The 112,196-nt window shown below is 69.0% G+C and carries 113 protein-coding genes and 3 pseudogenes (2 of these 116 cut by a window edge); 48 read left to right on the top strand and 68 right to left on the bottom strand.

Annotation, left to right across the window (positions count from 1 at the left end):
• The 9 genes from OG883_RS41675 to OG883_RS41635 all read right to left on the bottom strand — a co-directional run.
• Positions 1-1,033 carry the 5' portion of a C40 family peptidase gene (locus tag OG883_RS41675; protein ID WP_323181066.1) on the bottom strand. Its footprint begins 119 nt before the window's first position, so only the first 1,033 of its 1,152 coding nucleotides appear in the window; its start codon is at positions 1,031-1,033; its stop codon lies beyond the left edge, outside the window.
• Positions 1,030-3,324: a hypothetical protein gene (locus tag OG883_RS41670; RefSeq protein WP_266552744.1), complete on the bottom strand. Its 2,295-nt coding sequence runs from the start codon at positions 3,322-3,324 to the stop codon at positions 1,030-1,032. The genes OG883_RS41675 and OG883_RS41670 overlap by 4 nt, the downstream gene beginning before the upstream one ends.
• On the bottom strand, positions 3,321-5,867 hold the full coding sequence (locus OG883_RS41665) for an ATP-binding protein (RefSeq protein WP_266552741.1): 2,547 nt from the start codon (positions 5,865-5,867) through the stop codon (positions 3,321-3,323). Before OG883_RS41665 ends, OG883_RS41670 begins: the two co-directional genes overlap by 4 nt.
• Complete coding sequence (locus tag OG883_RS41660; protein WP_266552739.1) at positions 5,864-6,475, bottom strand: hypothetical protein; 612 nt, start codon at positions 6,473-6,475, stop codon at positions 5,864-5,866. Before OG883_RS41660 ends, OG883_RS41665 begins: the two co-directional genes overlap by 4 nt.
• Entirely contained in the window at positions 6,472-6,765 is a 294-nt protein-coding gene (locus tag OG883_RS41655; RefSeq protein WP_266552737.1) for a hypothetical protein, read from the bottom strand. The genes OG883_RS41660 and OG883_RS41655 overlap by 4 nt, the downstream gene beginning before the upstream one ends.
• A gap of 14 nt (positions 6,766-6,779) precedes the next feature.
• Complete coding sequence (locus OG883_RS41650; protein ID WP_266552734.1) at positions 6,780-7,889, bottom strand: conjugal transfer protein; 1,110 nt, start codon at positions 7,887-7,889, stop codon at positions 6,780-6,782.
• Positions 7,886-8,152: a hypothetical protein gene (locus tag OG883_RS41645; RefSeq protein WP_266552732.1), complete on the bottom strand. Its 267-nt coding sequence runs from the start codon at positions 8,150-8,152 to the stop codon at positions 7,886-7,888. Before OG883_RS41645 ends, OG883_RS41650 begins: the two co-directional genes overlap by 4 nt.
• Before the next feature lie 54 nt (positions 8,153-8,206).
• Positions 8,207-9,106 (bottom strand): hypothetical protein, encoded by a 900-nt coding sequence (locus tag OG883_RS41640; protein ID WP_266552726.1) that lies wholly within the window; start codon positions 9,104-9,106, stop codon positions 8,207-8,209.
• Between the two features lie 474 nt (positions 9,107-9,580).
• Positions 9,581-11,284, bottom strand: coding sequence for a DUF2637 domain-containing protein (locus tag OG883_RS41635; RefSeq protein WP_266553285.1), 1,704 nt, complete (start codon positions 11,282-11,284; stop codon positions 9,581-9,583).
• 262 nt (positions 11,285-11,546) lie between these two features.
• Here OG883_RS41635 and OG883_RS41630 point away from each other — a divergent pair, with 262 nt between their 5' ends.
• The gene (locus tag OG883_RS41630; RefSeq protein WP_266552723.1) at positions 11,547-11,858 is read left to right on the top strand and encodes a hypothetical protein; all 312 of its coding nucleotides are present in this window, start codon (positions 11,547-11,549) and stop codon (positions 11,856-11,858) included.
• A gap of 962 nt (positions 11,859-12,820) precedes the next feature.
• Positions 12,821-14,584: an immunity 49 family protein gene (locus OG883_RS41625; protein WP_266552721.1), complete on the top strand. Its 1,764-nt coding sequence runs from the start codon at positions 12,821-12,823 to the stop codon at positions 14,582-14,584.
• Here OG883_RS41625 and OG883_RS41620 read toward each other — a convergent pair.
• The 4 genes and pseudogenes from OG883_RS41620 to OG883_RS41605 all read right to left on the bottom strand — a co-directional run.
• Positions 14,581-14,748: pseudogene (locus OG883_RS41620) on the bottom strand (IS5/IS1182 family transposase); the annotation flags it as partial. The gene OG883_RS41625 and the pseudogene OG883_RS41620 overlap by 4 nt on opposite strands.
• Positions 14,749-14,767: 19 nt before the next feature.
• A pseudogene (locus tag OG883_RS41615) lies at positions 14,768-15,773 on the bottom strand (hypothetical protein).
• Positions 15,773-19,219 carry a DNA polymerase III subunit alpha gene (locus tag OG883_RS41610; RefSeq protein WP_266552718.1) on the bottom strand — a complete coding sequence of 1,149 codons (3,447 nt, stop codon included), beginning with the start codon at positions 19,217-19,219 and terminating at the stop codon, positions 15,773-15,775. The pseudogene OG883_RS41615 and the gene OG883_RS41610 overlap by 1 nt, the downstream one beginning before the upstream one ends.
• Before the next feature lie 175 nt (positions 19,220-19,394).
• Positions 19,395-19,958, bottom strand: a complete 564-nt coding sequence (locus OG883_RS41605) for a hypothetical protein (protein ID WP_266552715.1) — start codon at positions 19,956-19,958, stop codon at positions 19,395-19,397.
• Between the two features lie 313 nt (positions 19,959-20,271).
• Between OG883_RS41605 and OG883_RS41600 the strand changes: the two genes are divergently transcribed.
• The 4 genes from OG883_RS41600 to OG883_RS41585 all read left to right on the top strand — a co-directional run bounded on the left by OG883_RS41600 (position 20,272) and on the right by OG883_RS41585 (position 23,573).
• Positions 20,272-21,201 carry a Ku protein gene (locus OG883_RS41600; RefSeq protein ID WP_266552712.1) on the top strand — a complete coding sequence of 310 codons (930 nt, stop codon included), beginning with the start codon at positions 20,272-20,274 and terminating at the stop codon, positions 21,199-21,201.
• A 229-nt stretch (positions 21,202-21,430) separates the two neighbouring features.
• Entirely contained in the window at positions 21,431-21,562 is a 132-nt protein-coding gene (locus OG883_RS41595; RefSeq protein ID WP_266552709.1) for a hypothetical protein, read from the top strand.
• 197 nt (positions 21,563-21,759) lie between these two features.
• Entirely contained in the window at positions 21,760-22,149 is a 390-nt protein-coding gene (locus OG883_RS41590; protein ID WP_266552706.1) for a hypothetical protein, read from the top strand.
• A gap of 701 nt (positions 22,150-22,850) precedes the next feature.
• Positions 22,851-23,573: an A24 family peptidase gene (locus OG883_RS41585; RefSeq protein ID WP_266552703.1), complete on the top strand. Its 723-nt coding sequence runs from the start codon at positions 22,851-22,853 to the stop codon at positions 23,571-23,573.
• An 89-nt stretch (positions 23,574-23,662) separates the two neighbouring features.
• Here OG883_RS41585 and OG883_RS41580 read toward each other — a convergent pair whose 3' ends face one another.
• The 6 genes from OG883_RS41580 to OG883_RS41555 form a co-directional block, all read right to left on the bottom strand.
• Positions 23,663-24,388 (bottom strand): restriction endonuclease, encoded by a 726-nt coding sequence (locus tag OG883_RS41580; protein WP_266552701.1) that lies wholly within the window; start codon positions 24,386-24,388, stop codon positions 23,663-23,665.
• A 35-nt stretch (positions 24,389-24,423) separates the two neighbouring features.
• Positions 24,424-25,104 (bottom strand): restriction endonuclease, encoded by a 681-nt coding sequence (locus OG883_RS41575; protein ID WP_266552699.1) that lies wholly within the window; start codon positions 25,102-25,104, stop codon positions 24,424-24,426.
• On the bottom strand, positions 25,104-25,319 hold the full coding sequence (locus tag OG883_RS41570) for a hypothetical protein (protein WP_266552696.1): 216 nt from the start codon (positions 25,317-25,319) through the stop codon (positions 25,104-25,106). The genes OG883_RS41575 and OG883_RS41570 overlap by 1 nt, the downstream gene beginning before the upstream one ends.
• A 408-nt stretch (positions 25,320-25,727) precedes the next feature.
• Positions 25,728-25,955 carry a hypothetical protein gene (locus OG883_RS41565; protein ID WP_266552694.1) on the bottom strand — a complete coding sequence of 76 codons (228 nt, stop codon included), beginning with the start codon at positions 25,953-25,955 and terminating at the stop codon, positions 25,728-25,730.
• Positions 25,956-26,037: 82 nt separating this feature from the next.
• Complete coding sequence (locus OG883_RS41560) at positions 26,038-26,820, bottom strand: hypothetical protein (protein ID WP_266552691.1); 783 nt, start codon at positions 26,818-26,820, stop codon at positions 26,038-26,040.
• 37 nt (positions 26,821-26,857) lie between these two features.
• On the bottom strand, positions 26,858-27,016 hold the full coding sequence (locus OG883_RS41555) for a hypothetical protein (RefSeq protein WP_266552688.1): 159 nt from the start codon (positions 27,014-27,016) through the stop codon (positions 26,858-26,860).
• A gap of 539 nt (positions 27,017-27,555) precedes the next feature.
• Here OG883_RS41555 and OG883_RS41550 point away from each other — a divergent pair.
• A complete protein-coding gene (locus OG883_RS41550; RefSeq protein ID WP_266552685.1) occupies positions 27,556-28,104 on the top strand; it encodes a GNAT family N-acetyltransferase in 549 nt (182 codons plus the stop codon).
• A gap of 210 nt (positions 28,105-28,314) precedes the next feature.
• Here OG883_RS41550 and OG883_RS41545 read toward each other — a convergent pair whose 3' ends face one another.
• Positions 28,315-29,220 (bottom strand): phosphotransferase, encoded by a 906-nt coding sequence (locus OG883_RS41545; RefSeq protein WP_266552683.1) that lies wholly within the window; start codon positions 29,218-29,220, stop codon positions 28,315-28,317.
• Between the two features lie 33 nt (positions 29,221-29,253).
• Positions 29,254-30,645, bottom strand: a complete 1,392-nt coding sequence (locus tag OG883_RS41540; RefSeq protein WP_266552681.1) for a helix-turn-helix transcriptional regulator — start codon at positions 30,643-30,645, stop codon at positions 29,254-29,256.
• Between the two features lie 318 nt (positions 30,646-30,963).
• Here OG883_RS41540 and OG883_RS41535 point away from each other — a divergent pair, with 318 nt between their 5' ends.
• The 14 genes from OG883_RS41535 to OG883_RS41470 all read left to right on the top strand — a co-directional run bounded on the left by OG883_RS41535 (position 30,964) and on the right by OG883_RS41470 (position 42,352).
• Positions 30,964-31,479 (top strand): ATP-binding protein, encoded by a 516-nt coding sequence (locus tag OG883_RS41535; protein ID WP_266552678.1) that lies wholly within the window; start codon positions 30,964-30,966, stop codon positions 31,477-31,479.
• A 40-nt stretch (positions 31,480-31,519) separates the two neighbouring features.
• Positions 31,520-32,074 carry an AAA family ATPase gene (locus OG883_RS41530; protein WP_266552675.1) on the top strand — a complete coding sequence of 185 codons (555 nt, stop codon included), beginning with the start codon at positions 31,520-31,522 and terminating at the stop codon, positions 32,072-32,074.
• Positions 32,075-32,212: 138 nt separating this feature from the next.
• Positions 32,213-32,404, top strand: coding sequence for a hypothetical protein (locus OG883_RS41525; protein WP_266552672.1), 192 nt, complete (start codon positions 32,213-32,215; stop codon positions 32,402-32,404).
• Between the two features lie 134 nt (positions 32,405-32,538).
• On the top strand, positions 32,539-33,021 hold the full coding sequence (locus OG883_RS41520; protein WP_266552669.1) for a hypothetical protein: 483 nt from the start codon (positions 32,539-32,541) through the stop codon (positions 33,019-33,021).
• Entirely contained in the window at positions 33,021-34,349 is a 1,329-nt protein-coding gene (locus tag OG883_RS41515; protein WP_266552666.1) for a histidine kinase, read from the top strand. Before OG883_RS41520 ends, OG883_RS41515 begins: the two co-directional genes overlap by 1 nt.
• Positions 34,342-34,779, top strand: a complete 438-nt coding sequence (locus OG883_RS41510; protein ID WP_266552664.1) for a roadblock/LC7 domain-containing protein — start codon at positions 34,342-34,344, stop codon at positions 34,777-34,779. Before OG883_RS41515 ends, OG883_RS41510 begins: the two co-directional genes overlap by 8 nt.
• Before the next feature lie 26 nt (positions 34,780-34,805).
• Positions 34,806-35,132 carry a DUF742 domain-containing protein gene (locus OG883_RS41505; protein WP_266552661.1) on the top strand — a complete coding sequence of 109 codons (327 nt, stop codon included), beginning with the start codon at positions 34,806-34,808 and terminating at the stop codon, positions 35,130-35,132.
• Positions 35,113-35,712, top strand: a complete 600-nt coding sequence (locus tag OG883_RS41500) for an ATP/GTP-binding protein (RefSeq protein ID WP_266552658.1) — start codon at positions 35,113-35,115, stop codon at positions 35,710-35,712. Before OG883_RS41505 ends, OG883_RS41500 begins: the two co-directional genes overlap by 20 nt.
• Positions 35,709-36,959 (top strand): cytochrome P450, encoded by a 1,251-nt coding sequence (locus OG883_RS41495; protein ID WP_266552655.1) that lies wholly within the window; start codon positions 35,709-35,711, stop codon positions 36,957-36,959. The genes OG883_RS41500 and OG883_RS41495 overlap by 4 nt, the downstream gene beginning before the upstream one ends.
• Positions 36,956-38,191 (top strand): cytochrome P450, encoded by a 1,236-nt coding sequence (locus tag OG883_RS41490; protein WP_266552653.1) that lies wholly within the window; start codon positions 36,956-36,958, stop codon positions 38,189-38,191. The genes OG883_RS41495 and OG883_RS41490 overlap by 4 nt, the downstream gene beginning before the upstream one ends.
• A 105-nt stretch (positions 38,192-38,296) precedes the next feature.
• Entirely contained in the window at positions 38,297-38,791 is a 495-nt protein-coding gene (locus OG883_RS41485) for a sigma-70 family RNA polymerase sigma factor (RefSeq protein WP_266552650.1), read from the top strand.
• Positions 38,788-39,423: a hypothetical protein gene (locus OG883_RS41480; RefSeq protein WP_266552647.1), complete on the top strand. Its 636-nt coding sequence runs from the start codon at positions 38,788-38,790 to the stop codon at positions 39,421-39,423. Before OG883_RS41485 ends, OG883_RS41480 begins: the two co-directional genes overlap by 4 nt.
• A gap of 676 nt (positions 39,424-40,099) precedes the next feature.
• Positions 40,100-40,987, top strand: a complete 888-nt coding sequence (locus OG883_RS41475) for an endonuclease/exonuclease/phosphatase family protein (RefSeq protein WP_266552644.1) — start codon at positions 40,100-40,102, stop codon at positions 40,985-40,987.
• Positions 40,988-41,032: 45 nt separating this feature from the next.
• On the top strand, positions 41,033-42,352 hold the full coding sequence (locus OG883_RS41470; protein ID WP_266552641.1) for a helix-turn-helix transcriptional regulator: 1,320 nt from the start codon (positions 41,033-41,035) through the stop codon (positions 42,350-42,352).
• Between the two features lie 88 nt (positions 42,353-42,440).
• Here the strand turns inward: OG883_RS41470 and OG883_RS41465 are convergent, their stop codons facing one another.
• From OG883_RS41465 to OG883_RS41420, 10 genes are all read right to left on the bottom strand, one after another.
• The gene (locus tag OG883_RS41465; RefSeq protein ID WP_266552638.1) at positions 42,441-43,547 is read right to left on the bottom strand and encodes a class I SAM-dependent methyltransferase; all 1,107 of its coding nucleotides are present in this window, start codon (positions 43,545-43,547) and stop codon (positions 42,441-42,443) included.
• Positions 43,548-43,624: 77 nt separating this feature from the next.
• Positions 43,625-44,203, bottom strand: coding sequence for a nitroreductase (locus OG883_RS41460; RefSeq protein WP_266552636.1), 579 nt, complete (start codon positions 44,201-44,203; stop codon positions 43,625-43,627).
• A complete protein-coding gene (locus OG883_RS41455) occupies positions 44,200-45,477 on the bottom strand; it encodes a cation:proton antiporter (RefSeq protein WP_266552633.1) in 1,278 nt (425 codons plus the stop codon). The genes OG883_RS41460 and OG883_RS41455 overlap by 4 nt, the downstream gene beginning before the upstream one ends.
• Before the next feature lie 68 nt (positions 45,478-45,545).
• The gene (locus tag OG883_RS41450) at positions 45,546-46,412 is read right to left on the bottom strand and encodes a dimethylarginine dimethylaminohydrolase family protein (RefSeq protein ID WP_266552631.1); all 867 of its coding nucleotides are present in this window, start codon (positions 46,410-46,412) and stop codon (positions 45,546-45,548) included.
• A 130-nt stretch (positions 46,413-46,542) separates the two neighbouring features.
• Positions 46,543-46,974 (bottom strand): GFA family protein, encoded by a 432-nt coding sequence (locus OG883_RS41445; protein ID WP_266552629.1) that lies wholly within the window; start codon positions 46,972-46,974, stop codon positions 46,543-46,545.
• Entirely contained in the window at positions 46,974-47,804 is an 831-nt protein-coding gene (locus OG883_RS41440; protein ID WP_266552627.1) for a DUF3865 domain-containing protein, read from the bottom strand. Before OG883_RS41440 ends, OG883_RS41445 begins: the two co-directional genes overlap by 1 nt.
• Positions 47,801-49,123: a cupin domain-containing protein gene (locus OG883_RS41435; RefSeq protein ID WP_266552625.1), complete on the bottom strand. Its 1,323-nt coding sequence runs from the start codon at positions 49,121-49,123 to the stop codon at positions 47,801-47,803. Before OG883_RS41435 ends, OG883_RS41440 begins: the two co-directional genes overlap by 4 nt.
• 70 nt (positions 49,124-49,193) lie before the next feature.
• Positions 49,194-50,336: an inosamine-phosphate amidinotransferase 1 gene (locus tag OG883_RS41430; RefSeq protein ID WP_266552623.1), complete on the bottom strand. Its 1,143-nt coding sequence runs from the start codon at positions 50,334-50,336 to the stop codon at positions 49,194-49,196.
• A 112-nt stretch (positions 50,337-50,448) separates the two neighbouring features.
• On the bottom strand, positions 50,449-51,492 hold the full coding sequence (locus OG883_RS41425; RefSeq protein ID WP_266552621.1) for a fatty acid desaturase: 1,044 nt from the start codon (positions 51,490-51,492) through the stop codon (positions 50,449-50,451).
• Between the two features lie 134 nt (positions 51,493-51,626).
• Positions 51,627-51,839: a hypothetical protein gene (locus OG883_RS41420; RefSeq protein ID WP_266552619.1), complete on the bottom strand. Its 213-nt coding sequence runs from the start codon at positions 51,837-51,839 to the stop codon at positions 51,627-51,629.
• Positions 51,840-52,344: 505 nt separating this feature from the next.
• Here OG883_RS41420 and OG883_RS41415 point away from each other — a divergent pair.
• The 5 genes from OG883_RS41415 (at position 52,345) to OG883_RS41395 (ending at position 58,553) form a co-directional block, all read left to right on the top strand.
• Complete coding sequence (locus OG883_RS41415; protein ID WP_266552617.1) at positions 52,345-53,223, top strand: amino acid--tRNA ligase-related protein; 879 nt, start codon at positions 52,345-52,347, stop codon at positions 53,221-53,223.
• A gap of 33 nt (positions 53,224-53,256) precedes the next feature.
• Positions 53,257-54,129, top strand: coding sequence for a TauD/TfdA family dioxygenase (locus OG883_RS41410; RefSeq protein WP_266552614.1), 873 nt, complete (start codon positions 53,257-53,259; stop codon positions 54,127-54,129).
• Positions 54,130-54,181: 52 nt separating this feature from the next.
• Positions 54,182-55,309, top strand: a complete 1,128-nt coding sequence (locus tag OG883_RS41405) for a hypothetical protein (RefSeq protein ID WP_266552611.1) — start codon at positions 54,182-54,184, stop codon at positions 55,307-55,309.
• Positions 55,310-55,535: 226 nt separating this feature from the next.
• Complete coding sequence (locus tag OG883_RS41400) at positions 55,536-56,375, top strand: endonuclease/exonuclease/phosphatase (RefSeq protein ID WP_266552609.1); 840 nt, start codon at positions 55,536-55,538, stop codon at positions 56,373-56,375.
• 243 nt (positions 56,376-56,618) lie between these two features.
• Positions 56,619-58,553 (top strand): ABC transporter ATP-binding protein, encoded by a 1,935-nt coding sequence (locus OG883_RS41395; RefSeq protein WP_266552606.1) that lies wholly within the window; start codon positions 56,619-56,621, stop codon positions 58,551-58,553.
• Positions 58,554-59,222: 669 nt separating this feature from the next.
• Here OG883_RS41395 and OG883_RS41390 read toward each other — a convergent pair.
• A complete protein-coding gene (locus OG883_RS41390) occupies positions 59,223-61,418 on the bottom strand; it encodes an NACHT domain-containing protein (RefSeq protein WP_266552605.1) in 2,196 nt (731 codons plus the stop codon).
• 701 nt (positions 61,419-62,119) lie between these two features.
• Here OG883_RS41390 and OG883_RS41385 point away from each other — a divergent pair.
• Together OG883_RS41385 and OG883_RS41380 are read left to right on the top strand one after the other, a co-directional pair.
• On the top strand, positions 62,120-62,539 hold the full coding sequence (locus tag OG883_RS41385) for a hypothetical protein (protein ID WP_266552603.1): 420 nt from the start codon (positions 62,120-62,122) through the stop codon (positions 62,537-62,539).
• A gap of 2 nt (positions 62,540-62,541) precedes the next feature.
• Positions 62,542-63,492, top strand: coding sequence for a hypothetical protein (locus tag OG883_RS41380; protein WP_266552601.1), 951 nt, complete (start codon positions 62,542-62,544; stop codon positions 63,490-63,492).
• Between the two features lie 81 nt (positions 63,493-63,573).
• On the opposite strand, the gene OG883_RS41375 is transcribed toward OG883_RS41380, so the two are convergent.
• From OG883_RS41375 to OG883_RS41335, 9 genes are all read right to left on the bottom strand, one after another.
• Complete coding sequence (locus OG883_RS41375; RefSeq protein WP_266552599.1) at positions 63,574-66,045, bottom strand: DUF6262 family protein; 2,472 nt, start codon at positions 66,043-66,045, stop codon at positions 63,574-63,576.
• Positions 66,042-67,169: a TniB family NTP-binding protein gene (locus tag OG883_RS41370; RefSeq protein ID WP_266552596.1), complete on the bottom strand. Its 1,128-nt coding sequence runs from the start codon at positions 67,167-67,169 to the stop codon at positions 66,042-66,044. The genes OG883_RS41375 and OG883_RS41370 overlap by 4 nt, the downstream gene beginning before the upstream one ends.
• Positions 67,166-69,211, bottom strand: a complete 2,046-nt coding sequence (locus OG883_RS41365; RefSeq protein ID WP_266552593.1) for a transposase — start codon at positions 69,209-69,211, stop codon at positions 67,166-67,168. Before OG883_RS41365 ends, OG883_RS41370 begins: the two co-directional genes overlap by 4 nt.
• Before the next feature lie 35 nt (positions 69,212-69,246).
• Complete coding sequence (locus OG883_RS41360) at positions 69,247-69,885, bottom strand: TnsA-like heteromeric transposase endonuclease subunit (RefSeq protein ID WP_266553283.1); 639 nt, start codon at positions 69,883-69,885, stop codon at positions 69,247-69,249.
• 495 nt (positions 69,886-70,380) lie between these two features.
• Complete coding sequence (locus OG883_RS41355; protein ID WP_266552591.1) at positions 70,381-71,088, bottom strand: hypothetical protein; 708 nt, start codon at positions 71,086-71,088, stop codon at positions 70,381-70,383.
• Between the two features lie 803 nt (positions 71,089-71,891).
• Positions 71,892-72,299: a four-helix bundle copper-binding protein gene (locus OG883_RS41350; RefSeq protein ID WP_266552589.1), complete on the bottom strand. Its 408-nt coding sequence runs from the start codon at positions 72,297-72,299 to the stop codon at positions 71,892-71,894.
• Positions 72,300-72,439: 140 nt separating this feature from the next.
• On the bottom strand, positions 72,440-72,961 hold the full coding sequence (locus OG883_RS41345; RefSeq protein WP_266552586.1) for a DUF4396 domain-containing protein: 522 nt from the start codon (positions 72,959-72,961) through the stop codon (positions 72,440-72,442).
• A gap of 160 nt (positions 72,962-73,121) precedes the next feature.
• A complete protein-coding gene (locus OG883_RS41340) occupies positions 73,122-73,748 on the bottom strand; it encodes a DUF305 domain-containing protein (protein ID WP_266552583.1) in 627 nt (208 codons plus the stop codon).
• Between the two features lie 120 nt (positions 73,749-73,868).
• Positions 73,869-74,288 (bottom strand): DUF6153 family protein, encoded by a 420-nt coding sequence (locus OG883_RS41335; protein ID WP_266552580.1) that lies wholly within the window; start codon positions 74,286-74,288, stop codon positions 73,869-73,871.
• A 182-nt stretch (positions 74,289-74,470) separates the two neighbouring features.
• Here OG883_RS41335 and OG883_RS41330 point away from each other — a divergent pair, with 182 nt between their 5' ends.
• The 3 genes from OG883_RS41330 to OG883_RS41320 all read left to right on the top strand — a co-directional run bounded on the left by OG883_RS41330 (position 74,471) and on the right by OG883_RS41320 (position 76,069).
• The gene (locus OG883_RS41330; protein ID WP_266552577.1) at positions 74,471-75,004 is read left to right on the top strand and encodes a hypothetical protein; all 534 of its coding nucleotides are present in this window, start codon (positions 74,471-74,473) and stop codon (positions 75,002-75,004) included.
• 460 nt (positions 75,005-75,464) lie between these two features.
• Complete coding sequence (locus tag OG883_RS41325; RefSeq protein ID WP_266552574.1) at positions 75,465-75,689, top strand: hypothetical protein; 225 nt, start codon at positions 75,465-75,467, stop codon at positions 75,687-75,689.
• Positions 75,686-76,069: a hypothetical protein gene (locus OG883_RS41320; RefSeq protein ID WP_266552571.1), complete on the top strand. Its 384-nt coding sequence runs from the start codon at positions 75,686-75,688 to the stop codon at positions 76,067-76,069. The genes OG883_RS41325 and OG883_RS41320 overlap by 4 nt, the downstream gene beginning before the upstream one ends.
• Before the next feature lie 236 nt (positions 76,070-76,305).
• Here OG883_RS41320 and OG883_RS41315 read toward each other — a convergent pair whose 3' ends face one another.
• From OG883_RS41315 to OG883_RS41305, 3 genes are all read right to left on the bottom strand, one after another.
• Entirely contained in the window at positions 76,306-76,524 is a 219-nt protein-coding gene (locus tag OG883_RS41315) for a hypothetical protein (protein ID WP_266552568.1), read from the bottom strand.
• A 93-nt stretch (positions 76,525-76,617) separates the two neighbouring features.
• Positions 76,618-76,965 carry a hypothetical protein gene (locus OG883_RS41310; protein ID WP_266552565.1) on the bottom strand — a complete coding sequence of 116 codons (348 nt, stop codon included), beginning with the start codon at positions 76,963-76,965 and terminating at the stop codon, positions 76,618-76,620.
• A gap of 16 nt (positions 76,966-76,981) precedes the next feature.
• Positions 76,982-77,110 (bottom strand): hypothetical protein, encoded by a 129-nt coding sequence (locus OG883_RS41305; protein WP_266552562.1) that lies wholly within the window; start codon positions 77,108-77,110, stop codon positions 76,982-76,984.
• Between OG883_RS41305 and OG883_RS41300 the strand changes: the two genes are divergently transcribed.
• The 4 genes from OG883_RS41300 (at position 77,105) to OG883_RS41285 (ending at position 82,065) form a co-directional block, all read left to right on the top strand.
• Positions 77,105-78,316, top strand: a complete 1,212-nt coding sequence (locus OG883_RS41300) for a tyrosine-type recombinase/integrase (protein WP_323181064.1) — start codon at positions 77,105-77,107, stop codon at positions 78,314-78,316. The two genes, OG883_RS41305 and OG883_RS41300, sit on opposite strands and share 6 nt — an antisense overlap.
• Complete coding sequence (locus tag OG883_RS41295; protein WP_266552559.1) at positions 78,303-80,750, top strand: site-specific integrase; 2,448 nt, start codon at positions 78,303-78,305, stop codon at positions 80,748-80,750. Before OG883_RS41300 ends, OG883_RS41295 begins: the two co-directional genes overlap by 14 nt.
• Positions 80,751-81,049: 299 nt before the next feature.
• Complete coding sequence (locus OG883_RS41290; protein ID WP_266552556.1) at positions 81,050-81,418, top strand: hypothetical protein; 369 nt, start codon at positions 81,050-81,052, stop codon at positions 81,416-81,418.
• Between the two features lie 251 nt (positions 81,419-81,669).
• Complete coding sequence (locus OG883_RS41285; protein WP_266552553.1) at positions 81,670-82,065, top strand: DUF6193 family natural product biosynthesis protein; 396 nt, start codon at positions 81,670-81,672, stop codon at positions 82,063-82,065.
• A 110-nt stretch (positions 82,066-82,175) separates the two neighbouring features.
• On the opposite strand, the gene istB is transcribed toward OG883_RS41285, so the two are convergent.
• Both istB and istA read right to left on the bottom strand, forming a co-directional pair.
• Positions 82,176-82,925, bottom strand: coding sequence for an IS21-like element helper ATPase IstB (istB, locus tag OG883_RS41280; protein ID WP_266552550.1), 750 nt, complete (start codon positions 82,923-82,925; stop codon positions 82,176-82,178).
• Positions 82,922-84,520, bottom strand: a complete 1,599-nt coding sequence (gene istA / locus OG883_RS41275; protein ID WP_266553279.1) for an IS21 family transposase — start codon at positions 84,518-84,520, stop codon at positions 82,922-82,924. Before istA ends, istB begins: the two co-directional genes overlap by 4 nt.
• Before the next feature lie 268 nt (positions 84,521-84,788).
• Between istA and OG883_RS41270 the strand changes: the two genes are divergently transcribed.
• From OG883_RS41270 to OG883_RS41260, 3 genes are all read left to right on the top strand, one after another.
• Positions 84,789-85,571 (top strand): class I SAM-dependent methyltransferase, encoded by a 783-nt coding sequence (locus tag OG883_RS41270; RefSeq protein WP_266552547.1) that lies wholly within the window; start codon positions 84,789-84,791, stop codon positions 85,569-85,571.
• 454 nt (positions 85,572-86,025) lie between these two features.
• Entirely contained in the window at positions 86,026-86,760 is a 735-nt protein-coding gene (locus OG883_RS41265) for a hypothetical protein (RefSeq protein ID WP_266552544.1), read from the top strand.
• 417 nt (positions 86,761-87,177) lie between these two features.
• Entirely contained in the window at positions 87,178-87,603 is a 426-nt protein-coding gene (locus OG883_RS41260; protein WP_266552541.1) for a hypothetical protein, read from the top strand.
• A 237-nt stretch (positions 87,604-87,840) separates the two neighbouring features.
• Here OG883_RS41260 and OG883_RS41255 read toward each other — a convergent pair whose 3' ends face one another.
• From OG883_RS41255 to OG883_RS41245, 3 genes are all read right to left on the bottom strand, one after another.
• Positions 87,841-88,500 carry a hypothetical protein gene (locus OG883_RS41255; protein WP_266552539.1) on the bottom strand — a complete coding sequence of 220 codons (660 nt, stop codon included), beginning with the start codon at positions 88,498-88,500 and terminating at the stop codon, positions 87,841-87,843.
• Positions 88,501-88,523: 23 nt separating this feature from the next.
• Entirely contained in the window at positions 88,524-88,883 is a 360-nt protein-coding gene (locus OG883_RS41250) for a hypothetical protein (RefSeq protein ID WP_266552536.1), read from the bottom strand.
• 114 nt (positions 88,884-88,997) lie between these two features.
• Complete coding sequence (locus tag OG883_RS41245) at positions 88,998-89,195, bottom strand: hypothetical protein (RefSeq protein ID WP_266552533.1); 198 nt, start codon at positions 89,193-89,195, stop codon at positions 88,998-89,000.
• A gap of 115 nt (positions 89,196-89,310) precedes the next feature.
• On the opposite strand from OG883_RS41245, the gene OG883_RS41240 reads away from it, so the two are divergent.
• The 3 genes from OG883_RS41240 to OG883_RS41230 are packed head-to-tail and all read left to right on the top strand — an operon-like array spanning position 89,311 to position 91,220.
• Positions 89,311-89,577: a hypothetical protein gene (locus tag OG883_RS41240; RefSeq protein ID WP_266552531.1), complete on the top strand. Its 267-nt coding sequence runs from the start codon at positions 89,311-89,313 to the stop codon at positions 89,575-89,577.
• Between the two features lie 54 nt (positions 89,578-89,631).
• Positions 89,632-90,879 (top strand): ISL3 family transposase, encoded by a 1,248-nt coding sequence (locus OG883_RS41235; RefSeq protein ID WP_266552529.1) that lies wholly within the window; start codon positions 89,632-89,634, stop codon positions 90,877-90,879.
• A complete protein-coding gene (locus OG883_RS41230) occupies positions 90,876-91,220 on the top strand; it encodes a transposase (protein WP_266552526.1) in 345 nt (114 codons plus the stop codon). The genes OG883_RS41235 and OG883_RS41230 overlap by 4 nt, the downstream gene beginning before the upstream one ends.
• Before the next feature lie 1,342 nt (positions 91,221-92,562).
• Here the strand turns inward: OG883_RS41230 and OG883_RS41225 are convergent.
• A complete protein-coding gene (locus OG883_RS41225) occupies positions 92,563-92,685 on the bottom strand; it encodes a hypothetical protein (protein ID WP_266552524.1) in 123 nt (40 codons plus the stop codon).
• A gap of 195 nt (positions 92,686-92,880) precedes the next feature.
• Between OG883_RS41225 and OG883_RS41220 the strand changes: the two genes are divergently transcribed.
• Positions 92,881-96,303: a tetratricopeptide repeat protein gene (locus OG883_RS41220; protein ID WP_266552521.1), complete on the top strand. Its 3,423-nt coding sequence runs from the start codon at positions 92,881-92,883 to the stop codon at positions 96,301-96,303.
• Positions 96,285-96,434, top strand: a complete 150-nt coding sequence (locus OG883_RS41215) for a hypothetical protein (RefSeq protein ID WP_266552519.1) — start codon at positions 96,285-96,287, stop codon at positions 96,432-96,434. Before OG883_RS41220 ends, OG883_RS41215 begins: the two co-directional genes overlap by 19 nt.
• A gap of 303 nt (positions 96,435-96,737) precedes the next feature.
• Here the strand turns inward: OG883_RS41215 and OG883_RS41210 are convergent, their stop codons facing one another.
• The 9 genes and pseudogenes from OG883_RS41210 to OG883_RS41180 all read right to left on the bottom strand — a co-directional run bounded on the left by OG883_RS41210 (position 96,738) and on the right by OG883_RS41180 (position 103,318).
• On the bottom strand, positions 96,738-97,202 hold the full coding sequence (locus OG883_RS41210; RefSeq protein ID WP_266552516.1) for a hypothetical protein: 465 nt from the start codon (positions 97,200-97,202) through the stop codon (positions 96,738-96,740).
• A 77-nt stretch (positions 97,203-97,279) separates the two neighbouring features.
• The gene (locus OG883_RS41205; RefSeq protein ID WP_266553276.1) at positions 97,280-97,735 is read right to left on the bottom strand and encodes a transposase; all 456 of its coding nucleotides are present in this window, start codon (positions 97,733-97,735) and stop codon (positions 97,280-97,282) included.
• A gap of 187 nt (positions 97,736-97,922) precedes the next feature.
• A complete protein-coding gene (locus OG883_RS41200; RefSeq protein ID WP_266552504.1) occupies positions 97,923-99,167 on the bottom strand; it encodes an IS110 family transposase in 1,245 nt (414 codons plus the stop codon).
• 403 nt (positions 99,168-99,570) lie between these two features.
• Positions 99,571-100,158 (bottom strand): hypothetical protein, encoded by a 588-nt coding sequence (locus OG883_RS41195; RefSeq protein WP_266552501.1) that lies wholly within the window; start codon positions 100,156-100,158, stop codon positions 99,571-99,573.
• Between the two features lie 78 nt (positions 100,159-100,236).
• Entirely contained in the window at positions 100,237-100,632 is a 396-nt protein-coding gene (locus OG883_RS47135) for an alpha/beta hydrolase (protein ID WP_353963152.1), read from the bottom strand.
• A gap of 327 nt (positions 100,633-100,959) precedes the next feature.
• On the bottom strand, positions 100,960-101,604 hold the full coding sequence (locus OG883_RS41190; RefSeq protein ID WP_266552498.1) for a hypothetical protein: 645 nt from the start codon (positions 101,602-101,604) through the stop codon (positions 100,960-100,962).
• Positions 101,605-101,824: 220 nt separating this feature from the next.
• Positions 101,825-102,841: a hypothetical protein gene (locus OG883_RS46965; protein ID WP_323181063.1), complete on the bottom strand. Its 1,017-nt coding sequence runs from the start codon at positions 102,839-102,841 to the stop codon at positions 101,825-101,827.
• Positions 102,838-103,041 (bottom strand): annotated as a pseudogene (locus tag OG883_RS47130) (WhiB family transcriptional regulator); the annotation flags it as partial. The gene OG883_RS46965 and the pseudogene OG883_RS47130, both read right to left, overlap by 4 nt.
• Positions 103,042-103,108: 67 nt before the next feature.
• Positions 103,109-103,318, bottom strand: a complete 210-nt coding sequence (locus OG883_RS41180) for a hypothetical protein (RefSeq protein WP_266552495.1) — start codon at positions 103,316-103,318, stop codon at positions 103,109-103,111.
• On the opposite strand from OG883_RS41180, the gene OG883_RS41175 reads away from it, so the two are divergent.
• Positions 103,317-103,745, top strand: coding sequence for a hypothetical protein (locus tag OG883_RS41175; RefSeq protein ID WP_266552492.1), 429 nt, complete (start codon positions 103,317-103,319; stop codon positions 103,743-103,745). The two genes, OG883_RS41180 and OG883_RS41175, sit on opposite strands and share 2 nt — an antisense overlap.
• 56 nt (positions 103,746-103,801) lie before the next feature.
• Here OG883_RS41175 and OG883_RS41170 read toward each other — a convergent pair whose 3' ends face one another.
• The 9 genes from OG883_RS41170 to OG883_RS41130 form a co-directional block, all read right to left on the bottom strand.
• Positions 103,802-104,071 carry a hypothetical protein gene (locus OG883_RS41170; protein WP_266552490.1) on the bottom strand — a complete coding sequence of 90 codons (270 nt, stop codon included), beginning with the start codon at positions 104,069-104,071 and terminating at the stop codon, positions 103,802-103,804.
• Positions 104,072-104,162: 91 nt separating this feature from the next.
• Positions 104,163-104,435, bottom strand: a complete 273-nt coding sequence (locus OG883_RS41165; RefSeq protein ID WP_266552488.1) for a hypothetical protein — start codon at positions 104,433-104,435, stop codon at positions 104,163-104,165.
• A complete protein-coding gene (locus tag OG883_RS41160) occupies positions 104,435-105,148 on the bottom strand; it encodes a hypothetical protein (RefSeq protein WP_266552485.1) in 714 nt (237 codons plus the stop codon). The genes OG883_RS41165 and OG883_RS41160 overlap by 1 nt, the downstream gene beginning before the upstream one ends.
• 141 nt (positions 105,149-105,289) lie before the next feature.
• On the bottom strand, positions 105,290-105,982 hold the full coding sequence (locus OG883_RS41155) for a hypothetical protein (protein ID WP_266552482.1): 693 nt from the start codon (positions 105,980-105,982) through the stop codon (positions 105,290-105,292).
• 102 nt (positions 105,983-106,084) lie between these two features.
• The gene (locus OG883_RS41150) at positions 106,085-106,336 is read right to left on the bottom strand and encodes a hypothetical protein (RefSeq protein WP_266552479.1); all 252 of its coding nucleotides are present in this window, start codon (positions 106,334-106,336) and stop codon (positions 106,085-106,087) included.
• Positions 106,337-106,459: 123 nt separating this feature from the next.
• A complete protein-coding gene (locus OG883_RS41145) occupies positions 106,460-106,912 on the bottom strand; it encodes a hypothetical protein (RefSeq protein ID WP_266552476.1) in 453 nt (150 codons plus the stop codon).
• Between the two features lie 45 nt (positions 106,913-106,957).
• Positions 106,958-107,137 carry a hypothetical protein gene (locus OG883_RS41140; protein ID WP_266552473.1) on the bottom strand — a complete coding sequence of 60 codons (180 nt, stop codon included), beginning with the start codon at positions 107,135-107,137 and terminating at the stop codon, positions 106,958-106,960.
• Positions 107,138-107,228: 91 nt separating this feature from the next.
• Positions 107,229-107,927 (bottom strand): hypothetical protein, encoded by a 699-nt coding sequence (locus OG883_RS41135; protein WP_266552470.1) that lies wholly within the window; start codon positions 107,925-107,927, stop codon positions 107,229-107,231.
• 57 nt (positions 107,928-107,984) lie between these two features.
• Entirely contained in the window at positions 107,985-108,914 is a 930-nt protein-coding gene (locus OG883_RS41130; RefSeq protein WP_266552457.1) for a Ku protein, read from the bottom strand.
• A gap of 126 nt (positions 108,915-109,040) precedes the next feature.
• Between OG883_RS41130 and OG883_RS41125 the strand changes: the two genes are divergently transcribed.
• The 4 genes from OG883_RS41125 to OG883_RS41110 all read left to right on the top strand — a co-directional run.
• Positions 109,041-109,442, top strand: coding sequence for a hypothetical protein (locus OG883_RS41125; RefSeq protein ID WP_266552454.1), 402 nt, complete (start codon positions 109,041-109,043; stop codon positions 109,440-109,442).
• A gap of 3 nt (positions 109,443-109,445) precedes the next feature.
• A complete protein-coding gene (locus OG883_RS41120; RefSeq protein ID WP_266552451.1) occupies positions 109,446-110,051 on the top strand; it encodes a DUF6233 domain-containing protein in 606 nt (201 codons plus the stop codon).
• Between the two features lie 283 nt (positions 110,052-110,334).
• The gene (locus OG883_RS41115; RefSeq protein WP_266552448.1) at positions 110,335-112,134 is read left to right on the top strand and encodes a pentapeptide repeat-containing protein; all 1,800 of its coding nucleotides are present in this window, start codon (positions 110,335-110,337) and stop codon (positions 112,132-112,134) included.
• A 13-nt stretch (positions 112,135-112,147) separates the two neighbouring features.
• Positions 112,148-112,196 carry the 5' end (the start) of a transposase gene (locus OG883_RS41110; RefSeq protein ID WP_266552026.1) on the top strand. The gene runs 1,445 nt beyond the window's last position, so the window shows 49 of its 1,494 coding nt (coding positions 1-49); it begins with the start codon at positions 112,148-112,150; its stop codon lies off the right edge, out of view.

Raw genomic sequence — 112,196 nt, 5'->3', positions numbered from 1 at the left:
CGTGCTCGGGGCGGGACGCGGTGCCCTCGGTGAACACCAGGTCGCCCGGCTGGAGTGCGTTGGTGGACACCGGCCGCCCGTCGTTGATCTGCGTGTACGTCGTGCGGGAGATCTCGATGCCGGCCACTCCGTACGCACGCTGCATCAGGGACGAGCAGTCGCACCGGTCACGCGCGACGTTGCCGTGCGGGTTGGTACACGTGCCGCCCCACTGGTACGGCGTGCCGAGCTGACCGAGCGCCCAGCGGATCGCGTTGCGGGCCTGCATGGGGGCGTTGATGGGGATCTGGTAGCCGTCCGGCAGCTTGCCCGGGGCAATGTCGCCGTAGTCGGCGCCGGCCTGCGTGACACAGCCGCCCGTACCGAAGCCGCCAGTGAGCGCGGGGCTGGCACCGGCGGCGCCGAGCGTCGGCGCGATGGCCCGCTGCAGTGCGGTGGCCAGCGGCTCGTGCTTGGCGTACGCGTCGGGCAGCCCCGACTTCTGCACCTTCTGGGCGGCGACGGTGAGCGGCATGTGCTCCCAGTCCTTCAGGGACCTCAGCGCTTTGTAGAACTTGGTCGACGCGTAGACCGGATCGAGGACTTGCTGACGGGTGCCCCAGCCCTGGGAGGGCCGCTGCTGGAACAGGCCGAGGCTGTCGCGGTCGCCGTGGTCGATATTGCGCAGGGTTGATTCCTGCAGGGCGGTAGCGAGCGCGATGACCTGCCCGCGGGCTGGGATCTTCATCTGCACGCCGGTGGCCACGATCACCTTCGCGTTCGGGATCTGCTCCTTGGGCAGCGACAGGCCCGACACCTGGACGTCGCCGGTGTTTCCGGCGAGCACGGCCTTCACCTGCTGCGCAACCTGGGCGGTGTCGACGTCCATGCCCGGGGCCCCGCCGACGGAGCAGCGGGCCCGGGTGCGGGCGGCGGCCTCGGCGTCGCCTTGGGCGACACCGGTGACGTGCGCAGCGATCGCCCCCATGAGGATGATCGCCAGCGCGATCAGGCTGCTGCCGCCCGCCAGCCACTTCTTACGTTGCTTGGTCACGACTCGCCTCTCGGCGGGGTGCGGCGGGTGCCGCGGTCCAGTCGCTGCCGCAACTGCTGCTGGCGCGGGGACGCTGCGGGCTGGGTCGGGGCCGAGTGCCGAGGCGTGGCCCGCTGTCCCCCGCCCCGCTGCACGGCGGCCGGGCGGGGCCCGTTAGCCGGAGTCGGAGCGTTGCCGGCAGGCTGTGCAGGGTGGGCAGTCGGCCGGCGGCGGGCAGGCTGAGTTCCGGGGCGGTGGGTAGGTCGCGGCGGAGCACCCAGGCGACCGTTGCCTGGGCTGGTGGAGGGCTCGGAAAAGTCGAAGTCCCATTCGGTGCGTGGGCTCACTTCGCCTCTGGGTGACGGGCGGGGACGGCCGGGAGGCTGACCGCCTGGGCGCGGCGAGGGGCGGCCAGCAGGCCGGGCCGGCGGGCGCCGACGGCCGCCCCGGCCGCCAGTGTTGATCCGGCTCATCAGGGCGGTGGCGCCGACGGTCCGGGGCAGGGCGTAGCCGACAGCGGCGAGCGGGTTGCCCTGGGCGAGGGACACTCCGACCATCGCGCCGCGCACCAGGCCGCGGGCGGTCTTCCTGCCGATGTGGCGGTTCTTGGGGACGGTGTCGGAGGCGGGTGGGCCGAAGGCGGAGCCGTTTGTGCCGCCGATGCGGCCAGCCGACATCTTCGCGCGGAAGTTCGCCGCGACCTGCTTGGAGCGGGCAGCAAGCTGCTTGCGCTTCTTGACCGCGCCGATGCACACGATGTCCACGACCAGGAACCGCAGCGTCAGTTCTCTGCCCCAGTCCACCTGTACGGGATCGAGGACGGCCTGGACCACAACGATGAAGACGGCGAGCGCCACCACCGAAGTGAGCATCAGTCCCAGGTTGCGCAGCACCGAGGCAGCCCAGTCCCACAGGAAGGCGCGGCCGGCGCCGGGGATGGTGCCCGCTACCAGGACGGGCTCGCCGCGGATGGCATCCCAGGCGATGCGGCACTGGGCGACCAGGAAAGACCCGGCCAGGCCGGAGATGAGGACGGTGACGATGAGGGCGGCGATGAGGAGGAAGACGCTGCCGCCGACCTTGTCGAACGAGGCCTTCTTCGCCGCGTCAGCATCGCCGGGAACGCACTTCTCTTCGAAGCGCTGCATGGGCGGGTTGCCGAAGTGATCGACCGCCCACTGCTGGGACATGTCGATCTGCATGTTGTACCAGCCCGAGATGGCGCCGCCGGTGGGGTCGACGTAGTCGGCCAGGCCGGTGACCTTCTTGAGCATGCCGGTGCGGGAGCTGACACTCCGGTCGAAGGCCAGCTGCGCGAGCTTGGTGTCGGAATACTCGGCCGCGCACTCCCCTTCAAAGACGCGCCCGTACTGCAGGAGCATGGCCGGCTTGACGATGAAGGCGTCGGTCAGCGCGTCGGTCAGGGGCCGCGAGATGGTGTTGCTGGTGGCCGGGGTGGTCACTCCGTCATTGGCCTGCGGTGTGGCCGGGTTGGCGTCCAGGATGACGTCAGCAACTTCCAGGGCCAGGCCGCGGGTTACGGCGATCGCTCCGTCTTCCTCACCCAGCAGCGTCTGCGGTGTGGAGACCAGCAGTGTGGTCGTCAGTGCAGCCAGAAAGACGGACAGGGCGGCGTCGCCCCAGCCCTTGGCCTTGTCGCCGAAGAAGATTCTCGCGACGCAGATGACCGCGCACACCGACAGGAACAGCGCCGATAGGCCCATCTCCAGAATTACGCGGGTGTGCAGCGAGTTGGCGACTGACAGCACTGGAACGAGCAGCAGCTTGGCCAGGCCGAAGGACAGCGCCCAGACCATGAGCCAGGAGCAGAACGCGATGAGCCACTTGGTGGCCATGAAGCACAGCTCGGTGAGCAGGTTCTGGATGCCGAGGTCCCAGTCGAGCATGTTGCCGGTGTCGGACCTGACGGTGTAGGCGCTGATGGGCATGCCGTTGGCGTCGGTGACGTTGAAGACACCCAATACGCCGCCCTCGTCGGGCAGCAGCTTGCGCAGCCGTTCCTTCTCGCCTTTGAGCATGCCCTCCTGCGCGGCCTTCGACAGGCGCTCCCCCTGCTCGCGCAGGACGTTCTCGATCGCCTCAACTTCTTCCGGCGTGGGAGTGCGCTGCCCCGGCGCCGTCTGCGCAGTCGGCGCGCTCGGAGACGGGGCCGGCAGGGGCTCCGAGTGGGCGGGCAGCGTGGTGAGCAAGGTGAACGTGGTGGCGGCGACTGCGGCGACGAGCAGCGCCAGGCGCAGCCGTGCGGAGCCCAACGCCCGCAGCCGCATCCGCCAGTTCGTGAGCGAGCTCATGCCGCGGCCCGGTAGTCGCTGGGTGTGGTGTGGATGACGCGCATGACGGCCGGGTCGACCGGAATGAGGACCCGCATCATTCCGATGCGGCCGGCGAGATCGCGGTAGAGGCACTCTCCCGCACGGGCCAGCTTCTCCTCGTCCGGCAGATCCAGCGGAGACAGGCCGGCGGTGACCAGGTCCAGCAGGTCGGCATCGGTGGCGTCCACACCGAGGAACTCCAGCCCGCGCGACGCCAGCGACCGGGTGGTCTGGCGGAACAGGAGCCGGTGCGGGATCAGGCCGCGGATGATGGCGCCCTTCTCGCTGTCGGCCGGCCCGATGTCGTGCGGGTCGTGCGACCCCACGTAGGCGGCGGCGTTGTGCTTACGGCCGTCACGCATCAGCTCGAGCAGCAGCTCCAGGCCCTCCTCCGAGCTGGTGAGCCACCAGCACTCGTCGAAGACCGCGACCCCGAACTCTTCCTTGGCCTTCATGACGGTCTCGCGCGCGACGGCAGCGATCAGGTACATCAGGGACCGGCCCAGCACCTTCTCGAACTCGAGGCGCTCGATGCGGTGTTCGGAGGCGAGCTCGCTCTTCTTGGGCAGGGCGAGGGAGTTGACGAGAAAGACGACGCTGTCGGCTCGCGCCGTGTCGACGACCGGGAGTGTGTCATCGAAGACGACGGCGGCGAGGTCCTTGCGGGCTACGGCCTTGAGCTTGCGGGCCAGGTTGCGGGCAGAAGTGTCCTCAGCTCCGCGGGCGGTGAGTTCGTCGACCAGGGCGCGCATGGAGGGCTCGGGGCGTTCCAGAACGGCCTGGACCGCCTCGGACAGTGCGACGCCTTCCAGGTCCATCGGCTTCACGCCGAGCAGCAGGGTCAGGAAGGACTCGCAGAAGCGTGCCGCGACCTTCGGGCTGTCCTGTACGTACAGGCGCAGGGGGTCGAGAGACACTTCGGCGGTCTGGTCGATCCTGATGACCTGGGTGGTGCCTGGGCAAGCGCTGGCGAACCGTGCCCACTCCTCTTCCTTGGTGCGGTCCACGATGACGGCGCGGCCGCGGGAGTCGGGCCGGCCCGGCTGATGGCCGCGGGCGAGCACGTTGTAGACCGCCGTTTTCAGACCGACGGACTTGCCGGCGCCGAGCTCGCCGATGAAGGCCATGGAGGCGGAGGCGTTCTGGCGGGGCCCTCGGGCGGGGTCGACCATGACGGGGCGGGCGCCGCCGGAGGCGAGCTGCAGGCCGAACAGGCCGCCGCGCTCGTCGCCGAGCTGGGAGCCGCACCAGGGCATGGCCATCGCGAAGTCGCGGGCGAGCAGGTACTGGGCGTACCCGGTCATCACCCGCGGGGTGCGGCAGCCGGGCAGCATCGCGTGCCACAGGTTGGACTGCTCCCCCACCGGGCGGGAGAAGGTGTAGTCCGTCGCCCCGAAATCCGATGCGAGGGCAGCGGCACGATCCTGGGCGTCGTCCGGGCTGGCCCCCCACACAGCCAGGGTGACCATGGCGCGGATCTCGACCTCGCGCGCGGACGAGGTGAGCCGGTCGCGGTATTCGTCGTTGTCCATCTCGTTCTTCGCGATCGAGGTGGGCGGCCCTGCCGGGTCGCCGACGTACTCGGCGGCCTGCGCCTTCAGGTGGCGGGCCCGCTTACGGGTCTTGGCCTCGGCCTTGGCACCGGGGGTGATGACCAGGCGGGCCGTCCAGTCGACCGGGTAGGCCAGATCGTCGAGCTGCTGCAGGTACGCCGCCCCCGGCAGCGCGAAGGCCTCCGGCATCTCGGAGAGGGCGAGCATCGCCTGGTAGGAGTCGCCCCACTCGCTGGATACCTGCAGATAGCGCCGCTCGAAGGGGTTGCCCGGTGCGGCCCGGCGCTCTTTGAAGTCGGCGCCGCCCTCGGCGAGCAGCACCTCCCCCAGGGCCGCGACCGTGCGGCCGCGGCCGCGCAGGCCCTGCTCGGTGCCGTCGGGCAGGAACGGCTCGGCAAGGCCGCGGCGGGCACTGTGCCCGTAGATCCACAGAATCTCGACCTCGGTGGCCGGCCGCATGGTGACCCCGGACGGCCACTGCGCGTGCATCCGCATCGCCTGCTCGGTACGCCGCTCGATCTCGCCGGCGGTGATGGGGGCGGGCATCAGGCCGAGCTGCAGCTCGACTTCGGCCTTGGCGGCCTGGAAGGCGGACAGTGCGGCGTCCTTGCGGGACAGCGCGGGCAGAGGGATTGCGAGCCAGTCGGTGCGGCCCGTCAGCTCCATCTCCTCGAGCTGGTCCAGGACCGCGTGGCCGAGCAGCTCGTAGCGCGGCGACTTCTTCAGGTCGACGTCGGCGACCATGGCGCGGACGACGGCGATCGGGTCGACCTGCGGGCACAGCGACATGAGCATCGGCTCGCCGGTGAGCGACTTGAACAGCGACTCAAGTGACTTCAGCCGGCGCTTCTTCGCGGTGGCCGGCGCGTGGCTGTAGTTGGCGGCCGCCACCCGCCAGAGGGCCCAGGTGGTGCCGTGGGTGGTGAAGACGAGGTTGTTGGCGACATGCCGGATCGGCAGATGCATCATTCCTCCAGGTCATCTCGAGCGGATGCAGAGCGGCGGGCGAGCAGGGCCTGCACGCCGGACGCCACAGGGGAGTTGGCAGCTGCGGAGGATGCGGGTGCTGCCGGTATGGGCCGGCGCGCGGCCCGGGTCGGCGCAGTGCGTGCCGGGGCAGCCGAAGCGGCGGACGGCTCTGCGGCGTCGGCAGCGGCGACGGTGATGCGGGTCGCACCGCGGGCGGGGCGGGCCGGCCGGAACGGCCGGCCGTGAAGGCGGCCCCAGCGCGGGCCGGTCATCATCACCGCAACGCTGGCCGCGGCTGCCGCCGGGTTGCGGCCGTCGATGTGCAGGTGCCGCAGCAGGAAGGCAACGCCGAACGGGCAGCCGAGCAACACCACCACGTCCATCAGCCCGCGCCCGCCCCACAGAGGCCGGGACAGGATCAGCACGACGAACGTGGCGACGATCGCGGCGAGCTGGGTGAGCGTGTACGGGCCGCCCGGGAGGCGCAGGCTGCGGCCGCCGCCTCCCGGAACGGACCCGACGACCAGCGGAGTGCGGCGGGCCTTGGTGTAGCAGCGTCCGATCAGCTCGTCTTCGCTCTCAGCCGGCTCGACCAGGACAGCGGTCACTGGTCACCCTGGTTCCACAGCTGCTGGCCGGCGCCGCCGTCGTCGTACTGGTTGATGTCCTCGGTCGTCTTGTCCTTGAGGGTGTCCATGTTCGCCGAGCCGCCCCAGACGATCGCGGCGAAGATGACGGCCATGATCGTCGGGCCGGGCGCCTTCGTCTTCCAGCCGACAACGACGACGAACAACCCGCACAGCACAGGGATGGCGACGTTGAAGATGAGGTCCTTGATGTCGTTACCGAGGCCGGTTCCGGTGGTGATCCAGCCGGCAGCGAGCGTGATTTCGTGCATGACGACTCTCCTTGTCAGGGCGTGGGGGTGGGGCTGGCAGAGGGGGCAGCCGGACGGACGGGCGCAGGAGCCGGAGCCCCGTCCAGGGAGGCGATCTCCCAGCGGCCGGCGCGGGCCTTGAGGGTCAGGGCGTAGGTGAGCGGGACGCGGACCTCGTCGTGTCCCGTGGCGCGCAGGGCGACCAGCAGCCGCAGCGTGGTGCCGTCGCCGGACACTGTGGTCACGGGCTCGGAGCTCTTCTCGCCCTCTATGGCGAGCTGGTCGACGGCGATGCCGGTGTAGGGCGCGGGGGTGATGGCGGCGAGCTTGGTTCCGGGCGCGAGGTAGCGGTCGAGCTCACCGGCGCCGGCGCGGGTGAGATAGGCGGTCAGGAACTCGGTGACGGCCTGGGTCCGCGGGTCGGTGGGAAGGGCCGGCCGCAGCGGTCCGTAGACCAGCTCCGGCGCCTCGATCCGCTCGGGGGAGGCAACTTCGGCCGGCATGGCCAGAGCCACGTAACCGTTCGCCCCGCCTGCGGCGGGAGCGGTGGCGACCGGGACCTGGAAGTAGTGGACGGCCTCGGCAGCAGCTTTCTTGGCGTCGGCCTTGGCGTCGCGGCGGTCGTTGTCCGAGGGCTTGGCGGTGGGCTCGGCTTCGGTGATGCGGGCGGCCACCGTCACCGACCAGAGGCCGTGGTCGGCCTGGCGCAGCCGTACGACGGTGAGCTGCTCGCCGGTACGCCGGCCCGAAGCCCCTTCGAGGCGGAGGCTGGTGGCGGCCGGGTAGTAGGCGGCGAGCTTGGCCTGGTCGCCCTCCCCCGCGGCAATGTAGGCGGCGACGAAGAGCTGGGCGAAGCCGCCGGCGCCCTGGGCGCCGACGGCGGCCGGTGCGGCGGGCGCCGCCTTCGGCTTCGATGGTCCGGCCTGGGCCGGCACCGACAGGTACGCGGCCGCGCCGAGCAGCGGTCCCAGGACGAGCAGCCCCCAGACTGTCCAGCGGATCATCGTGGAGGTGTTCGCCTGGGCGCCGGTCGACCAGCCGCCGACATCCCGGGGGCCTTCGTCGATGGCCCAGTCCTGCGGCTCGGCTTTGGCCGGTGCGGTGGCCGCGGCCTTGGCAGGGCGGCGCGTCAGCACAGATTTCATGCCGCACCCTCAGCGGGGAAGAGGCAGTGTCCGGCCAGCTCGCCGATCCGCTGGCGCAGTTCGGTCTCGGGGCGCTGCTCCAGGATCTCCAGGGAGGCAAGGACGTCCTTGGCGTCGTCGGTGAGGAAGGTCCGGAGCCGGTCGTGGGTGGTGGTGTCGAAGGGTCGGTGCACCAGTGCGGCGCCCAGCTGGATCAGCAGACGCTGGGCGCGGGTGACGCGCTCTTCGTCGGCATCCAGGGGCGCCTTGGCGGTGGCGGGCATGCGGGTCTCCTACAGTCGGAGCGAGCGGACGGTGGCCGGGGGAGAAAATCGGGGTCATGCCGCAGGCCTCAGCTGGAGCGAGGACTTCAGGCGGTCCACGGCGCGTGAGCGCCGGCGCTGCCACGCGCCGGCGGTCGCGCCGGAGCGGGAGGCGGCCTCGGTGTCCGGGACGGGGGCGGTGGTGTAGTGCCAGGCAATGGCCCGGCCGTCGGCGGGCGAGAGGGTGCCGGCCTCCATCGCGTCCAGGACCAGCTCGAGCAGTTCGAGGCGGGCGCGGCTCGCCTCCGCTTCACTGGCTGGTCCGGCCGGGGTGAGGCCGGCGGCGGCCGCGGCGGTGCGCACCGACCAGACGTGGGTGCTCTCGGCCGGTCCCGGCTCGGTGTCGGCCAGGTCCTCGGCGAGGGCCAGGTCTTCGCCGAGGACCTCCCGGTCGGCGGCGAGCTCGCGGCACACCCGGCGCAGGGCGTCCAGGGCGAGGTTGGCGGCGGGCCGGCCGGGCCGGGTGTGGATGCGACCGGAGCGTGCGACGACGTAGAGGGCAGCGACACTCATGTGACCGATGTCGTCGAAAGTGCGGCCGCCGAAGGGACGGACCTGGCCGCGGGTCATGCGGACCGCGCCGGGGATCATCGCCTGGACGATGATGCGGGCGGCGAGCGTGGCAGATCGGTCACGGCCAGCCGCGCGGTGCAGCAGGGCGCGCAGTACGGCGTCGGTCAGCTCATCGGTCACGACGCCGTCGCGCGGCCGAAGGGTGGCGAGCAGCTGCACGGGGCCGAGGTTGCGCACCCAGGAATCGGTCACGGCCGCGACGTCGTCGGCCAGGTGATCGGCCATCAGCCAATCGGTCACCACGGCCTGGACGGCAGTGTCCGCGCACAGGACTGCCCACTCGGCGTCCAGGCGGTCAAAGATTCCGCCGGCGATGCGGGCGGGCTGCGACAGGGTGAGCACGGCACATCTCCTTTCGGATGTCGTGCCGTGAACTCTCCTCATCGGGGCTTGCCCGAAGGCTTGCCCAACTCCCTAAAAGAGCAGGTGAGAGGCTTGCCTATTTGCTGGGCAAGCCGCCAGTGACCGATTGGGCAAGCCTCCCGGTGTTCTGGGCAAGCCCCGGTGACCGGTCGAAGCAACCCTGGGCAAGCCTCCTGGGAGGGTGGGCAAGCCTGGTTCCGGGCGGGCTGGGAGCAGCGCCCCCGGTGGTCGATCGGTCACGCCGCAGGGGTGACCGGTGAGCGCTGGATCGGTCAGGACCGATGGCCGATGGGGACCGGATCGGTCATCGGATACCGGCGCAGGGATCGGTCACGGAGCCATCGGTCACCGGCGTCGGTCACTGGTATCACGACCGTGGAATCGGTCGTGACCGACGGGGCCGGACAAGAAGATGACCGGGCTCGGTCATCGGCCACTCGCGGGGCGGGTCGGTCAGCGGTTGACCGACCGGAGATGTGCGCGGCCCTGCTGCCGACGCTGCTCCTCCAGGTGCTCGGCCGCAGCGTTGACCCGCCGCTGGCCGGTCTTCGGGGACAGCCCGAGACGGCGGGCGACCTCCGCTCCGGAGACCTTCTGGCCGGCGTCCTCGGCCTCGGCCAGCCACCCGGCCACGGTGACGATCTGCTGCTGCACGGGGTCCAGATCGGGCTCCTGGGTCTGCTGCTCAGGCAGTCGCGCCGTAGCCGCTCCCGTGTCGGTGACCGTGGCCTCCCATGCGGCCGGCTCGCCCGCGGCTGCCTCTGCAGCCACACCCGTGGGGACATCGAGAGAAGTCTGCTGCGGCACTCCCCCGCCGGGCATACGGTCGCCTGCCGCCGATGCGGTTGCCACCGGAACCGGCACCTGCTCGGCCGCGTACGGCTCCGGATCTCCGGACCACCCAAATTTGGGTGACTCCCCCGCTGCCGGCGCGGCCGAGCCGAAGAACGGATGCGCCTCGGCGGCGGTCTGACGGACGGTGTCGGTCACGGGGCTGACGCCTCGGTCACCGGCCGCATCGGTCACGACGGCGGGGGCCTGTCCGGCCGGCTGATCATCGGTCTCCGGCTCGACCATCCACTGCTGGAGCTCGGCCAGTACCGGCTCCAGCTGCGCCTCGGCGAGCAGGCCGCCGGTCGCCGGATCGGTCACCCCGTACTGGGCAAGGAAGGCAGCGAGTTGACCGGCGTCGGGGAAGGCGCCGTGCTGCTCGATGTAGGCGCGGCAGGCGTCGGCGTAATCGACCGCCGGGACGTCCTGATGCTCGCGCTCCGGGACGGAGTCGCGAAGGGAAGGCTCCGCGGTGCGCACCTCTTCGGCGTGGCCGACGGCCGAGATCTCGCCGCCCTCCAGCGCCCGCTCGTGCTCACCGCCCTGCTGCCCGCCAGAGACCTGGCCGTCAGCGCGGTCCGTCACGGCGCTCAGGACGATGCCGGCTTCCTTCAGGACGTGCGGTGCGGTCTCGGCGAGCGGTACGCCGTACTTCGCCAGACGCAGCGGCATCAGTGACTCGACCGGCGCCTTGCGCCGCCAGCGACGCCCGAAGCGGGCCTGCAGCTGGGCCTCGTAGACGAGCCGATGCTGCTCGAGGCGGACCGCTTCCTCGTACGACCGGATCTCCCACAACTTCATCCGCCGCCACAGGAGGAACGTGGGCAGCGGCGAGAGCAGCCAGCGGGTGATCCGCACGCCTTCCATGTGCTTGTCGGCGGTGATGTCGGCGATCCGGCCCACCGCATGCCGTGCCGCCTCGACCGAGACGACGAACAGGACCGGGATGACGGCATGCATGCCGACACCCAGCGGGTCAGGCCAGGACGCCGCGCCGTTGAACGCAATCGTGGCCGCGGTCAGCAGCCAGGCCGTCTGCCGCAGCAGCGGGAACGGGATGCGCAGCCAGGTCAGCAGAAGGTCGAGCGCCAGCAGGACACAGATGCCGGCGTCGATGCCGATGGGGAAGACGAGGGAAAAGCCGCCGAAGCCCTTCTGGACGGCGAGCTCGCGGACAGCCGCGTACGACCCGGCGAAACCGATCGCGGCGATGATCACCGCGCCTGCGACAACTACGCCGATGAGGATCCGGTGCGTTCGGGTAAGGACAACTGGCGTAGTGCCGTTGGTCATGCCTCGCCCCTCCTGCATCTGCATCTGCATCATCTTGTTCACACTCTCACGATGGATCACCCGTACCACTCGTTCGACGAAGTTCGTCGTGGACCGTCAGCGAATAGTGATCACCAGGTGGGGTGGATCAGCCGGGTGGCAACGGCACACACTGGGATGTGGTTGGTGCTCCCGAGCACCAACCACATCGGGGCGGTCGGTTTTGACCGCGTAAAAGTCCGTGACCACCACCCGCTCATGCGGCCAGAGTGCCCGGTCCGGCGGGCGGCGGGGCCGGGCAGGGTGGTCAGGAGGAATGAGCACCGTGACGTTCTGCTGGAGCGCCCCCTGGACCGCCGTCTCCAGCCGCCTCTGCTCCACCCTCATCCTGGCCGGCGCGACCGAGGGGGCGTCCTCCCGCCCCCGCTTCTCTGTACGACCTGTTGCGCAACCTGGACGAACCACCACCATGCGCACGGCCCACGACCGCGCGACCGACCCGGTCACCCTGAGCGCACTGGACAGCGAGCTGGCCGACCTTGACGCCGAGCACGCTGACATGACGCCGCACCGAAACGGCCCCGCCTACCGGCGGGGCCGTTTCGCATTCTGCTGGCAGCGCCGGTGAGCGGCCGCCGGACACGTAAGAGCCCCGCCGACGAGGGAGGCGGCGGTGGCGCATCCAGTGTGACAGGCGAGCGCTGCGAGCGTGTCCGTTTTGCCGCTCGGCTCGCCGCGCGCTGGCGAGCTGTGCCCGGCGGACGGGCGGAGCCGAGAGGTGGGCGGTCCGAGCTAGCGGGCCGGGAGCTTCGGCGCTATACGGGAGCCGGGAAGCGGAGCAGGGACAAAGGGAGGGACGACAGAGCGAGCAGACAGCGCCGGGCCGTCAGAACACAAAGCCTCTTCCTCCGGCTATCGCGGAGAAAGAGGTGTCGTCGAGCGAAAAGGGCTTGCCCACAGGGGCTGACCAGGCAAAACACTCAAGATCACGAAAGGGGGGTTCACACCTCCGGTAGTACCTACGGTGCAACTCTGGATCCCCCTGTGCAGACAACTGTGCACGCAACTGTGGATGCAACCCTCTTCCGGCGGCGCCGCCGGCAGGCTTAGCCGTCGCGGGCCGACAGGACTGTCGAACTGCCGCAGAAAGTCCGCGAGTCGCCGGGCGAGCTGGCAGCGGTGACCGAGACCGGCGCGTTTGGCGCTTCCGGCCAGCTCTCGCTTTCCGCAACGGGCCATGCCCCGAGACTTCCTAGCCTGCTTCTGACCGCCAAACCTGAAGGGATAGCGACCATGGACCAAGGGTGGGCAGCGCTGCTTGGCGCGGCGATCGGCGCCGTGTTCGGCGGCGGCGCGGCGGTATCCGCCGCCTGGCTCGGGCGCAGTGGGATGAAGATCCAGGCACAGGCAATGGCGCAACAGGCCGGCCTGCAGGTTGATGCCGCGCGAGGGCCGCGGTCCACTACGCGGCCGAGGCTTCGGCCCGTACCGGTAGATGACCGCCTTCGTGGCCTGCGGTCGGCCGCACCCGCAGCGTGTCAGACCCGGCACCTAGGCTGACCACCAGGCAAGTGATCAAGGAGCAGCGCAATGCGGATAGAGCGTCACCAGGTGGGCGGGGCAGCGGTTTCGGCGGCACGCGAGGACTTCGCGAACCGGATCGGTGGACAGGTCCGGTCGATGTCGAAGGCCGGCCGGATGGCCACGTATGAGTGGCAGTCGATCGCCGAGGAGTTTCTCGACTACCTGGGCGCCCTCTCCGTCGAGACGCCCGGCCTCGACATCCCGGAGGCCAAGGCCGCCCTCAAGGACGCGACGGAGGCCGCGGCGGGCGCGGTGGCGTTCGCGGCGTACTTTCCGCACTGCTCCTTCCACATCACCCTCAACTATGTGAACTTCGGCATGGGTTACGACGCCGGGAATGAGGGCGACGCCGAGGAGAGCGTCACCCCAGGCGAATGGATCGACGCGTTCTGCCTCGCGATCCTCTCGGACAAGGCCAAGTGGCACGGCGAGGCCTTCCACTTTGCCCGCCAGAAGTGCGGCGGGACCGCGGACGGAACGCCCGCCGTCGAGCTCATCAAGGGCCTCATGGCACAGGTCCTCGACGACACGGGAGACGACGACGCGGACTACCCTGCGAGCCCCCAGCAGAAGCTCGCCGCCGTGGACGCCGCGCTGACCCGCATCCGCAGCCGGGAGGAGCATACGGGCGAAAGCCTCCTCGACCGGCCGGACAGCGTGGCGCTCAAGACCCTGCGTGCCCTGGCCGCCGAGGACCAGGTGGGCTTCGACTCCGAACTGACCGCCCTCCTGTTGCCGTACAGCACGTTGCATGGACCGGGCGCCTCGCCGGGCAGCCTCCTCCCGCTCCTGCCGCTCGCCCTGGCCGCGCTCGCGTACCGGACCTTGGGCTGGGAACCAGCCGTCGACACCGACTACCTTCCGCGCGCCCTGGTCACCGGCTTCGAGACCCGCGGCCCGCGCGTCGAAGGCTTCGGCCGCAACCGGCGCCCGGATGCGGCCGCTGCACTGGCCACGGGGCCGCTCGTGGTCGGACGGCCAGCCCTCGAAAGGACCGTGAACGCGGAGAGCGAGGCCCTGATCGACCAGTACACCAGGGAGGCCATCTCGCCGGTGGACGGGCAGCCCCTCGCCGTATGGCGGCTGGCGAGCGCCCTGCGCTACCAGGAGCTCCTCTTCAAGTGGCGCGCCTCGGACTCCGGCGACATCACGGACGCCCAGCTCGCGAACCTGCGCCTGGCCTCCCAGCTGGGTGCGGCCCTGTTCCGCATCGCCCTCGCCGAGCCGGGCACCGAGGCCCGGGTGACGATCGACGGCGGTACGCTCGGCTACCCGGCCTCCCGTGGCGAGGAAGTGGGCGCGGGCAGCTGGCAGACCGCCACTGCCTTCGCCCTGATCACCGGCGTACGCGAAGACCTCGCCCCCCTGGTCCTGACCGGCCCCACTTTCACCGCCAAGGACGGCGGCGCGTTCGCGTCGTACCGGGTGGCCCTCCACGACTACCTGAGGGGCGTGGATCCGCAGCCGGCGACGCAGCGGGCGCTGCGGGACGTGGAGGAAGCCAGGGACTGGGGCTTCTTCCCGCCGCCGGCGGTCCTGCTGTCGCAGCTTGTGGAGGGTGACGAAGAGAGCTTCAACCTGGCCCTGGCCGACGCCCTCGAAGCCCACCGCGACTACTACCGGGTCTCCGACCGCGCCGACGACCCCGACGCCAGGATCGACCTCGACGCCTTGGCCCTGGCCGGCCACGCCCGCCGCAGAGGCTGGATCATCCGGGTCGAGTCCCCTTACCTGCCCCAGCGGCTGCTCCGGGCGGCCGAACCCGTCTAAGTTTCCCCGGGCGAGGGCGAGTTGTGCATGGCGGCGGCGGGGTGGTGGCGGCCGTCTCCTTTCTGACTGCAGTCGCGCAGGCTCATCCAGTTCTTCGTGCGGGCGAAGGTGTGCTCGACGCGGGCCCTCACCCGTGGGTGTTCGGCGTTGATCTCTTCCTGGCCGCCCCGGCCGCAGCCGGAGTCACACCGCCTTCGGGAAGGCGGAGGCGGCCCCGATGCCGGGACCGTAGCGGGCACGAGCCCGGTCGAGGGCGGATTCGAGACGGTGGAGCTTCTCGTCGCGGTCGTCGAGGGTGAGCTGGTGTGAGGCGTGTTCGACGGGGCAGAGGCGTTCTGCTCGTACGGCGAGTGCGCGGACGCGGGCGCGCTGGAGGCCGAATCCGGTCAGGAGTTCGCGCGCGGTGGTGGCGAGGGCGGGGGTGTGGGCGGTCGGCTCGGTGAGGGTGCGGCTGCGGGTGGTCTGGGTGCGGTCGGCGTAGGTGACGGTGAGCGTGAGGGCCTGGGCGATCTCGCAGGTGGTGCGCAGCCGGGCGCCGAGTTCCTCGACCAGGGCGAGGACGGTGCGGTGGTGGTGGTCGGGGTCGAGTTCGTCGTGGTCGAAGCGGTGGCTGGTGCTCACGGACTTGGGGGCGGCGGCCGGGACGACGGAGCGCTCGTCGATGCCGTGGGCGAGGTCGTGGGCTTCGCGGGCGGCGCTGGCGCCGAGGATCCGCTGGAGGGAGCTGGGTGTCGGCAATGTTGCCGACGGTGGTGATGCCGTAACGGGCGAGCGTGCGGGCGGTCTTGGGGCCGACGCCGGGCAGGGTGGCGGCCGGCTTCGGGCGGAGGAACGCGGCGATCTCGTAGGGGTCGTCATGGACAACCGTGGCGGCACCGGGTGGGGTGGCGGCCGCGGCCATCGCCGAGATCCCGCGTGTGGGGCCAGCGCCGGCCGAGCTTTGAACGCCGTGGAGCGCGAGCAGTCGGAGGCGGAGCACAGCGATGAGGCCTTCGACGTCACGGTCCCAGAAATTGAGGGCGCCGGTGAGGTCGACGTAGGCGGACCAGTCGGCGCGCAGGGGCTCGATGCGGGGGCTGATGCCTTCGAGAACGGCGAGCAGCTGTTCGTACAGCTCTTCGCTCCGTTCCAGGGGATGAAAGTGGATCCGCAGGATCGCACGCGGCCGCGGGAGTGCGGTGTCCGTGATCATCCGGCGCTCCCTTGGCTCTTGTGCCCAAGGCGGGTGAGTTCGGCCGAGCGGCTCCCCGCCGGCTGAAGATCGCTCCATGGGTGCAGGCGGGCGCCTGCGGTGCCGTCCGGGATCGTCCGCGAGGGGCCGGACTGGGCGGGTGTGGGCGCCGGGGCTTGGCCCAGCATGTCGAGGAGGGCTTGAGGGCCGTGGGTGGCGCGGGCGGCGGCGAGTTCGTCGAGGTCCCAGGCCATCTCGCCGACCACGGTGCGCCGGGGTCCGCGGGCTTCGACCGTGCCGCGGACGAGGAGCAGGCCGTGGTGGAAAATCGTGTGCGCGCACTGCTCGTGGGAGTTCTCGAAGAAGGCGAGGTCGACGAGGCCGGAGCCGTCTTCGAGGGTGACGAAGATGATCCGCTTTCCCGACGCGATGGGCGGGGTCTGGGTGGAGGCGCGGACGCCGGCGACGAGGACGCGTTGTCCGGGGTGCATCGCGCGAAGGTGCGCGGCGTCGGTGGCGCCGATCTCGCGCAGCAGTCGGTGGTGGTCCTCCATCAGGTGCCGGGAGACGTCGATCTCGAGGACGCCGAGCTCGGCTTCCAGCCGTTCGCGGGCGGTCATCTCCCGCAGTCCGGACGGGCTGGCGGCGTGGAGCGTGGTGTCGAGCGGGAGCTGGCTGGCGCCAGGGCGGGTACGGGCCTGGCGGTGGAGTTCGGTTGCCTGCAGTAGCAGGTCCCGTCGCGTCGCCTCGCCTTTGAGCGGGTCGAGTGCGCCGATGCGGATGAGGCGCTCGAGGGTCGGGAGCTTGGGGTGGGCGCGGGCATAGAAGTCCTGCAGGGAGGTGTAGGGCTGGCCCTCGGTGACCCTCGCGACCTCGTCGTCGGAGATGCCGTGCACCGACGCGAGGGAGATGCGGACGCCCCAGCCGGATGCGGTCTGCTCGACCGTGTACTGGGGCTTGGAGACGTTGATGTCGACGGGCAGAACGGGGACGTCATGGCGACGGGCGTCGGCGACGATGACCCGGGCCGGCCACATACCCGGGTCATGCTCCAGCAGTCCCGCGTAGAGAGCGGCGGGGTGATGGGCCTTGAGCCACGCGGACTGCAGCGCCGGGACGGCGAACGCCACGGCGTGCGCTCGGCAGAACCCGTACGCCCCGAACGAGGAGACGATGTCCCAGACGTCGTCGAGCACCTTCGGGCTGTAGCCGCGGGCGCCGGCCAGCTGCCGGAACCAGGTCTCGATCTTCGCCAGGCGCTGCTCGTCGCTGAGGGCGCGGCGGGCTACTTCGGCGAGAGCGCGGTCGCAGCCGGTCATGACTGCGAGGATGTCGATGATCTGTTCGTGCCAGATTGTCACCCCGTACGTATCGCGCAGGACCGGCTCCAGGTCGGGGTGGGGGTAGGCGGGTGCGGCGCCGTGGCGGGCTGCGATGTAGAGGGCGGGCATGCCGCCCTGGACCGGGCCCGGACGGAACAGGCTGATGTCGGCGATGACGTCTTGCGGGTCGCGGGGCTGGAGCCGGCCGACCAGGTCCTGCTGACCGGGCGACTCGAGCTGGAACATGCCGACCGTGTCCGAGTTCTGGATGAGCGCGAAAGCGAACCGGTCGTCGAGGGGGACGTGGTCGGGGTTGTCTAGGTCGATTGCCCTGCCGGTCGTGCGGTAGATCTCCTTGACGGCGTGGGCCATGGCGGACTGCATCCGTACCCCCAGGACGTCGAGCTTGAGCAGGCCCATATCCTCGACGTCCTCTTTGTCGGCCTGGAGCATCGGATACTCGCCCCCGGGGGTGGGCTGCACCGGCAGCCGGTCCAGGAGGCTCACGTTGGAGAGGATCACCCCGCACGGGTGCATGGCGATTCCGCGTGGCAGCGCGTCCAGGCCTTCGGCGAGCTCCCACAGCGGCCCGAACTGCTCTGCCTCGGCGGCAAGTTGCCGGAGCTCGGGGAGCTCCGTAAGTGCCGAGCGGATGTCACAGGCGCGGATGTGCGGGAAGGATTTCGCGATCCGGTCCACGGTGGCCGGCGTCAGCCCGAGCGCGAGGCCGGTGTCCCGCAGGGCGTGGCGGGCGCGGTATGTCTCGGGCATGCCGGTGACCGCGACCCGCTCCCGCCCGAAGCGGGCGATGATCCGGTCGTAGACCTCAAGGCGGCGCGCGGACTCGACGTCGACGTCGATGTCCGGCAGCGAGGCGCGCCGCTCGGACAGGAAGCGCTCGAAGAGCAGCCGGTGCTCCAGGGGGTTCGCGGTGGCCACGAACAGGCTGTGGTTGACCATGGAGCCGGCGCCGGAGCCGCGGGCAGCGACCCGGATGCCCATGTCACGCACGTCGGCGACGACCTGGGCGACGGCAAGGAAGTACGGCTCGTAGTGCAGCCGGCCGATGATGCCGAGCTCGTAGTCGAGCTGGTCCATCGCGCGCTGGTCGCGATCGAGGCCGCGGGCGACCATGCCGCTCTCGCACCGCTGCCGCAGCAGCCGCATCGCCCCGTCCGGCGCCGGCTCGGCGCCGACCACGGTGGGTTCGGGGAAGTGCGGCACCCCAAGCCCCAGGTCCCGGGCCGGGTCGACATCGCACGCATCCGCGACCAAGACGGTGTCGGCGATCAGCCTCTCGGCGCGGCGCCGGTCCGCCCCGGCGGCGGCCGCCACCCGCTCCGCGATCCCGGTCATCGCGGGCCCGTCCTTGAGCCAGCGCTCGCCGCAGTCCCGTCGCCGCCGGTCGACCGGCCGCAGCAGCCTGGCCGCGTCCAGCACGTCCGCGATCCGGCGCTGGGCCGGGTCGGCGTAGCGGACGGCGTTGGTCAGGACGGCCGGGATGGCGAGCCGGTCGGCGAGCGCGAGGGTGTGCGCGGCGAGACGGACAGAGCCCGGGCCGGTGCCGGACAGACCCCAGCACACGACCTCCAGCCGCAGCCCGTCGCCGGTGATCTGCTGCCACGGGGCGAGGAGCCGCTCGGCGACGTCCGCGCGCCCGGCCGCGAGGGCGCGAAGGGGCTCCGACGCGGGACCGAGCAGCACCATCAGGCCTTCGCCCGCGTGCTGGGCGAGCATCTCCCACGACGCCATGGGCGGCGTGCCCGTGGGGAAGGCCGCGGCATGCGCGCAGGACACCAGCCGGCATAGCCGCCCCCACCCGCCCGCGGCCCGGGCCAGGAACGTCGCCCGGAAGGCGGCCTCCGCGACATGCGCACCGCCTCGCACCGGGGTCCGGCGGCGCACCTCGGCCGGTGGAACATGGGCGGCAACGCCGAGATCGACGCCGAACACCGGCTTCACTCCGGCGGCCGCGGCCGCCTTCGCGAAGCGCACCGTGCCGGTGACCATGTCGCGGTCAGTCAGCGCCACCGTCCCGATCTCGCGCGCAGCGGCCCGGGCGATGAGGTCGCGCGGGTGCGATGCGCCGTAGCGGGCCGAAAACCCACTGCTGACGTGCAGGTGAGGGACGCCTCCTCGCATGACACCCTCCGCCCAGATACCCCCAAATCCGCACCAATCGATCCGGCTACGCTTCAACTGTATCGAACATCAATTCGAACACGCGAGGATGAGGCGTCTATGTTCAGCCAACTGGTGCTCTTGTGACTGAGCGCCGTACCTGGCCGGACTGGCCAGGTACGGCGCTCAGACGGCGTCAGCGGCGGGACGTTCCGAGGGTCTGGTCGGCCGTCTCGAAGCGGTGCTCCGTCGGCTTCAGCACGTCGTAGAGATAGCCGAAGTACTCCGTCTCCGCCGTTCCGGTGAGCACCGCCAGCAAGAAGGCCAAGCACCCCATGTCGTGGTACTCCCACAGGGGTCCGCGCCCCTCGTTGTAGAGCACGCTCCACTCGTCGGGGTGCTGGCCGGGCCGCGACAGCCAGTACAGGAACGCCCCCGTGCCCTCCTCGAATGCCCACGGCAGGACCCGCGCCCCCGCCTCCAGCAGGCCGGCAGGCTTCGCCTCGAACTCCCACAGGTCGGCCAAGATCTCGTCCCGTTCCGTCGTCTGCGCGTGCAGATCGCAGTCGCTGTAGGCGGAGTCGGGGACGAGTAGCCAGATCGTGTCGTCGAAGATGCCGTCGCCGTATGTCTCGACGAGCTGCTTGTAGTCAGCGGGCAGAGCCGTACCCATGGCGCGCTCGGCCTGCGCCCAGTCCACCGCGGGCGGCGGTTCGACGGGCGGCGGGCAGAGGCGGACGAGGGCATCGAGGGCGATCATGGAACGGACGCTACTGGCACCCCAGCCGGTGCCCGTGGGCGGGTGGCCAGGGCGGCAACCGGACCCGCCCCCGAGTGAAGGCCTCGGGACGTTCTGAGCGCGCACTTGGCCGGACGGGCCATCTACGGCGCTACCCGACCACAGCTCTGTCGCGGCGGAGGTCGAGTACGGAGGGGGCAGGGCGGCGCTGGCCCAGACCACCGGCACGAGAGTTCTCGCGGTCCGGCTTCGGGCCGCCGCGGTGCTGGGGAGGGCTTTCCATGCCCACGCAGAGGCTCGTACCCTTGATCGCGGGGGCCGTACAAGGAGCGCCATGCCACACCCCTTGATGAACAGCGCGGTGTCCTTCGGTTTGGTGACCATCCCGGTGTCGGTTTGGCCAGCCACGGAGTCGCACAGCATCGCCTTTCGGCAGATCCATACCGCCGACGGCGGGCGGATCCGCAACCGCAAAATCTGTGAGCAGTGCGGTGAGCAGCTGAGCCAGGACCAGATCGGCCGCGGCTATGAGGCCCCGGACGGCTCCCTTGTCGAGATCACCGATGCGGACCTGGACGGTCTGCCGCTGGAGTCGGTGCGGGCGATCGAGGTGATCGGCTTCAACGCGTACGAGAGCATCGACGCGGTGAGCATCGGTCGGGCGTACTACCTGGCCGCCCACGGCGACATCGCGGCCAAGCCGTACTCGTTGATCGTCAAGGCTTTGCAGCGGACGTCGAAGGCCGCCGTCGTCCGGTACTCACTGCGCGACCGCGAGCGGCTCGGGCTCCTGCGCGTGAAAGACAACGTGCTGGTCCTCCATCAGCTGCTGGCCGCCGACGAGATCCGGGACTCCGCCGCGCTCGCGCCGCCCGAGGAGAGCCTGCCCGAGCACGAGATCCAGAGCGCGCTCGCCCTGGCCGAGGCGCTCTCCAGCGACGACATCGGTGACGTCGGCGATCTGACCGATCACTACACCGAGGCCCTGGAAAAGATCATCGCGGCCAAGGCGGACGGCCGTCAGCTCTCTCCCGCGGAGAGTGGGGACGAGGGCCAGCGAGCGCCCATCGTCGACCTCATGGCCGCCCTCAGCGAGAGCGTCGAGAAGGCCCGCGAAGCGCGCGGCGAGCCCGCCGCCGTCCACGAGATGCCGACCAGGAACCGCGCCGCGAAGAAGACCACGTCGGCGGCCAAGAGGAGCTCGGCGAAGAAGACCGCAGGCAAGAAGAAGGCGGGCGGGCACATCCCCCACAAGAGCGCGTGAAGCGATCACGACCGGCTCGCCGGCGGGCGCGCAGGGCTGTGACTGAGCGCTTCACTTGGCGAGTTGGCGCTTGAGTTGGCTAGGCCGAGCGCTTCAGTTGGCGGGCAGGGTAGCGCTTGACCTTGGGCTGATCCGGTTTCTGGTGAAGTGGTACAGGACGCTGCACACGAGGGCTGTGCTGGGTGCATGGAGTCTTCGGTCTGTACGCCCAGAGGACGGGTCCCGGCGCGTGTGGTCGCACAGCCGCACCCTGGACGATCTTGTCGTGCCGTACGCCATCGATCCGCGGATCGCGGCTGCTGGAGTCGGGGCAGGGTTGGGCCCGGCGGTGGACGGTGACCTGGAAGACGGCTCGATGTGATCTGCCCGGTCAGGGAGCTGGCCGGGGTGCCAGGCAGGCGGCGGTGCGTCGTTACTGAGCACGAGCCCGCCAATTGAAGCGCTCAGCCTCGCCAACTCAAGCGCTAACTCGCCAAGTGAAGCGCTCAGTCACAAGGGCACCGGGCTCGCCCCGCGTGTCACCGAGAACAAAATTCGAACATGCGTATCATTAGGTGAGTGAGCACCACCTACAACTTCCCCGAGCGCCTGCAGGCCCTGCAGCTCCAGCTGCACCGCGTCCGCGCTCAGTACGAGCAGCTGTGCCGCTCTCTGCCCTGGTCCGTCGAGCCGAGCTCGGGCCGGACATACGAGCGGCAGCTGATGGGCTCGGTCACCCAGACCGTCACCTTTGCCGACTCCCCCGGCTACACGCCCGAGCAGATCGTGCAGGAGCGGCAGCTGCGGCGACGCATGATCCGGCTCTCGGCCGCGATCGTCGCCCACCCCTGGTGGAACGCGTGCGCGCCCGGCGAACGAGTCGACGCTCGCATGGCCCTCCAGAACCTGCCCGAGCCCCAGCCTGAGCGCAGACCGCCGTCGACCGGGGTGGAGGCGCGGAAGCTGTAGCGGCAGCCGAGCACGGTGAGGTTGGCGTGCTTGAGCGGGGAGACTCGGGCGACGCCCTCGTCCAGGACGTCGTGCTCGTGCTCGTCGGCGGGCAGCGCCCGCAACCTCTCGACTGCGGCGCACCGCGAACCCCAGCTGGTGCGCTGTCGTACGGCGCAACGCGATCAGGTCCCAGTCTGCGTCGTCCAGGAAGAAGAACCGCTCAGCGCGTGCGCGGTGGCTTGGCTCCCGTGCCGTGACTGCCGCGAGTCTTTGACTTCGCCCCTGGCAGTCTTGTCCGGTCCTTGATGTGGCGTCCGCGCACGCGCCTGGCGAACGCGAGCCGGGCGGAGGAATGCCGCACACCAGGAATACGTGACGGGTACCAGCTCCTCGTGACGACATACCCGCCGGGGACGTGCGAAAGTGAACCCCCCGCCCCCGTCCCGAGGTTGGACGGCCGAGGGCGCGAATTCGCGCAACTCCCTGGCTCTGCACGGCAGCTGGCCCGCAGACTTGCCGTCATGTCCGTTTGCCTCTTCCGACATGTCCACCACCGGCACAGCCATCGAACTCTCGGCAGCCTGAACGGTGGCGCACTTAGCGGCCGCGGCGGGCTCGAGGCGAAGCCGTGCGGGTCCCGTCATCCCTGAAGGTTAGGGTCGAAGCCGATCGGCCCCGACAGGTGGAGCCGGGCCGCATTGCAAGGGAGCCCTCCCGTCATGTCCGTCCTCAGCGTTGCCCTGTCCGCTGCCGTCGGCGCCCTGGCCGGCGCCGTGGCGCGCCCGGTGGTCTTCGCCCGGTCGGTCCCCGCGCCCGCGTCCTGGCGCAGCAGCTGTCCCCACTGCGGCAGCACTGTCATCGGCCGCCGCCCGCTGCCGCTGTTGCCCGTTTCGGGACGCTGCCCGACGTGCACGGAGCGGATCGGTCCCCCCGCGCTTTCGGCGGAGATCTTGGCAGCCGCCGTGTTCGCCGCCGTCGCTGCGGGCGGAGCGAGCGGCTGGGTCGCCGCAGCCCAGTACTGGCTCGCCGCGTGCGGCATCGCCCTCGCGCTGATCGACCTGGCGGTCCAGCGCCTGCCCGACGTGCTCACCCTCCCCGCCTGTGCCGGAACGCTGCTCCTGCTCACCGGGGCCGCCCTGGCCGGCGGGCCCGGCAGCCTCGGCCGCGCGGCCGCCGCCGCTGGCGTCCTCACCGCCGTCTTCCTCCTCCTGGCGATCTTCACCGGGATGGGGCTGGGAGACGTCAAACTCGCCCCGGCCGTCGGCGCGCTGCTGGGCTGGAGCAGCTGGACGAACGTGTGGTGGGGCGCCGCCGCCGGCTTCGTCGTCGGAGCAGTGTGCGCGGCGGCGCTGCTGGCCGCCGGATGCGACCGTCGCAGCCAGATCGCCTTCGGCCCCTTCATGGTCATCGGGGCGCTCGCCGTTTCGCTCACGACCATCTGACGGGCACCATTCGTACCGGAAATGTCTCTTCCGGCAATTCCTCTTCCTGAGCACCGCCTTCCGGAAAGACGGATACCTGAAATCTGGTGTCACTGGGTCGTGCTCTGGATGCCCAGGACGTCGTACAGGTGCTGGCCGTGGGCCCATCTCTTCAGTTCGGGGCGGCCCATGAGGATGAGGTCGTGGTGCGCGGCGAAGTCGGCCGCAGGCTGGGTGAAGCCGTTGAGGCCGATCATGATCGGGACGTCGGCTCCATGGTGGAGGCGTGCCGTTCCGTTGAACTTCTGCACGTGCCCCGAGCCGACCGGGTTCTGATACTGCTTGCATTGCAGGATCAGGAGCTGGTCGTCGTGGTCACGGGCGGTGACGTCCACGCCGAGGTCTCCGGCACCTCCCACCCGCCGTGTGCTGTGGAACCCGTCGCGGGCCAGGAGGTCGGCGCATGCTTGCTCGAAGCCCGTCGCGCTCATCGCGGCGAGCTGCTTCATCTTGAAGGTCAGCACATCCGCCTTTACCGCTTCGCCCGGCGCAGCGGTGGAGGCGTAGTCCTCGTCGTTACCGACGTAGCCGTAAGTGCCGGCGCCGAACAGGAGCGACAGCAGCTTCGCGAGGTGGATGAGCGTGGCCAGTGCGCCGACGGCGATGAAGCCGGTCCACCAGGGGTGATCGGCGATCAGCTCCCACAGGTCCACGGTGATCCACCGGCTGACGTCCTCCGTGAGCCACTCCCACACCATCTTGCCTATGGCCAGCGCAAGGACGGCGTACAACAGGAACTTCAGCAGCGGGTCGAGTGACCCGTCTTCGTCGAACACCACACCTCCGAGACGTTGATGATGGGGAGTGCCTGTCAGGCGGCACGCCTGAACCGGGTGCGGCGGGAGCGTGCGGACAGTCCGAGGAGCTCGTGCAGCGCGGTGCCGCTTTCCGCCCAGCGCCGGAGTCTGTCCCGGTCGACCCAGTGGACGCTGTGCCGGTCGCCCCAGGCCATGGCGTCTCGGGTGAAGGTGCCGTTGGTGATGACGACGGCGTGGTCGGCCCGGTGGGCAGGGCCGGCCGTCCCCTTTACCGCGTACATGACCGAGGACCCCACTTTCCCGCCGACGCGGGTGTGTTTGGCCTGGACGGCGATCCGGCCGTGGTGCGTGTGGTCACTGATGACGTCGGCGGCCTGATCGCCGCTGCCGCCCACGCGGCGTGCCGGCCAGCCGTCGCGGACCAGCAGGTCCCGCAACGCGTGCTCGAACTGCCGGTCGTCCATGGCGTCGAACTCGGCCAGCGTGATCCGCAGCGTGGCCAGCCGCTCGGCGTCACGCCGTCGACCGTACATGGTGCGCGCGATCCGCCAGGCCCAGACGGCCCCCGCCAGCAGAACGAGGACCAGGAGGAAAGGCCACGCGTCTTTGAGCGCCGCGACGGTCGCGGCGGCCATCCGAACGGCCAGGACCAGGACGGCCAGTGCCACAACAGCGGCCGAGAGGACCTCGGCCGCGCCGCGTGGGCGTCGAAGGCGTAACCGCTTGCTTCCCATCAGCGAGCGGCCGGAGAGGTGACAGCCGGCTTCGGATGCGCGGGCGGCGTCGTGTTGGTGGTCGCCTCTCCGAACCCGAACACCTGCCCCCATAACCACACGGCGGCCGCGAGGCCGGCGATCATCCAGCCGCTCATCCGCTTCGCCCTGCCCGGCTTCGGATTACGGCGGATGTGCCCACGTACACGGTGGAACCCGTCCGGCACCTTCGACATGGTGTCCCCTCCCGTCGGCGAGCCGCGGTCGCGGCACGTCCCTTAGATGGATGTAGCAGCGGGCACTGACAGAAACTGATGGATCATCACGGGGGCGGGCCGGTCAAGGCCGTCATCAAGCCAGGCCCGGCGCACCGCCCGACTGCCCATCAGGCTGGAAGTCTGGGCGGCTGACCTCGGCGGACGCCTCTGCGGCCGCCGTTGCCCGCCCAGGCAGCATTGCGAGGATCACTGACCGGATGTCCCTCACCTGCGAAAACGGTCGTGGTCACGTCAGGCGGTACCGCGATGGTGAATGGCGAAAAGCAGCAGGAGCGCACTCGTTGCTGTCGCGCGCCGGTGCTGCCCCCTAGACCATCTCCCACAGGCGGTCGGGGTGCTCCAGGTCATTCATCGGGACGTGCTGCTTCAGCCCTCGCAGCTGTCGGCGGAACTCTTCGGGCTCGAGTCCGGCGTGGGCGGCGAGGCGGGGATGTCGGAGTCGTTGAGGTTCAGGCTCATGATGTCGGGGATGTCCTCGGGGCGGTGCGGATCGCCTGCTGTCTCGGTGCGCTGTGCTAGCAGCAGGAACACCTGCTTGGCTGTCTCGTCGGCAATGCCGGTCTGGTGGACGTATGCAATGGCCTGCCTGCTCATGTGGACTGCGATTCCCTGGTGTTGACGGTGCAGTGGCTGTCCGGGTCGGAGAGGGAGCACTCCGGACGAGAGCTCGTGACTTTCATGGGGTGCGGCCGGGCGAGCCCGTCGTCCGCTGACGGTCGGCCTGGTGGGGCAGTGGGGTGTCGGTGGGGCGGAACTTGGTCAGACACACGCCGCACAGCAGGGGCCCCTGGTCGAAGAAGAACGGGGTGACCTGCTGGCGGCGGGGCGGGGTGCACTCGCAGATGATCAGGAAGCGCGTGCCGTTCCGATCGCTGCGTGGGGGCGCGGTGGCCTGAACGGTGGCTTGGAGTTGGACGGCGGCCGCGGCGTCGAGGGCGGCGATTACTTCGGCCCACTTGGCCGCCTCGGCGTCGGACAGAGAGCAGTGGCCCCTACCGACCCGGCGGGAGGCCCGTGCGGGCAGTGTGAGCCCAACTTCGCGGGCGAGACGGCCGTATTGCTTGTTGTGCCAGCGCTGGTCTCCGCCGCTGATGTCGGTGATGCCCCGTGCGAGGGCCAGGCCGTGCGCGGCGTGGTGCAGCAGTCCTTCCATCATCGGGCGTCCGCCGTGCCCGAGAGTGCCGGACGTGACCTGCAGTTCTATGGTCAGGGTGCCGTCACGGTCGAAGTGGCGGCCGGTGCGCAGCGCGGAGCATGTGGTGGGGTCCTGTGCGCCGGCGGTTGGCGGTGTGGTGACGGAGACGTCGGGGACGCTGGCGAAGCGGCGGCGGATCTCCTTCCACGCGGTTTCCACGGCGCTGATGAGGACCGCGCCGTGGACGACGGGCGCGGTCGCGGGCCGGTCCTCCGCCGTCGTGTGGTCGGCGGCGGTTTCACCGAAGAGCGTTAAGTCGTTCAAGGGGTGATGCCTTCGAGCTGGGCAGGGGCACGGACGGTCAGACGCGGCGGGCGAGGTCTTCGGGTGTGGGCTGGCCGGTGAAGCGGTGTTCGCGGTTGGTGTAGTCGACGGTCACCGCGTACTGCACGACGTCGCCGTCGGCATCAAGGTAGACCCGCTCGATCTCCGTGCAGAACCGGTTCGGTTGAGATGCCAAAGTCCTCGGCCTCCTGGGCACTGACCTCCCGGACGCGGGCGTTCACGCCCATCCGTACGGCGGCGGGCGGGACGTCGAGCGGAGCGGGCGGCTGGTCGGCACGGTCCTTCGCGCTGGAGACGAACGGACGCAGTCCGGAGGTCTCGGTCACCGCGGGATCCCCGCGGCGGCAGGGTGCCCAGGGCCGAGGGGCCCGCCGGACTCTTCCCACCTGTGAGGTTGACGGGGGTTGCGGGTAGCCCGCCGCACTGGGCGGCGCGTTCAAGCACGGCGATCAGCATGGTCACGGCACCGATCGTGCCATTGAGGATTCGGTACTTCCCGGAAAACGGCAGACTCGGCGCGAGGCCGCGCACATCGTGGCCGACAAGCGACGGCTCCGCGCTGCCCCGATCGTGGTGAGGCCCACCGGTCACGACGAGCCTGGGATCGGGCCGCCTGTGGGAAAGTTGCACCTACCAGACAGTAGGCCTCTAGGTTCCGCCCAGCACACCAACCCGCCGACCCCTCGCGGACGAGCGCACACAGGAGCGGACCGCATGCTCGCGATGCGACCAGCCACACCAGAGGACCGACCCGCCCTCGAGGCCACCATCCAGGCCCGTTCCGAATGGATGAAGAACAACCAGCTGCCGAACTGGCCCAGCTGGGGAAAACACGTCCACGAACTGGCCAACTGCATGCGGCCCCACGGCGAGATGTGGGTCCTCACCGAGGACCACGACCGCATCGTCGGCTGCACCACGATCCTCAAGACCGCCTCCCCCTGGGCCTGGACAGCCTCCGAAGCCAACGAGTCAGCCTTCTACCTCAACGGCACCGTCACCGACCCGGCCGAACGCCACCGCAAACTCGGAACACTCATCGCCGACTGGGCCGTCGACCGCGCCGCCCGCGAGAACATCAGCCGCGTCCGCCGAGACTGCACTTCACCCGCCCCTCGCCACGTACTACGAGAAACAGGAATTCAGCCTCGTCCGCAAAGTATCAACGCCCGGCGGACGCACCTCGTACGCCTTAGAACGAAAAAGCCGAGCGTGTACCTGAACTCTCCGGATGGCTCATCACCGGCGAGCCGACGACCGTGACTGCCAGGAATCTGCGAAATACGGCCGCCGGGACTGCAAGATCCAACGTTGCTGAAGCCCGACGATTTCTCTCGCATTCGCTGCGCAGGACAGCCGAGGCGCCAGCAGTTATCTAGTAGAGGTTTTAGCGTGCCTCGACGCCCTAGGAGCTGCGGCCCGCTGGGCACAACTGGGCACCGCAACCCCACCCGCTGCGGTGCCCGCACAACGTCAGAGGATGTTCCACCGCAGGAGCCTGTCGTGGCGGCGGAGCCCGTCCACGCGCCTCTCGACCTCCTGCAGGCTGCTCGGAGCGTGATGAACCTTCCGTGCGTTCGTCGTGATCATCCGCAGCTCGCGGATCGCGGCCAGGGTCTGGTAGCCCGGCCAGCGTGTGACATCCCAGCCGTATGCGTCGGCAAAGGCCGCGTAGTGCTGCTCTCCGTGACCGAAGCGCCGGCAGTGGACCTCCACCGTGACCAGGTCCCACTCCGGTTGTCCGAGCGCTACCGTGTCCCAGTCGCAGAGGACGGCTCCGCCATCGCCGACGTGGAGGGCGTTGCGATGCTGCGGGTCTCCTTGGATCGCCCCCTCTGGCAGCTCGAAGTCCACAGCATGGAGGTCTGCCTCGAGCTGCTCGGCGTACTCGCTAAGGAACGACAGCGATTCTGCAGGCAGGCACGTGATTGCCGCGACGGACCGACGGATGGCCGCGATGTTGTCGTGGACCGGCAGGGCTACGGGCGGTGTGGTCAGCGTGTGGAGCGCGTACAGCGGCTTGGCGAGCTGCTCCGCAGCGACCGGATGATCCGGCTGAGGCAAGTACTGCCAGAAGGTGATGGCGTGCTGGTCGATGAGCACGGGCTGGTCGACCCGATGGAGCGGGACGGTGGGGAAGCCGGCGTCCATGAGCCAACGGACGAAAGCGACCGTACGCGCCACATCCTCGACGCGAGACCCCCGTCGGGCGATCTTGACGACGATCTGTTCCTTTTCGAGGAGGATGACCGCATTGGTGTGCCCGCGAAGTAGGCGAGCGTCGGCGAAGTCGAGGCCGACGGCCACGCATCCCCGCTCCAGGACCTGATACATCTCGGACTCATCGAACCCGCCGGGGGCCAGCGCCGCTTGTGTCATGCGGTCCAGGCTCGCCGACGATCCACGCCGCTGTCACATCTGTCCGGGAGGAAGCGCAAGGATCTCGCGGAGCTCCCGCGCTGCGCGGACTGACTGTGCACCAGGCGGGAGTGCTCCGATAACCTCGCGGGCCCGCTCCTCCACGATCGGTGTGCGGTGCTCGGGGGCCATCCGCAAAAAGGTAGCGCTGGCCAGCTGGCACGCCTCGGTCGTGCTGCGATCGTGTGCCAGGCAGAGGGCCGCTTCGAAGTGGAGCAAGGCCGGGTCGATGCCGGTCTTCGACGGATAGAGGAGGAGTGCCGCCTCCTGAACGCGGCGCGCCCGAGTCGTCCGGCCGAGGGCCGTCAGGGTTCCGCTCTCGTACAGCCGGAACCGTCGCTCCGGGAAGCCGAAGGCGTCGCTGTCCGCCGGGCCTCCAGCTCCGCTCTGCTCGAAGGCGGCGACGGCGTAGCGGAGCGCGGCCTCGGCGCCCTCGGCGTCTCCCAGCTTCGCCAGAGCGCGCGCCTCGGCTGCCGAGGCGAAGGCCGCGGTGGCGCTGGGCCGCCCGCGGCAGATGATCCGGGCCTCCCGAGAGAGGCTGACCGCAGCCTCGAGCGGTCCGTAGTAGAAGGGGAGCATCGCGGCTTGCGCCCGTACTCGGGCGCGGAGTTCCGTGTTGCCGCTATCGTCCGCGGCATTCCGCGCTGTCGCGTACCAGGACTGCGACCTGGGCAGGTGCCCCAGCTTCATGAGGGCATCGGCGACGAGGGTGGCGAGCATCGCGGTCAGCTCGGACAGTCGGACCTGGACGGCGGCCGGCTGACGATGCGCGGCCAAGTCCTCCACCTCCGTGAGGTGATTGAGGAGAACCTTGATCATCGGTGCCGGTGGTGTGTAAACGTACTGCTCCCGGGCCCAGAGAACCTGTTCATCGAGCAGGTCGAGCTGGGTCGAAGTCACTGTCCCGACTGCCAGCGTGCGGTCCAGCGACCTTCGTGCCGCATCGACTTGCTGCTCCAGAGAGTCGGCCGCGAAGGATTCGCGCAGAGTCGTCGGTGAAGGCAGCGGCTGTCCCACCACGACCAGGGCTGAGGACGGTGACGGGGCGGCAGCCGCCGCGCTGTCGAATCCCAGGTCTGCAGGGCTGCAGCCGCCGTAGAACTCGCACAGCAGCGCGAGTGTCGCCGGGCGGGGCTGCCGGCCGGTCTCCCAGTGCCCCAGCTGGTCGCCATCCACCCTGGGAGCGTCCTCACGTCCCGCTCCGAGCGAATTCAGGCCCGCAGCGGCTTCCTTCAGCGTCAGCCCACGGGCGAGACGCTGAGCACGCAGGAGAGACACGGTGCAGTGGTCATGGATGGTACGGGCGATCTCGCCGAGGGACTCACCCCGCCGGATGGCCTCCTGCCGTAACCGCTTCGCCGACGGGCCGTGCGATGTGCGCTTCATCAGCACCTCCTCAGACCCGGATCGATTCCTGAAAGCGTAGTGACGATCCATCGACTCTGCGTCAAGAACAGTGACTTGGCTCGGATCAGTGCCCAGATCAGCGACTCCTCACCGCCGAAGCAACTGATCAGTGAACCGTCACTGTTGCTCGCCGTCGGCTCCCGGGCGAATCTTGCTGATCTCGGAAGCCCGACAAGCTGCCCGTTGGCCGGAGGAACTGACGCCCCGGCCGCCGGGCCCGCGGCGGGCGCGGCTCCCTCCCGGTCCCCCGTGCCAGAGGGAGCTGCGCCCGCCACCCAGAACCGGGAGGTGGACGCGTTGACGCCTTTGTCCAACAGGCAGTTCATAGCGGTGCTGGCGCACGGTGACGGGATCGAGCGAGTCGCTGTCGAGATCGAGAGCCGACCCAGGAACATCGGCGAGGCTCGACACTTCGTGCGGCGGCAGCTCGTGGCCTGGGGGCTGCCCGAGGACGATGACCTCATCGACCGGGTCGTCCTTGCGCTCAGCGAGCTGGTCACCAACGCGGTCGTGCACGGCCGAACCCGTCCGCCGGACGAGAAGGAAGCCGTCGGTGTTGCGCTCGCCTTCAAGAAGGACGTCGCCCTCGGGCTCTTGGTGACCGACAACTCCAACGAGATCCCGATCCCGAGGATCCGGCCGTCCACGGACGCTGTCCGTGGACGCGGTCTCGCTCTCGTCAACGCCGTGTCGGACGGCTGGACCGCAGCCCCTCGACAAGATCGGGAGGGGTGCAGCGGGAAGGGCGTGTGGGCCTTCTTCCGCTGTCCCCGGACGGTCGTGCTGCCTGACTTGCTGCCCCAGCCGGCATGACCGGGGTGCAGATGTGATTTCAGTGCTGACAGGAGAGTGCATGCTCGTCGCCTTAGGCGGCCGTCCTTTCACCGGCAAGTCCACCCTTGCTCGGGCCCTGGCCGAAGCCATACCAGGGGTCCTGCTCGACAAGGCCGCCTTGCGGAAGGTCCTTTTCCCCGAGCGGGTCGTGGTCTCACCCGAGCTGAACGACCGGTTGTACGAGTGGCTCCTTCAGGCCGCGTCGTGGCATCTCGACACGACACCGGGAGCTGTCATCGTGCTCGACGGCCGTCCCCTCACCCAAGCCCGGGACGTCTGGTCCCTGCGTCGCTTCGCTTCCAACCTCGGGCACGCACTCCAAATCGTCGAGTGTGTCTGCCCGGAGAAGGTCGCTCTGGAGAGGGCGAACGCGGGGCCGGCGGAAGCACCGGGCGTACAGGCTCCTCCGGCCGACCTGCGGGGAGAGAGTGCGGACCCGATCCCCGACCCAAAGATCGTGGTGGACACGAGGCTGCCCGTTGAGCAGTGCGTCTCAACCGCCCTCGATCGTGTGGTTCACCAGCCATGCGGCGGACCGGAGCCTGATCGCGTGCGATCCATGCACCCGTCTTGACCTGCGCGAATCACCTGAGTTCACAGTGGTGAACCCAATTCGCCATTTGGGCTCTACCTTCAGTGACCAGTCGATCGCAGTCCGCTCACCGGGGCCGTCGACTTCCTCCACGTCGCACACGCCTCAGAAGGAGAAGTCATGGGGCAGCTCTCAGCCAGGCCCGAACCAACGGTGCACCAGGCACCCGTGGCGCCGAGCCGCGTTCCTCGGCCGGCCGGGGCGCAGCGCGCGATGCCACTCCTGGAACGGGTCGACGTCCGGGACGTGGTGGTGCCGGGTACGGCCAACGCGATCGACCGGTTCTTCCTCACCGGCCGTGAGAACGCGTGAGCGACGAGCGGCACAGGAACCAGCGATCAGGCCAGCACGGCGGGACCGACAGACAGATGTCGATCAAGGGAGGTGGAAAGCGCAGTGCTGCTCCACGAACTACAGCGGGCCCCGGTGCCGGTGGTGATGGCCGCATGATCACCGTGCCCACGATCGCGGACCTCTTCCCGGGGGCGAGGGACGCCCGGACTCCGTTCGAGATGGAGATCGGCGAGCGCTTCGAGGCCGCGGCCATGCCTGAGCTCGCGGCCCTGCGAATCCTCGATCTCTTCGACGGGATCCGTCCCCACCCGGTGGGCGCCGCGGTGTCCCGAGCCCGCGACGGCGAGTGGGTCCTGATCTTGCCGCCCGGCTCCGGCCACCGCATGCACTGGCCGTGGCCCGTGGACCACCGCGACAGCGGAGTCCTGGCCGTGCCGCCGCTGAGTTCCGGCCCGGCCGAGGACCTCCACTGGGCCCGGCTCGGCAACAGCGAGGGCCGCGTCTACTCCGCGCCCCTGCCGCTGTACGCGGCCCTGCCGTTGCTCGCATCGCTTCGGCCGCAGCCCGAGGCGCCCCGATTCGGCCGTGTCCCCGCCTGTTCACAGTCGACCCCCACTTCGTGCGAGGACATCTAATGCTCGATCCCTTTGTGACAGCAACCGCACTGCTCAGTGGCGGATTCGCCGCCACGTCAATGGGGCTCATAGTGCAGGCCCGTAGCAAGCGGGCCCTGACCGCGAGGATCAAACCGCTGGAAGAACAGCGGGACACCGCGCTCGAGTACGCCAGGGCGGTGGAGGCGGAGTCGAAGCATTTCGCGGAGGTGAGGATGCCCGCGCTGGTAGATGCCCTCGCCCGCGGGCACCGCGGCGTGCCGGTGCCTGGACTCAGCCAGGATCGCCTCAGCGGCAGTCCCATCGACTACGGTCACCAGGTCGTGATGGGGCTGCTCCAGGAAGCCCTCACCATCGCCCGGGAGCAGATCGGGCTCGCCGCGAGGTCCTCGGTGCGGGACATCATCGACGAGGCGCAGACACATCTTCACCGCTGCCAGCTGAACGTCGTCCAGGAGATGGACCGCTACCCCGAGGGAACCGCGTACCACCAGAGCCTGATGGGCTTCGACCATCTGGTCACCCAGGCCCTGCACATGCTGCAGCGCACGCGCATCCTGACCGGGTCGTGGCCCGGGCTGCAGCGTGCGGACTGCACCTTCGGCGAGGTCGTCGAATCCGCCCGGGGCCGGATCAACGCCTATCTGCGAGTGAACTACACCTACGAGCCCGGCAGCGGGGAGTCCTGGCTCGAAGGGCGTGTCGTCGAGCCGGTCACTGTCACGCTCACGGAGCTGCTGTCCAACGCGACCTCGTACTCCGACGGCAAGGTCTTCGTCGAAGTGCAGGCGTTCCAGACCGGGTACTGCATCGTCGTTGACGACGGCGGCCTGAACATGAACGCCTATCAGCGTGAGGAAGCCGCCCGGCAGCTGTCGCAGCGCACCGTGCTGGACGTGACGGCTCTGCAGGACACGCGCCAGCTCGGTTTCGCCGTCATCGGCCGCCTTGCCGGCGAGTACGGCTTCGCCGCCGACGTCACCAGTACCTCCCCGTACGGCGGAGTGCGGGCCGTCCTGCGCATCCCGCGAGACCTCTTCGGTCACGGCCCGACCGAAGAGGAAACCGAGGCCGAGCGCCGAGCAGCAGCCTCCCGGGCCGCGGGGCACGCCACAGCCGCAGAACCTCCCACGGGAAGCGACCACGCCGACAGCCCCGGTGAAAGGCCCGGCGGCACGGTCCTTCCGCAGCGGCGCCGGCGCTCGCCCCGTCCCGCAGCCCCCATCGACACCAGTACACCGGCGCCAGCGGACGACCCCGAGGCGTTCTCGCAGGGCTTTGCCCACCTGGCGGAGACCATCCGCGACAGCGAGACCAACCGCACCGAAGGAGAGCAGTACCGTGCCTGAGCAGCAGCCCACCGCCGACACCCACGACATGTCCTGGGTCCTCAACCGGCTCACGGGGGAGAAGGGTGTCCTGCACGCCGTTCTCTTCAGTTCCGACGGCATGGTGCTGGCCCACTCGGACGGGGTCCACCGCGATGTGGCCGACCGTGCCGGAGCCAGCTCCTCGAGTATCTTCTCCCTCGGCCGCTCCATCGCCGAGCTCGCCGGCGCGCTCGAGGGCGAGGACACCCCCCGCAAGGTCATCATCGACCTGCCCCACCGCTGCATCCTCGTCTTCGGGGCTGGGCACAACACGGCGCTGGCCGTATCCGTCGCCGCGGAGATGACCGCTCCCGAGGTGGCCGTCGCCTCCGGAGCGACGATCAAGGCCATCAAGGGCCTGGCTCCCGCGCTTTCCGCCCGGGAGCGGACCGCGTACGGGGCCTCGTGACGCCCCGCGGCCGACGGCGCGCCGGGATGGTGCGGCCCTACACCCCGACCGGGGGAAGGGCCGCGCCCACTCGCCGCACCCTGGACCTGGCCACTCTCCTGATCGCCGACCCGGCCAAACCGCTGCACGGCCTGGACGCCCACTCTCGCCGGCTAATGCAGCACTGCCTGCCCGGCGTGCTGTCGCTCGCCGAGGTCAGCGCCGACCTGCAGCTCCCGGCCGCCGTGACGAAGGTGCTGGTCGCCTCGCTCGTCGACAGCAGCCATCTCATCAGCCGTGACCCTGTGCCCGCCGCTCAGCAGCACGACAGACAGCTGCTGGAGAGGATTCGCGATGCGCTCAGCAACCTCTGAGGGGAACTACCTGGCGCCCGGTGTCAGCCACTCGGTGAAGATCGTTGCGCTCGGACCGTTCGCCGTCGGCAAGACCACGTTCGTCGGCGCGGTCTCCGAGATCAGGCCCACATCGACCGAAGAACGCATGACGAAGGCCAGCGAAGTCGTGGACACACTGCGGGGGTTGTCGGACAAGCACACCACCACGGTCGCGCTCGACTTCGGCCGCCTCACCCTGACCGACGACATCGTGCTCTACATGTTCGGCGGCCCCGGCCAGCCGAGGTTCGACTACATGATCGACGAGCTGATGCAGGGCGCACTCGGCGGCGTGGTCCTGGTCGACACTGCGCGCATCACCGAGTCCTGGGACGCCATGGGTCGCATGGAAGAGGCCGACCTGCCCTACGTGGTCGCGGTCAACACCTTCGCGTCCTCCCCTCACTACAGCGAATCCGAGCTGCGCAAGGCCCTGGACCTGCACCCCTCCACTCCCCTCGTCGAATGCGACGTACGGCAGAAGGAGTCGGCGAAGACCCCGCTGATCGCGCTCGTCTCCCATCTGCTGTCCCGTCCCAGCCTGGAGCCCGCCTCGTGACCACGCCGCCCCCGCTCTCCGTAAGCGGCTGCCCCATGCTGCACGGGGCCGCCTTCGCCACCCAGCCCCAAGCCGTCTACGAGCAACTGCGCGCCCAGGGCCCGGCCGGCTGGGCCGAGATCGCGCCCGGGGTCCACGCTCTGGTCGTCACCCAGCACCGCGCCGCTATCACCCTTCTGAACGACACGAGCACTTACTCCAAGGACTCCCGCCGCTGGGCCGCCCTGGCCAACGGCGACATCCCCGAGGACAGCCCGGTGCTGGGCATGATGGCCTGGCGCCCCTCCGTCCTCTACACCGACGGACAGGAACACGCCCGCCTGCGCTGGGCGATGGACAACTGCATCGCCCGCATCAGCCCTCACCGGCTGAGGGAGATCACCCAGCGCAGCGCCCTGACCCTGATCGCCCGCATCATCGGCCAAGGTCGGGCCGACCTGATGAGCGACTTCGCCGACATCCTGCCCATGCTGGTATTCGCCGAACTCCTCGGATGCCCACCCGAGAAGACCAGCCGCATGGTGCGCGCCTGCCAGGACCTCATCAGCGCCGGTCCCGAAGCCGCCAAGGGCGCAGCCGACTTCGCGGGGCTCCTCTTCGAGCTCATCCAGCTCCGCCGCGCCCAGCCCGGCCAGGACCTCACCTCCTGGATGATCAACCACGCCGCCGAACTCACGGACCAGGAGGCAACCAACCAGCTCTTCTGCGCCGTCGGCGCCGGCATCATCCCCGTCGCCGCCTGCACCGCCTGGACCCTGTACCTGCTCCTGCGTGACGACGAGTACGCCGGGGACCTCGCCGCCGGAACCCTCACCGTGCGCCGCGCCCTGGAGAAGGCACTGTGGGAACGCGCGCCGATGGCGAACTTCTCCGTCCACTACGCCCGCTACGACACCTACCTCCACAGCGCGTACGTGCCGGCCGGGGTTCCGGTCCTCATCTCCCACGCCGCCGCAAACACGGATCCGGCACTGCCGAAGGACCTCGGCTACGACAACCGCAGCCACCTCGCCTGGTCGGCCGGCCCGCACCGCTGCCCCGCGATCTCCCAGGCCACCACGATCGTGCAGACCGGCGTCGAGACCGTCCTGGACCAGCTCTGGGACATGGAGCTGACCAGCCCCGGCCCAAAACCCCTTCTGCGTCACGGCCCTTTCCACCAGTGTCCGCAGACGCTGCCCGTCCGGTTCCGCCCCAAGTCCCCAGACCGCCTTCCCGTCAACGCACTCGCAGGAGGCTCTTCGTGACCAGCACCCCCGCCCAGACCGCGCCCGTGATCCTCGACAGCAGCGGCGGCCGGCGCCTGTTCGCCCAGGCGGACGAATTCCGGACGGCCGGCCCGGCCGTCCGGGTCCGTATGCCGGAAGACGTCATCGCATGGGCGGTCACCCGCGGAGACGTCGGCAAGCGGCTCCTCACCCATCCCCACATGTCCAAGGACGCTCGCAAGTCCTGGCCGTCACACACCCCCGGCTCCATACCGTGGCTGTACGCCTGGGTCGACGTCGTCAGCATGTTCACCTCCGACGGCGACGACCACAAACGCCTGCGCCAGCTGGTCAGCCGCGCCTTCACCCCCGGGCGGGTCGAAGCGATGCGCCCGGTCCTCCAAGCCATCGTCACCGACCTCCTGGATGCCATGGAGCGCCAGGACCGCACCGCGCCCCTCGACCTGCGGGCCCACTTCTCCTACCGGGTACCCACGCGCCTGATCTGCGACCTGTTCGGAGTTCCCGCCGACCAGCGGCCCGAGATGCTCCGCGTGATCGACTCCGTTCTCGCCACGGACGTCACCGCGGAGGAGGCCGAAGCCACCAAGCGCGACCTCGGCCAGGCGATGCAGCGGCTCATCGACGTCAAGCGGACCGCCCCGGGCGAGGACATGACCAGCCTGCTGCTGGCCGCCCACGAGGAAGACGGCGACCGGCTCAGCCACACCGAGCTGATCTCCACCCTGATCCTGATGATCGGCGCCGGCAGCGAAACCGCCGTCGCCCTCATCAACGCCGCCGTCCGCGAACTCCTCACCCACCCTGACCAGCTGGCCACGGTACTGGCCGACCCGACGCGCTGGCGCGACGTGATCGAGGAAGCCCTCCGGCTGCACCCGCCGATCATGTACCTGCCCCTGCGGTACGCCACGAAGGACATCGACCTCGGTGAGGGCGTCGTCATCAAGGAAGGCGACGCGATCATCGTTGGCTTCGGTGCACACGGCCGCGACCCGGGGACCCACCAGGACCCCGAGGCCTTCCGGATCGACCGGGAGGACAAAGACCACATGGCCTTCGGCCACGGCATCCACTACTGCCTGGGCGCCCCGCTGGCCAAGCTCGAAGCCGAAGTCGCGCTCCCGGCCCTGTTCGAGCGGTTCCCCCAGATCTCCCTGGCCCGCAATGGCGAGGACCTCGAGCCGCAGCACTCCTTCATCGGCAACGATGTCACCACGCTGCCCGTCGTGCTGCACGCCGCCGCGTAGCGCGGCACACTCACGCGTCGGCGGAGACAGCACCCCCGCCGTCTTTGCCGACGCACCTCGACCACCCCGCAACCTCATCACACCATCGCCGACCCAGGACTCCACATGACCACCGCCCTACGCACCACGACCCTCACCGCTGACCAGCGCCGCGCTGCCGCGCGATTCGTCTACGGCGTGACCAACCAGGCGATCGCCGGCCAGGTCTGCCTGTCCGTGGACGGCGTGGCCAGCCACCTCAGTGCGGTCCGCAAGAAGATGGGCTGTCCGGGATCTTCGCGCGCCGTCCTCGTCCACACCCTCCTCACCGCCCGGGAGGTCCCCCCGCCGGCCAGCAGCGGGCCGGTTCCGGCCTTCACCAACCATGAGATGACCGCCATACGGGCCATCGCCGAGCACACCCGCAACGCGGACATCGGGAATGCCATCGGTGTGCCAGCTGACGACGTACGCGCCGAGATAGACGCCGTCGTGGCTAAGGCGAGCGCCCGCAGCGCGGCCCACTTGGTGGGCCTGGCACACGCGTGGGGCCTCCTTGGCGACGCCTCGAACTCTCAGCCCGCGACCGCAGCAACAGCCACGGCAGAGCCCGTCCGATGAGCAGTCAGAGCAGCTTCAACGACGGCGACCGGCGGCAGCCGCCGACGGACGGCCGGCCGACCGCGCCCGTGTACGAGATGCTGCCGATCGACACCGACGCCGCTCGCGCCGAAGCCTCGGCCCTGGCGGAAGACCGCGCCCGCCTGCTCGCTGGTCAGGGCATCGCAGTCTCCGCCGACCGCACGAGGGACCTTCTCCGGGAGCCCGGTGCCCTGGGGCTGTACGAGGACGGCATCCTCGTCGGCGCTCTCGTCCTGCACAGGGATCCGGATATGCGGCACTGGGGCGCCGACGGCCGCGATCCGGGACTTCTGGTCTCCCTCGACCCCTCGACAGTCGGGTCGAACCAGGTCGGACGGCTGCTCACCCTGTGGCTCGCCGACCACGCGGCCAGCAGCCGGCTGATGTGGGTCTGGTGCGAGGTGCCGTTCAACGCCGGACCCGTCGACGAAGCGAGCCAGTGGCTGCTGAAGTACCTGCGCGACCTCGGGTGGGAGACCCGCTCGCCGGTCGGGCTGAGCCCGACCGGCGAGCGGGTCCGTCTGCGGCTGCGCGCCGAGGCCAGGCCCGCGCTGTCCGCGGCGATCTCCGATCCGTACGCAGGCGCGTCGGTAGCGGTCAGGGCGCCATGAGGACGCCCCACCTCGTCTCGGCCACAGCCGAGCACGCGTCCTGGGTGCCGACCACCACTGTCGGTCTCCTCGACCACGGGGGTCGTAGATCTTCCTTGCGCTGTTGCGCTCCTGCCGTCCCGAACCGACAAGGACACTTCCATGCGCCTCACGTCCTCCCCGTACGAACCGCCGTCCCTCACCCTGCCGTCCTGGGTCCCGCCGTCCGGCGGCCTGCGTACCTGGGGGTGTGGCGAGCACTTCGTTGCCGTACGGCTCCCGGCCACCCTCGCACCCCCGCTGATCGCCGCACTGCAGGCCGCCGGCGCGCGAGGACCGGTTCTCGCCGACCCGTACAGCGGTAGCTGGCACATCCTGCTCGACCCGGACACCGTCCGGCCCGGGCCGTGGGCCCGTCACGGGATACGTCTTCTGCGACCCGGTACCCGCCTCACGATTCCCGCCGCCCATGTCACCGTCGGCACCGACCTGCACTGGCACACCCCGCCCGGCGCCGGCTACACCGATGCGGCGATGCTCGACGAGGCCCTCACGGTTACGCCCGGAAATCGCTCAACCCCGACCTCGTCTTCCGCCAGGAACTCTGGGACGCCGGCGACAACGGCCGCACAGTCTTCAACGCGCAGGCCCGTGCGCTCGGTAGCACGGCGAACTCGGCGCCGACTCCTGCACCGCCGTGTTTATCAACCCGAAGCGGTTCTCCGTCGTCCGGGACTGGACGCAGAGCCGGGGCCCCCATTGGGTGCTGCCGCCCACCGCCCTCACTCTTCGCTACGAGGAAGCCGGCCCCGACGCACTTCCCTTCGTCGCGGTCTCCTACCACCTCAACTACGCCAGTCCCACCCAGCGTCTGCTGGAAGCCGAGTGGCTGACCACCTGGGCCGACAAAGGGTGGACCACACCCGACGGCACCCGCGTCACGCTTCCCGCGATCTTCGCCGGGGACAACAACTCGTACCCGGCGCCGGGAGGGCCCGGGGACCCGGCGCTGCCGGAACTGCAGGCCATCAAGAACGTTCCGCACCGCCTCCACCGCTCCTACCCCGGCCCGGGCGGCGCCCGAGTGCCGGACATCCGCCCCGATGACGCACTGCGCACGGCGGGGCTCGAGGACGCGGCCCGTTACTGGGCGGCTGCCCCGAACGGTGACCCGACGGCGGTCTCCCGCACCGTGAACGCCTGCGACACGCACGGGCCCGACAGCCGGATCGACCGCGTGTACCTCACACCCGAGCTACTCCCCGCTGTGACCGGATTCGAGGTGATCGAGGTCGATGAAGACCTCTCCGATCACCACATCCTGCGCCTGTTCCTCGACGGAGACCGACTCGCCGCCATCCTCGAACAGGCCGCCACCGGTGAGCCAGGGGGACTGCTCGCACACGGCGCGGCCGACAGCTACGACGCTGTCGGCCCACCCTGGCCCTGCCTTCCGAAGGAGGTGACTCGAGAGACCGGCCTTCCAAACGGTCCGGACGCCCCGCTTCTGCTCACCGGACGCCTTGCGCACGGGCAGTGGCAACGGCGACCACGCACCCAGAGGCCGCCCGCGCGCATGGGCTAGCGCCGCCTGCCCGCGACTCCTGGAACGAATGAGAGGTGATGCGTGATGACGGGCTCGACGGCGAAGCATCACCGTCCCAACGAGGTGTTACGCAAGCACCTGGAGTACTTGCGCTGGTCTATCAGTGGCTTCGCCCGCCGGATCGGCGAGCGGTGCCAGGCGGTGGGTCTGCCCCACACCGTCAGCCCCAGCACCGTCTCCCGTTGGTGCAAGGGTGCCGTCCCGAGCGCGGAACTCGCGGCAGCGGCGTGCCACGTCCTGTCTGCGGCGCTCCACCGGCACGTGATGCCCGAGAGCTTGGGCTGGTTGTCGGACACCGCGCAGGTGGCCGCGCAGTCACTGGAGTACCGGAATGTCGCCCATGCCGTTCGCATGCTGGCGAGGCTGTGGGCGCTGGACGCCATGCGCCGACGCGACGTCGTCAAGAGTGCGTTCTCGGCGAGCGTGTTCGGACCTGCCTCGCGCGAGGCGCTCGTCATGCCTGCCGACGCCGACATCGGTGGGAGAGGAGGACCCTACAAGGTCACTGCGGTCGACATCGACCTGATCGACGAGCACACGCGCATCTACGGGAGGTTGGACGCCCAGCACGGTGGGGGGAAGTACCGTGGCGTCTTCGCCTCGCTGATGGACACCCACGCCACCCCGATGCTGAGCGGCACGTTCTCCGCCCGTACAGGCCGGCGGTTGTACGGCAGTGTGGTGGACGCGGTCCTCGCGATGGCCTCGATGGCTTACGACGACCAGCTCCCTGGCCTGGCACAGCGCTACGACCTTCAGGCGATGCGGCTGGCCCAGGCGATCGGTGACCGCGCCCGCATCACCCGGGTCCACATCCACCAAGTCCGACTGGCGGCGACGCAGGGCGGCCGGGCGGATGTGCTCGCTCACGCGCGCAGTGCTGTGCTGGCGGCCGAGGGGACACCTCCCCTCGTCAGGGCTTACGCGTGCGTGACCGAAGCTCGATCATGGGCGCTGAACGGAAAGCCGGACCAGGTCATGACAGCGGTGAAGCGGGCCCGCGCGTTCTTCGCCCGTGCGCAGAGCAGCGCCGGCCCGGCCTGGCTTGAGTGGTTCGACCTCCGTGAGTTGGAGGGGCAGGCCGCGTGGGCGTTCGCCGTGGCCGGGCTGGCGGAGCAGGGAGCGCAGGCCCTGAAGGAGGCATCAGCCCTTCCGTCGGACCGAACGCGTGACACGGTAGAACTTCTGATCACCGAGGCCGAACTGGCGAGGCTGCGCGGTGACTCGGCCGAGCACGCTGCTGTGGCGAAGCGTGCCTCCCAGGCATCCCAGCACCTGATGAGCCGCCGGCTCTCCGAACGCCTCGACCACCTCAATGCAGGCGAGCCGCTGCGCGGCTTCTGACCCCCGCGGCACGCGCCGGCTGGGGACCCGCCCGCGGGCCAGGGCCAGAGGCCGCCTTGTCGTGGCCCGAAGCCGTCCTGGAACACGCCTAATCAGCTTGTGGGAAGAGGGCCTGGTAGATCGGGTGGGCCCTAAAGGAGCCACCGTGGTGCGGGGATGCCAGGGTGGCGTGGTGCTGTTGCCCGTCGGCGGTGTGCAGGTCGGCGCTGAGGTGATAGTCCGGATGAACGCCGTCGTCGCTGAGGGTGGCCGCGAAGGTGAGCTCCAGGACGTCTCCGGCCGCGACCGGCACGGGGTTGTCGAAGAGCGGCAGGTAGATGGTGGCCCAGTTCGTCTTCATGTGTAGGGCGTCAAGTGGCGCTTCGTCCGGCAGGCACCAGAGGTTGAGCCAGGTGAGTACGCCGTCCATGTGACCGGGCCGCGTGATGGCTATGCGCGTTGTCGTGCGCTGCTCCGTCTGCAGATCGCCGTTGAAGTCGAGTACCTCGACGGGCGCGCCCTCGGAGAGCAGCGCGCTGGCGGATGGGTTTTCGACCCGGAGTCGCACGTCGAAGGGCGCGCCGTGCCAGTCGAAGATGCTGCGCAGGTACGGGACAGAGGCCTCGGCGAACGCTACGGGCTGCTCGGGGAGCAGGTCGGCCAGGCGGACCGCTGCGGCCAGGGTCACCGCACGGTGGGGCACCACCAGTCCCCCGGGCTCCAGGTGGCGGTTGCGTGCGTCGGTCAGGACGGCTGCCGCGCCTTCGGCTCCGGCCAGGGATCCGATGATCTCCGCGACGCAGACATCGGCTCTGGGTGCGAACTGAAGGTGGGTCGACTGGCCGAGCAGAAGCGTGATCCGGTCCTGTGGGTCGAAGGACGGCAGGTTTGCGGCCGCCTTATGGAACGCGTCCTCGATGACCTCGAGGGCCAGGGCGTGCCGGGCTCCCGCCTGCAGACCTTCACGCGCCCAGAGAAGGTCTTGTCCGGTCCCGATGTCCAGGATGCGCTTGTCCGGCGCCAGTTGGGACAGGGCCGCTCGGAAACGCTTGTTGCGTTCGTCATCGGTGGTCATGGTCGTGTAGAGGAACGGGTCGTAGATGGGGTACTCCCCGACGCTCGGCCACAGGGTGGGGCGGCCTTCTTGCTCGGGCTCCGGGTCCACGCACACGCGAAGGGAGTGCCCGCGTGTCTCGATCTCCTGGATGCTGCGCATGTCTCGCCTTTCGCGGTGGTCCTCGGGGTGGGTCGGCTGTTCGGCCTGTTCTGGGTGACTGCGGACGGGCGGCGGCTTCAGACGCCAGCGCCGCCGAGCGGCCAGGTGATCTTGGTGGTGGTGTCGAACGGCTGCCGTTCAGGGGAGGTTCTGGACGTGCAACGAGTGCCTACGTACAGCCAGCCCAGCAGCTGCTCCCTTTCGGCGACACCGAGGTACTTGCGTACTCGGGGTGCTTGGACGGCTTGACCGGTGCGCCAGATCGATGCCCAGCCGTGGCTGTGCAGGAGCAGGGAGAGTGTGGTGACCATGCCGGTTGTGGCGGCCAGTTGCTCCCACTCGGGAATCTTCGAGTGGTCGGGTACGGGGCTGTGCACGATCGACAGGAGCAGCGGGGCGCGCAGGGGCTTCGTGGCGGCGCGCCGGGCCTGCTCCGGCGAGGTGGCGGCTTCGCCGAGCACATCGCCGAGTCGGGCCCGTTCGTCCCCGGACACTGCGACCAGCCGCCAGGGCCGCAGTCGTCCATGGTCGGGGGCAGTGGCCGCGGCTTGGACGAGGCGCTCCAGTTCTTCGCGGCCGGGTGCGGGCTCGGTCAGGCGGGGGGCGCTGCGCCGGCTGAGGACCGCGTCCAGAACCGGGTTCGGGGCCGGGGTCATCGGGTGACCTCTCGGGCGGTATCGCGCTCCGGATCGTCGTGCGGTGCCGGCGGGGTCATCCTTGGGTCGTCGCCGGCCACGCGCCTGAGTATCGGTGCGGTGGCCGCGGTGGTGATGACGGTCATGACCACCAGGAGAGTGAACAGGGGCTCGGTGATGACGCCGGTCTGGAGGCCGATGCCGAGGACGACGAGTTCGGTCAGGCCGCGGCAGTTCATGAGCGTGCCGACGGCGGCCGACCAGCGCCAGTCGGAGCCGGTGAGCCTGGCTGCGCCGGCCGCGCCGCCCCACTTGCCGACGACGGCGACGGCCAGGATCGCTGCTCCCCAGCCCCACTGTCCGGCCGGCAGCGTGGAGAAATCGGTGTGCAGGCCGGTGTCGACGAAGAACAGCGGCAGCAGGAGCGGCAGGACGACGGCGCGGATGCGCGCGGCGCTGCGTTCGACGGCCGGAAGGCCGCGGGGAGCGGCGGCGCCGAACAGGAAGGCGCCGAAGGCGGGGTGCACGCCGATCTGGTCGGTGGTGTAGGCGCTGAAGCAAAGCCCGGCGAAGAGGAGGGCCAGGACGAGGTCGTCGGAGGTTCGGCTGGCGCGCTCGAGCAGGACGCGGAGCAGTGGGCGCAGGACGAAGGTGAGGCAGGCGGCGAAGGCGGCGGTCAGGGCGAGGGTGGTCAGGGCCGACAGGGCGGTGCCGGAGGTGGCCAGGGCGACGGCGGCGGTGAGCAGGCACCAGGCGAGGGCGTCGTCGGTGGCGGCGCAGGCCAGGGCGAAGGTGCCCAGGGGCGTGGTCTCCAGGCCGCGGTCGGCGAGGATCCGTGCGAGGACCGGGAAGGCGGTGATGCTCAGGGCGACGGCGACGAACAGGGTGAACGGCAGGCGGCCGATGCCGTCGGGGGCGAAGTGCGGGTAGAGGGCGAGGGCCAGTGCGGCGCCGAGGGCCAAGGGGAGCAGGACTCCGGTGAGGCTGACGGCGGCCACGGCGCCTCGGGTGGTGCCCAGGCTGCGGAGGTCGAGTTCCAGGCCGATCAGGAAGAGGAACGTCAGGAGGCCGAGGTTGCCCAGGGCGGAGGTGATGGGCAGGGCCGAGGGCGGCAGGAGGTGGTGCTGGATGCCGGGGGCGAGCCAGCCGAGCAGCGAGGGGCCGAGCAGGATCCCGGCCAGGATCTCGCCGATGACCGGCGGCTGGCCGACCAGCCTGACGGCCCGCCCGCCGGCCTGGCAGGCGAGGACCACGACCGGGACGGCGAGGAGCAAGGACTGCAGCGGGTCGGACACGGCAGCTCCAGGAGTCGGGCGGCGGATGAGCACACGGCGGCGCGGCGGCCGGGCGGGGCGCGGGTGGATCAGGCGCGGGTCAGCGGCAGGGTGGTGCAGCGCAGCGAGCCGGGGATCCGGGTGACCTCGGAGTAGTCGACGGTGAGGACCTCGAGTCCGCGTGCGGCGAGCTGTGCGGCGATGCGGTCGCTGCCGGCGGCGAGGATCACGGTGTCCGGCGCGATCGCCAGGACGTTGGCCTGGACAGCCCGCGCCTCCTCGTCGGTGACGTCGATGAGGTCGAAGTGCCGCTCGAACCAGCGCAATTCGGCGGGCGGGAAGACGCCGCGGTGGATGAGCGCGGTGCCGGGCGCGACGATCGTGAAGTGGTCGTCCAGGTGAACGATGCCGTCGACGGCGAAGTGGACCGGGCGGACCTCGCGGTCGACGCCGTGGTGAGCCAGCGCCCGCTGCAGCGCCCCCACGCCCGCGGGGGACGTCTCCTCGCCGAGGCCGACCAGGACGGTGCCGGTGTGAAGGATGACGTCACCGCCCTCGGCGGTGCCCTCGTCCAAGTGGGCTACGTGCGGGGCGTCGGTCAGGAGCGGGGTGAGCGCGTCGGCTTCGGGGAGGCGGTGCGCGGAGTTCAGGCGCGCCATGACGAGGACGTGGTCGATGACGAAGGCGATGTCGCGGGGGTAGTGCTGGACCGGACAGCCCGGCGCGGCGTCGAGGAGGGTCACCGTGGTGCCGCGGCTGCGCAGCAGGTCGATCAGGGTGTCCTGCTGGGTGCGGACGGTGGACGGGTCGTACGGCTTCCAGGAGCTGGTGCTCTTCTGGCGGGTCAGGACGGGGTGGATGTCGGGGCCGTCGAGGTCGGGGGTGACGTCGCCGGCGTAGCGCATGGCGACGTGGCGCAGGGCGCCGTACTCGCTGGTGGCGTGCGGGGTGAGCACGATGGGTTCTCCTGGGCGGGGTGCGGGACGGGTCGGACGGCGAGCCGGACGCGGCGCAGACGGTCCCAGGAGGGTGCGGGGTCCGGGGGCCGGCAGGTCAGGGCTGCCGGCCCCGGAGGTCTCGCGGGTGTCAGCCGACGGGGCTGTTCTGGGTGTCGGGGACCTGGGGCAGCCAGTGCACGGCGTCGTCGCGGAAAGACTGGTTGACGGGGACGAGGTCGGCTCCGCTGGTGTCGTCCAGGGCCGTGACGACGATGCCGAGTTCGGGGACGTCCTTGTCGATCGCCGCGAGGCGGCTGCCGCAGTTCGGGCAGAAGCCGCGCTGGGCCTCGCCCTCGAACGTGGTGAACCAGTTCGGCTCGGCGCCGTTGGTCCAGGTGACGTCCTCGGGGGCGAAGCCGACCCACCACATCATCGGGCCGCCGCCGAGCTTTTTGCAGTGCGGGCAGCTGCAGGTGTGCGGGTAGACGGCCTCGCCCTTGACGGTGAAGCGGATCTGTCCGCACAGGCATCCACCGGAGCGCTCCTGGGCTGCGGCGACGATGTCGGGGGTGGCGTTCATCAGTTCATCTCCGAGGCGCGGTGGGCGAGTTGAGCCCACCAGTGTGTCATCCCTTCGGTGATCGTCAGCCAGCCGCCGAGGGCCTGGGACAGGTCGATGTGGAAGAGTTCACTCTCCTTGATGAACCTGGCCAGGCCCTCGATGTGGGCGGCCTCGACGCTCATGCCGCCGACCTGGGCGGCCTCGTGCCCCTCGTCGAGGTGGAGCTCGTAGTAGTAGTGCAGGTTCTTCAGCTCGCTGCCGCTGCGCTGGATGGTCAGCTCGCCGTAGCGGTTGGTGATGTCGCGCAGGATCTCGGTCTCGGCGATCGCCACGGCCTCGGTCGCGTAGTAGGCGCCGGCGATGAAGCTGGGCATGTGCGAGCCGACCATCCACTGGTGGAGGTTGACCAGCGTCTCGGTCTCGCGGGCGGGCACGTGGCCGTTGACGAGCAGGCCGAGGTCGGACAGGAGCGCGTTGGTGTAGAGGACGTAGTGCGCGGGCACCTTGCCGCGCTCACCGCCCTCCTCCAGGTGGTTGCGACGCAGCTCGTGCGCGAGCTCGGGGCAGAACCCCTCCACGCCGGTGGCGGCCGCCTTGAGGAACTGGGCGTTGTAGCGGGCGAACACCGAGAGCTCCTCGATGTACATCCGGGCCTGGCGCTCGTTGAGGTCGGCGGCGCCGACCTTCTCGGCGATCCGCTCGTACGCCCAGTCGACCATCGGGGCCAGGTGCGCGGTGACCAGGGCGTTGCCGGAGGTGAACTTGCCCAGCAGGGTGCCGTTGACGGCGCTCTGCGTCTCGGGGTGGGCCTTCAGGTAGGCCTGGATGAGGCTGTTGTCGGGGGTCATGCGTCGGCGTCCTTGGTGTCGGCGGGGCGGGGGGTCAGGTGCAGGCCACCGGTGGCTCCCAGGGCGCGGAAGGCCGCGAGGAGTTCCGGGTTGTCGGGCAGGACGATGGTGTCGCCGTCGTTGAGGGCGGTGACGGTGTCCCGGTCCAGGGCCGCGACGTCGAGGGCGACGCCCGGCTGGTGGCCGCGCAGCAGGACCTGGTGGGTGTCGTCGTCGCCGTTGAGGGTGGTCACCTGGTACGGGGCGATCAGGGTGATCTCGGCGCCCGGCGTCACCTGCTCGGGGTCGAAGGCGTCCGCGGCCTCCTGGCGGGCGAGGTCGCCCTCGACGAGTTCCCAGCCGCCGTTGCTGAGGAGCGTGGCCCACCGCTGTTCGGCGTGCTGGCGGGCCGCGCCGCGGACGCGGTCGGCGGCGACGGTCAGGAGTTCGCGGCCGACGCCGGCCAGCCGGTCGGCGACGGCGCCGGGCCCGGCGGCCGCGTCTGCCATCGCGGAGGGCTCGTTGAGCGGGTCGTCGGGCCCGTCACCGCCCAGTTCGGCGAGGACGTCCGGGATGATGCGGCTCTGCAGGATCTGCGCGTACGGGTAGGTGTACAGCGGCATGGCCACCGAGACGGAGAAGGTGTCCTGGGTGCCGACGTGGAAGACCCGGCGAGGCAGGAACAGGGCGTCGCCCGGCTCCAGCAGGAAGTGCTCGGCCTCCTCCAGCAGCGCGCGGTAGTCGCCGTAGGTGGGCTGCTTTCCGCCGGTGAGCTTCTCGTACTGCTCAGCGGGCCAGCAGTAGAAGTTCTTGGCGTTGGGGCCGAGGTGGACGAGGAAGGCGTCCTCGTAGCCCTCGTGGATCCCGAACGCGGTCCCGCTGTAGTTGCCGGCGAACGCGACCTGTTCGGCGCCTCCCAGCGGCAGGCCCCACCCGTCGATGAGGCTCTTGAGGAAGGTGCCGAGGCCGGCGGCGAGGGCGGGGTTGACGGTCTCCAGGTTGTTGATGACCAGGGAAAACCGCTCGGCGCCCGCGAGATCCTGCATCCACGGCACGAAGGCGTCCACACCCCCGCTCCAGGACGGGGCAGTCAGCGCCGGGAGCAGGAGGTCGTCGCGGCGGGCCTCGCCGACGTAGACGCGCGCGTGCGCCTTGATGTCGGTGCCGGCATTGTGGGCCCGGCGGATGGCCTCGAACCCGGCCAGGACGTCGTCCGGGCCGGCCGCGGTGGCGGGGATGATGCCCTTGAACAGGAAGGGCGTGGTCCGCCCGGTGGTGTCGCCGGGGAAGGTGCCGGTCCAGAAGGCCTGGTCGGGCGGCCAGGGGTAGGCGGTGTCCATCAAGATCTCCTGACGTCGGGTCGGGCTGCCGTGATCGGGGGAGACGGGGCGCGGTGGTGGGGCGCCGGGGTCAGCTGAGGTAGTCCTCGGGGCCGCCGCGGCGGACGGTGTCGAGGGTGAAGCAGTGGAAGCCGCCGCCGAACAGGCGCCGGTGGCGGTGGCGGACCGGGACGACGGTGAACCCGCGGGACTCCAGGACCTCGATCAACTCCGGGTAGAGAGAGTTGACGACGACGGTGTTCTCGTCGATGGACAGGAGGTTGATGTCCATGTACCGGCTGCCGATGGGGATGACGAAGCCGAGGTCGCTGTAGTCCGGGAAGTTGCCGTCGTCGGTCTCGGGGGCGTAGATCACGTCCCAGGACTGCATGTCCTTGGGCAGGTACTTCAGGTAGGCCGGGGAGCGCAGCAGCATCAGGCCGGGCCGCAGCGGGACCAGGACGCTGTCGATGTGGTTGTCGGCCATGGCGTCCAGGCGGTGGAACCGCAGGTCGCGCAGGTTGTCCCGGAGCCAGCGCAGGGCGAGTTCGTGGTTGTGGTTGGCGACATTGACCAGGACGTCGCGGCCCAGGCGCATGCACTGCGCGCCGTCGAAGACCATCTCCAGCCCCAGGCCCTCGATCACGCCGGCCGTCTCACCGTCGGTGGCGCGGCTGACGTCCAGGTCCTGGCGGGTGAAGTAGCCGGCGTCCAGGGACTCGCGGGCCAGGGCGGGCCGCGGCATGCTCAGCCAGTTCGCTCCGGCCTCGTAGTAGCGGTAGAAGGCCGGCTTGAGCAGGTCGTTCTCGAAGATGCGGGCGCGGACGTGGGGTGGGGTCTCCACGATGGTGTTGCCGAGGATGATGGTCTGATCGCGGACGTTGAGCGGCGGGGTGGCCCTCGCGTCCCAGTGCGGGGAGCGGATGTCGACGTCCTTGCCCGGTGCCGCGGGCCGCAGGACCTTCACCCCGCATCCGGTCAGGGCGTCGGCCAGGCCGGCGATGTCCTCGTTGAGCTCGTCGACCAGCTGTGCGGGGATCGGCAGGAGCTCCTCCCCCGACGGGCTGGTGTGCCGGCCGAGGACGGGGGCGACGTTGTCGTAGAAGAACAGTCGCCACGAGGTATCGGTGTGGTGGGCGTCGTAGTGATCGGCACGTCCGAGGACGACTTCGTCGAGCCGGGTGAACTCGTCGAAGCTGTTCAGGGCCGGCGGGGCAGGCGCGGGCTGGGGCATGGTGGGCCGCCTCCTCGGCGGCGGGCGACGGCACGCCCCTGCCTCCGGCGCGCGGGTGCGCGCCGGGAGGGGCGGTGCGGTACGGGGTTCGGTGGGCGGATTCGGGGCGAGGTCAGGCGGCCGAGGCGTGCCGGTGCGGGGTGCGGGCGGCGTCGGGGGCGGCGAGCCGGGCGATGATGTCCTCGATCACGCACGGCTGGTCGGCAGTGGAGCGCCGGCGGAAGAAGTAGCCGGAGCACCAGGGAACTTCACCGAAGCGCGGTAGGTGCTGCGCGGTGAGGGCGCGGGCCTCGGGCAGGCGCCGCCAGGGGATCTGCGGGCACCAGTGGTGGACGGGGTGGAACATGTCGTCGAGGTGGCCGCCGAGCAGGTGCCGGGTGAGCCAGTGGGAGGTCCACCCGCGGGTCTGGAGGAGGACGTCGTCGTTCTCGATCAATCCGGCGTGGTTGCCCAGATCGGTGATCCAGGTGACGACGGGCCGCACCAAGACGAGGGGGAGCAGCCAGTAGAACAGGAGGTACGGCACGCCGCCCACGGGCCACAGCACGGCGACAACGCTCGCCCACAGCACGGCCCGGGTGGCGAGGGCCCGCCAGGTCTCCCCCGGTGCGCGGGTAACCAGGGTCAGCACCGCGGTCTTCGGCAGTCGCCACAGGGCGTTGCGCACGATGACCCGCAGGACGAAGGAGCGGCGGCTGGGCGCCTGGCCCGCGGCGCGGATGTTGCCGGCGCGGTAGGACTGGAACATCGGGTCGTCGTCACAGCCGAGCTTGGCGTGGTGGACGTAGTGGCTGCTGCGGTAGGGCTCGAAGCCCTCGCCGAGCAGGCCGGTCAGGAGGTAGCCGATGATCCGGTTGGCGCGGCGGGTGGCCATGAGTTTGGAGTGCACGCACTCGTGCCCGAGGTTGGACAGGTGGCGCTGGCGCACCCCGATGTAGCAGACGGCGAGCAGAGGGCCGACGACGTGACCGATGAGGTGGCCAGCGATCGCCGCGGCGGCGATCGCCATGAGGTCCCAGACGACGTCCCACAGGCCGATGGTCGGGCGTCCGCAGAGCTTCTCCAGGTCGGCGATGAGCTGCTGCCCGAGGGCCTTGCGCACAGGGCCGGAGGCTCCGGTGCCGTTGCGGGTCCTGCCGACGGCGGGGCTGCCCATCAGGTTCTCCAGTCGATGCGGTGCGGATGGGAGTGGGCCGGGCTCCGGCGCGCCCCCGCGGGCGGGCAGCAGCACTGGCGACCCGCCGTTGGGCAGGCGCGCCGGAGCACGACGCAGGGTGGTTCAGCCGCAGGTCAGGCGGCGACGAGGGCGCTGTCCGGGCGCATGCCGGCCTTCAGGTCGGCGGCGTCGGGGCGCATCCCGAGCTTCAGCACGGGGGCGTCCGGGCGCATGCCGGCCTTCAGGCTGGGGGCGTCGGGGCGCATCCCGAGCTTCAGGTCGGCGGCGTCCGGGCGCATGCCGGCCTTCAGGCCGGTGTCCGGGGTCATTCCGGCGGTAGCGGTCATCGAGTTCTCCCTCTTCGGTCGCGGGTGATCCGCGAGTCCGGGTGATCGGGCTGTTGAACTGCCGGGCCGCGGGTCCGGTGAGGTGCTGAACCATCGGCTCGGCACGCCGTGGCGCGGGCGCACGCCGGTGGAGAAGGCCGCGCCGGAGCACGTCCTGTCCATCCGTGGAGGAGCGTTGCGTGGCGCGGTCACGCCAGGCGCTTGGCCAGTCACGCTAGGGCTAGGCCGAAGAGGGCCGCAACGGCTCTGCGCGTTGCGCCGGTTGCACGGGACCGTTGCGTGCCCGTTGCGCGCACACCCTGGTTGAGCTGCGAAAACGCCGAAGTCTGGTCCTGAATGGGAGCCAAATCAGGCCCATTGGACCCGGCGGGGCCGGTGGGAGGGCTTCTGCTGCTCGTGTGGGCGCGGCTACTTTGTGGCCCCGCCGAGGAAGCCACACATGAGATCGCCGTAGACCCGGCTTCCCTTCAACTTCACCCGGAAACACCGGCCTTGAGGAGCATCCGTGCTCAACCCCGTCGTCATGAAGTCCAACCTGCTGTTCAGCCTGCGGGACACGCTCCGCGCGGAGACCTTCGTCGAGGTGAGCACCCCGACGATGCGGAGAGCCGACCTCGGCCCGGGGCGCCGTCTGCCGGTGGACCATGACGGCGGGCGGTTCCTGCGGGCGATGATCGGTCCGGCCCTGCGCGTGAACCTGGAACACCACCGGCGGGTCTTCGAGATCGGCGCGTGCTTCCGGCCCGAGAAGCCGGACGAGCTGCACGCGACCGAATTCCAGATGCTCGACCTCTACGCCGCCGACGAGGACTTCGACTTCCTCCTGGCGCTCGCCGAGAAGCTGATCGGCCCGCACATCCCGTACACCCCCCAGCGGGTCTCCGTCGCCGGCCATATCGGCGACCAGTTCGGCATCGACCTGCACCGCGAACCCCTCGGCGACCTCCCTACGCGGATGGCCGCCCACCTGGGCATGAGCGCGGACGTGCCGTTCAAGGCGGTGCTCGGGCAGTACGTGGAGCGCGAACTGGAGACCCAGAGCACCGGCGCAGCGCTCTTCCTGACCGAGTACCCGGTCGGCGGGGACGAGCCGTGCGCCCGCCTCACGCCCGGCACAACCGCAGTCCTCAACCGCTTCGAGCTCCTGGTCGACGGCATCGAGGTCGTCCACGGGTACGAGGACGAGCCCGACCGAACCGCGTTCGTCGAACGGGCCCGCGCGGTGGACCTGTACGACGACGAGCAGGCCCTGGCCTGGGAGGCGATCGACGCCGGGCGCGTGCCAGCCGGCAGCGTCGGACTCGGCATCGGCATCGAGCGGCTGTGCATGGCCGCCTCCGACGTCAAGGACATCACCGTCTTCCAGCAGTCGCCCCAGTTCTGACCGTCGAGATTCACCGACCGGAAAGGAGCCGCGATGTCCCTGTCGCTGCGCCCGCTCGACGAGAGCGGCTTCGGTGCCGTCGTCGACTGCAACCTCGCGATTGGCGTCGAAAACCTCGCGCCCCAGCTGGCGGCGGCCCTTCACCAGCACCGGCTGCTGATCGTGCCCCGCCAGCACCTGACCCACGCCGATCTCCTGACCGTCGCCTCCTGCTTCGGGACGGTGGACACCAGCGTCGACCGCCGATATGCCGTCGGCGGCTTCCCCGGCCTGACCGTCATCAGCAACATCGTCGAGGACGGCGAGCACATCGGCATCTACGACGGGGACAACGAGGAGGAGTGGCACGCCGACAACAGCTTCAAGCCCCAGCTCATGTCGGCGACGATGCTCTACTCGGTCATCACCCCCGCGCAGGGCGGCGAGACCCGTTTCGCCGATGCGACCCGCGCCTACGCCGGCCTTCACCCGGCGATGCGGCAGCGGATCGAGGGGGTGCGCGCGGTGCACTCCATCGAGCAACTCGGTGCCCTGCAGAGCCAGGCCAGCGGCGGCCAGTCGTCGATCGCGGCCGGGAACCTGGCCGGCCACCCGGAGGTTGAGCACCCGCTCGTCCTGACCCACCCGGTCACCGGCGCCCAATCGCTGCTGCTCGGCTCCATGGTGATCAGCGGCATCACCACACTCGCCGAGAAGGAGAGCCGCGCTCTGCTCGACGAGCTGCTGGAGCACACGACCAGCCCGCCGTACGTCTACAGCCACCGCTGGAGCCAAGGCGACCTGGTCGTGTGGGACAACCTCGCCACCCTCCACACTGCCTCTCCCTGCGACAGCTCCCGCCACCGTCGGCTGCTGTACCGCGCCGCTGTCCGGCAGCCCGCGGCCCCACGTCACACCGCTGGATGACCTGCGGCCAGATCACGAGGTCCGCACCTGCCAACACCCCTAGGGTTTGCCCATGACCGTGAAGGTTCCCCTCAAAGAGACCGCCCTCAACGCCGACCGCATCGCCCGCATCGGTCGCGAAGTCCACAGCGTCTGCGCCGACTTCGACGCTGACGGCTTCGTGCAGTCGGTGACGGCCGACCTTCCTCGGCTGGAGTTGGGAGCCCGGATCGCCCGCACCAGCGAGGGACTGCACACCTACCTTCCGGTCACCGGCCCCGAGGCCCTCGATGTGCTGCTGCGCTCACTGCCGCCGACCCCCGAAGCGGCCGGCGTGTTGAACGACTTCGGCCTGCACATCTACTCGCCCCACTCCGACTTCGTGGCTCGCTACCTTCGCACCGGCGAGTACCTGGACCAGGCTCTGGCCGCTCTCGCGCGCCTCACCCGGTACTTCTCGGCAGAGGTCGCCGTGCGGGGCTTCCTCAACGACTTTCCCGAGGAGACGATGAAGGCCATCGAGGCCTGGGCCCGCGACGCCGACCATCGGACCCGGAGGCTCGCGAGCGAAGCCACCCGTCCGCTGCTGCCCTGTGCCCCACGTATCTCCCTGCCGGCTGACGTGGGGCTGCCCGTGCTCGAACAGCTCTACGGCGACTCCAGCACCTACGTCCGCACGTCGGTCGCCAACCACCTCCACGACCTGTCCGTTACGCAGCCGGATTTGGTGCTGGGCACCCTTCAGCGCTGGAAAGACTCCGGCCTCGCTGCCGACAAGCACTTCACTTTCATCGCCCGCCAGGCTCTACGGAGCAGGCTGAAGAAGGGATGGCCGGCCGCCTACGCCTTCCTCGGCTACGCCCACGACGCACCGGTCGAGCTCACGCCCCTCACCCTGAAGCGCACCGAACTCACCGACGGCGACACGCTCAGCTACTCCGCCGCGCTCACCACCACGGCGCCCGTCCCGGTGCACGTGATGTTCGTGATCTCGTCGATGACACCGACCGGCAAGCCACGCGAGAAGGTGTACTTCCTGCTGCGCGGCACCGCCGAACCCGAAAGCGAGCTGCCGATCGCCAAGGACCACGTTCTGCGCTCGACAGCCAACGCGAAGCTGACGCCCGGCGCGTACTCGATCGCCCTCCAGGTCAACGGGCGCCGCTTCCCCTCCGTCGCCTTCACCGTCCTAGCCCCCTGACCGACCGGGACCGCCCCGCGTCCTGACCCGGCCCGACCCGTGTTCAAGGCAGCGCGCTCAGCGCCGCTGCCACCCCAGCCATGCGCTCACGACGACCGAGAGACAAATGCACGTACGGACAGCAGGTGGGCTGGCTGTCCTGCCCAGCCCTTCCCTGAACTCTGGCCCCCGCCGAAGGCATCCGCATGATCCAACAACGTGTATCGAAAAGTGAGAAGCGAACCGTATGACTGACACACCACTCCTCGTACCGACGGACCGGCAGCTGCGTGTGGGCAGCTACACCCTCCTCAACGGCGGCCAGGAGCGCTGGGAGGACCAAGTTCGCCTTCTGGGTGGCCTGAACCTGGACGTGCTGAACGTTCAGGAGGCCAAACACTGGGACCAGAAGGATTCCGAACGCGTGTACGCGACCGCAGAGCGGTTGGGGATGCAGCCTCTGCTCGCGCGGTCACGCAGCCACGGGTGTCATCTCGTGACGTTCTACCGGTGGCCACGGGTGCGGTGCCTGGGGTTCTCCCCCGACGTGGCATGCGGCAACTTCCACCACACCGTCATGCGAACCCGGTTGCACATCACCGGGGTCCAGGATCCGGTCGTGCTCGTCCACACCCATCTCGACCCGTTCAGCCCACAGGACCGGCTGGCGGAAGTCCAGTGGGTGACCGAGTACGCCGGCGGACGCACCCTGCTGGCCGGAGATCTCAACACCCCCGGTGCCGACGACGAAGAGCCGGAGGACTGGGGCCTGATCCCCGCGCACCAGCACTCCGGGCACCGCATGATGCTGCCCGACGGCTCTTACGGCGGCGCGGACCGCCGGGCGATCCGCGCGCTCGTGCACGCCGGCTTCGTCGACCCACCCGTTCAGCTCGAGCAGCCCATCCCCCGCACAGCGGGGCACATGAACCCGGAACAGAATTGGGACCACCGAGCGGACCATGTCCTGCTCTCCCCCGCACTCGCCCCGGCTCTGCACTCCTACGAGGTGCTCGACGACGCCACCACCCAGCAGCTGAGCGATCATCTCCCGGTCATCGTCACCCTTGACATCGCCCGCATGTGACGGCCGAACGACCGCTGTGCCGCCGGGCCACCCGAGGCAAGGGGCCGGAACACCAGTCTCGGCGTTTCGGCCATCTCCACTCAGCGGCTCCACCCGTAGACCCCAAGGGTCGGTGCATCCCGCATGCTCCGCCGTGCGCTCTATTCCGGGGTTCCAAGCTCGACTGAAACACAGGTGTTCGAAATCCATGCCGGGTCGTTGAGCTTCACGACCCAGCCGCAGCGACCGTCAAAGGGGGCCACGTTGACCTCGGCCAGCACACAGGACCAGCCGGATGCCAGCACGTCGGAGGCCGGGTCTTCGGGCGACGCGAGCAGAGCGCAGGACGAGGAGTTCCTGTACCGGGACGAGTCCAGGCATCAGGCTGGTGCGCAGCTGACCACCGGCACCATGGCGCGACGGCTGCCCGCGTTGGTTCTGCGCTCGTTGAAGATGGCCTGGCAGGTAGACCGGGGCGCGACGGCCGGACTGCTGGCGTGCCAGATCGGAACCGGCGTTCTCGCCGCGCTGGGGCTGCTCGCCGTCACGGGGACGATCACCGCGCTGATCTCGTCGGGCGACATCACCGAACGCCTGTGGGAAGCGGCGCCACAGCTTGCGGTCGTCGCCGCGGCCGCCGGGCTGCGGGCATTGCTGGGGATCACGGTGACGTGGCTGACCGGGAGGCTGCGGCCGGTGCTCGCCCGGGCCGCGGAGCTGACGATGATCGAGGCCGCGCTCAGCGCGGAGCTGGCGGCGAACAACAAGCCCGGCTACAACGACTTCTACGACATCGCCGACCGCGGCGCCCAAGTCACTCCGGACCTGGTAGACGAGGCGCAGGACGTGCTGGCCGCCACGGCTACGCTCGCCGCCGGCGCGACCGTTCTCGCCGTGCTGCATCCGGCGCTTCTTCCTCTGCTCCTCCTGGCGTGTCTGCCACAGGCAGCCGCGTACGTGAGGGCCGCTCGGGTGGTGTACCTGGCGGGCCTGGAGACTTCCGGGCGTCGCAGGATGCTGCACAAGCTCCGCTGGCACATGGCCTACATGGAGTCCAGCGAGGAGATGAGGGCCTGCCTGGCCGGGCCCTTCCTCACCGCCCGGTATCGCCGCCTCGCCGCCTCGGTCAACGCCTCCGAGCGCAAGGCCGCGGACACCGGCGCGTGGATGGGACTGGCCGGCGCGGTTGCCGGCGGAGTAGCGGCGGCCGCAGTGTGGGCCGCGCTGCTGTGGCTCTTGGCCTCCGGCCGCATGGGCCTTGCGGCTGGCGGCGGTGCGGTTTTTGCCCTGCAGACGGCGACCGGGTCCGTGCGCGGCATCATCAACGGCGGGGCCCGATTGGTGCGTACCGGCTGGTACGTGCAGGACTGGCAGAACTTCCTCGACAACGCCCACGGGCAGGCCATGGCAGCCTCCCGGGGCACGAAGATGCTGTCCGCCCCGCCGGAGCGGTTCGAGGTTCGCGACGTCACCTACCGGTACGACGGCGCCCCGAAGGACAGTCTCAGTGGGGTCTCCCTCCAGGTGCGGCGCGGGGAGATCGTGGCGCTGGTGGGAGAGAACGGGTCGGGCAAGTCCACGCTGTCGCGGCTGATCTGCGGTCTGCTGCTGCCCACGGCCGGCGAGGTGGCCTGGGACCACACGACTACGGCCGAGATGGATCCCTGGGAGGCGTGGAAGCATGTCGCCCTGGTCCCGCAGAAGTACACCTACCTGCCCCTGAGCATGCGGGACAACATCACGTTCGGGCAGGGGGATACAGCAGACGCCGCTGTGCTCGCCGCGTGCGAGGCGTCCGGGGCGACGGACATGCTGCCCAGCCTCCGGTCCGGTCTGGACACCCTGCTGACGTCGGAGTGGTTCGGCGGCCAGCAACTGTCCGGGGGCCAGTGGCAGAGGGTGGTGCTGACCAGGGCGTTCCACCGGCAGGCGGCTCTGCTGGTGATGGACGAGCCCACCGCGGCCCTCGATGCGCGGGCCGAACATCGCATCTTCACCGGGCTGCGGAACCTGGCCAAGGACCGGGCGATCCTGCTGATCACTCACCGGCTCGCCAACGTCGCCATTGCGGACAAGATCATCGTCCTCGACCAGGGACGCATCGTCCAGGAAGGATCGTACGAGGAACTCACCCGGGAACCGGGACTGTTCCGGTCCCTGTGGGAACTCCAGCAGCGCACCACCGGTGAGGCAGCGTGATTCCCGACCGTCCTCAGCTCCATTCCGTGCTTTCGCCGGCCGGCGGCGACTGGCCGAAGGACTACACCTCGCACCGCGCCGGCACCGGCTGTCCGATGTGCCGGAGCGACTTCGGCGCCGATGACATCGGCTGGGGCCTGCTCGTGCGGCGCGGAGAGGTCAGCAACGCCTACCTGTGGCGCACCATAGCTATCTTGGGTTCCGGCATCTTCACCGCAGCTCAGAGCCCCATGGCAGCTGTAGGTTCCGCGTTCCGATGTCACACGGCGGCTCCATGAGCTGCGCTTTCGTCTGATTCCGCACTCCGTGTCATCTTGATCGTTCCGGCTTTTGTGTCATTTCTCTGCGCTGATAGGGATCCTTGAAAACGGTTCTGGCCGCGCTTCCGGATGCTGTTGGTGATCTTGCCGTCGCTCGTTGGAGCCTTACTGTTGCGCCCTGGGCAGCGTGCCGGGACGCCAGCGATCGGGCCCTCGTGCTGTCTCGGGCCAGTGCCCCGGGCCGCCGGGCTGATGGGTGACCATCGACTACAAGAACACACTGGCGCTTGCGCCGAAGATCACCAACAGCATCCGAAAGGCGTGCCAGAGCCACGTTCTCGTGTACGCCGAAACCGGCCCGCGCACAGCCGCTCAGGGACCTCGTGTACAGCTTGGACGTGGTGGCCGGTTACCCGTCGCGCGCCAGGTGGCGTTGCAGGTCTTGGTGCCGGAACTGGTATACCGCCCCGGACTGACGCAGCACCCCTCGGAATTGATGGGCGTCGGCCAGGAACGCCATGAGGTCGCGGGGAACGTCTCCTTTGACGGCCAGCAGCATTTTGGTTACGGCGAATGGCGCCCAGGCAGTGGCGTTCAGCCCGACAGTGGATGCGCTCATGAGGCCTGCCCAGAGCCCCACGCAGCACCCGAAGGCCAGTCCGGCGCCCAGCCCGTCACTCAGACCAGTGGGAATCCCTACCCCAACCCCTACCGCGCCTCCGCCCAGGAGCATTGATACGAGAGAAGCGGTGCGGAAGGTACGGCGGTCTCTGCCCAGGACGTTGGCGGGGCCGACTGCTGTGTTCTGGTCTGAGGGCACTTCTTCAAAGCCCATCAGGAGAAAGACCAAGACCCATGCCAGTGTTCCGAACAGCGTGGCTGTGAGAGCGCCCTCAGCGGCGGCCCACCACCCCGATTCGAGCCCGTTCTGGACTGCGAGAAGGCATACTCCTCCCGCGATTGCGAACTGCAGGCGGCCTCTCCTACCAGCGGCAAACCGGTGCCAGGACCATCGGATGCCCACACTTGGCTCCGTTTCCCCTACCCGCACCGCCACGACCGTGACCAGCCCTGCCGCAGTGAGGCCAGCGAAGAGCCCGATGCCCGACGACACTGTGAGGAGTCCAAGCTCGACTCCGGCCTGCAGCCCGAAGCTCGTGGCTGCCCATAGACCGAAGGCGAGCAATGTGACGAGAGTGACTGCCGTGCTGACGGCGAGGCCGGCCACGAGGCTGAGCATCAGGAGCAACAGGCGTGGCGACAGGGCTTTCCGCAGCTCCCACCAGGCGATATCAGAACCGCCGACGTGGTGTTCGATGTGATGAGCCAGGAACTTGAGCGCGCGCTGGGCCTTCTCAGTGCGCCAGCGGCACGGTTGTTCTTTGTTCGTGCGGTAGGCAGCGGGGACGTAGGCATCGAAAAGATGGACCATGACGGCCTGGCGGCTGTGGAAGCCGAGGAGTTCCCGAGGGTTGGGCAGAGACGTGGGTGCCTCGTGCGGCCGGGGGTTGTAGATGGTACGGGCCAGGAACAGCCCCAGCGGGGTGCTGAGGGCTCGTTCGAGGGGACTTCCGCTGGCCAGTGGAAGGACGGCGTTCCAGCGCGCAGCAGCTGGAATGTGCTCGCCGCCGAGGTCCTGTTTCAGGTAGTCGGTTGCGGGCCCCGGGTCCAGAGGGAGGAGACTTATGCCCGCAGCTCCGGTCAGCGGAACGGCGACGCGAGTGGTTGAGGATGTCACAGCTGTCGCGTACTCGGCGGTGCGACTGGATAGGACAACAGGCTGCCCATCCTCCACTTCCTGACTGATGGCGTGCAAGGCCTGAGGTTGTAGTGCCTCGAGGAGTTCGTCGAAGCCGTCCAGGATCGGCAGAATCTTATTGCGGTCCAACAGAGCTCTCGCTCGCGTCCGGGGCCGGGAGGGTTCGGCCTGATCGGGAAGGCCGAGGAAAGTGTGGTCCCGGACGAGTTGGTCAGCCATCCAGGCCTTGAGCCCTTGGGCGTTGGGATCCCAAGAGGCGATGGAGAAGATCACCGGTACCCGGTCGCCCGCCTCCCGCTGGCCGAGCAGGACCAGCAGGAGGCGCATGAGCAGAGTGCTCTTGCCTGACCCGGGTTCGCCCAACACCACAAGGCGAGATGTCGGCACTCGATGGGTGAACACATCCACGATCTCACCGCCGCTTCCAGCCAAGGCAGCGGGGTCACTGGCCCAGTGAGCAGCTGCGGCGTTGTCGGCCCCCCAACCGCGGGCCAGAGCCTCCAGTTCCGGCAACGGCTCGACCAGACGGGGGTCGGTGGCCTTCCAGGCCACCGACAGCTCGAACGGAGCCGTGACCCTCCGTAGTTTCCGCTCATCACGCCACTTATCGCGTACAGCATCGGCGAGACGGTCGATCGGCGGGTCCTCCTGTTCCATCCGTGCGTTGCGTTGTTCCAGAGCGATCCCACGGAGGGCAAGAGCCAGTCCGGCCATGCCGACGAAGAGCCCGATCACGCTCGCGGTCTTGTCCGCGTCTTCCAGGCCGACGGCTACCAAGTAGGCGATGAGGCCCAGGAAAGCCGGAGCTGCAAGGAAAATGCCCACCCACTTGAGACGCTCGCCCATTCCCGAATTTTCCTGCACCTCTGGCGGATCTGGAAGGTGCCCGGCAATGGGCCATCTGTCCGACCGCGGGCGCGGCGCCGCCCGCCATGCACTGACAAGCACCACACCAGCGGCCAAGAGCGCCAGTCCCAGACCCGCGCCGCCTGAACAAGGAACTGGTCTGGCCGGTCAAGTAGACCAAGACACAACGAACCTTCGAAGGACGCTCCCTGCGGTGGGCTGGCCCGCAAACCGGGCGACTGGTCCACCAGGATGATCTCCGGCCACGACAGCGATACAGACGGTGATCTTGCCGTCGCTCGTTGGGGCCATGCTGCGCCCTGGGCAGCGTGCCGTGAAGCCAACGACCGGTCCCTCGTGCTGTCTCGGGCCAGTGCCCCGGCCCACCGGGCTGATGAGTGACCATCAACTGCAAGACCACACCGGCGCTTGCACCGAAGATCACCAACAGCATCGCTTCCGTGACGCCTACGCTTGGAGGAGGCTACGGGCTTCGACCAGAGCGAGGCCGCCGGAGGCGGCGTGGAGGCCCTGGCGGACGGGTAGGTGAAGATGCGTCTCGTGGCCGTGCACCAAGTGATGCGGCAGCCGAACGGGCGTAAGTCGCTTAGTCGTTGAGGCCAACGAGTACGAGTCGGGGTCACCGACGGCCCCGGCCTTATGCTGGCTGCGCGATCAGGTCATCAGTGGGCGGGGGCGGCGTGGACCTCATCATCTATCTTTCTGACGAGTCCGAAGTGGCTTCACTGGACGCCTGGCTCCGGGAGGAACGCTCGTTCCCCTTCACTGTCGTTCCAGGTCCACCGACGCCCGGAACACTAACGTCGCAGATCCAGGTGACCGTTGCTTCGGCCTCGGCGCTCACCTCGGTGGCTGTGGTGATCACAGCCTGGCTGCGTACGCGGAGGGCATCCGTCCAGCTCACCATTGAGGGCCCGTCGGGCCAGTCGGTGATCCTCACGGCCGCGAGCCGCGACGACGCAGTCGAGCTCAGCCGCGTCCTGGCGGCACTTGGGAGCCAGCAGCGGGACGCATCGATCGCCTCACCAGATGGTCACACCCCTCCCGGGCCCCCGCTCGACCCAGATGATGACTGGCCACGGGAAACGCCGGAGCGGTAACCATGGGAGACATCGCCAAAGGCGTGCTTGGAGGCGGGTGGGCACTGTTGGTGGGGTGGATCCTGCCCACGGCTCTCAACGTTGCCGTCTTTACCCTCGCCGTTGCGCCGAGTCTGCACCGCCCGACTGCGCTGGATCCTCTGTGGCCGGCATCCAACGGCCCCACCGCACTCCTGCTGCTTGTGGCCGCCGTCCTGCTCGGACTCGTCCTGAACGCCCTGCAAACACCCCTATACCGCGTCCTGGAGGGGTACGCCCTGTGGCCGACCGCCGCATACGAGCGAGGCTGCCGGGTGCAGCGATCCCGGCACCAAAGGACAGTCGACCGCCTCGCCGACCCCACCTTCACCTCGCCCATCCGACGCGCCATCCTCCAGGAGAAATTCAACCGCTATCCGGTGAGCGACAAACAGATCACCCCGACCCGGCTCGGCAACGCCATCCGACGCTTTGAGGAGTACGGATACGACCGCTACCGCCTTGACACTCAGGTGCTGTGGAACGAACTGGCGAGCTCCGCCCCGGAACCGACCACCAAGCAGGTCGTCACCGCCCGCACGAGCGTCGACTTCTTCGTGGCCTTGCTGTACGGGCACGCGGCCGTGGCCGTCACCGCATTCGCCTCGCTATCTGCCTCCCACGCCCACCGACCAGTGCTCGTCATCACTGGGGTGACCCTGGCCGTCCTGACCCCAGCTTGGTACCACGGCGCAGTGGCCGCCACGGACGAATGGGCCGCAGCCGTACGGGCCCTGGTCAACCTGGGCCGCAAGCCCCTTGCCGACGGGCTTGGCCTCGTCCTCCCCAAGAGCCTGGAAGACGAACGCCGCATGTGGCAGCTGGTCACACGTATATCCACCAAGTCCTACGCTCCGGCCGCTGACACCGCTTTCGAGCCCTACCGCATCGACCCAACCCAGGCGAGTGGAGAGCCTCCGCGGCCCATTTCCTGACCCTCTGCCTCGCCGCACGCGATTCGGCACGGGAGTCGGCACCCAGACGTGGCTGTCACGGAAGCGGGGTCACAGCCAGATTCAAGAAGCGCCATCAGCGCGGTGGCTTGAAGACGAACGGCTCTCTTTGAGCGTGAACTCCAGTTTCTCCTCGGTCTCCTTGAGCGCCTCACGCAACCGATCACGCTCGGCCTCGGTCTCCCGCAGCCGGGCCACGCCCGCCTTGAGCCGGTCCTGCTCTGCTCGCAGGATTCTGAGCTCTGCCATGACCAGTTCCAGGTCAGCCGCCAGTGATTCGGCCGAGGCGTTCGAGCCCACCTCCGCCTCGCGTTGTGCAGCCCCGTTCTGCTTCTTGATCGCTTCCTCGATGTGCTCGCGCAGTCCCTCGGCGTATACCAGCCAGTTCGAGACCTGTGCTGTGCGAGCGAGTCTGAGGAAGGTGATCTTCTCTCCAGTCGCGGCCATCTCGTTGAGGGTCTTGAGTACCCGGGCTCGTTTGGCTTCGCTGTCGCGGGCTCTGGCCTCGCGCAGCACTTGAGAGGGGGTCCGTTTGGCCGCGGTCCCATTCGACGGCTTGGCCCGGACCTCGGCCGAAGAGTTGACATCGATGTGCCTGGGCACAGGTTCCTCAACTCCTTCGCAACGATCCGGTCGATGCTGTCGCAATGGCGCCCCAACTGCCTGGTGCCGGACCTCGAAGGCGAGCCTGAGGTGCTCAGGGCTGGTGCCGAGCGCGTTGGCAGCGGCTGTTGGTGACAGGCGACTCCTGATCAAGTTGGCTGCGTGCTCGGTGTCGGGCAGGGGCATGTCTCGGCCGGGCAGGTCGAGGTGGTCGACCATCGCCAGAGGCGGTGACCAGGTGACGGGCTCACTGATGCCGTGCGAGGTCAGATAGTGCGCGGCGTGCTCGTCGAGAGCCTCCAGGAGCGACGGTGTCAAGATGATCGGCAGGTTGCGGGTCTTGTCGGTGGAGTCCAGATTCAGCGAACCCGAGGGTGAGTAGAGGTCAGAGCCGGTCATGCGCTGGTAGAGGTATCGGCGCACCGCTGTGAGTCGGTACTGGTCGTCAGGCGGAGTGCCGGTCCGGTGGCGGATGCCGATCCAGGTGGCCTCGGGCAGCAGGTCGCTGCCCTTCAACTTCCGCCGCCGGGCGTAGTCGATGGGTGCTGGGTGTCGGTCGAGGTACTCGGCGAGAAGACAGATCGCGGTGGGAAGGTCGGTGCCGGCCGGGGCGATTTTGGGGAGGCGTTGTCCCAGGGGGATTGGCCGGTTGCCGTGCAGGAGCGAGGTCGCGAGGTCGTAGTGCTGCTGCCACCAGCCGGGGAGCATGACGGCGGCGGACAGGGCGGCGCGCCAGAAGTGGTAGTTGTAGCGGCCGGTGAGGTTGGTTTGTGGGGGGAACAGGAGCAGAGCCCAGTCCAGCCAGAGCAGCTGTGGAAGCGAGTGCGTCCGCATGATGACCGTGTGGTCGCGGTGTTTCGGGACACGGGGCCGGGCGGTGCAGGTGCGGTAGCGAAGCCGGGGTCCTATGGCCAGGTGCGGGTCGGCGGCTCGCCAGAACTGCTGTTCCAGATCGACTGAGGCCAGTCGTGTGATGCCGCGGCGTATCTGCTCTGTCGGTCCCTTCGGCATGACCGCGACCTCGCGGTCGACCAGGGTGTGTATGGCAGTGAAGGCGGCCTCGGCGAGAGGACTGCGGACAATCCCGACCGCGACAGTGAAGGGGCCGGCGATCACGGCTGCGTCGACCGGAGCATAGAGGGCACTGTTCCCGTGACATTGGCGTGCCTGCTCAATCTGTGTGCCGTAGTCGGTGAAGTCGCCCGGTTCGGCTCGCAGGAGACTGCGGGCGGCGATGGCGGTGACATCGGTGAAGGCGTCATGCAGGCGGGGATCGTCGTCGCCGGCCTCAATCCGGCTCAGCAAGCCGTTGATCCATTTCTGCGCGTCGAGGACTGGGCTGTCCGGCGGCAGCGGAATGACCTCGCTTTGCGTCAGGTCGGTTCGGCATGTCCTTCCGTCGCGGGCCCGTGCCGAACATTCGTGCTGGCGGACCTGGTGGCTGTTGGAGAGGCGGCGGAGCGGCCATCGGCCGCAGACCGGGCAGGTGTGTGCGAGCAGCACCCGGTGCCGGGTGCAGGCGATCGACCAGGTGAGGCGCCATCGGAGAGGCCAGCGGCCGGCGCCTTCGGCCAGGCACTGCGGGCAATATCGGGATCCGATGCCGCGGCCCCAGAGCCTGACACGACGTACCACCCGGCGGGTGTCGTGCAACGCGAGTGCGTAGCCGTCGTAGCGGCGCAGTGTCATGGCGTGCAGGAGCCGCGTGTCGGTGCCGGTGATGTGGGCGAGCCGGTCGGCTTCCTCGGGTGTGAGGCAGGTGGTGTAGTCCGGTGTGTGGTCGGTCCGGGTGGGGAACGGCGATCCAGCGGCGATGAGCAGGTCACGCAGGTTGATGCTGCTGCGGAGCATGATGGCGCCCAGCCACGAGTCCAGGGCCTCGCCCGGGACCGGGGGCAGCCGGATGGGCAACGTCCGGGGCGTCGCCGTCACCGCCGCCTTCTGCCCTTGTCCGGTTTGCTGGTCGCCTTTCCGGAGGCGAGGAACGTCTCCCACCCGGCCAGCTGCTGCTGAGCTGCCCAGTCGAGCTTGACCTGGGCGAGCACGTCCCTGGTCAGGCGCTCCTGCCCGGCGCGCATCGCGCGAATGCAGCCGAGCCTGATCAGCGACATGAGCGAGCCGATGTGCCCGCTGCAGCGGCCGTAGAGCTGGTCGGACAAGTCATCGGCGAGCATCCCGGGGTACTTGTTGGCCAAGACCAGGCGCTGCTCAAGGGAGAGCAGGAAGCGCCGCCACTGCTCTCGACCGGCCTCGTGTTCGATGCTGAACGCCTGGAGTCCGAGCGGCGTGATCCGCCGGGCGAGCTGGGGATCGTCGTAGAGACCTTTGCCCTCAAGGTCGTGGCCGATGAACAGGATCATCAGCGGGAACTCATTGGCGATCGTCTTGAACTGGTTGGCCAGCTCGGTCCCGCGGCGGGAACGGAACTGCAGGAACTGCAGGTCGTCCACCAGCAAGAGCCGTGACTCACAGGACACGGCGCAGTCCAGGGCGCGCGACAGGAACGAGTTGGCGCTGCCGCTGTTGCGCCCGGCGTGGGCGAAGAACTCCAGCATCGCCCAGTTGAAGTCCTTGACCCTGGTGTCACCCATCATGCCGACCCGGATCACGGGCCAGCGCTCATGCCCGGCCTCGGTGAACCGCCCGTACTTGCTGATCAGAGTGTTGTGCACCTTCTTGGCGAACGAGAGACCGACGGTGGTCTTGCCCAAGCCAGGGAACGCGTCGATCGCGGCCATGCCCTTGGCCTGCCAGCTGGGCTGGTGCACCCCCGCATCGAAAATGTCGGTGAGGTCCGCGGAGAGCTCCCGAGCCTGCATGGTCTTGATCGGCCGCAGGTTGGCGAGGAACCTGCGACGGTCATCGTTGTAGTGGTCGAGCGCTTGCGGATCGAGCGCCTTGAGGTCGGCCATGGCCAGTATGGGCGGAGCGGGTGTCTCTCTCGCCTCGGCGAACGCCGCGAAGCCTTCCTTCCTGGTGAGCGTCAGGTTGTCCAGGGGCAACGCGCGCCACGCCGGATCCTCCGACGCCGCCGGGCCAGCCTCCGCCGTGGTCACAGGTCCTCCAAGGCGTCGGCGTAGAAGGCGTCCTCGTCGAGGTCGGTGCCGCCGTCGAAGTCTTCGAAGTCGGCCGCGTCGTGATCGCCGATCTCCTGCGCGGGTGGTCCTGAATCCTCGGCCACGGGCTTGTCGTCCTCGATGTCGATCACGAACGCCGCCTGATCGCGGGCCATGCGCAACGCCATCCGCCGCTCGGCCAGCGTCTGGCCGAAGCCCAGATTCCACCGCTCGAACAAGTCGGCTGTCACCAGGAGGTCGTTGGGGTGCCGGTACTGCTTCGCGGCCAGTGCGCGTCCATATCGCAGTGCGTCCCTGCTCATCGGCATGTTCAGGACCGGGGCGTGTTCCCAGTGCAGGACGCGCCAGCGCCGGTCCTGGTCCCGGAAATAGACATGGGTGATGTCGTCCGGATTGACCTGGAACGGCCACAGCCCATTCGGGTAGGGACTCGGCCGCCCGTCCTTGGGCAGCCCCGCGCCGTCGTAGCGGCACCCCCCGATCTCCACCCCGTAGGGCTGGATCGTCCGCCAGGAGGTCTCCAGGAACTCTAGGCCCAGATGAGGATCCCTCGGCACCTCGATATAGCCGGCCCTGGCCATGCCGTGGGCGAACATCTGTGCCGGGGACATCCGCAGGCCGGGAACCCCCGGCTCCACGAGACTGCGGTGCGGCTTGTGGTGGTAGCAGGCCGCGATCCACTGCCGGATCTTGTTGGCGAGCTCATCGAGGAAGAAGAACGCCTCACCCTCCGGATCCACCCCGCGGGAGAAGATGTCAGGGCCCTTGTAGCCGGGCAATCCGTAGAGCAGATCCTGACGCAGGGTCCGAAAAAATCTCTCGATCGGTCCCTTGTCCCGGCCCGTACGAAGCCGGACCGGCTGTATGGAGATCCCCATCCGCGCGCAGACGCTGGTCAGGTGATCCGAGACGTAGATCTTCCCGTGGTCGATGACGATCGTCTCTGGCGCCAACGCGGGCCCGGCAGCCCGCGCGATCGGCCCCTCGATCGCCCGCGGGTCGACCAGCACCGACCGTGGGATTCCATGCTCGGGCCAGACCGCCTCGGCTGGCCAGCTCGGCAGCACCGGCAACGGCCGGTATGCCTGGTAAAGCACCGAAGCCGCGTCCACTGCCTTTGTGGAGACCGGCGTCAGACGCATCCCCACGATGCAGCGCGTGTACCAACACATCGCGACCGTCAGCTCGCAGTTCACCCACCGCAGCGTCAGCGGATCCAGCGCGAACACGTCCAGCCGGGTGGTGTCCATCAGCACGTACTCACCCGGCCGGGTCGCACGCAGTCTGCCGTAAGCCTCCTTCGGCCGCCCGGCGATGTCCCTGTTCCGCTTGGTACTCAACCGGAACGTCGGATGCTGCTTCTCCAGCAGCGCCAGTGCCTCGTAAGCCTTGGATTTCGAGGGCACTGTCACCGCTTCCTCTCCGAAACGGGCGATCAGCCTGGCCCGGGTCCGGTCGATCACGGTCTTGCGCATCGGCGTGGCTTGGTCGACGTACTCGACCATCACCTCGATCGCCGCCTCCACCCAGCGCGGATCACACCGATCCAGGACGCTCTTCGTCAACATCGAGGTCGCCAGAGCGGCTTCGCCGCCGCTTTCCAGCCTCGCTACCCAGCGCCCGATGGTGCGTACCGAGACGCCGAGCTCGTCGGCCTTGGTCTGATAGCGGACCATCCTCGGCAACGCTGGATCGTAGCCGGGACGCGGCTCGCCCTCACCGGCCAGCTCACGGCTGCCCGAACGGTAGCCGTAGAGAACCTCTCGAACGTGCTCAGCCCTTTCCAACAACTGCCGTCGCTCTTCAAGACCAAGCTGGGACAGCACAACGGACGCCAGGTCCATGTTGTCCGCCGAGGACGACCCTGGTCCGTCGGACACGAACTGCACCCGGTCAGAGAACAGGAGTTCCCTGACCGAGACCCGCAGCAACCGGCTGAGTCTGTCCTTCAGGACGACTTCGTTGCCGGCTGCCGTCGCCGCGGTCTCGACAACCTCGACCAACTCGCCGTCATAGAGCATCCGAGTACCGACTCCCAGCCTCACAGCCCCGGCGTTCACGAGCACCGCCGCAGAACGTGCGCAGATCCCAGCGGACGGTCCAGATCCGTGGTCAGCCACCCCGACCAGAGCAGATGGAACACCGACGAGCGCACCGCATCGGGACCGAAGCCCGGGACTGAGGCGAACGCCCCGGCCAGGGTCGCGCCGTCCAGATCGGCCAGCCGAAGTGCGTCCAGGAGCATTGGATCGAACAGCCAGGCCCGGCGGTAGCCGGCCAGGAAACGCAGGTTCTCCAACAGCGCCACCGGTGGCTCGCTCCACACTTGGTAGCCCCAGCCACGCGACTCGACGACACGTCGGCTCCACCCGAAGGTGAAGGCGACGTCCGGGCGCGACACCCTGTGCGCCGGCTTGACGTCGACGACCAGCGGCCCTGCGTTGGTGCGGAGCAGGAAGTCAGGAATGTGCTTGCGCACCGCGCCATCGACGTGCGCGGTCATCAAGAACGGCTGTGCGACGATCCGGGACACAGCCGGGTCGAAATCCGCGAACAGCAACCGCGCCAACTCCAGCCGCGACTCGTAGATCACCAGAGCCTGCTCCGTCGCCGACCAGAAGGATCCCGAGTAGTGCTTCTGACCCAGGTGCCAGCGAAACGTACGCCAAGGGGACGCATCGAAGAGGTCGCTCAGCGACGCCTCGCTGAAAGCGCACTCCGCGAACGCGTCCCCGCTAACGCGCCTCGCGCGTAACGTTGCTGACGAAACAACACTTCCAGCGGACACGAGTTCCTCGCCCCCTGCTGCTGCCCTTCAACCGCCAAACCCACGGTGGCTCCGAGGAACGGCCCCTGTCTCGGCGACGACCACGAGGTAACACGAAAGGGTGAACATGCTGACCAGCGGTTCCAAACGGCTCGTCTAATTCGACAGTCCGTGGACATGGCGGTCAGGAATTGGACACCGAAACGCGGAACCTACACCAGTCCACGTTTCGCCAGTCCATCGCATCGACGGCGACTGTTGTCTAGGGTCCGCAGGCACTTCACGCAGGTCAGGCCGCATGGCCCGCTGTCAGGCAAGTAAGGCAAGAGGTGGCCGCTCACCGGCTGGTCAGACACTGGGGCCGCGCCGCCTCAGACTGCCGGATTTCGCTCTGACTGTCTTCTGACGGCGGAGCAGGATGGCTCAGTGCTGGTGTCCGTCGTCGTGCCCGGGCTCCTTGCTGGGGTTGGTGGCGTTCGGAGAGGCGGTGGGCTGGGAAGTCGGATTGGTGCTGTCGCTGCCGTGGCCGCCCTCCTTGCCTTCGTCGCTTCCCTTCTCGGGCACGACATCGCTGTGGCTATGTCCTCCGGACTCGGCCATGGTGGGAGCGATGTGGCGCAGGCCCAGGAAGGTAAGGGCCGTCACGACGAGAATTGCCAGGCCCATAAGGCCGAAGATGCGCCGCCACGGCCTCTTGGCCTCCTTCAGGAAGAAGGCGACGAAGGACAGGACGATGCCCAGCGGTATCAGCACGGCACAGCGTTCGGGCAGGTCTGCGAAGTGCTGCATGCCGCCGCTGAGCATGCCGAGGCCGAAGGAGAGCATCGTCGAGGTACCGAGCACGCGCAGTATGCGGGACAGGGGCTGCCTCTCGGACGCCAGGATGATGTCGTTGAGGACGGTCGCGAGCAGGAAGACCAGTACACCGGACGCGGCGATCATCGAGTAGCGGGTGGGGGCCATGGGGTGGTGGACGACGGCTCCGCTGATGAGGCCGGCCCCCACGTAGTAGCCGACGTAGCCGAGATAGCGCCACGGCAGGGAGGCGCCTTCCCGTTTGCTGTTGGAGCGGCGTTGGCTGCGGGTCGGCTGCGGCGGGGTCGTCGTGGCGAGACTGGGTGAGGAGGACAAAGCGGATCCTTTAGGGGAAGTTCAGTGGGGGCCTGGGGCTCTCAACGAGACAGGCGGGCGGGACGGGGCCGAAGATCGGACTCGCCGGCGCAGCGCAACCGCGTCGCACGCCACCGCGTGGCAGCCAAGGCGCATCGCACGGCATGGCCGAGCCCCGCCGCCCTGGCGGAGATGGGCTCGCGGGGTTGTGCCCGGTCGTCGACGGTTGGCGGGCGTGAAGGCTTAGATCCGTAGGACCGCTGAGTCCGGCACGGGGGCAGATGCCAAGAGGGCCGTGACAGGTCGAGCGGCGCCGGCTGCATACGCGTACGGAGGCCGATGAACGGCATGGGCCTCGCACGGGAGGGGTAGCGCAGCGCCCTGTTGGGGCTGGCCGGACACACATTGGTGAGCCGCGTGATCGGGCTCCGGAGCATCCTGGTGGTCGGTGTGCCACTGGCCGGAGGGCGGGTCGGGCGCCTCGTGGCTGTGCCCGGCGGGATCCGGGTCCTGAACGTTCAGGGCTACCGCGTTGGTCGGCGCCCCGAGGTGGGCGTGGCCTGCGGCGCTCCCGCGCTGACACCGTGGCTGTACATCAGTGTGAGGAGAAGCGCGGCCAGCATCCACGTTCGCCACGGGCCCGCTGCACGAGAGCGGGACCGCGGCGCGCTACGGGTCGCCCGGGCCACAACCATGCCGGGGAGCATAGCGGCACGCGGCCGTCGACCTCTGTGGGGCGTGTGTTCCCTCGGACGAGTGGGTCCGTGGCTCCCGACCTGCCGGCCGGGATTTCGGCTAGACCGGGACGGATGACGGGGCGAGCGTCAACCGAGGGCCGAGAACAGTTCGCTGCATGCCTGCTCGCAGCTTCGGCAGGCTTCGGCGCAGATGCGGCAGTGCTCGTGCATGTCGGCATGCTTGGCGCACTCGTCGCCGCAAGCCTTGCAGGCCATGGCGCACGCACGAAGGATGGCCGCCGTGATGTTGGCGTCGTAGCCGGTGTGCCGCGAGAGGACCGCGGCGGTGGCGGTGCAGATGTCGGCGCAGTCCATGTCGGTACGGATGCACTTGGTCAGATCGCCGACCATGCCCTCGGACAGGCAGGCGTCCGCACACGCCGTACACGCCTGCGCGCAGGCGATGCACTCCTCGATGCAGGCGGTGAGCTTGGCCTGGTCGATGTCGCCGAGGTCGGCCGGGTAGGTGGCGAGCATGTCCTTGACGGTGGACATCAGGGTGCCTCCGTTCCCCGCGAGGCCGGCGGATCCGGGGCGGCCGCCATCGCCCCCGGTACCTCCAGCCAACACCCCCAGACGCATACGCGCCCGGCCGCACCATGAGGGTCGGCCGGGCGCGGTGCCGTACGGCTGGGTCAGTGGTAGGCGTGGACGACGGCATGACCCTTGCCGCGGCCGATCATCCACTTGTTGACCGGCGTCGTGATCACGAAGGCCACGGCGAAGCCGCCCAGCAGCGCCGTCCAGAACAGCGCGTCCGACAGGTGCGCGTCCATCGCCCCGGGCGTCAGGGCGATGATGCCGTTGTCGACGAGCTCCATCACCGCGATCGAAACGGTGTCCGCGGCCAGCGCCACCTTGATCGCGCTCTTCCAGTCCAGACCGGCCTTGCGGACCGCGAACAGGGTGAACGAGTAGCCGAAGAGGAACGCCAGGGTGATCGCCAGGATCATCGTCTGGACGTTGCCCCACAGCAGGGCGGTGCCGATGACCATGCCGAGGATCTCGCCGATCGCACATCCGGTCAGGCAGTGCAGCGTCGCCTTCGCCGCGGCCGCCCAGGTCACCCCGCCCATCTGGTGCCCGGCGTGACCCACGTGCGCCTGGTGCGTGCTGTGGTCGTGTGCGGTGCTGGTGTGGTGTGCGCTGTGGTCCATGACCGTTATCCCCATTCCCGTCCAGTGTGACCCCGCTCCCGCGGACCCACACCACAACCGTATACCCCCCAGGGGTATTCCGCGAGGGTGCTGAACCCAGCAAAAGGCGGAGGGGGGCGCCAGGCCGTGCGGCCCCGGCACACCCCTCCGCCCGGGTGGGTCAGCTCTTGCCGAGCAGGTCGTTCATCCTGGTGATCTCGGCGGTCTGCGAGGTGATGATGGCGTCCGCCATCATCTTGGCCTCGGGGAAGGAACCGTCGGCCTTCTCCGTCTTCGCCATCGCCACCGCACCCTCGTGGTGCTTGATCATGAGCTGCATAAAGGCGGTGTCGAACGCCTTGCCGGACGCCTTCTCCAGGTTGTCCATCTCCTCGGGCGTCATCATTCCGCCGTCGGCGCCGTGCATGGAGTGGTCCATGGCGCCCTCGGCGGGAACCTGCTCACCCCAGGAGGTCAGCCAGCCGGAGAGGGTCTTGATCTCCGGGTCCTGGGCCTTCTTGACTTCTTCGGCGAGCGTCTTGACCTCGGCGGACTCGGCCCTGGTGGGCGCGAGGTCGGCCATCTCCACGGCCTGGCGGTGGTGGGGGATCATCCCCTTGGCGAACGCGACGTCGGCCGCGTTGTGCTGGCCCTGGGAGGCCGGAGCGGACGAGGAGGCCGAGGGCGACGGGGTGTGACCGTTGTGCCCGGCGGAGGTGTCGTTACTCGATCCGCACGCGGCGAGCACGAGGGAGGCGGCGCCCGCGACGGCGACGAGGGCGGTCCGGCGGATGAGGTTCTTGTTCATGGTGGTGCGACTCCTTGATGCGCCGCCCGAGCGGGCAGGCGCCGATGCGGAATGGGACGTGCCGGAGCGCGGCATCCCCCGTCGGCCATGCCGGGACAAGGGGGTGCCGTGCGGGCGGTCCTATATCCGCAGGAGTTGCAGCTCAGCGAGATCGGGTGGCGCCCGCCCGCTTTCCGGGGTCCCGGCCGCACTGCCGGGCAGTGCCACCGGTGCGGGCCCGGTATCGAGAGCCGCGGCCAGGACGGGAGGCGCGTACGCAGCGCCGACACCCGCCGCCGCACACGTGGCATCCGCGTGCTCCGAGTGGCCCATTCCGCCATCAGTGTGCGAGCAGCCGCCCACCACCTGCTGGGCGGCCTCTACGTGGACCACCGCCATGACATGGCCACTGACAACTGCCGGCGCCTTCGTGGACGCCAGTCCAGGCCCGAGGCCGTGCATCGCCAGCACACCGGTCAGCACCGCCAGCACCGCCAGCACCAGCAGCACGAAGCCGCGCCCGGCCGGGCGACGGCTCGACGCCTGCATCGTGCTGGTCATGCGGTCATCGTACGATCCGGCCCCACGGCTCCGCCTCCCCCGACCGTCCCGCGGGCCCCGGCAGACGCGGCACCGCTCGGGCCAGCATCGGCTCCACCGGAGGAGCAAGACTCATACATAGGAATTACCCGGGCAAAGAGTGCAAATTCGCACCTGTCAGAGTGAAGGGTGCTGGGTGAGCTGTGGATCTGGAGAGCATCGCGGACGAGCTGTACGAGCTGCCGCCCGAAGACTTCATCGACGCCCGCAGCCAGCACGCGGCCGCTGCCCGCAAACCAGGCGACCGACAGCTGGCCGTCAAAATCGGCGCGCTGAGGCGCCCGACGCTCTCCGCATGGGCCAGCAATCTCCTCGTACGCGCCCAGCCCGACGCCGTCGCCGGCCTGCTCCGCCTCGGCGAGGGCCTGCGAGAAGCACACCAGGAACTCGACCATGAGCAGCTGCGCGAACTGTCCAGCCAGCAGCACCGCCTGGTCGGCGTGCTGGCACGCCAAGCCCGCCAGCTGGCAGCAGAAGCCGGGCATCCGGTCAGTGAAGACGTACAGCGCGAGATCGAAGCAACCCTGCGCGCGGTCCTGGCCGATCCCCAGGCAGCACAGGAATGGGCCTCCGGCCAACTCGCCAAGCCGCTCAATCCCCCGGTGGGCTTCCTCGGCGAGGGCGGCGGACCGTGCCTCCGCCGCCTGGAGCTGCTTCTCGGCCTGCTCCTGCGCTGATCCGGCCTGCCGCAGCTCGTCCTCCCGCTCGCGTGCCTGTTGCTCGGCGCTCTCCGCGTCGTGGCGGGCCTGGGCGACCTTCCGTTGCCGCTCTGCCTCGCGGCGCTGCTCCTTGACGCTCCAGACCGAGCTGTCGGCACCGTCCTGTTGGTCCTGACTGGCCGGGCGGCTGGATCGTGTTGGGGGTGGGAAAGCGGCCGTCCGCGCGGTGGCGCTGACCGCGGCCGCGGTGAGGTGAAAGCCGCCCAGGAGCAAAGACGCCAGGCACGAAGCGCACTGGACCAAGCCCGGCGCGGCCTGTCGGATTCCGTCCGCAAGGTCCGCGAAGCACGAAGCGGCGCCGAGACCGCGCGCGCCCGCGCCAAACGCATCGAGGACGCGAGGTGATCGACGTGATCCTGGGGCCCCAGGGGCATACGAACCCCTCCCACAATGTGCTAGCAATTGCTAGGCTGCGGGTATGGAGACCGAGAAGAAGCAGTTGAACGTCCGGGTCGGGGCCCGCACGCACGAGCTCCTCACCGCGCGGGCCAGGCACCGCGGCGTCACCATCCAGGCGTACGTCTCCGGCATCGTCGAGAGCGAGGTCGACCCGCAGCGCGACGCCTTCGTGTCCGGACTGGTCGATGACATGACGGACCTGCTGGGTGAGTTCGAGGAGACCTTCGAGGCGGGTAAGCGTTGATTCTCCGTGTGGATGCCCGCTGGATCGAGGAATCGCTCCAGCAGTTCGAGGAGAACACCGGGCGGGAAGTCGGCATCGACGACTGGGCCGCTCTCGCCGCTGCCGTGTACCGGCACGCGTACGAGCTGCACGCCGGCGAACCCTTCTACGTCGAAACCCCGGTCCGCGCCGCGGTCCTGCTGCAGATGTTCGTGGCTACGACGCCGCTGACCGACTACAACGGTCTTGTCGGCAGCGCTCTTGCCATCCGCTACCTGCGTGAGTCCGGTGAGCCGGTCAAACCGCCGGCCGGGGGCATGGCCCAACTGGTTACAGGCCTTCGAAACGGCACCCTCGCCCTGCGCGAGGTAGCCGCCCAGTTGCGCGCCTGGGCCCGCTGACCGGCCGGACGCAGCCCGGTCCGCGGCCAGACCCCGGCGAGCGAGTCACCCCGGCCAGGTGTGCCGCCTCGCCGGATGCCTCCACCTGGCCCTCTCCCCTCGGCAGATTCAGCCGGAACAGACAGCTGGTGCTGCCCGGCGGGCCGGCTTTGAGGTCGGGCGCGCGCCGGGCAGCACCGTCCAGGGTCGCATTGGTCACCAGGCTGCAGTTGGGCGGCCGTGGAGCGCATTGCGTGTCAGGTGGCGTCCGCGACGGCCTGGCGGCCGTTAGTGGTGATGCGGAAGAGGTGCGGGTGCGTGCGGTGTTCGCCGTTGGGGTCGGCGCTGCCCTGGACGTGGCCGCAGTCGTCGATCGAGTGGCCGAGGCCGAGCTCTTCGAGGGCGATCTCGTCTGCGGCCGTCAGCCAGGCCTTCACCCCGGGAGCTATCTCGATGCGCGGGGTGATGTTGCCCATCGGGTGAGCGGCTGCGGCGCGGAGGGGCGGCCAGTCGCCTGGGGGGCAGACGATGCGCCATGGGGGCTCTCCTTTCTCGCGGAGCGATGTCGGTTACAGCCAACGGAAGGCGTCGCGGACCTGGGATGCCGCGCCGCTGAGGTTGTCGGCCTCCAGGCGCTCGTCGAAGTCGTACGGGTCGTCCACGCCGTTCATGACGGCTGTCGAGGCGGCGTCCAGAACATCGGCGAACGCTTCGTGAACGCCTGCGTCCTTCAGAGCCTGGACGACGAAGTCGTGGTCGGTGCCGCGCTGGATGGCGTCGGCGAGCAGGCGCAGCGCGGCGGACGCTGCCGGGGCGAGGAAGGCGAGTTCACCGGTGACGCCCGCACGGTCGGCGGTGGTCTCGATCGCGGTGACGTGGGCGGTCGTCGCGAGTTCCTTCGACGCCCCGGCATTCATGGCGGGTCCCCTTCTGTCAGACGGTGGCGATGATCAGGGCGGCGAAGAACAGGAACAGGGCGTGGAAACTCTGGTCTGTTAACTGCACTAACTCGGTGATCTGCTCGCCCCGAGGGCCGTGAATGGTGAGCATTTGGGGATGCACGAGACTCCTTCGCTTCATCGCGATCTGATTGACGGGCGGGTACGGCTGCCCCGGGTGGGGGCGGTGGTGCCGGGTACAGCGCCGTCGCTGCCGTGGTTCGTGGTGGATGCCGCCGACCGCGAGGTCGAGCCGGCCAGCCGGTACCTGCGGGACCGGATGCTGGGCGACGCCAGTCCCGAGACCTGCCGGAGCTATGCGTACGACCTGCTGCGGTGGTTCCGGGTCCTGTGGGCCCTGGACGTGGGATGGGAACAGGTCACCGAGGCGGAAGCCGTCGCCTTGGTGGGCTGGCTCCGCCACGCCCGTAATCCCCAGCGGCAGCGGCGCCCCGGCAGTCCCCAGGCCGGATCGGTGAACCCGAAGACCGGAAAGCCCAGGCTGCGGGCCGGATACTCGCCCGCGACGATCGCCCACAACCTGACCGTGGTCCACGGCTTCTACTCCTTCCACATGCACTTCGGCCGCGGCCCGGTGCTCAACCCCGTCCCGGAGAACCGGGCCCGCCGGGCCGCGCTGGCCCACCGTTCGCCGCTGGAATCCCGGGCTCAGCATCGGCGGGGCCGGCTGAGGCCGAAGATGACCGTCCGGCAGCCGCGGGCCATGTCCGATCAGCAGTGGGAAGAGCTCTTCGCGCAGATGGGATGCGCCCGGGACCGGGCCCTGATGTCCTGCTACGTCTCCTCCGGCGCCCGCGCCTCGGAACTGCTCGGCATCGAACTCGGAGACATCGACTGGACCAAGGGCCAGCTCTGGGTGATCACCAAGGGCACTCGGGCCCGTCAGCCGGTCCCGGCCTCCCCGGAGGCCCTGGCCTACCTCGCCACCTACCTGGACGAGACCGGCCTGCCACCGGACGGAGTCCCGGTCTGGCGAACCCGCCGGGGCGAGCCCCGGCCCCTGACCTACTGGGCTGCCCGCCGGATCATTCAGCGGGCGGTCGAGAAGCTCGATTCGAACTGGACCCTGCACGACCTGCGGCACACCGCCGCCACACGGATGGCCCGCGACCCGGAGCTGACACTGGTGGAAGTACAGACGATCTTGCGGCACGCGCATATCAGCACCACCGAGCTCTACACGGTCGTCGGCCTGGACGACCTGGTCGACAAGCTCGCCGCCCACTACTCCCGGCCCGTTCAGCCCACGTCCTGGCCCACTCAGTACGCCGCGGACGACATCGAGGCGGTGTTCGGTGCCGGGAAGTAAGGTCGGCAACAGCCTGCGGCTGAAGGGCCCGACGACCAACCGGGTCCACCGTCACGAGAACGACAGCACGGTCCCGGTCGGCAACTTCGCGCCGACCGCGCTCACCCCGGCGCCGCCCCCGCTCCCGATCCGGCCGCCCCGCTCCCTGGGCGACTTCAGCACCGCGTCGCCGAAGGAGATCATCAAGGCCACCGCCGACCACTTCTCGCAGTCCGAACAGCTGAAGTTCAAACAGCGTGGTGCCATGCGGGACTTCCTCGGCCACCTGGGCACGTTTCCGGGAGCGACCTGGCAGGAGTGGTGGGAAGCGTCCGGGCACGACCAGGGCAATCCTGTTGGGGACGTGGCCGGCGACGACAAGTACCTGCGCAACCGGCTGAACCGGGCGACCGGATACGCCTTCGCCATGCGGCTGGTCCGCCCCACCCTGGTGGGCTTCCGCTGCAACCGCTTCTTCCACTACGCACCGTGGTTCTGCGGAGTCGCGAACGACCCGTGGCTGGAGGAATTCTGCGCGCGGGCGGACCAGCTGCCGATGGCCCAGGCCCGCCGCACCAGAACAAAGTTCGACGTCTGTTGCGCGCTGACCGTCTTCGGCATCGACCTGAAGGACCTGACGCCAGAAGCCTTGCTGCACTACGCCATCGAGTCCCGAAACCGTGGCCTGGCCGGTGAGCGGGCGGACTCGGGCAGCTACGCGGGAACCCTGGCCTGGCCGATCCTTCACGAGATGGGGCAGTTCCCGGCCTCCGCACCCCGCACCTTCCGGGCCGCAGTGACCCGCGGGCAGATCTCCGTCGAGGAATCCGTCGACCGCCACAACCTGCGCAACCGCGAGGTCCGTGACGTCCTGGTCGAGTACATCCGCCGACGCTCCGCCGGACTGGACTACTCCACCCTGCGACAGCTGACCAACCTGCTGATCAAGGTGTTCTGGAAGCAGATCGAGGAGATCAACCCGGACCAGACCGACCTCCGGCTTTCGGAGGAGACCTTCACGCAGTGGAAGGAATGGTTGCTGGTCCTGCCAGGCGGCAACCCACGGCTGGACGTCGACGGACCGCTGATGGCCGTCCGCGCCCTCTATCTGGACCTTCACACCTGGGCCGTCGCCGAACCGGAACGCTGGACGAAGTGGGTCGCACCCTGCCCGGTCCGTGACGCTGACCTGCGCTGGTTCCACCTGCGACGGCGCCGGCTGCAAGAACGTATGGCCAACCGCACCCGCGACCGGCAGCCGCTCCTGCCGGTCCTGTCCCAGCACGTCAATGACACCTGGCACCGCCTGCGGAGTCTGCTTGAAGCCGCCCAGCAGGTCGAAAACGGTGAGGAATTCGTCGCGGACGGCACGACCTGGCTGCGGGTTTCCACCAAGGACCAGCGGCACAACCGGCCGCCGGTCCGTGCGGTCAACCGCTCCACCGGCGAGCTGGTTCACCTCTCCAGGGACGAGAACACCGTCTTCTGGCAGTGGGCCGTCGTTGAGACCCTGCGGCTGGCCGGGCTGCGGGCCGAGGAGCTGACCGAGCTGACCCACCTCAGCGTCCGGCAATACCAGCGGTCCAGCGGCGAAGTCGTGGCCCTGCTGGTCGTCTCCCCATCCAAGAGCGATCGGGAGCGGGTCATCCCCATGTCGGCCGAGCTGTTCCACGTCATCGCGCAGATCATCCGGCGCCACCGTGACCAGCACGGCACCGTCCCGGTCTGCACTCGCTACGACCTGCACGAAAGGGTCTGGAGCGAAGAACTGCCCTATCTGTTCCAGACCTTCCACGGCGGCACCCAGCGGGGCATGTCCACTACGACTATCTGGCGCATGATCAAACGGTCCTGCGACGCCCTCGCGGTGACGCACCCGCAGTTCCAGGGCGTGAAGTTCGCTCCCCACGACTTCCGAAGGCTGTTCGCCACCGAGCTCGTGAACAACGGCCTGCCCATCCACATCGGCGCCGCTCTGCTCGGGCATCTCGACATCCGAACCACCCGCGGCTACGTCGCCGTGTTCGACGAGGATGTGATCAGCCAGTACCAGCAGTTCCTCGCCCGGCGCCGAGCCGAGCGGCCCAAGGACGAGTACCGCGACCCCAGCACTGAGGAATGGAGCGACTTCCAGCAGCACTTCGACAAGCGTCGGGTCGAGTTGGGTTCCTGCGGCAGGCCCTACGGGACCTCTTGCGCGCACGAGCACGCCTGCATTCGCTGCCCGATGCTGAGCATCAACCCCAAGATGCTGCCGCGTCTGGACGAACTGGAGCAGGACCTGGTCGAGCGCCGCAAGCGGGCAGTCACCGAGGACTGGCAGGGTGAGATCGAAGGCATCGACTTGACCCTCACCTTCCTGCGCGGCAAACGCGGACAGGCACAGCGCTTCCAGCGCAGTGGGACCGTTGACCTGGGACTTCCTCATCAAAGGCCCCCGCTCACAGACGGGTGATCAAGAGAGCGGTTAATTGACTGCACCGACTCGGTGATCGGCTCGACTTGGCGGCGATGTGTCGGACTTCCGATGGTTCCGCACCCTCGCTCGTGACCACGCCCTGCTGGAAACTGGGCAGGCTCCACCGAGGCCGGGGGGAACATGTGAACGTTGTGAGTACTGTGATCACGGGGGTAGTTGCGCTGCTTGGTGCGGTTCTGGGCGGGTGGTTGTCCATACGCAACCAGGACCGTTTGTGGCAGCGTGACCACGCACGTCAGTGGAGGGACATTCGTCTGGCTGCCTACAAAGACTTCGTGGCCGCCTACCGTCAGTACGTGGCGTTCGCACTTGAGCCGACCGCCAACATCATTGCTGTCCCGCATCCGCGGATTCCGGGCGAACTGATGCCCTACTTCGACCAGGAAGGGCGCCCCTACAAGGAAGGGCTTGAGGGAGCCTCCACGGCTGTTCGTCTCGTGTCGGAGTCCCCCGACGCGCTGAACGCCGCGGGGGACGTCGTCAGGAGCGTTCGGCAGATCGCCGCCGCACGAGCGACATGCTCCGAGGCGACTCTTCCCCCCGAGGCTTTCGAGAGGCTGTGGTCGGCCCAGAACGCATTCCTCGTTGCGACCCGTAAGGAATTGGGCCTCGTGGCAATACCACATGGCACAGTCGATAGCTGACGGAATCATGCGGTCGCGCCGCCCGAGTTAGTGCAGAGAAGGTCGAGCGCGTAGGCGCCGGTACCGATGTGCTTGCCGGTGATGCCTTCAGTGCTGGTGGTGGTGTGCACGGTGTCGGTTCCGAGACGGTAGAACTCTGCCTTGCCGGTGACCTTGGCGAGTATCGGCAGGGTTCGGATATTCGACGCTGCGGAATAGGGCTCATGACCCCACCACAGCCAGCAGACTGGGCAGCCGTGGAGAATCCGAACATGACGACGAACGCCCCGGGCACAGACACGGCGGAAGCGGCATGGCAGGAGCTACTCGGTTCCAACCAAGTGAGCGCGGAGCTGGTCGCGGCGGCATACGCCGAGCCACGGCTACGGCAGCTCTTCCCCTGGATCGGAATGTGGGAGCTGCACTTCAGTCGCTGTACAGAGCACCGTTGGACGTGGGATGTGCCGTACATCGGCCCAACGGCGGCCGGCCCGGACCACACCGGGCCGTACTACGTCGAGGGACCCTCTCGGACACAGAAGATCGGTAGGGCTGACACAGCACAGGAGGCAGTTGCGATGGTCGTTGAGCGGCTGCCGTCCAACTGCGGCCCCGCGTTCAACGGCACACCTGAGGAACTCGCCGAGCATGAGCGCAGGCAGCGGTAGGACCCAGTGCAGCGCCCGCCTCCGTGCGTAGCCACCCGAAGCTGTGAACGGTCACGTTATTCCCCAGGGCTGGGGTCACGTTATTCCCCAGCCCTTCGCATGATTCGGGGTCAGTCCGAGGACTTCTTGGGGCGCTTGTTCGGCCGGAAGCTGGGGCCGTTCATGATGACCTGATGGCTGGTGTTGATGAGCCGGTCCAGGAGCGACTCGGCGACGACGGGGTTGGGGAAGAGCGGATACCAGTCGCTGGGCGCCCGGTTGCTCGTGATGATCAGTGAACGGCCCTGTCGTTCGCTGACCAGCTCGTAGAGGTCGTCGGCCTGGGCCGCGGTGAGTTGTCGCATGGCGAAGTCGTCGAGGATGAGGACGTCGGGCCGTACCAACTCGCGGATCCGTTTGGTCCAGGTGCGGTCCGCGTGGCCGCCGGCCAGGTCCGCGAGGATGCGGCTGGTCTTGGCGAAACGGACGTTGGCGCCCTGGCGGATGGCGAGATGGCCCAGGGCCTGGGCGATGTGTGTCTTCCCGACCCCGACCGGGCCGAACAAAATGACCGACTCCCCAGCGTGGAGCCATCGCAGGGCTCCGAGGTCTCGGATCTGGGCGGCGGGGAGCTTGGAGGAGGCGGCGAAGTCGAACTCTTCCAAGGTGGCCTGCTGCTCGAACCTCGCCCGGTGCAGGCGGCGTTGGAAGGAGACGGTCTCCCGGCGGGTGATCTCGTCCTGGCAGAGAATCTGGAGGAAGTCCAGGTGGCCGAGTTCTCCGCCGTGGGCCTGGGCCAGGCGAGCGTCGAGGGTTTCCAGCATTCCCGAGAGCCGCAGGGCCTTCAGCGATTCGCGCAGGGCGGTGTCCATCACGTTCATCGTCGGACCTCCTCGGCGTCGTGGTGACCCTGGTCGTCGAGATCGCCGTCCGCGTTCCCGGTGTGTGCGACGGTCGCGAACAGTTGCTGGGGTCCGTGGAGGAAGGCGGCCGCTCCGGCATCGCCGCTGGTCTCGGGCTCGGGGTCGGTCTCGGTGCCGGCGACCAGGATGCCCTTGATGGTGCGATAGGAAGGGTCGCCGACCGCGATCGCCTTCGCGCAGGCCGCTTCGAGCCGCGTCTCGCCGTACTTCTTACGCAGTCCGAGAATCCCCTGGGCGGCGCGGAGCCGGTAGAGCGCGTTGATCTCCAGCAGCAGGTCGATGACCGTGCGGCAGGCGTCCCCGACCTCCGATGCCTGGGTGCGGCACCAGACCGGCGTCCGCATCTGGAAGGCGATCTTCTCCGGTGGGTAGTCGCCCCGGTCGGTGCGTTTTCCCTGCTCAAGTGCCGCGTGAGTCTTGACCAGTTCACCGTCGAGGAAGACCTGGACCATTGTCGCGGTGGAACGGACGTCGACTCGGCGGCCGATCAGTTTCCAGGGCACCGAGTAAAGGGTGCGGCCGACCTTGATGTGGATGTCCGGGCCGACCGTCGCCGTCGACCAGCGGGCCAGAACGAATGCCGTGTGCGGCAGCGGCAGCAGTGTCTCGGCCTCCACCGCCGCGAAGACGGCCGCCGGTGCCGCCCCGTCCAGCGGCCGGCAGTCACGGCGCCCGGCGACGTCGCGGCTCCAGATGACCGCCTCCTTCTGCATCTGTTCGAGCGAGACGAACTCCCGCCCGCGCCAGAACGAGTCCCTGATATAGGGCATAGGCCGCTCCACTCTGGGCTTGTCTTTTGGCTTCAAAGCGCGAGCTGGATCTACCAACGCCCCGTAGTGGGTGGCGAGTTCGGCATACGCCTTGTTGATTTTCGGATCGTAGAGATCGGGCTTGTCGACCCCAGTCTTGAGGTTGTCGGGCACCAGTCGGCGGGGGATGCCGCCGAAGTACTCGAACGCAGCGACGTGGGCCTCGGTCCAGGCGTGCTGATCGAGATGCACCACAGGCCGCATGAACATGTGCCGTGAAGCGGGCAGCACCATCACGAACGCCCAGATCCGGTGCCGCTTGCCCGTCCTCGGATTGATCCACTGCCCCAGGAAGCCATAGTCGATCTGGGCCTCCGAGCCCGGCTCTACTTCGTCCCGCAGGACCGTGACCTGCGACTTCTTCACCTCGTCGGGCAGCGTGTCGCGGATCCAGCGGCGGAGGGAGGACTGGGAGACCTCAAGCTTGTGCTCGTCCCTCAGCCGCTGGTGGATCGTCGAGACGGTCACCTTCCCCAGCAGACTCTCGATGAAGTCGCGGTGCAGGTCGATCTCCGGCCAGGTCAGCTGCCGCAGCCGCCGGTCGGCCAGCTCCGGGAACCACCCCTTGATCAGCTTCCCCCAATCCGCCTCGCTCATCGGCGGCCCGCCCGGCGCAATCCCCGACGCCTCCGCCGGCGCCAGGTACTTCCTGACCGTCTTGCGGTCCACCCCCAGCGACCTGGCCAGATCGCTCTTCGAGCGGCCCGCGTACCAGTGGACGTAGATCTCGGTGATGTCGACCACGACCAGCGTTCTCCTTGCCATCGGCGTGTCCATCGGCTGTCCGACCAGCAGGTCCAGAGGCCCACCACCGTCGCCGCGATGACCAGGTCCCTCGATCCCGAACGCCTCCGTACCCATGGCCAATTAGGAGAAATCTGGATGAGAAATCAAGTGATGCTCAAACCACCCTGGATAGGGAAAATCGTGACCGTTCATAGTGTGGCCGTGCTGCCGCCGGCGCCGTCGTAATCCTGGTGCGGGCGTCTTCGCCGTCTGCCATTCTCGCCTCATGTCCAGGTTCGAAGATCTTGTCGCCGAAGGTGAAGCCGTCCCGACGGAGGGCTGGGACTTCTCCTGGTTCGCCGGTCGCGCGACCGAACAGCGTCCGTCCTGGGGTTATGCGAAACTCCTCGCGGATCGGATGGCGAAGGCCGAGGCAGCGCTTGACATCCAAACCGGCGGGGGCGAGGTTCTGGCCTCGGTCCCAGTTGCGCCGCCGGTCCTGACGGCAACGGAGTCATGGCGGCCGAACTTGGAGATCGCCCGGCGTAACCTGGCCAGGTTCAACGGCACCGTTGTTGAGGCTGGCGATACGGCTGACCTGCCGTTTCCATCGGATCACTTCGACCTGGTGGTCAGCCGTCATCCGGTGGTAACCCGCTGGGACGAGGTCCGCCGGGTCCTGTGCCCCAACGGCACGTACCTTTCCCAGCAGGTGGGCTCGGGCAGCGTGCGTGAACTGACCGACTTCATGATGGGGCCGCAGCGGGCTGCGGCCGACTGGTCTCTCCCTCCGCTGGCGACCGCAGCAGGCGCGAGCCCGATGGAGGCCGCGGCTGGCGCGGAAGCGGCGGGTCTGGATGTTGTGGCCGTGCGCCAGGAAGCGCTCCGGATGGAGTTCCACGACATTGCGGCGGTGGTCCACTTCCTCCGCAAGGTCATCTGGATCGTCCCGGGCTTCACGGTGAACAAGTACCGCGACCGTCTGGCAGAGCTCCACGACTTCATCGAGCGCCACGGCCCCTTCGTGGCCTACGCGCAGCGCTTCCTCATCGAGGCCCGGAGGAGTTAACACGGATGCTCGGTCGGGAGCATTCGCCAGGCTACCGCTCGCTACCACCCCCATGGGGACCGAGACCGCGAGGGTGGGGAATTACGTGACGCTCAAGCGGTCTGACATGGGGAATTTCGTGACCGCTCACAGAAGCGGCGCTCAGTGCTGAACAGGGCAGTGAATCGGCACACGCGGCGGCTCGATCTAGCATCAATACACTCGTCTCACCAGCACACACGTTCAGGTGCTGCAGTTCAGAGCGGGGGATACGGTGCCGGCAGTCGGTGAAGTGCAGAAGGTGTGGAGCCCGCCCCCTACGGATCTCTGGGCAGGGCAACGCCCTCTCTGGTGGACCGTTGGCCCGACAGGAGAACTTGCTGTTCTTCTCGTCCATCGGAAGTACCTACGCCGAAGCCGCTACACCAAGGGCTGGGTGGGATGGGGCCCGAAGTTTCCATTCGATGGAACTCTGGTGATCCGCCAGGCTGACGGTGCAGTTCAACGCCGAATGATCAAGGATGTACAGGTCCGGCCCAGTCACATCGCCCTTCTCCCTGACTCTCGGCTCCTCATAGCAAGCAGTCGCGCGCGCAAGGAGGACACGGGCTCGTGGAAGCCGAACGCCGTCGTGTTCTCTCTGGAAAACGGCGAGCAGGAGGGCACCTTCTGTATCGGCGACGACATCCCAGCGTTGGTGACCGATTGCGGCGGATCGATCTGGACGGCCCATGGTGATGAAGGCATCTACGGAGGACATCCGGAGTCGGCAGCCGGGCTTGCCGGCTGGAGTACCGAAGGTCAGGCGATATGGGCCCCGGATGGCCGCCTTCCTGACGCGCCCTTGGAGGGCTGCACCGCCGCCACCGAGGGCGACCGGGTGTGGCTGGTCTGGTACTCCGGCAGCCGACGCGGAGGCACGTTCCTGACGCGGATCACCCCCTCCACGGGTGAGGTAACCAGCTGGCCCAGCCCCGTACGTGACCCGGACGGATTCGCCGTACGCGGCAATCGAGCAGTCCTGACCAAGCGCGACCACAACCAGCGAGCAACCGAAGTGGTTCGCGCCGAGCTGGTCGACGCTACATGGAGCGTGACCGACCAGCGCAAGATACGAGTTCCCGGCCGGGTGGTCATGCGCTGTGGTCAGGGGCGTGACGGCTTTCTGTGGCTTCGCGCCGGCAACACCTGGCTTCGTATCGAAGCCTGATAGCCGTAGAGAAGCGCGCAGGTCATGATCGGCGGTCTATCTCTGCTGCGTAGGCGGTTGGGACGGGGGCCCCCTGCCGACCAGCGCTCAGCGGCGGACGCGCTTATCGGCAAGTTGAGGCGTGCGGAATAGGGAGCTCATAGATCAGCCCCACTGGGGTCACGACTGACTGCCTGGGGTAGAGGCGCCCTCCTCCGGCACGCTCTCGCCCAGCTGCACCGGGTACCGTCCGCCTGGTGAACCTTCACCTCATCAACGATGTACCCGACGGGCTGACTCGAAGGGCCCGGTCCTTTGTCAGCGCACACGGCGTCAAGGTCGACACCAAGCCAGTCGAGCAACACCGGCAGTGGTGGCTTGAGCGGGGGATCCCGGCGGCGGTGATCGACCGGATGGCGGAGTATCAGGAGCGATGGGGTGCTGCTCTTGCCACCCTCGTCGCAGTACGACGGAGGTCCCAAGTACCTCGATCCTGACTCGCCGGAAGGCTCATCCACCGATGGATGGTGGTTCGAGGCAGGGATGCAGCGGACAGCGGTCCCCAGTTTTTTCGTGATCGGACCTGCTGGTGAGTTCGGCATCCATGCGGGTCAATGGACACCTCTGCATAAGACCGTTGAGGGATGGGTGGAGGCGCTCGCACTCACCCACCACGCGTCCATGTGGGCGAAGCAAACCAAGATCACCGGCGACGCCGTCGACGGCATCGCGCTGGACGCCTTCAAGCCGGTACGAGAGGTGATGGGGCTGGCGGACGCCTGGTGGCGAGGAACTGACTCGTTGGTGGCGATCTATTCAGGAGAGGCCGAGAGTCCGCCTTTCCCAAAGGCCGCACTGCGTTGATCTACTCGGGCCTTGATCAGTGGGGACTGCGTGGAGGAGTTGAGGATGGTGATGGCTGAGGACGGACTGCCGGCGTTCATCGCCCACCACGAAGTGCTTTGCCGCCGGTCCCGAGAGCGTGTGTCGGCGTACTCGGCGAAATGCCCAGCACGGTACGCGAACATGCTTACTACGTCGTACACGACGACTATGCCCGGGTCACGGCCATCAGTTGATCGGCAGAGCAGGGCCGTCAACCTACGGTTTTGACGGTACGGCCGACGCGGGCAGGGCGAGGACGCGCGCGAGGGCGGTGGTGACAGCGGTGAACTGGTCGGGCAGGTACTGAGACGCCCAGTCAGCGGCCACTGCAAGGAAGTTGGTCAGGTCATGCTCGGCGCCGTCGAGCAGGTGGCGGAGCTCGGTGACGGACAGCTCGATCACCGGACTGTCGCTCTGCTCGGCGTCGACGGTCAACCGGACGGTGTCGGCGAGGCGCTCGGCGAATGGATCGGGGTCGTGGCCGAAGGAGGCTCGGCCGCTACCGGCGACGACCTCGCGCCAGTCACGCCAGTCCTCCAGCCCATTGCAGCAGCCGGGTAGGAAGGTGATGCCGGTGGCGCTGTCCGTGACCCGCATGCCACCGGCAGCGAAGAGGTTGTCGAAGGTCAGCAGTCCGTGCAGGAAGGACCCGAGCGGGTCGGCGGGCCGAGGCGGCCGGTCGTCATGTTCAGGGTCGATGTCGTTGCAACCGGCGATGCGCATCACCGCTGTCCCGACCTCGGCGGGGGCGAGCTCACCGCTGAGTGGCAGGTAGCTGAACGACTCGATCTCGGCGACGGGCCAGAGGGCAAAGCCACCAGGGGGGTAGATCTCCAGGACGGGCTGCATCACGATCACCTGGGAAGTGTTCCGCATCCCCCGCCCATATCGCCTCCTGATTACGCCGAGCATTCACGCGCCAACAAGCCTGAAGAGGGAGGGTCATGACCGGCTGGCCACCTCGCCTGCGTAGCCGGTGCGGACCTCTCCATCTGACCAGCGTTCGGCAGCGGATGCTTCATGTCGCAGCCGGGGGCGAGGACCATGTGACCGGCCGCGGTCTCGCGCAGGTTGGCCTCGGCGAGCTCGGCCCAGAAGCGGGTGGAGCCGCACAGGCATACAGTCTTGGGCCGGTTCGGTCCGGCGGCTTGCGGGGGCAGTGAGCGCAGGACGGCGGCCGCGCTGGCACCGTCGGTGATGCGGTCGGTGTGGGCTTCAAGGGCGGCGGCGTGCAGTTCGCGCAGGCGCTGCTCGGTCATGTCGGGGTCCGTTTTCTCCGCCCGGGGGGCGGGGTCGTTCGATGGGGAGGTCGAAGAGCGGGAGGCGGATGCGCTCCAGCTCGAGCCGTTCGATGACGGCGTCGCCCCGCGCTGTCACGCATGCGGGGCACAGGTGCCGGGCGCTGGCGATCCAGCTCTGGTCCCCGTGATCTGCCGGGCCCAGGCGGGGTCGAGTTCGCTGCTGGGCAGGGTGAGTTCGTAGTCGTCTTCGTCTTCGGGGCTGGCGGCGTAGTAGGTGACGCCGCAGCCGTCGCAGCTGGCGACGTACACGGTGCGGGGCAGAAGGGCCATTGCTCTCTCCGGGTCGGGGGCCGGGCCGGCGCGATGCTGATGCCGATTGGCTGTGACCGCGCTTCCGTGATGACTACGGCTGGATGAGGTATGGCGTCTGCTGTTGGATATCCCGATGGAACGCATTGAGGCTGAGCTGTTCACGGATCCAGGCAACGACGCGGTTGTCCGCCTGCCCCCACGTCACTTCCCGGGGGTGCTGATCCAGGGTGACTCGCTGTCGATCATCCGCGGCGACGTTGCCGAAATCGTGGAGGCCTGCGCCGAGGGCGACGTCAATGACGCCCACGAGGCTGCCACCATCCTCCTGGCAAACTTCGACGAACTGCTGGGCCGCTACGAGAGCGCGTTGGAGGCTCACGGCATCCAGCGCCCGTACTGATCGCGACCGCAGCGGCTGGCATGCCGGATCGTTTCGTCGCGGCACAACTTCTGTATGGGGTTGCGTGAGCTGTCGGACGTCCTGTTTCCGGGGATCGAGCTGAGGATCGCGCGGTTGCATGTCGCGGGCCGCACCCTGTTCGTGGACGCGGTTGGTACTGGTCCTCCTGGCCGTTGTCCGGACTGTGGCAACGCTGCACGAAGGGTCCACAGCCGGTACTGGCGGCGGCTGGCCGATCGGCCTGTCGGCGGTCGAGAGGTGCTCGTCCGACTACGGGTGAGGCGGTTCCTCTGTGACATATCGATGTGCCGCCGACGGACATTCGTTGAGCAGATCGAAGGTTTCACGAGGTCTCACAGTCAGTCGTCGGTGGCCATGCGTGACCTTGTCCGCTTCGTGGCCGTGGAGCTCGGGGGCCGCCCGGGAGAACGCCTCTGCCGACGGCTGGCGTTGGCCGGACGGCGGACGTCACTCATCCGCCTGCTGTCGGCGCCGGTGGTCCCGGCCCGGGCTCCGCGGATCCTGGGGGTGGATGACTTCGCCTTCCGGCGTGGCCACACATACGGAACGGTGCTCGTGGACGTTGAACAGGGCAAGCCGTTCGATGTTCTGCCCGACCGCAGCTCGGAAACCCTCCTTGCCTGGCTGGAGGCCCACCCCGGAGCGGAGGTCATCTGCCGGGACCGGGCCACCGGCTACACCCGCGCGATCAAACAGGCCGCCACCGGGGCGATCGAAGTGGCCGATCGGTGGCATCTGTTGCAAAACCTGTCCGCTGTGGTGGAGAAGACATGTCACCAGCACCGCAGCTGCCTGCGGAAACATGCCCAAGAGCGGGCTCAACCTGACGCGCCGGTCCCTGACACCTGGGTGCCGGATCAGCCGGCCGCGCTCCCGAAGAGCGCCATCGTCGAGCGGACCCTCCACCGGCACGCCGACATCCTCGATCTGTCGGACAAAGGATGGACGATCAGCGCGATCGCGCGCCGCTTGGGCATGGACCGCAAGACAGTGCGGCACTTCCGGGACACCGATCTCGCCGTACTCATCGAATCCGCCCGGCATCGTCGAACAGGGCTCCTCGCACCCTTTCACTCCTACTTGCAAGCCCGATTCTTCAACGGCTGCACGGACGCCAGCCGGCTCTTCCGCGAGTTCGCGAGCGCGGATTCGGGGGCACGGTTCAGACGGTCCGCCGATACGTCGCGACTCTTCGAGACGGCACTGCCATACCCGCACCGGCGCCGATTCCGAGCCCCCGCGCGATCACGTCCTGGATCATGCGTCGCCGTGAGTCGTTGAACGAAGACGACGAGGTCCGGCTCAACGACGTCTGCCTGGCCTGCCCAGACATCGCCCGCGCCCGCGACATCGCGCAGCGGTTCACCACCCTGGTCCGCGACCGCACAGGACAGCTGCTGCCCGACTGGATCAGCGAAGTGGAGCGTGACGCACCTCAGCCGATCCGCGGGTTCGCCCGGTTCATGAAGTTCGACATCGACGCCGTCACCGCCGGCCTGACCTTGCAATACAGCTCCGGCGTCGTAGAAGGCCACGTCAACCGCATCAAGACGATCAAGCGACAGATGTACGGCCGAGCCTCATTCCACGTGCTGAGAGCCCGAATCCTCATCCAGCCGTAGGCATCACGGAAGCGCGGTCACAGCCTGCCGATGGCTCTGACCGCAGTTCCGTGAATGATCTTATGGAGGCGGATCGTGTGCTGCCGTCTCTGCATCGCTTCTCGAATCAGTCGGATGCCTGTAGCTCTGCTCTTCCCAGCTTGTCGGCGAGGGGAACGCCGGTTCGTGTTGCTGCGATTCGGCGGGCGCGCAGCTGAGCTCTGGTGCGGGGACGGAACTTGGGTTCCTTGCCGCAGCCGCACGGTTCTCGGCCCTCGTAACGCAGTCCGGCGTTGAGAACCGCGGCCACGACGGTCCACGCCTTGGTGTCCCGACGCCGCGGTGCCGCGAAGTCGTGGCCGGCACAAACCATTGGTTCTGAGCATCGAGGGCATCGGTGCTCGCCGGGACTGGGATGCCGCTTGAACGCGACGCGGCAGAGCACGCACGCGTAATGCAGCTTGTAGGGCTTTTCGGCGTAGTAGCACACGAGATGAACGTACCCGGCAGTGTGGCGCTGGCGAGATGGTTTTCGTGGCCCAGGTCATGGCTGGTGAGGATCCGTCTCGGAGATCGGCATCAGATGAGCAGACCGCCGAGAGCGAATGACTAGACGAACCCACCGCACTCTCGAGCCTGCCTGCCGAGGACGCCGTGGGTTCCCGGTGAAAGCCCCTCAGTCACGCTGAACTCACGTCCGTCGTGCCGTTAACGAGCGGCGAACCAGGTGACAAGTAACCCGCGAGTAGCTTTCAGATGGAAGATCGGCCCCCTCGCCTGGACGTGGCGAAGGGGCCGAGCGGTGTGTGCTGGTGTTCAGGCCACGGCTGGCTCCGGTTCCGGCTCGGGGTCGGTGGGGGCGGCGAGCTGGAGGCGGCTGCCCATCTGGCTTCGGCTCGGCCGCATGAGCGGCGCTGGAGCTGCCCGCCGTAAGGGCGGGGGATTCCCCGCGTTCCCGGTAAGGGGGGTATCCGCCGGTGCGTGCAGGCACTGGACGGGAACCCGACGGCCGTGGCTGAGCGCAATCGGCCAAAGACACTGTGCATGCGCCGATGGCGCGCTACGGTCTCAGACCGACCAGCGCAGGAGCGGGGGAAGACAAGGGATAGTGGCGGCGCCCCCGCAGCACTCCCCTGCGGGGGCACAGGCGGCGGAACCAATGGAGGAGAAGAGCCCTTCCGCCGGGCCCGGCCAGTGCTGCGGCCGCGCAAGGGCGGCAGCGGCCGGAGGTCATGACGCGGCGGGCTGGGTGAGAGCGCCGGACAAAGCCGGTGTCCCGAATGCGTCGATCAGAGCCCGGGCACAGCCGGTGATGCCCTGTGAAGGCACCACCGGCTGTGCGTCCGGGCGTGGTGATGGGGCTTCAGCCGAGAATCTGGTTCAGCAGCCAGGCGATCAGTGCGCGGATGGCGTCGCTGACGACGGCCCCCAGCGCGGCGGCGGCCAGGGCCAGCCGTTCACGGCGGGTCAGACGGGTGCGGGGCATGGCGATCTCTTCCCTTCACAGGGCCGTTGGGGCGGTGGTGTCGGCCGACAGGAACGATCCTCAAGGCGGTGGCGGGTGGGCCACCCCGATCGGGGACGAGACAGGAATCCGCCCCCGTCTGCCCTGGTCACCACTGACACGGCGTGGGTCGGCCCGGGACGATCGAGGACAGCACACGAGGCGGGAACGACGTAGATGACAGCAGCGCAGCAGGCGCGGGAAAACTTCGCCGCCCAACTGAAGGGGGTGCTCCGGGATGCCGGAAGTCCTTCCTACGAGGCCCTAGTACGGCACAGCGGCCGCAAGCTGAGCACCACGCGGATCGGCAATGTGCTGAACGCCGAGTTCACGAAGCCGGTCGCGTGGGAGTTCATCGACGCCTTCCTGACCGCCTGCGACCAGTACGCCAAGGACAACCGCATCGCCCTGAGCAGGGCGTTGTACGACCGGGAACTGTGGGGAAGGCGTCATACGGTCCTGACCGGCGTGCTGGAACTTCTGGGGGAAGAACAAGCCGCAGCGGCGCCTGCGGCGTTCGTGGTCGAACCGTTCCCCCGGCCGAGCAGGCAGGCGGCGCCGGCGTGGCGGGACCAGCCCAGCCAGCTGCTGTCGGCCCAGCACCAGGTGGTGCCCTTTATCGGACGCGAAGGCGACCTGGCGCGCCTGGAGGACTGGCGGGACGGCGACGGGCCGGTGGCCGCCGTGACCCTGTTGTACGCCCCCGGCGGGCGGGGGAAGACCCGGCTGGCCGCCCGCCTGGCCGAGACCACGGGGACCGGGTGGAAGGTCTGGCAGGCTGTACGCGGCAGCACGAGCACAGCGGGTACCGCCGCACGGACGCTTCCCGCCCTGGGCAGGCGGGCCCTGCTGGTGATCGACTACGCGGAACGCTGGCCCAAGCAGGACCTGCAAACGCTGCTGCAGACGCTGGCGGCCCGCCCTGGTGAGAGGCTGCGCGTCCTGCTGCTCGCCCGTTCCGGGGGCACCTGGTGGACCAGCCGGCAGCACGACCTGCGCAAGTTGAACTATCTCCCCAGCACGGTCGAGTTGCTGCCCCTGTCAGGCCGGCGCATGGCCGCGCGAAAGGAGGCGTTTATCGCCGCCCGGGACCGCTTCGCCGCCGCCCTGGGACTGACCGACCCCGAGACCGTTCCTTGTCCCGGCAACCTCGCGGATGAAGCCTTCAGCCTCACCCTGACCATCCACATGGCCGCCCTGGTCGCCGTCGACGCCCACCTGCGCGGCGCCGCACCCCCCAACGACCCGGTGAGCCTTTCGCAGTACCTGCTGGAGCGCGAACGTGACTACTGGGACAAACTCCACGACCACAGCGCGGACGTCGAGATCGGGCCGGAGGTCATGGCCCAGGCCGTCTACACCGCGACTCTGACCCGCCCCGTGGACTACGACACCGCCCTGGAAGCCCTCACCCACGCCAGAGTCGATACCCCGGCCACCCTCACCACCGGGCGGGTCCTGAGCGACCACGCCGTGTGCTACCCACCCCTCGCCCCGAATGCCTTCGACGCCCCGGCCACCTACCTGGAACCGCTGTACCCCGACCGGCTCGGCGAAGACTTCCTCGCCCTGACCACCCCCGGCTACCCACCCCGCCAGCACCTGTCCACCGGCTGGGCCGACAAGGCCCCCGCCCACCTTCTGGCAGCCGCCACAGCAGATCCCGCCCCGGCCCTGCCCTGGACCCGCGACACCCTCACCATCCTGATCAACACCGCAGAACGCTGGCCCCACATCGCCACGCGCCAGCTCTACCCCCTGCTCAAGAATCACCCCGAGCTCTCCCTGCACGCGGGCGGCACAGCCCTCGCCACCCTGGCCGGCCTCGACACCATCGACCTCACGGTCCTGGAAGCCATCGAGCCCCATCTCCCCATCGGCCGGCACACCGATCTCGACGTCGGCGTCGCCGCCATCGCCTCCCGCCTGGCCCGCCACCGCCTGGCCACCACCTACGACCCCGCTACGCGTGCCCGCATCCTCGAGACCCTCGCTGTACGCCAGTCCTACGCCGGACTTCGCAATGAAGCCCTCCCCGTCGGCCAAGACGCCCTGCAAGCCTGGCGCGACCTCACTCGCACCAACCCCGCACACCAGCCCGACCTCGCCGCCTCGCTGTCCAACCTCGGCGTCACGCTGTCGGCGGTGGGGCGGCGGGAGGAGGCCCTCACCGCGGCCCAGGAGGCAGTCGACGTCTACCGTCGGCTGGCGGCGGACAACCCGGCCGCCTACGAACCCAACCTCGCCACCTCACTGTCCAACCTCGGCGCTGACCTGTCGGCGGTGGGGCGGCGGGAGAAAGCCCTCACCGCCACCGAGGAGGCGGTCGACGTCTCCCGTCGGCTGGCGGCGGGCAACCCGGCCGCCTACGAACCCGACCTCGCCACCTCGCTGACCAACCTCGGCGTCCGGCTGTCGGAGGTGGGGCGGCGGGAGGAGGCCCTCACCGCGGCCCAGGAGGCAGTCGACGTCTACCGTCGGCTGGCGGCGGACAACCCGGCCGCCTACGAACCCAACCTCGCCACCTCGCTGTCCAACCTCGGCGCTGACCTGTCGGCGGTGGGGCGGCGGGAGAAAGCCCTCACTACGACCCAGGAGGCCGTGGAGATTCGGCGTCGGCTGGCGGCGGGCAACCCGGCCGCCTACGAACCCGACCTCGCCGGCTCGCTGACCAACCTCGGCGTCCGGCTGTCAGAGGTGGGGCGGCGGGAGGAGGCCCTCACCGCGGCCCAGGAGGCAGTCGACGTCTACCGTCGGCTGGCGGCGGACAACCCGGCCGCCTACGAACCCAACCTCGCCACCTCGCTGTCCAACCTCGGCGCTGACCTGTCGGCGGTGGGGCGACGGGAGGAGGCCCTCACCGCGGCCCAGGAGGCCGTGGAGATTCGGCGTCGGCTGGTGGCGGGCAACCCGGCCGCCAACGAACCCGACCTCGCCGGCTCGCTGACCAACCTCGGCGCTGACCTGTCGGCGGTGGGGCGGCGGGAGAAAGCCCTCACCGCCACCGAGGAGGCGGTCGACGTCTACCGTCGGCTGGCGGCGGACAACCCGGCCGCCTACGAACCCAACCTCGCCACCTCACTGTCCAACCTCGGCATCCGGCTGTCGGAGGTGGGGCGGCGGGAGGAGGCCCTCACCGCGGCCCAGGAGGCCGTGGAGATTCGGCGTCGGCTGGCGGCGGGCAACCCGGCCGCCAACGAACCCGACCTCGCCGGCTCGCTGTCCAACCTCGGAGCCCTCCTGTCGGCGGTGGAGCGGTGCAAGGAGGCCCTCACCGCGGCCCAGGAGGCGGTCGACGTCTACCGTCGGCTGGCGGCGGACAACCCGGCCGCCAACGAACCCGACCTCGCGCGCTCGCTGACTGTCTGGGCATGGGTGCGCTATGAAGCAAAGCAGGACCCATCTGGAGCGCTGCGAGCTACAGGGGAAGCGGTCGAGATCTACCGCAGGCTCGTGACAGCCGCACCTGCGCAGTTCCTTTCACCGCTCCGCTCTGTGCTGGGCTTGCAGGCGGACCTACTCCTCAGGCTCGGGCGTGTGCGAGAGGCGAGAGACATCCGGACCTGGCTCGCAGCGAACCCGTGTCCGGTTTGCCCCTGATCTCTGTTCTCATAACCTCTCGCAAACCACCCGCGAAGAAGATCGTCATCTCCTCGGGCAAGAACAAGGGAGAGCACCCATCGGTCGCCACCGTCTACCGCCTCCTCGCCGAGGTCGACGGGACGGCCTGAGCGAGAACGTACGAAAGCCGTCCCGGTGGCACGGGGAAGCCACCGGGACGGCTCCGCTCAGCGTAGAGCCTGGGGCGCCCTACAGGCCGACCGACTTGAGCATGTTCAGCAGCAGGCCGGTGTTGTCCATCGCGTTCTGAAGCGCCTCGTCTGGACCTTCCGAAGCCAAAGGGCAACGTCCGTGCCTGTGACTGGTTCCCATCTCTCCAACGGCGATGAGGAACCTTGAAGAACGGCTCTGTCCGCAGTTCCGTGAAGATCGCGATCGTAGTAGGCAGGAGAGGCTGAGGGGTCGGTTGGGCATCATCGCTGGATCTTCGGGCGGCCGCTCTCCAAGGCGCCGCGTGCCGCTTCCATGAAGGCGTAGCGATAGTCACGCGTTCTGGGAGCCTGCTCAGGCACAACCGTGTTGCGCATGTGTGCGTGTAGCGCCTTGGTGTAGTCATGGGCAGCCTGGCCCGTGTCGTGAGAGCAGGCCAACTCGACGGCCTTCTTCGCCAGCCACAGGTCATGCAGTTTCTCGTCTTGAGGGTCTTCAGGAGCCGGCAGGCCAAGCTCTCTACGATCGAGTATCAACTCGACCCGTTGCGCGGCAGCCAGGAAGCCCAGGATGGCCTCTTTGCGCTCAGTACGTACCGCATCCGTGCGGTGCTGCCGATCGCGTTGCACCTCGACGCGGGTTGCCAGATGCTGCCCGACGAGAGCTCCCACGGTCCCGAGAAGGACACCGATCAGGGCGAAGACAGTACCCCCAGTTACTCCATCCATGACGTACAGCCTGGTAGATGACTGCCGTGCCGCGGTGGCAGTTCTTGAACAACCGATGCCACAAAGGTCCGTGACGATCATGGCTGGGTGAGGATGCGAGTGCGGAGGAGTTCGAAGGACGCTCGACCATACATGGCCCTCTTGAGAGTTTTCACCCGGTTCACGTGCCCCTCGACGACGCCTGAACTCCACGAGAGGGTGAGGCCGGCGGTGACGGCGTCGAGGTCCTGGCGGAGAAAACCGGCGAGGCCCTGCAGTGGCTTGGGGGCATCCTGCTCGGCCTGGCGGATCCACTCCAGCAGCAGGTATCCGCGCCGGTGACGGACGAGGTCTGCGAACGTGCGGGCGAGGTCGCAGGCCCGGGTGATGTCCGGGCAGGCGAGCCGGACCTCCAGCAGTCTCCGGTCCTGGCTCTCGGTGAGGGTGTCGCGGGGCCGCATGATCCATGAGGTGATCTTGCGGGGGCTGGGGAGGTCGGCCCGGACCGGTTCGGCGCTGCCCGCCCGCAGTGCGGCGAGGTGCTGGCGGACCACCGGACGGCTGCCGCGGTAGCCGCGTTCGTGGATCTCCTGGAACAAGCGGGTGCCGCTGGCCTGGCCCTTGCCGAAACGTTCCCCCGTTCCCGCCCCTGACGCGTAAATAGAGCCTGGTCAGGGTGGGTGTGGGCAGGGTTGGGTGCCCGGTGGTCGCGGTGGGCCTCCGGGTGTCCGGGTTTGCCGGTCAGGCGGCGTTCTCCCTCGGGTTGAGGGTGACGGTGTAGCCGAGCTGGTTGAGCTGGTTGATGGCCCGGCGGGTGGTGCGTTCGGGGTCGCGTTGGGTGAAGTAGGTACCGCCGAGTTCCTGGTAGGCGACGTTGTCGGTGAGCATGTGCCAGATCGCGGTGATGATCGAGTGCTCGACGGCGACCAGGGCTTTGAGCGGGCCGCGGCGGGCAGTCAGCCGCTTGTAACGGGCCTGCAGATAGGTGTCCTTGGTTCTCACAGCGCCGAATGCCGCGAGGCCGAGGGCGCCTTTGAGATAGGGGTTGCCGGGCCGGACCTTCGTGTTCTTGGTACGGCCGGCGGACTCGTGGTGGCCGGGGCAGACCCCGGCCCAGGACGCGAGGTGTTTGGCGGAGGTGAACCGGGTCATGTCCCCGCCGGTCTCCGCGATGATCACTTCGGCGGTGGCCTGGTTGATGCCGGGGATGGTGTCGAGGAGGTCGAGCGCGGGACGAAAGGGGGCCATCGCCTCCTCGATGCGTCCGGTGAGCTGGTCGATCATCGTGGTGAGCTGGTCGTACTGATCCAGAAACAGTCGGGCCAGGAACGCGTGGTGCTCGCGGAACCGTCCGGTCAGGGCCTCGGTGAGTTCGGGGATCTTGTTGCGGAGCTTGCGTTTGGCCAGGTCCGCGAGGACCCGCGGGTCGGCTTCGCCGCGGATGAGGGCTTCGAGCATGGCCCGGCCGGAGACGCCCATGATGTCGGAGGCGACCGCGGAGAGTTTGATGCCGGTGTCCTCCAGGAGTTTCTCCAGCCGCTGGACCACACGGCCGCGTTCACGGGTGGCGGTGGTCCGGGCCCGGGTCAGGTCCCGTAGTTCGCGGACCGGCTCGGGCGGCACGAAGGAGGGCCTGACCAGGCCGTGGGCGCCGAGCTGGGCCAGCCAGGCCGCGTCCGAGACGTCCGTCTTGCGGCCGGGTAGGTTCTTGACCTGCCGCGCGTTGACGAGGATCACGTTCAAGCCCTCGGTCAGTACGTAGTAGAAGGGCTTCCAGTAGTCACTGGTCGCCTCGATCACTACCAGCGTCACCTGTGCGGAGAGCAGGTGATCGCGCAGGGCGAGGACCGCGTTCGTTGTTGATCCCCACGTCGTGGTCTCGGTCGTGAAGGACCCCCGCCGCTTCGTACTCGGGGTGCGGACGCACGCTTTGGCGTCCTTCTTGCTGATGTCGAGGCCGGCGCAGCGTTCGTGGAGCACGTCCATGGCCTTGTTCCCTCCCTCTCCGGACAGCCGGGTACGCCGTTCCGGGAGGGCCAGGGTGAATCAGGAATTCTGACGCACGTGCTTCGCAGCAACACTCCACGGTTCCCGTGGACGGCCCCCAGCACCACGCTGACCTGCGAGCTCACCGGCATCACAGAGGCACCGGTTTCGGCCGGAACGAACCCCACCACGATCCCGAACCGGCATCAGTCCACGTCAGGGCAGACAGAAGCACCCCCGGCGCACGCCACGGCATTTACCACGCCCCCGGCGCGCACCGAAGGTGCGCTGGATCGCTGACCTGCAGATTCACGGAACTGCGGACAGAGCCAACTTCAACGAGTCCCATCATGGCCGGCCCGGCAGCGGGTCCTCGGTGCGAGCCGGCGCCTAGAAAGGCGGTTCATCGTCGTACCCGCCCTGCGGGCCGCTGCTCCAGGGGCCGCCGAAGTCGGCCGGCCGGGGAGCGGGCTCGTACGCGGGGTCGGGGGTAGTAGCCGCACGCCTTGTATTCGCGGTGCTCGGCGTCGTACTTCCTGCCGGTGCCGTGGCAGCCGGTGCAGTCGGCGGCGTGCGGGTCTGCTTCCTCGCCGCGCAGGCAGTCGACGGGCTCGGCGTGGAGCGGGACGCCGTCGCTCTGCCAGATCACCGGCTCGAGGAGGGTGCCGGAACCGCGGCAGCCTCCGGGGCAGTTCGGCGGGTGCAGGTCCTCGGCTTCCTGGTGCTCCAGGTACTGCTCACGCAGCCAGGCCCGGGCCGCCTCGGCCGGCAGGCACATCTTCCAGTCGGCGCGGCGCAGGGCGTTGGCCGCGCCCGCGGCCTGGGCGGCGGCGTGGGAGTCGGCCGGGTTAGCGAGGGCGACCAGGTCGGCGATGACCGCGCGCAGCAGGAGCACGGTGCGCTTGCGGTCGGCGATGTAGTGGGCGTTGAAGGTGTTGGTGTCACCGCGGACCGTGGCATACCGGGTCCAGAAGTGGGGAAGCGACGACATGGATCCCAGCGGAGTGACGAAATCCGCGGTGGGTCGTCCTCCACGGCTTGAGCGGCGACAGCTGCTGCCGGGACGCAGCTAGATCTGTCCTAGTCTGGCCACGTCTTCCTTCAGCCAAACGTGCCTCTTGTGCGTGGCACTGTGACCAAGGCGCCAGTCACGAAGCACGACAGGGGTCACGTTGGGGTGCTGAATCTTCTGTCGAGTCCGCGCCAAGACCAACACGGGGTCGAAGCGCAAGCGGACATCGACCACGCGAAGGCCTGACGTTGCGGCGGCTGCTTTGACGTGGCGCGTAGCCGGAGCGCTGAGCAGCACGAGTTCCCTCAGCCGTGTTCCGTTCCGGATGGCGCGCGCTGCGACTTCGCCCCCGTAACTGTGGGCGAATACCGTCTGCAGCCCAGAGGGCGCCACGTCGTCTGCCCAGTCGCGGAAGTCCTCCGCCGCCTTCCTGCGGTGGCTCTTCCTATACATGCCGCTCCAGCTGAACCGAGCGCCGCGGTTGTAAAGGTTCTGGCGGTGCTGGGTCAGGATGAACTGGTGGAAGTCGGCGCGTGGACGCCACCAGTCGCCCTTCCACCCCCAGGTTCCGTGAATCATCGTTGAGACCTCCACCGCCCCTGCTGGTGCAGCCGCGACTCCGCCAGGAGTAGGCAAATCGCCGGTGTCTGGTCGTTGGGCTGGCAGAGATGCCGTCATGGCCAGCGAGCGCGTCACGGGATCGGGGGATCGCAGAGCTTCATTGAGGCGCCATTGTGCGAGAAAGTTGATGAAAGCGATTCGCGTGTACGGATCGTCGATTCATGACATGACGTCCTGGTAGATCCCCGTCCACCGCTGCGGGTCCCAGGGGACGACCTCAAGGTCGTCATCGTCGGGGTCGACGTCTAGCGGACCCGGACCTGGCCAGGCGAAGCCTCTCCAACTGGGGGTGCCGCGGTCCCAATACCGCCAGAGAAGCTCCCAAAGGCGCCAGTAGTAGTGCGGGTCATGCCGCGGTGCAGGAAGGTCGTATTCGGAAGTCTGCCGCCACAGTGCAGCTGCAGCGGCTGCTGACTCGCGTTCGAGTCCGCTCCCGAGAACGGCCACGAGAAACGCAGAGGCCGCCTCCGGCGCTGACGTCCCATTGAGCGTTTGCCAGAGCTGGATGCGGTTCCGGCCCGGGGCGTCCCACTGCAACTCTCGGAAGTCAGGGAAGAGTTCCAATGGATTGATGTCTGACCAGACACGCTCGCCGGAACTTAGCGTCGAGGAGAACCCGAGCTCTTGGAGTTCGGGTGTCAGTTCGCGAACCGCCTGACTCTCACCGCCAAACATCGTCGAGAGTGCAGCTACCCGGCACACATTCACGCCCTCAAAGGATGGGTCGTCGGCGGCTGTCTCAGGTGACGTGTCGTCGACCACGAACGGCTCGCTGCCGTCGTCGGCCTCCCCAGCTACTGTCATTTTCCGGACTCCTCAACGTTCCCGTTCGCGACTCCTGTCCGGAATCATCCCATTTGCTATCTTGATCCGGCTTGAGCCACGCGAACCGGCGACCGCCCCGCGCTCACGTTCCAAGTCATGCGCCTGGGAGTTTCCCCAGAGCTTCACGGGATGAGGTGACCGCGTCGGCACACCTGGCCCTGCGCTCGGTCGTCGTTCGGGCCTTCCTCTGGCTGACTGGTCACGCCCATACCTCCTTTGCTGAGGCCGCGACCAGGCGGCCGATCCGGGCGATGGTGTGGCCGGCATATCCGGTCGGCCACTTTCTGCTGACGAGCTCGATGTGGTGCTCGGTGGTCATCTCCCAGGTGGCGAGCGGAAGGTCGATCGAACCGGGCGGCGGGTTGATCCGCGTGTTGTGGCCGATGCGGACCAGGTCGACGGCCAGGCGCACGCGGTAGTCGGCTGCGCTGTCGGCCTTGAGCTGCTCGTCCAGGGCGGCGGCCCACCGCATGAGCGGCCGGGTCTCGCTGGCCTGCGGCCCGTACGGCCGGGGGTGGTGGAGTCCCCAGGCCGGGTCGGTGTCCTCGGGGCGGGCGGCGGCGATGACCGCCTCCACCCGTACCGGCGAGCAGCTGGCCGCCTTCCGCGCCGGCGGGTAAGGCGGCCATCGCACTACCCGGCCCGCTGAGCGGGAACGGCCGCTTTGCTGTCCCGGTTGTTCCAGGCGTCCATGACCTTCGCGGAGATGGAGCCGACCTGGGAGACGTCCATTCCCTGGGCGCGGGCCCAGGCTCGGATCTCGGCGCTGGCGCTTGTCGTCCAGCGTCGGGGCGCCGGCCGGGGCGGCCTTCGTCGTCTTGCCGCCGTTCTTGAGCCGACGCAGCTTGGCCTGAGCCTTCGTGAGGTGCTGGGCCGCTTCGGCGACTTCCTTCTCCGCCGCTTCGACTTCGGAGGCGTCGCGCTGGAGCTGTTGCAGCTCGGTCAGGCCTGCACGGGTGCGGGCGGCCAGGTTGCGGATGCGGGCGGTGTGGCTGTTCTCGCCCCAGGCCAGGGCGGTGAGCGCGAGCGCCAGCTGCGGGTCGAGGTCAGGGATCGGGGAGTGGCCGGTCTTGCGGTGGGCCTTGGTCAGCCCCTCGGTCTCGGCGATGGCGGCGATCTCACCGACGCTCACGTCCGGGAGCTGCTGCTGGATCTGTTCGGTGGGCGTGCCGTTCTTCAGCATGGTGATGATCGCGGCGCGGTAGGCGTCGTTCACTTCGACTCCTTCGGGGCGGTGGGGGTGAACTCGCGGCGCAGTTCGGAGCGCCGGGAACGGGTGGTGCCGGCCCAGATGACTTCGCCGGCGTCTGTGGGGTGGTCGATGGCCCAGGCGAGGCAGGCCTCGCGAGTCGGGCAGCGCCTGCAGGACAGTTGGGCAGCGGCGCGGTCGTTGGTGTCCTCGCTGGTCCACCAGTCGGGTTCGGCGTCCGGGGCCTGGCAGGGCTCGGTGCCGGTGAACCGCGGGAACGGGGCGAGACGGGGCTCACGACGTCGCCCCGGTCGGGCGGACCACGTGCATGTCGCCGTTGCGGTCGGCGTGGGTGTGGGCGCCGTCGCCGAGCTCGCCGGCGCGCTGGTCGGCGATGCGCCTGCCGTTGAGATTGCTGGCGGAGACTGTTTCCAGGACGGCGGCCGGGCGGCCGGCGCACGAGCTGCAGGCGGTCAGGGCCGTACGGGGCGGGGCGGTGGTCATGACTTCCTCGCCCCTTGGGGCGGATGTTGCCGATGCCGCCGACGGTGGGGAGCAGGAACTCGAAGGGCTTCCAGGACTCGAGTTCGTACAGCTCCAGCAGGTCGGTGCCGAACTCGGCTTCGGCGCCCGTGAAGTGGTCGTCGAGCGCTTGGTGCTCGAGCTTGAGGCCGCTTGGCCCGAGGTGGACGCCGGCGGTGTGAGGGTTGGTGTCGAGGTAGGCGACGACGATGCCGGTCTCGGTGCGCTCGAGGACGTACAGCCGCCGCACCGGGGCTTCTTCGGGGTCGACGTCCGGGCGGCGCACCCAGGTCTGGCGGGTGGCAGTGATGACGGCCGGGTCGCCGGTGTCGGCCTGCTCGGTGATGCGGTGGTAGGCCTCGCTGCGGGTGACGTGCTCGCGTTCGATGAGGTCGTTGACGGCGGATGAGAGGTGGTCGCCCAGCGCCTGGCCGCCGATGAGCTGGTTGAGGAAGCCGAGGAGGCTCATGCCGAGACCGCCTTCCGGTGCCGGGCGGGGCGGTGGGCGGCGCAGGCCTGGTCGAGCAGGCGGTGCAGGGCGGAGCCGCGGCGGAAGTGCCGGGAGGTGGCGGGCCGGCCGCAGTTCCAGCAGTCGGCCTCTTCGCCCTTCCAGCTGACGGCGCCGTGGGCGCGGTCGCAGACGAACTGGCGGCGGGCCGGCAGGCGCCCAGCGAGGGGACGCGTGCGGTCGGTGGTGGTGGACTGTCGCTTCAGCCGGATGGCCGGGGCGTGCATGATGGGGTTTCTCCTTCTCCGCTGCTGCGGGGTGAGGCGCCCGGGACGGCCGGCGGTTTCTCAGGCCTTGTGCGGCCGTCCCGGGGCGTAGTCAAAGGACGATCTGCTTCTTTTCGGCGCGGTCCCACTGGAGTTCCCAGTCGGGGCGCAGGCCGCGGGCGGACCAGTCGCCGCGGCTGCTGCCGACGGGGATCGGCCGGCCGGACATGGCGTGCAGCTGGGCGATCTCGCAGGCCCGCAGGGCGGCGGCGATGGCGTCGCTGGCGTTCTCGGCGAGGCCGGTGAAGACGTGCACGCCGTGGCGGGCGGCATCTTCGCGGTGCTTCATGGGGACGTCGATCTCCCACACGGCGCGGCTGTCCATCACTCTTCGGCCTCCGGTTCGTACGCGGAGGTGACGGTGACGGGGACGACGACGTAGCCGGTGGCGTCCTCGTCGTCCTCGCCGGGTCCGAACTCCGACAGCTCCTCAACCGCGGAGGGGTCGCCGTCGTCGGGGATCCAGCAGTGGGTGAGGCCGGGCTGCTTGTTGTCGTGCTCGGCCATGGCCTCGCCGTGGGCGCGGGCGGCGCCGCGGTTGGTGTAGAGGCCGAGCGGCTCCAGGTCCTCGCTGTGCTCGGCGCGGTAAACGGTGACCTTCACCGGCTCGCCGGGGACCAGGTGCGTGATGCCGGGCAGCGCAGCCTCGGCGCAGTCCAGGCGCTGCTGGAGCTGGTCGATGTGGGCGAGCAGGCGCGGCACGTCCCGGTCGCGTGCAGTGACCAGGCCGTGGATGTCACAGCGGCGCTGGTCGTCCAGCGGGTCCTCGCCCTCATCCCAGGTGTCCAGGCTGATCTCGATGACGTGGTCGGTGACCTTGTAGCTGGACGGGGCGGACCAGCCGGTGATCTCGCCGTTGTCGTTGCGGATGACGTGGGTGAGGGCGGACTGGCGCCAGACGGACAGGTCGCCCTCGCAGTCGGTGACGTGGAACGGGTCGTCAGCGGCGGCCTGGCGCCGGTCGCGGATGTCGGCGAGCCAGTCGGGCTGCGTCGGCCTGGCGGCCGCGATGGTCGTCGTGGTGATGGATGCGGTCACGAAGGACTCCGTTTCGGGTCGGGTGAGGTACCGGACTGTCCGGTCCCCCGCGTCGTCCGGTCCGGTGGCAACAGACCGCACGGCCGGGTGGGCAGATCAGCGGCTGGAGCTGTTGCGGGTGCTCGGTCTCGGCGGTGACGGTCAGCGGGCGGCGCGGGCGCGGGCGGCGGCGGCCAGGAGCGCGTCGTGGACCTGGGCTTCGGTGCGGGTGAGCCGGTCGTTCCAGCGGGGCACCGAGCGGGCTCCGGTGACGGCGAGCAGGTGGGTGTTGGCTTCGGCGGCGGTAGTGCGGGTGCAGGTGCCGCCGCGGATGAGGGAGCGCTGGGCGCCGAGCATGCACACGCCGCGCTGGGACTTCAGGAGGTGCTGTGTCCAGCCGCGGGTCTTGATGTGGTCGGACGTTGCCTGAAGGAAGTCGGCGGGGGTGACGGCGCGGCCGGTGCGGGGCGCCGGCTGCGGGACAGGCTCGTGACTGGCGGGTGTGCTGGGGGTGGCGAAGCGCCAGAGACGGATGACCTCGACCGGGGCGGCAATGGCGAAGAGGGAGGTGTGCTTGAGCAGCCACCAGGCTGCCCGGAGGGTGAAGACCGAGGCCTTCTTGAGGAGTTGGCCGCGGCCCGAGGGCTCGCGGGGGTCGCGCGGACAGGGACCGGTGGCGATGCCGGCCTGGCGGATGAGGGTCTCGGTGTCCGGCAGGCCGATCGCGGGCCGGTCAGAAGCCGGGGCGGCCAGTTCTTCGGCGAGCGCTTCGGCGAAGGCTGCGTCGACCGCGGCGGCGAGGGCCGCTTCGGACCAGAAGGTCCGGGGGGCGGTCATGGTCGCGGATGCGGGCATGGCAAGGCCTTCTTGTCTGCGACGGGCGGGTGGGAGGGAGGGTCCGGGGGCGGCCGGCTGAGTGGTTGGCGACCTGGCGGCCGGCCCCGGGTAGTGGGTGGGTTAGCTGTACTTCTTGGTCTGCTTGAGGATGTAGTCGCGGGTCACGCCGAGGACTTCGACGGCGTCGGTGCGAGCGCCGTGGTACGCGCCGTCCAGCTCGGCGCCGACGGTCTTCCAGAGTTCTTCGTCGGCGGCCTCGCGGAGCTTGTAGGTGTCCTCGAAGACCTTGTCGCGCTTGGCCTTGGCCTTTGCCAGAGCTTCCTTCAGCTCCTGACGGGCGTCCTTGCGGGTGTCGTCGGATCGGGGGGTCATGGTTCTGCTCCTCGCGGGGATGAGGGACGATGGTTCCGGCCCCCTGCTCCGGTTGGAGCGGGTTGGGAGGCCCGGGGACGGTGGGCTGAGTTTGGCGACCTGGCCGCCGTCCCCGGGGCGTAGCTACTGCAGGTTCTTCTGGCAGGTGCCGCCGGCCTCGAGCGCGTCCAGCTCGCTGCCGTATCCGATGTACTGGTCGGCGTTGCGCAGATGCTGGACGGCGGCGAGCAGCCGCTGGTTCTCGTCTTCGTCGCCGCGGGCGGCGTACTCGGCGGCCAGGTTCCGCAGCGTGGAGAGCAGTTCGGGCACCAGGTTGCTGGCGCGCAGGCTGTCCAGGACGTCGTCGATGTCGGCGCCGTTGTCGATGTCGGCGCGCAGCTGGGTCAGGCCCTCGGCGAGCTCGAACGTGATGTCGCCGTCCCAGCGGTCGGGGTCGATCAGGTCGATGACGTACTCGGCGACGGTGTCGGTCGTGGTCTTGGTGCCGAGGATGGCGACGGCGTACAGCAGGACCGTCCAGTCGCTGGCGGTGGTGAGCCAGGCCGGGCCGGTGTGGGTGAGCCACAGGCCGACCATGACCAGGAGGGTTGCGCTGGCGGCCGTGTCGGTGAGCCAGCGGACTCACTTCAGGGCGCGGACGGTGATGCGGCGGGCGGTGCCGGCGGTCGGGCGCGACTGGCCGGCTTCGGCGGAGATGGTCACGTGCTGCTCCTTCGGTGGTGCTGCGGGCTGCGGGTCGGGAGGCCCGGGGGCGGCCGGCTGAGTTGGCGACCTGGCGTCCGCCCCGGGTGCTTGCAACATCTCAATAATGCAGACTTCGAGTATTCATTTCAAGGGTATGCATACATCAAGTCCTGGTTTCTTGAGTTCTGACTGGTCAGGCGACTACCGGCTAGCACGATCGGATGCGACCCCCACGGGTGACGCTGGTGATGGGGGCGTTGTTCGTACCGGCGACGTGCACGCCGCTGGAGTTGCGGGAGGCAGCCGAGCTGACCGCGTCCCTGACGGCGGCGGCCTGGTCAGCGGTGAGCGGGCCACCGCCGCCAGCGCGGGAGTTGACGCGGATGGGATGATTGTTGTCTCCATCGACCGTGACGCCCTGGCCGGCGCCGGGGGTGCGACCGCCACTCTCTCCCGTCGTCTTGCCATCGGTGCCCGGGCGGGCGCGGCGCGGCGGGGTCTTGCCGGTCCGGGCCCGCTCGGCCTTGCGCTCGGCGGCGGCCATCGCCGCGGCGGCGGGGCCGGCGCACTCGGTGCAGCCGATGCTGATGCCGGGTGCGGTGATGCGGCCGCTGTCCTCGCAGACCAGGCAGGCCCGGCCCTTTTCGGGGGCGGGCATGCCGTATGCCTTGCGGTACTTGGCGACCGAGGGGATCTTCAGCTCGGGCTCGCCCTTGCGCTTCCTGCCACCCTCGGCGCCGGCCGACTTCCCGGCCTTCGGAGGGTCGGCGGGCACGCCGCCGGCCTGGAGGTTCCAGGCGCCGCGCAGGACGCGGAGACGGGGGTGAAGGCGAGGTTGAGGTCCGAACTCGCCGATACGGCCGTCGACGGCGGTGTGTGCGAGGCGGCCGCGGCGACCATGGCGCACCTGAAGGCCGCGCTTGGCGGGGCTCCGTAGGAGCCTGCCTCGTGGAACCGGCGTGAGCTAGGCCGACTTCGGCTTGCGTCCCGCTGTCTTCTTCGCCGTGGTCTTCTTGGCGCTTGTTTTCTTGGCCGTGCTCTTGGTGGCCGCGGCCGTCTTCTTCCCGGATGTCTTCTTCGGCATCTCGTGGACGGTGGCGTGCTCGCCTTCGCCGCGTGCTTCCCGGGCGGCTTCCACCGACGCGTTCAGCGCGGCCATCAGGTCGACGACCTCTCCCCCGTCCGGCTCCTGTTCGCCTTCGGCCTTGGGGGGCTGCTTTCCCTCGGCCTTTGCGGCGATGACCTCTTCGAGGGCCTCGCGGTAGTGATCGGTGTAGCCGGAGATGTTGTCGGCGGCCATGGTTTCCATGAGTTGGATCGCGGCGTTGATCTCGTCGTCGTCCACGTCGGTCGGTTTCGGCGTCAGCTCCTGGGGCGAGCGGATCTCGTCCGGCCAGCGCATCGCGTGGAGGACGATGACGTTGTCCTTGATCCGCAGCAGGCCGAGGCGCTCTCTGCCGTGCCACGCGAATTTGGCGATGGCCACCTTCGCGCTGCGCTCCAGGGCTTTGCGGAGGAGGGTGTAGGGCTTGGCCGCGACAGCCCCGTCGGCGGCCAGGTAGTAGCCGGTGCTCACCCGGATCGGGTCGATGCTGTCGGTGGGGACGAACGCGACGATCTCGATCGCCTTCGCGGTTGGCAGCGGCATCGAGTCCAGGTCCTCATCAGTGACCTCGACGAGGGTGTCCTTGGAGACCTCGTAGCCCTTGCCGATCTCGTCCTGGCGCAGCGTCTTGTCGTCGAGCTCGCACACCTTGCGGGTGCGGATCCGGCCCTCGTCCTTCAGGTGGAACTGGTGGAACTGGATGCTGTGGTTCTCAGTGGCCGGCAGCACTTTGCAGGGGATCGTGACCAGCCCGAACGAGATGGCACCGCTCCATACAGGCCTCGGCATGGCACACCTCCGGCCCCCCTGCGGACTGCCAGCCTAAGACGGCCGACCAAGCCGGGCATCCGGTGCCCTCCGTCCGGGCGGCGTGCCGGTCGCCCACCCCATTCGAACAGGTGTACCTTTTGGAGGGTGAGCACCACCCACCGCTTCCCGGACCGTCTGCAGTGCCTGCAGCTGCAGCTCCACCGTGTCCAGAGCGAGTACGAACAGCTGAGCCGTTCCTTGCCGTGGAGCGTGGATCCGACGCGGGGCTGGACCTACGAGGAGCGCTCGACGCTGGGGCCGGCGACCCACACCGCCGCTTTTCCCGACTCTCCCGGCTACACCCCCGAGCAGGTCGTACGCGTGCAGCAGCTGCGGCGCCGCCTGGTCCGGCTCTCCGCCGCCGTCATCAGCCATGCCTGGTGGGAGACCGTGGCGGCGGGCGAGCGGGTCGATGCCCGGATGGCGCTGAAGCAGATGGATGCGGTGCGGTCCCATCCAGCCGCGGCGGGCGGTCGCGGGCAGGACACCGTGGACACGGCGGCGTAGGTCATGGACGAGGTCGCGGGTCCGGCCGACGGGGAGCCGCCGTCACCGCCGCCGGCGCCCGCGATCCGGATCGTGCTCTACGACGGCCAGGAGCTCACCGGCCGTCTCCACCGCCGATGGCAGGGCAGTACGGGCAGCTGGTTCTACCGCGTCTCGGTCACGCTGTGGGCCAGCACCCAGCTGGGCGCCCGCGACGTCCCCGAGCCGGCCGACGTCGAGTTCGACGCGCCGCAGACGCACGTGAGGCCGATCGACGGCGTCTGCTACGAAGGCGTCCCGCTCACCAGGCACCGGGACGCGGTCCTCCGGGCCCGCACCGGCCGCCGCCTGCCCGACCCACCACCCCGGCCCACCGTCAGCCACGACGCACGATGGGCCGTGGAGAGGGAACGGATGGCCTACGACGACACCGGGCCCCGCCGCATCACTGTCCACACCGACGGCTGCTTCACATACAAGGGCCCGTTCGACCTCACCAACCAGCAGGCACTCCAAGCCGCCGCACAGCCCGCAGCCACCCCATGCAATCTCTGCGACGCAGGCAAGAAACTCGCACAACTGCGCCAGCCCCACGCACCCGACACACCACCGGGCCGCAAGCAGCCCTGAGCCCCTGAACCCAGGGCTTTCGCCACTTTGAGGAACAGGGCGAGCTGCGAGCTCACGCCAGTGCACTGACCAGCGCGGGACTCTTCTACCTTGCAGCCCATCCGCGGATTGGAGCCCCGGGCCGATGCTGGCGGAACCGCTCGTGCTGCTTCGGCCAACCTGCACGGCACGGACGGGGCCGGGATCACGCGGCTGTCGGACCGCACCGAAGATTTCAGTGTCGCGGCGTCGGAGGCGGGGCGGGGCGGGCAACCATCCGGCCGTGCTCGATCGTCCTTCGGGCATGACACACCCGAGCCCCGAACCGTCCTTATCTCCGCCTGGCTGGGCGCACTGTGGCCACGGCACCACCCCGGAGGACCCGGTCGGCTGCCGCGGCATCCACGTCCCCGGCCACACCACATGCCTCGCCCACCTGGCCGACGCCGACCGCGACGCCTACCTGGCGGGCCTCACCCCCGGCACCGACATCGACCACCGCGGCACCCACTTCACCGGGCCCCTTCTCGATGCCCTCCTCGCCGCCCTCCGTGACCCCGCCACCGGCCACCCTCGCCTCGGCGGCGCCTGGTTCGGGTCGGCGAACTTCCAGAGCGGCGCCCGGTTCGGGTCGGCGACCTTCCAGGGCGACGCCGGGTTCGGGTCGGCAACCTTCCAGGGCGACGCCGGGTTCGGGTCGGCAATCTTCCAGGGCGACGCCCGGTTCGGGTCGGCGAACTTCCAGGGCGTCGCCTGGTTCGAGGCGGCAACCTTCCAGGGCGACGCCGGGTTCAAGGCGGCGACCTTCCAGGGCGACGCGTATTTTGAATCGGCAACCTTCCAGGGCGTCGCCGGGTTCAAGCTGGCGACCTTCCAGGGCGTCGCCGAGTTCCGGTCGGCGACCTTCCAGGGCGACGCCGGGTTCAAGGCGGCGACCTTCCATCGCGACGCCTTCTTCGAACTGGCAGTTTTCGCCGGGGCGGTCAGCCTCGGACCGTTGGTGTGCGCAAGGCTGGTGAAGTTGTCCGAGGCGGTGTTCAGCGGCCCGGCGACCCTCTCGCTCGCCGCGCGCCGCCTGGAGTGTCAGCGGACCCGCTGGTCATCAACGGCCGAGTTGCGCCTGCGCTACGCCACGGTGGACTTCGCCCACGCGGTTTTCGAATACCCCCTCACGATCGCCGCGGAAGCCGACCCCTTCGAGCTCCCCGACAGACGGCTGGTGGCAGAACAGGCTATTGCCGACGCGCCCGACGCCACCGTGCGGATCAGCTCGCTGCGTGGGGTGGACGCGGCCCATCTAGTCCTCGCCGATGTCAACCTGTCGGGGTGCCTGTTCACCGGGACCGTGCATCTGGACCAGCTGCGGCTGGAGGGCACCTGCTCCTTCGACAAGGTCCCGCCCCGCACGCACTGGCGGCGCTGGCGCCCCGTCCGGTTTACCCAGCGCCGCACCCTCGCCGAAGAACACCACTGGCGCGCGAGCCAGCTGACAGCAGTCCCGGGCTGGAACGTGGGGGTGCTCCACGCCGAACACGTCAGGCCGGCGCAGCTGGCGCCGGTGTACCGGGCGCTGCGCAAGGCGTTCGAGGACAGCAAGAACGAGCCCGGGGCGGCGGACTTCTACTACGGCGAGATGGAGATGCGCCGCCACGACCACACCGCCACCCGCGCCGAACGCGGACTGCTCCACGGCTACTGGATGCTTGCTGGCTACGGCCTGCGCGCCTCCCGCGCCCTGGGCTGGCTCGCTGCCGCGATGCTCATCACCATCGTGCTGCTCATGGGCTTCGGGCTCCCAAAGGATTCCCCGAAGCAGGAAGCGACCGGCACCGTGCCGCCCGGCGGCGGCAAGGTCACCTTCGAGATCGACAAGGCTGACCCCCAGAACCCCACGAGGGACAGGTTCACCGGCGAGCGCTTCGAGAAGGCCCTGAACGTCACGCTCAACTCGGTGGTGTTCCGCTCCTCCGGCCAGGACCTGACGAGGCTGTCGCACGGCTCCTGCCCGGTGAAGGTCAAGAGCGATTCGTTGTTCGGTTCCGAGGATCCAGGAGGCGTCGGAATCTTGGCTGGTGGGGCGGAACTTCTGGTCGTGCGACCGTGAACGTGATCTTGAGATGCCGCGGGATGTCCGGGAGTGGCTGCCGCCCGAGCACCTGTGCTGGA

It is taken from the genome of Streptomyces sp. NBC_01142, from assembly GCF_026341125.1.
Lineage (GTDB): Bacteria > Actinomycetota > Actinomycetes > Streptomycetales > Streptomycetaceae > Streptomyces.
This window is presented reverse-complemented; position numbering and strand designations above follow the sequence as displayed.

Excerpts from the sequence above, each read along its gene's own strand:
- OG883_RS41670 (WP_266552744.1), bottom strand. The coding sequence starts at position 3,324 with ATGAGCTCGCTCACGAACTGGCGGATGCGGCTGCGGGCGTTGGGCTCC.
- OG883_RS41665 (WP_266552741.1), bottom strand. The coding sequence starts at position 5,867 with ATGATGCATCTGCCGATCCGGCATGTCGCCAACAACCTCGTCTTCACC.
- OG883_RS41655 (WP_266552737.1), bottom strand. The coding sequence starts at position 6,765 with ATGCACGAAATCACGCTCGCTGCCGGCTGGATCACCACCGGAACCGGC.
- OG883_RS41650 (WP_266552734.1), bottom strand. The coding sequence starts at position 7,889 with ATGAAATCTGTGCTGACGCGCCGCCCTGCCAAGGCCGCGGCCACCGCA.
- OG883_RS41645 (WP_266552732.1), bottom strand. The coding sequence starts at position 8,152 with ATGCCCGCCACCGCCAAGGCGCCCCTGGATGCCGACGAAGAGCGCGTC.
- OG883_RS41635 (WP_266553285.1), bottom strand. The coding sequence starts at position 11,284 with ATGATGCAGATGCAGATGCAGGAGGGGCGAGGCATGACCAACGGCACT.
- OG883_RS41630 (WP_266552723.1), top strand. The coding sequence starts at position 11,547 with ATGAGCACCGTGACGTTCTGCTGGAGCGCCCCCTGGACCGCCGTCTCC.
- OG883_RS41625 (WP_266552721.1), top strand. The coding sequence starts at position 12,821 with ATGCGGATAGAGCGTCACCAGGTGGGCGGGGCAGCGGTTTCGGCGGCA.
- OG883_RS41610 (WP_266552718.1), bottom strand. The coding sequence starts at position 19,219 with ATGCGAGGAGGCGTCCCTCACCTGCACGTCAGCAGTGGGTTTTCGGCC.
- OG883_RS41605 (WP_266552715.1), bottom strand. The coding sequence starts at position 19,958 with ATGATCGCCCTCGATGCCCTCGTCCGCCTCTGCCCGCCGCCCGTCGAA.
- OG883_RS41600 (WP_266552712.1), top strand. The coding sequence starts at position 20,272 with ATGCCACACCCCTTGATGAACAGCGCGGTGTCCTTCGGTTTGGTGACC.
- OG883_RS41585 (WP_266552703.1), top strand. The coding sequence starts at position 22,851 with ATGTCCGTCCTCAGCGTTGCCCTGTCCGCTGCCGTCGGCGCCCTGGCC.
- OG883_RS41575 (WP_266552699.1), bottom strand. The coding sequence starts at position 25,104 with ATGGGAAGCAAGCGGTTACGCCTTCGACGCCCACGCGGCGCGGCCGAG.
- OG883_RS41570 (WP_266552696.1), bottom strand. The coding sequence starts at position 25,319 with ATGTCGAAGGTGCCGGACGGGTTCCACCGTGTACGTGGGCACATCCGC.
- OG883_RS41565 (WP_266552694.1), bottom strand. The coding sequence starts at position 25,955 with ATGAGCAGGCAGGCCATTGCATACGTCCACCAGACCGGCATTGCCGAC.
- OG883_RS41550 (WP_266552685.1), top strand. The coding sequence starts at position 27,556 with ATGCTCGCGATGCGACCAGCCACACCAGAGGACCGACCCGCCCTCGAG.
- OG883_RS41545 (WP_266552683.1), bottom strand. The coding sequence starts at position 29,220 with ATGACACAAGCGGCGCTGGCCCCCGGCGGGTTCGATGAGTCCGAGATG.
- OG883_RS41540 (WP_266552681.1), bottom strand. The coding sequence starts at position 30,645 with ATGAAGCGCACATCGCACGGCCCGTCGGCGAAGCGGTTACGGCAGGAG.
- OG883_RS41530 (WP_266552675.1), top strand. The coding sequence starts at position 31,520 with ATGCTCGTCGCCTTAGGCGGCCGTCCTTTCACCGGCAAGTCCACCCTT.
- OG883_RS41525 (WP_266552672.1), top strand. The coding sequence starts at position 32,213 with ATGGGGCAGCTCTCAGCCAGGCCCGAACCAACGGTGCACCAGGCACCC.
- OG883_RS41520 (WP_266552669.1), top strand. The coding sequence starts at position 32,539 with ATGATCACCGTGCCCACGATCGCGGACCTCTTCCCGGGGGCGAGGGAC.
- OG883_RS41515 (WP_266552666.1), top strand. The coding sequence starts at position 33,021 with ATGCTCGATCCCTTTGTGACAGCAACCGCACTGCTCAGTGGCGGATTC.
- OG883_RS41505 (WP_266552661.1), top strand. The coding sequence starts at position 34,806 with ATGGTGCGGCCCTACACCCCGACCGGGGGAAGGGCCGCGCCCACTCGC.
- OG883_RS41500 (WP_266552658.1), top strand. The coding sequence starts at position 35,113 with ATGCGCTCAGCAACCTCTGAGGGGAACTACCTGGCGCCCGGTGTCAGC.
- OG883_RS41485 (WP_266552650.1), top strand. The coding sequence starts at position 38,297 with ATGACCACCGCCCTACGCACCACGACCCTCACCGCTGACCAGCGCCGC.
- OG883_RS41480 (WP_266552647.1), top strand. The coding sequence starts at position 38,788 with ATGAGCAGTCAGAGCAGCTTCAACGACGGCGACCGGCGGCAGCCGCCG.
- OG883_RS41470 (WP_266552641.1), top strand. The coding sequence starts at position 41,033 with ATGACGGGCTCGACGGCGAAGCATCACCGTCCCAACGAGGTGTTACGC.
- OG883_RS41465 (WP_266552638.1), bottom strand. The coding sequence starts at position 43,547 with ATGCGCAGCATCCAGGAGATCGAGACACGCGGGCACTCCCTTCGCGTG.
- OG883_RS41460 (WP_266552636.1), bottom strand. The coding sequence starts at position 44,203 with ATGACCCCGGCCCCGAACCCGGTTCTGGACGCGGTCCTCAGCCGGCGC.
- OG883_RS41445 (WP_266552629.1), bottom strand. The coding sequence starts at position 46,974 with ATGAACGCCACCCCCGACATCGTCGCCGCAGCCCAGGAGCGCTCCGGT.
- OG883_RS41440 (WP_266552627.1), bottom strand. The coding sequence starts at position 47,804 with ATGACCCCCGACAACAGCCTCATCCAGGCCTACCTGAAGGCCCACCCC.
- OG883_RS41435 (WP_266552625.1), bottom strand. The coding sequence starts at position 49,123 with ATGGACACCGCCTACCCCTGGCCGCCCGACCAGGCCTTCTGGACCGGC.
- OG883_RS41430 (WP_266552623.1), bottom strand. The coding sequence starts at position 50,336 with ATGCCCCAGCCCGCGCCTGCCCCGCCGGCCCTGAACAGCTTCGACGAG.
- OG883_RS41425 (WP_266552621.1), bottom strand. The coding sequence starts at position 51,492 with ATGGGCAGCCCCGCCGTCGGCAGGACCCGCAACGGCACCGGAGCCTCC.
- OG883_RS41420 (WP_266552619.1), bottom strand. The coding sequence starts at position 51,839 with ATGACCGCTACCGCCGGAATGACCCCGGACACCGGCCTGAAGGCCGGC.
- OG883_RS41410 (WP_266552614.1), top strand. The coding sequence starts at position 53,257 with ATGTCCCTGTCGCTGCGCCCGCTCGACGAGAGCGGCTTCGGTGCCGTC.
- OG883_RS41405 (WP_266552611.1), top strand. The coding sequence starts at position 54,182 with ATGACCGTGAAGGTTCCCCTCAAAGAGACCGCCCTCAACGCCGACCGC.
- OG883_RS41400 (WP_266552609.1), top strand. The coding sequence starts at position 55,536 with ATGACTGACACACCACTCCTCGTACCGACGGACCGGCAGCTGCGTGTG.
- OG883_RS41390 (WP_266552605.1), bottom strand. The coding sequence starts at position 61,418 with ATGGGCGAGCGTCTCAAGTGGGTGGGCATTTTCCTTGCAGCTCCGGCT.
- OG883_RS41380 (WP_266552601.1), top strand. The coding sequence starts at position 62,542 with ATGGGAGACATCGCCAAAGGCGTGCTTGGAGGCGGGTGGGCACTGTTG.
- OG883_RS41365 (WP_266552593.1), bottom strand. The coding sequence starts at position 69,211 with ATGCTCTATGACGGCGAGTTGGTCGAGGTTGTCGAGACCGCGGCGACG.
- OG883_RS41350 (WP_266552589.1), bottom strand. The coding sequence starts at position 72,299 with ATGTCCACCGTCAAGGACATGCTCGCCACCTACCCGGCCGACCTCGGC.
- OG883_RS41345 (WP_266552586.1), bottom strand. The coding sequence starts at position 72,961 with ATGGACCACAGCGCACACCACACCAGCACCGCACACGACCACAGCACG.
- OG883_RS41340 (WP_266552583.1), bottom strand. The coding sequence starts at position 73,748 with ATGAACAAGAACCTCATCCGCCGGACCGCCCTCGTCGCCGTCGCGGGC.
- OG883_RS41335 (WP_266552580.1), bottom strand. The coding sequence starts at position 74,288 with ATGACCAGCACGATGCAGGCGTCGAGCCGTCGCCCGGCCGGGCGCGGC.
- OG883_RS41325 (WP_266552574.1), top strand. The coding sequence starts at position 75,465 with ATGGAGACCGAGAAGAAGCAGTTGAACGTCCGGGTCGGGGCCCGCACG.
- OG883_RS41315 (WP_266552568.1), bottom strand. The coding sequence starts at position 76,524 with ATGGGCAACATCACCCCGCGCATCGAGATAGCTCCCGGGGTGAAGGCC.
- OG883_RS41310 (WP_266552565.1), bottom strand. The coding sequence starts at position 76,965 with ATGAATGCCGGGGCGTCGAAGGAACTCGCGACGACCGCCCACGTCACC.
- OG883_RS41300 (WP_323181064.1), top strand. The coding sequence starts at position 77,105 with ATGCACGAGACTCCTTCGCTTCATCGCGATCTGATTGACGGGCGGGTA.
- OG883_RS41285 (WP_266552553.1), top strand. The coding sequence starts at position 81,670 with ATGACGACGAACGCCCCGGGCACAGACACGGCGGAAGCGGCATGGCAG.
- istB (WP_266552550.1), bottom strand. The coding sequence starts at position 82,925 with ATGAACGTGATGGACACCGCCCTGCGCGAATCGCTGAAGGCCCTGCGG.
- OG883_RS41270 (WP_266552547.1), top strand. The coding sequence starts at position 84,789 with ATGTCCAGGTTCGAAGATCTTGTCGCCGAAGGTGAAGCCGTCCCGACG.
- OG883_RS41255 (WP_266552539.1), bottom strand. The coding sequence starts at position 88,500 with ATGCGGAACACTTCCCAGGTGATCGTGATGCAGCCCGTCCTGGAGATC.
- OG883_RS41250 (WP_266552536.1), bottom strand. The coding sequence starts at position 88,883 with ATGACCGAGCAGCGCCTGCGCGAACTGCACGCCGCCGCCCTTGAAGCC.
- OG883_RS41245 (WP_266552533.1), bottom strand. The coding sequence starts at position 89,195 with ATGGCCCTTCTGCCCCGCACCGTGTACGTCGCCAGCTGCGACGGCTGC.
- OG883_RS41240 (WP_266552531.1), top strand. The coding sequence starts at position 89,311 with ATGGAACGCATTGAGGCTGAGCTGTTCACGGATCCAGGCAACGACGCG.
- OG883_RS41235 (WP_266552529.1), top strand. The coding sequence starts at position 89,632 with ATGGGGTTGCGTGAGCTGTCGGACGTCCTGTTTCCGGGGATCGAGCTG.
- OG883_RS41225 (WP_266552524.1), bottom strand. The coding sequence starts at position 92,685 with ATGCCCCGCACCCGTCTGACCCGCCGTGAACGGCTGGCCCTGGCCGCC.
- OG883_RS41220 (WP_266552521.1), top strand. The coding sequence starts at position 92,881 with ATGACAGCAGCGCAGCAGGCGCGGGAAAACTTCGCCGCCCAACTGAAG.
- OG883_RS41210 (WP_266552516.1), bottom strand. The coding sequence starts at position 97,202 with ATGGATGGAGTAACTGGGGGTACTGTCTTCGCCCTGATCGGTGTCCTT.
- OG883_RS41200 (WP_266552504.1), bottom strand. The coding sequence starts at position 99,167 with ATGGACGTGCTCCACGAACGCTGCGCCGGCCTCGACATCAGCAAGAAG.
- OG883_RS41195 (WP_266552501.1), bottom strand. The coding sequence starts at position 100,158 with ATGTCGTCGCTTCCCCACTTCTGGACCCGGTATGCCACGGTCCGCGGT.
- OG883_RS47135 (WP_353963152.1), bottom strand. The coding sequence starts at position 100,632 with ATGTATAGGAAGAGCCACCGCAGGAAGGCGGCGGAGGACTTCCGCGAC.
- OG883_RS41190 (WP_266552498.1), bottom strand. The coding sequence starts at position 101,604 with ATGACAGTAGCTGGGGAGGCCGACGACGGCAGCGAGCCGTTCGTGGTC.
- OG883_RS41175 (WP_266552492.1), top strand. The coding sequence starts at position 103,317 with ATGACTTCCTCGCCCCTTGGGGCGGATGTTGCCGATGCCGCCGACGGT.
- OG883_RS41180 (WP_266552495.1), bottom strand. The coding sequence starts at position 103,318 with ATGACCACCGCCCCGCCCCGTACGGCCCTGACCGCCTGCAGCTCGTGC.
- OG883_RS41170 (WP_266552490.1), bottom strand. The coding sequence starts at position 104,071 with ATGCACGCCCCGGCCATCCGGCTGAAGCGACAGTCCACCACCACCGAC.
- OG883_RS41165 (WP_266552488.1), bottom strand. The coding sequence starts at position 104,435 with ATGGACAGCCGCGCCGTGTGGGAGATCGACGTCCCCATGAAGCACCGC.
- OG883_RS41155 (WP_266552482.1), bottom strand. The coding sequence starts at position 105,982 with ATGCCCGCATCCGCGACCATGACCGCCCCCCGGACCTTCTGGTCCGAA.
- OG883_RS41150 (WP_266552479.1), bottom strand. The coding sequence starts at position 106,336 with ATGACCCCCCGATCCGACGACACCCGCAAGGACGCCCGTCAGGAGCTG.
- OG883_RS41145 (WP_266552476.1), bottom strand. The coding sequence starts at position 106,912 with ATGGTCGGCCTGTGGCTCACCCACACCGGCCCGGCCTGGCTCACCACC.
- OG883_RS41140 (WP_266552473.1), bottom strand. The coding sequence starts at position 107,137 with ATGTTGCAAGCACCCGGGGCGGACGCCAGGTCGCCAACTCAGCCGGCC.
- OG883_RS41130 (WP_266552457.1), bottom strand. The coding sequence starts at position 108,914 with ATGCCGAGGCCTGTATGGAGCGGTGCCATCTCGTTCGGGCTGGTCACG.
- OG883_RS41120 (WP_266552451.1), top strand. The coding sequence starts at position 109,446 with ATGGACGAGGTCGCGGGTCCGGCCGACGGGGAGCCGCCGTCACCGCCG.
- OG883_RS41115 (WP_266552448.1), top strand. The coding sequence starts at position 110,335 with ATGACACACCCGAGCCCCGAACCGTCCTTATCTCCGCCTGGCTGGGCG.